The 115,343-nt window shown below is 42.2% G+C and carries 112 protein-coding genes and 1 tRNA gene (1 of these 113 cut by a window edge); 61 read left to right on the top strand and 52 right to left on the bottom strand.

The features are described 5' to 3' along the window. Positions 1–53: 53 nt before the first annotated feature. The 3 genes from BUC10_RS07135 to BUC10_RS07125 all read right to left on the bottom strand — a co-directional run bounded on the left by BUC10_RS07135 (position 54) and on the right by BUC10_RS07125 (position 2,234). Complete coding sequence (locus BUC10_RS07135) at positions 54–512, bottom strand: GyrI-like domain-containing protein (RefSeq protein ID WP_073177823.1); 459 nt, start codon at positions 510–512, stop codon at positions 54–56. A gap of 55 nt (positions 513–567) precedes the next feature. Next, on the bottom strand, positions 568–1,275 hold the full coding sequence (locus tag BUC10_RS07130) for a helix-turn-helix transcriptional regulator (RefSeq protein ID WP_073177821.1): 708 nt from the start codon (positions 1,273–1,275) through the stop codon (positions 568–570). Between the two features lie 89 nt (positions 1,276–1,364). Continuing rightward, the gene (locus BUC10_RS07125) at positions 1,365–2,234 is read right to left on the bottom strand and encodes a winged helix-turn-helix domain-containing protein (protein WP_084732584.1); all 870 of its coding nucleotides are present in this window, start codon (positions 2,232–2,234) and stop codon (positions 1,365–1,367) included. Between the two features lie 114 nt (positions 2,235–2,348). On the opposite strand from BUC10_RS07125, the gene BUC10_RS07120 reads away from it, so the two are divergent. Beyond that, the gene (locus BUC10_RS07120; protein WP_073177815.1) at positions 2,349–3,461 is read left to right on the top strand and encodes an alpha/beta hydrolase-fold protein; all 1,113 of its coding nucleotides are present in this window, start codon (positions 2,349–2,351) and stop codon (positions 3,459–3,461) included. Between the two features lie 13 nt (positions 3,462–3,474). Here the strand turns inward: BUC10_RS07120 and BUC10_RS07115 are convergent, their stop codons facing one another. From BUC10_RS07115 to BUC10_RS07095, 5 genes are read right to left on the bottom strand one after another with little or no spacing between them, the layout of a single operon-like run. Next, the gene (locus BUC10_RS07115; protein ID WP_073177812.1) at positions 3,475–4,959 is read right to left on the bottom strand and encodes a cellulose synthase family protein; all 1,485 of its coding nucleotides are present in this window, start codon (positions 4,957–4,959) and stop codon (positions 3,475–3,477) included. A gap of 1 nt (position 4,960) precedes the next feature. After that, complete coding sequence (locus BUC10_RS07110; RefSeq protein WP_073177809.1) at positions 4,961–5,650, bottom strand: glycosyltransferase family 2 protein; 690 nt, start codon at positions 5,648–5,650, stop codon at positions 4,961–4,963. Continuing rightward, complete coding sequence (locus BUC10_RS07105; RefSeq protein WP_073177806.1) at positions 5,650–6,120, bottom strand: toxin-antitoxin system YwqK family antitoxin; 471 nt, start codon at positions 6,118–6,120, stop codon at positions 5,650–5,652. The genes BUC10_RS07110 and BUC10_RS07105 overlap by 1 nt, the downstream gene beginning before the upstream one ends. Position 6,121: 1 nt before the next feature. Further along, complete coding sequence (locus tag BUC10_RS07100) at positions 6,122–7,726, bottom strand: 4Fe-4S binding protein (protein ID WP_073177803.1); 1,605 nt, start codon at positions 7,724–7,726, stop codon at positions 6,122–6,124. Between the two features lie 5 nt (positions 7,727–7,731). Further along, positions 7,732–9,081 (bottom strand): NAD(P)/FAD-dependent oxidoreductase, encoded by a 1,350-nt coding sequence (locus BUC10_RS07095; RefSeq protein WP_073177801.1) that lies wholly within the window; start codon positions 9,079–9,081, stop codon positions 7,732–7,734. Positions 9,082–9,315: 234 nt separating this feature from the next. Here BUC10_RS07095 and BUC10_RS07090 point away from each other — a divergent pair, with 234 nt between their 5' ends. From BUC10_RS07090 to BUC10_RS07070, 5 genes are all read left to right on the top strand, one after another. Further along, a complete protein-coding gene (locus BUC10_RS07090) occupies positions 9,316–10,038 on the top strand; it encodes a DUF547 domain-containing protein (RefSeq protein WP_073177798.1) in 723 nt (240 codons plus the stop codon). Positions 10,039–10,058: 20 nt separating this feature from the next. Continuing rightward, positions 10,059–10,961, top strand: a complete 903-nt coding sequence (locus tag BUC10_RS07085) for a hypothetical protein (protein WP_073177796.1) — start codon at positions 10,059–10,061, stop codon at positions 10,959–10,961. A 46-nt stretch (positions 10,962–11,007) separates the two neighbouring features. Continuing rightward, a complete protein-coding gene (locus BUC10_RS07080) occupies positions 11,008–12,039 on the top strand; it encodes a glycoside hydrolase family 113 (protein WP_073177794.1) in 1,032 nt (343 codons plus the stop codon). A 3-nt stretch (positions 12,040–12,042) separates the two neighbouring features. Beyond that, a complete protein-coding gene (locus tag BUC10_RS07075) occupies positions 12,043–13,305 on the top strand; it encodes a POTRA domain-containing protein (protein WP_073177792.1) in 1,263 nt (420 codons plus the stop codon). An 86-nt stretch (positions 13,306–13,391) separates the two neighbouring features. Further along, the gene (locus tag BUC10_RS07070) at positions 13,392–14,321 is read left to right on the top strand and encodes an N-acetylmuramoyl-L-alanine amidase (RefSeq protein ID WP_165614873.1); all 930 of its coding nucleotides are present in this window, start codon (positions 13,392–13,394) and stop codon (positions 14,319–14,321) included. Between the two features lie 11 nt (positions 14,322–14,332). On the opposite strand, the gene BUC10_RS07065 is transcribed toward BUC10_RS07070, so the two are convergent. Genes BUC10_RS07065 through BUC10_RS07040 form a run of 6 tightly spaced genes read right to left on the bottom strand, consistent with a single transcriptional unit; the run spans position 14,333 to position 18,753 of the window. Then, positions 14,333–15,040: a TIGR04283 family arsenosugar biosynthesis glycosyltransferase gene (locus BUC10_RS07065; RefSeq protein ID WP_073177786.1), complete on the bottom strand. Its 708-nt coding sequence runs from the start codon at positions 15,038–15,040 to the stop codon at positions 14,333–14,335. Next, the gene (locus BUC10_RS07060; protein WP_073178857.1) at positions 15,027–15,794 is read right to left on the bottom strand and encodes a DUF547 domain-containing protein; all 768 of its coding nucleotides are present in this window, start codon (positions 15,792–15,794) and stop codon (positions 15,027–15,029) included. The genes BUC10_RS07065 and BUC10_RS07060 overlap by 14 nt, the downstream gene beginning before the upstream one ends. Positions 15,795–15,847: 53 nt before the next feature. Then, positions 15,848–16,813: an arsenosugar biosynthesis arsenite methyltransferase ArsM gene (gene arsM, locus BUC10_RS07055; RefSeq protein ID WP_073177784.1), complete on the bottom strand. Its 966-nt coding sequence runs from the start codon at positions 16,811–16,813 to the stop codon at positions 15,848–15,850. Beyond that, complete coding sequence (locus tag BUC10_RS07050; protein WP_073177782.1) at positions 16,810–17,625, bottom strand: purine-nucleoside phosphorylase; 816 nt, start codon at positions 17,623–17,625, stop codon at positions 16,810–16,812. Before BUC10_RS07050 ends, arsM begins: the two co-directional genes overlap by 4 nt. Then, positions 17,622–18,281, bottom strand: a complete 660-nt coding sequence (locus BUC10_RS07045) for a TIGR04282 family arsenosugar biosynthesis glycosyltransferase (RefSeq protein ID WP_073177780.1) — start codon at positions 18,279–18,281, stop codon at positions 17,622–17,624. The genes BUC10_RS07050 and BUC10_RS07045 overlap by 4 nt, the downstream gene beginning before the upstream one ends. Continuing rightward, the gene (locus BUC10_RS07040; protein WP_073177778.1) at positions 18,226–18,753 is read right to left on the bottom strand and encodes a rhodanese-like domain-containing protein; all 528 of its coding nucleotides are present in this window, start codon (positions 18,751–18,753) and stop codon (positions 18,226–18,228) included. Before BUC10_RS07040 ends, BUC10_RS07045 begins: the two co-directional genes overlap by 56 nt. Positions 18,754–18,841: 88 nt before the next feature. Here BUC10_RS07040 and BUC10_RS07035 point away from each other — a divergent pair, with 88 nt between their 5' ends. The 4 genes from BUC10_RS07035 to BUC10_RS07020 all read left to right on the top strand — a co-directional run bounded on the left by BUC10_RS07035 (position 18,842) and on the right by BUC10_RS07020 (position 24,284). Next, entirely contained in the window at positions 18,842–20,389 is a 1,548-nt protein-coding gene (locus tag BUC10_RS07035; protein ID WP_073177776.1) for a glycoside hydrolase family 32 protein, read from the top strand. A 90-nt stretch (positions 20,390–20,479) separates the two neighbouring features. Further along, on the top strand, positions 20,480–22,300 hold the full coding sequence (locus BUC10_RS07030) for a pyruvate kinase (protein WP_073177773.1): 1,821 nt from the start codon (positions 20,480–20,482) through the stop codon (positions 22,298–22,300). A gap of 126 nt (positions 22,301–22,426) precedes the next feature. After that, positions 22,427–23,419, top strand: a complete 993-nt coding sequence (gene gap / locus BUC10_RS07025) for a type I glyceraldehyde-3-phosphate dehydrogenase (protein ID WP_073177770.1) — start codon at positions 22,427–22,429, stop codon at positions 23,417–23,419. A gap of 406 nt (positions 23,420–23,825) precedes the next feature. Beyond that, a complete protein-coding gene (locus BUC10_RS07020) occupies positions 23,826–24,284 on the top strand; it encodes a hypothetical protein (protein WP_073177767.1) in 459 nt (152 codons plus the stop codon). Between the two features lie 15 nt (positions 24,285–24,299). On the opposite strand, the gene BUC10_RS07015 is transcribed toward BUC10_RS07020, so the two are convergent. Together BUC10_RS07015 and BUC10_RS07010 are read right to left on the bottom strand one after the other, a co-directional pair. Next, positions 24,300–24,527, bottom strand: a complete 228-nt coding sequence (locus BUC10_RS07015; protein WP_073177765.1) for a hypothetical protein — start codon at positions 24,525–24,527, stop codon at positions 24,300–24,302. Positions 24,528–24,726: 199 nt separating this feature from the next. Next, on the bottom strand, positions 24,727–26,244 hold the full coding sequence (locus tag BUC10_RS07010) for a CRTAC1 family protein (protein WP_073177762.1): 1,518 nt from the start codon (positions 26,242–26,244) through the stop codon (positions 24,727–24,729). A 97-nt stretch (positions 26,245–26,341) separates the two neighbouring features. Between BUC10_RS07010 and BUC10_RS07005 the strand changes: the two genes are divergently transcribed. After that, entirely contained in the window at positions 26,342–27,214 is an 873-nt protein-coding gene (locus tag BUC10_RS07005; RefSeq protein ID WP_073177760.1) for an NHL repeat-containing protein, read from the top strand. A 3-nt stretch (positions 27,215–27,217) separates the two neighbouring features. Here the strand turns inward: BUC10_RS07005 and BUC10_RS07000 are convergent, their stop codons facing one another. The 3 genes from BUC10_RS07000 to BUC10_RS06990 all read right to left on the bottom strand — a co-directional run bounded on the left by BUC10_RS07000 (position 27,218) and on the right by BUC10_RS06990 (position 28,996). Further along, positions 27,218–28,093 (bottom strand): phosphatase PAP2 family protein, encoded by an 876-nt coding sequence (locus BUC10_RS07000; RefSeq protein WP_073177758.1) that lies wholly within the window; start codon positions 28,091–28,093, stop codon positions 27,218–27,220. A gap of 100 nt (positions 28,094–28,193) precedes the next feature. Next, the gene (locus tag BUC10_RS06995; protein ID WP_073177756.1) at positions 28,194–28,517 is read right to left on the bottom strand and encodes an ArsR/SmtB family transcription factor; all 324 of its coding nucleotides are present in this window, start codon (positions 28,515–28,517) and stop codon (positions 28,194–28,196) included. A 41-nt stretch (positions 28,518–28,558) separates the two neighbouring features. Next, positions 28,559–28,996, bottom strand: a complete 438-nt coding sequence (locus tag BUC10_RS06990; protein WP_131819059.1) for a hypothetical protein — start codon at positions 28,994–28,996, stop codon at positions 28,559–28,561. Between the two features lie 142 nt (positions 28,997–29,138). On the opposite strand from BUC10_RS06990, the gene BUC10_RS06985 reads away from it, so the two are divergent. The 5 genes from BUC10_RS06985 (at position 29,139) to BUC10_RS06965 (ending at position 31,932) form a co-directional block, all read left to right on the top strand. After that, positions 29,139–29,381: a helix-turn-helix domain-containing protein gene (locus BUC10_RS06985; protein ID WP_073177752.1), complete on the top strand. Its 243-nt coding sequence runs from the start codon at positions 29,139–29,141 to the stop codon at positions 29,379–29,381. A gap of 108 nt (positions 29,382–29,489) precedes the next feature. Next, positions 29,490–29,987: a hypothetical protein gene (locus BUC10_RS06980; protein ID WP_073177749.1), complete on the top strand. Its 498-nt coding sequence runs from the start codon at positions 29,490–29,492 to the stop codon at positions 29,985–29,987. A 111-nt stretch (positions 29,988–30,098) separates the two neighbouring features. After that, positions 30,099–30,551: a cbb3-type cytochrome c oxidase subunit I gene (locus BUC10_RS18060; protein ID WP_073177747.1), complete on the top strand. Its 453-nt coding sequence runs from the start codon at positions 30,099–30,101 to the stop codon at positions 30,549–30,551. A gap of 193 nt (positions 30,552–30,744) precedes the next feature. Then, on the top strand, positions 30,745–31,245 hold the full coding sequence (locus BUC10_RS06970) for a Crp/Fnr family transcriptional regulator (RefSeq protein ID WP_222843716.1): 501 nt from the start codon (positions 30,745–30,747) through the stop codon (positions 31,243–31,245). A gap of 63 nt (positions 31,246–31,308) precedes the next feature. Continuing rightward, positions 31,309–31,932 (top strand): FMN-dependent NADH-azoreductase, encoded by a 624-nt coding sequence (locus BUC10_RS06965; protein ID WP_073177743.1) that lies wholly within the window; start codon positions 31,309–31,311, stop codon positions 31,930–31,932. Between the two features lie 222 nt (positions 31,933–32,154). On the opposite strand, the gene BUC10_RS06960 is transcribed toward BUC10_RS06965, so the two are convergent. Further along, complete coding sequence (locus BUC10_RS06960; protein ID WP_073177741.1) at positions 32,155–32,631, bottom strand: hypothetical protein; 477 nt, start codon at positions 32,629–32,631, stop codon at positions 32,155–32,157. Between the two features lie 130 nt (positions 32,632–32,761). Here BUC10_RS06960 and BUC10_RS06955 point away from each other — a divergent pair, with 130 nt between their 5' ends. Together BUC10_RS06955 and BUC10_RS06950 are read left to right on the top strand one after the other, a co-directional pair. Beyond that, positions 32,762–33,454, top strand: coding sequence for a hypothetical protein (locus BUC10_RS06955; RefSeq protein WP_073177739.1), 693 nt, complete (start codon positions 32,762–32,764; stop codon positions 33,452–33,454). Positions 33,455–33,644: 190 nt separating this feature from the next. Next, on the top strand, positions 33,645–34,358 hold the full coding sequence (locus BUC10_RS06950) for an endonuclease/exonuclease/phosphatase family protein (RefSeq protein ID WP_073177737.1): 714 nt from the start codon (positions 33,645–33,647) through the stop codon (positions 34,356–34,358). 6 nt (positions 34,359–34,364) lie between these two features. Here BUC10_RS06950 and BUC10_RS06945 read toward each other — a convergent pair whose 3' ends face one another. Beyond that, positions 34,365–34,748 carry a hypothetical protein gene (locus BUC10_RS06945; protein WP_073177734.1) on the bottom strand — a complete coding sequence of 128 codons (384 nt, stop codon included), beginning with the start codon at positions 34,746–34,748 and terminating at the stop codon, positions 34,365–34,367. Between the two features lie 265 nt (positions 34,749–35,013). Here BUC10_RS06945 and BUC10_RS06940 point away from each other — a divergent pair, with 265 nt between their 5' ends. The 3 genes from BUC10_RS06940 to BUC10_RS06930 all read left to right on the top strand — a co-directional run bounded on the left by BUC10_RS06940 (position 35,014) and on the right by BUC10_RS06930 (position 37,680). Next, positions 35,014–35,373 (top strand): SdpI family protein, encoded by a 360-nt coding sequence (locus tag BUC10_RS06940; protein ID WP_084732582.1) that lies wholly within the window; start codon positions 35,014–35,016, stop codon positions 35,371–35,373. A 158-nt stretch (positions 35,374–35,531) separates the two neighbouring features. Further along, positions 35,532–36,482, top strand: a complete 951-nt coding sequence (locus tag BUC10_RS06935; protein WP_073177732.1) for a sugar phosphate isomerase/epimerase family protein — start codon at positions 35,532–35,534, stop codon at positions 36,480–36,482. A 97-nt stretch (positions 36,483–36,579) separates the two neighbouring features. Continuing rightward, positions 36,580–37,680 (top strand): flavin monoamine oxidase family protein, encoded by a 1,101-nt coding sequence (locus BUC10_RS06930; RefSeq protein ID WP_084732581.1) that lies wholly within the window; start codon positions 36,580–36,582, stop codon positions 37,678–37,680. 206 nt (positions 37,681–37,886) lie between these two features. Here BUC10_RS06930 and BUC10_RS06925 read toward each other — a convergent pair whose 3' ends face one another. Beyond that, entirely contained in the window at positions 37,887–38,393 is a 507-nt protein-coding gene (locus tag BUC10_RS06925) for an energy transducer TonB (protein ID WP_165614872.1), read from the bottom strand. 120 nt (positions 38,394–38,513) lie between these two features. Here BUC10_RS06925 and BUC10_RS06920 point away from each other — a divergent pair, with 120 nt between their 5' ends. From BUC10_RS06920 to BUC10_RS06900, 5 genes are all read left to right on the top strand, one after another. Then, positions 38,514–39,065: a hypothetical protein gene (locus tag BUC10_RS06920; RefSeq protein WP_073177727.1), complete on the top strand. Its 552-nt coding sequence runs from the start codon at positions 38,514–38,516 to the stop codon at positions 39,063–39,065. Positions 39,066–39,141: 76 nt separating this feature from the next. Next, positions 39,142–40,038, top strand: a complete 897-nt coding sequence (locus BUC10_RS06915) for a hypothetical protein (RefSeq protein WP_073177725.1) — start codon at positions 39,142–39,144, stop codon at positions 40,036–40,038. 82 nt (positions 40,039–40,120) lie between these two features. After that, complete coding sequence (locus tag BUC10_RS06910) at positions 40,121–40,891, top strand: alpha/beta fold hydrolase (protein WP_073177722.1); 771 nt, start codon at positions 40,121–40,123, stop codon at positions 40,889–40,891. Positions 40,892–40,933: 42 nt separating this feature from the next. Beyond that, positions 40,934–41,902, top strand: coding sequence for a polysaccharide deacetylase family protein (locus BUC10_RS06905; protein WP_084732580.1), 969 nt, complete (start codon positions 40,934–40,936; stop codon positions 41,900–41,902). Between the two features lie 95 nt (positions 41,903–41,997). Continuing rightward, the gene (locus BUC10_RS06900) at positions 41,998–42,483 is read left to right on the top strand and encodes a DinB family protein (RefSeq protein WP_073177720.1); all 486 of its coding nucleotides are present in this window, start codon (positions 41,998–42,000) and stop codon (positions 42,481–42,483) included. Positions 42,484–42,893: 410 nt separating this feature from the next. Here BUC10_RS06900 and BUC10_RS06895 read toward each other — a convergent pair whose 3' ends face one another. The 4 genes from BUC10_RS06895 to BUC10_RS06880 all read right to left on the bottom strand — a co-directional run bounded on the left by BUC10_RS06895 (position 42,894) and on the right by BUC10_RS06880 (position 46,808). After that, positions 42,894–43,394, bottom strand: a complete 501-nt coding sequence (locus BUC10_RS06895) for a DinB family protein (RefSeq protein WP_073177718.1) — start codon at positions 43,392–43,394, stop codon at positions 42,894–42,896. Between the two features lie 86 nt (positions 43,395–43,480). Then, on the bottom strand, positions 43,481–44,104 hold the full coding sequence (locus BUC10_RS06890; RefSeq protein WP_165614871.1) for a Crp/Fnr family transcriptional regulator: 624 nt from the start codon (positions 44,102–44,104) through the stop codon (positions 43,481–43,483). A 208-nt stretch (positions 44,105–44,312) separates the two neighbouring features. Continuing rightward, entirely contained in the window at positions 44,313–46,370 is a 2,058-nt protein-coding gene (locus BUC10_RS06885; RefSeq protein ID WP_073177713.1) for a glycosyl hydrolase family 95 catalytic domain-containing protein, read from the bottom strand. A gap of 93 nt (positions 46,371–46,463) precedes the next feature. Continuing rightward, the gene (locus BUC10_RS06880) at positions 46,464–46,808 is read right to left on the bottom strand and encodes a GNAT family N-acetyltransferase (protein ID WP_073177710.1); all 345 of its coding nucleotides are present in this window, start codon (positions 46,806–46,808) and stop codon (positions 46,464–46,466) included. A gap of 175 nt (positions 46,809–46,983) precedes the next feature. Between BUC10_RS06880 and BUC10_RS06875 the strand changes: the two genes are divergently transcribed. The 13 genes from BUC10_RS06875 (at position 46,984) to BUC10_RS06810 (ending at position 58,200) form a co-directional block, all read left to right on the top strand. Next, positions 46,984–47,454, top strand: coding sequence for a hypothetical protein (locus tag BUC10_RS06875; protein ID WP_073178848.1), 471 nt, complete (start codon positions 46,984–46,986; stop codon positions 47,452–47,454). Between the two features lie 2 nt (positions 47,455–47,456). After that, complete coding sequence (locus BUC10_RS06870) at positions 47,457–49,682, top strand: nitric-oxide reductase large subunit (RefSeq protein ID WP_073177708.1); 2,226 nt, start codon at positions 47,457–47,459, stop codon at positions 49,680–49,682. A 19-nt stretch (positions 49,683–49,701) separates the two neighbouring features. Continuing rightward, positions 49,702–50,043, top strand: coding sequence for a cupin domain-containing protein (locus BUC10_RS06865; RefSeq protein WP_073177706.1), 342 nt, complete (start codon positions 49,702–49,704; stop codon positions 50,041–50,043). A gap of 5 nt (positions 50,044–50,048) precedes the next feature. Next, entirely contained in the window at positions 50,049–50,528 is a 480-nt protein-coding gene (locus tag BUC10_RS06860; RefSeq protein ID WP_073177703.1) for a carboxymuconolactone decarboxylase family protein, read from the top strand. A 62-nt stretch (positions 50,529–50,590) separates the two neighbouring features. Continuing rightward, the gene (locus BUC10_RS06855; protein ID WP_073177701.1) at positions 50,591–50,992 is read left to right on the top strand and encodes a MarR family winged helix-turn-helix transcriptional regulator; all 402 of its coding nucleotides are present in this window, start codon (positions 50,591–50,593) and stop codon (positions 50,990–50,992) included. A gap of 329 nt (positions 50,993–51,321) precedes the next feature. Further along, positions 51,322–52,221 carry an alpha/beta fold hydrolase gene (locus BUC10_RS06845; protein ID WP_073177697.1) on the top strand — a complete coding sequence of 300 codons (900 nt, stop codon included), beginning with the start codon at positions 51,322–51,324 and terminating at the stop codon, positions 52,219–52,221. Between the two features lie 45 nt (positions 52,222–52,266). Further along, positions 52,267–54,255: an MBL fold metallo-hydrolase gene (locus BUC10_RS06840; RefSeq protein WP_073177695.1), complete on the top strand. Its 1,989-nt coding sequence runs from the start codon at positions 52,267–52,269 to the stop codon at positions 54,253–54,255. A gap of 80 nt (positions 54,256–54,335) precedes the next feature. Beyond that, the gene (locus BUC10_RS06835) at positions 54,336–54,929 is read left to right on the top strand and encodes a Crp/Fnr family transcriptional regulator (RefSeq protein ID WP_073177692.1); all 594 of its coding nucleotides are present in this window, start codon (positions 54,336–54,338) and stop codon (positions 54,927–54,929) included. Between the two features lie 80 nt (positions 54,930–55,009). Continuing rightward, positions 55,010–55,459 carry a DMT family transporter gene (locus BUC10_RS06830; RefSeq protein WP_073177690.1) on the top strand — a complete coding sequence of 150 codons (450 nt, stop codon included), beginning with the start codon at positions 55,010–55,012 and terminating at the stop codon, positions 55,457–55,459. 3 nt (positions 55,460–55,462) lie between these two features. Then, positions 55,463–56,194 carry a GNAT family N-acetyltransferase gene (locus tag BUC10_RS06825; RefSeq protein ID WP_073177687.1) on the top strand — a complete coding sequence of 244 codons (732 nt, stop codon included), beginning with the start codon at positions 55,463–55,465 and terminating at the stop codon, positions 56,192–56,194. A gap of 27 nt (positions 56,195–56,221) precedes the next feature. After that, a complete protein-coding gene (locus tag BUC10_RS06820) occupies positions 56,222–56,869 on the top strand; it encodes an NAD(P)H-dependent oxidoreductase (protein ID WP_245812794.1) in 648 nt (215 codons plus the stop codon). Positions 56,870–57,024: 155 nt separating this feature from the next. Further along, complete coding sequence (locus BUC10_RS06815; RefSeq protein WP_131819058.1) at positions 57,025–57,576, top strand: hypothetical protein; 552 nt, start codon at positions 57,025–57,027, stop codon at positions 57,574–57,576. Between the two features lie 45 nt (positions 57,577–57,621). Continuing rightward, positions 57,622–58,200 carry an NAD(P)H-dependent oxidoreductase gene (locus tag BUC10_RS06810; protein WP_073177680.1) on the top strand — a complete coding sequence of 193 codons (579 nt, stop codon included), beginning with the start codon at positions 57,622–57,624 and terminating at the stop codon, positions 58,198–58,200. Between the two features lie 413 nt (positions 58,201–58,613). Here the strand turns inward: BUC10_RS06810 and BUC10_RS06805 are convergent. Further along, positions 58,614–58,686, bottom strand: a tRNA-Phe gene (locus BUC10_RS06805). 109 nt (positions 58,687–58,795) lie between these two features. Here BUC10_RS06805 and BUC10_RS06800 point away from each other — a divergent pair. From BUC10_RS06800 to BUC10_RS06770, 7 genes are all read left to right on the top strand, one after another. Further along, positions 58,796–59,524: a type III pantothenate kinase gene (locus BUC10_RS06800; RefSeq protein WP_073178846.1), complete on the top strand. Its 729-nt coding sequence runs from the start codon at positions 58,796–58,798 to the stop codon at positions 59,522–59,524. After that, complete coding sequence (locus BUC10_RS06795; protein ID WP_073177678.1) at positions 59,525–60,781, top strand: BamG family beta-barrel-assembly machinery protein; 1,257 nt, start codon at positions 59,525–59,527, stop codon at positions 60,779–60,781. A 103-nt stretch (positions 60,782–60,884) separates the two neighbouring features. Continuing rightward, a complete protein-coding gene (locus BUC10_RS06790; RefSeq protein WP_073177675.1) occupies positions 60,885–62,255 on the top strand; it encodes a tetratricopeptide repeat protein in 1,371 nt (456 codons plus the stop codon). Between the two features lies 1 nt (position 62,256). After that, positions 62,257–62,868 carry an LPS export ABC transporter periplasmic protein LptC gene (gene lptC, locus BUC10_RS06785; protein ID WP_073177673.1) on the top strand — a complete coding sequence of 204 codons (612 nt, stop codon included), beginning with the start codon at positions 62,257–62,259 and terminating at the stop codon, positions 62,866–62,868. Further along, the gene (locus tag BUC10_RS06780) at positions 62,861–63,064 is read left to right on the top strand and encodes a hypothetical protein (protein ID WP_073177671.1); all 204 of its coding nucleotides are present in this window, start codon (positions 62,861–62,863) and stop codon (positions 63,062–63,064) included. Before lptC ends, BUC10_RS06780 begins: the two co-directional genes overlap by 8 nt. A gap of 6 nt (positions 63,065–63,070) precedes the next feature. Further along, positions 63,071–64,360, top strand: a complete 1,290-nt coding sequence (locus BUC10_RS06775) for a hemolysin family protein (protein WP_073178843.1) — start codon at positions 63,071–63,073, stop codon at positions 64,358–64,360. A gap of 84 nt (positions 64,361–64,444) precedes the next feature. Continuing rightward, a complete protein-coding gene (locus tag BUC10_RS06770) occupies positions 64,445–66,565 on the top strand; it encodes a peptidylprolyl isomerase (RefSeq protein WP_073177669.1) in 2,121 nt (706 codons plus the stop codon). A 49-nt stretch (positions 66,566–66,614) separates the two neighbouring features. Here the strand turns inward: BUC10_RS06770 and BUC10_RS06765 are convergent, their stop codons facing one another. Both BUC10_RS06765 and BUC10_RS06760 read right to left on the bottom strand, forming a co-directional pair. After that, complete coding sequence (locus BUC10_RS06765; RefSeq protein WP_073177667.1) at positions 66,615–67,523, bottom strand: GYDIA family GHMP kinase; 909 nt, start codon at positions 67,521–67,523, stop codon at positions 66,615–66,617. Further along, a complete protein-coding gene (locus BUC10_RS06760) occupies positions 67,523–68,839 on the bottom strand; it encodes a hydroxymethylglutaryl-CoA reductase, degradative (RefSeq protein ID WP_073177665.1) in 1,317 nt (438 codons plus the stop codon). The genes BUC10_RS06765 and BUC10_RS06760 overlap by 1 nt, the downstream gene beginning before the upstream one ends. Before the next feature lie 155 nt (positions 68,840–68,994). Between BUC10_RS06760 and BUC10_RS06755 the strand changes: the two genes are divergently transcribed. Beyond that, complete coding sequence (locus BUC10_RS06755; protein ID WP_073177663.1) at positions 68,995–71,154, top strand: S9 family peptidase; 2,160 nt, start codon at positions 68,995–68,997, stop codon at positions 71,152–71,154. Positions 71,155–71,170: 16 nt separating this feature from the next. After that, positions 71,171–72,703, top strand: a complete 1,533-nt coding sequence (locus BUC10_RS06750) for a peptide MFS transporter (protein ID WP_073177662.1) — start codon at positions 71,171–71,173, stop codon at positions 72,701–72,703. On the opposite strand, the gene BUC10_RS06745 is transcribed toward BUC10_RS06750, so the two are convergent. From BUC10_RS06745 to surE, 5 genes are read right to left on the bottom strand one after another with little or no spacing between them, the layout of a single operon-like run. Then, positions 72,700–74,682: a ComEC/Rec2 family competence protein gene (locus tag BUC10_RS06745; protein ID WP_262493189.1), complete on the bottom strand. Its 1,983-nt coding sequence runs from the start codon at positions 74,680–74,682 to the stop codon at positions 72,700–72,702. The two genes, BUC10_RS06750 and BUC10_RS06745, sit on opposite strands and share 4 nt — an antisense overlap. A gap of 30 nt (positions 74,683–74,712) precedes the next feature. After that, positions 74,713–75,258 (bottom strand): C40 family peptidase, encoded by a 546-nt coding sequence (locus tag BUC10_RS06740; protein WP_073177660.1) that lies wholly within the window; start codon positions 75,256–75,258, stop codon positions 74,713–74,715. Positions 75,259–75,291: 33 nt separating this feature from the next. Next, positions 75,292–76,404, bottom strand: coding sequence for a lipid-A-disaccharide synthase (gene lpxB, locus BUC10_RS06735; RefSeq protein ID WP_073177659.1), 1,113 nt, complete (start codon positions 76,402–76,404; stop codon positions 75,292–75,294). Between the two features lie 28 nt (positions 76,405–76,432). Next, entirely contained in the window at positions 76,433–76,717 is a 285-nt protein-coding gene (locus BUC10_RS06730) for a hypothetical protein (RefSeq protein ID WP_073177657.1), read from the bottom strand. Next, a complete protein-coding gene (gene surE / locus BUC10_RS06725) occupies positions 76,710–77,486 on the bottom strand; it encodes a 5'/3'-nucleotidase SurE (protein WP_073177655.1) in 777 nt (258 codons plus the stop codon). Before surE ends, BUC10_RS06730 begins: the two co-directional genes overlap by 8 nt. A gap of 205 nt (positions 77,487–77,691) precedes the next feature. Between surE and BUC10_RS06720 the strand changes: the two genes are divergently transcribed. Both BUC10_RS06720 and BUC10_RS06715 read left to right on the top strand, forming a co-directional pair. Continuing rightward, positions 77,692–79,866, top strand: coding sequence for a carboxy terminal-processing peptidase (locus BUC10_RS06720; protein ID WP_073177652.1), 2,175 nt, complete (start codon positions 77,692–77,694; stop codon positions 79,864–79,866). Between the two features lie 157 nt (positions 79,867–80,023). Then, the gene (locus BUC10_RS06715; RefSeq protein ID WP_073178839.1) at positions 80,024–80,824 is read left to right on the top strand and encodes a DNA/RNA non-specific endonuclease; all 801 of its coding nucleotides are present in this window, start codon (positions 80,024–80,026) and stop codon (positions 80,822–80,824) included. Here BUC10_RS06715 and rodA read toward each other — a convergent pair. From rodA to BUC10_RS06680, 7 genes are all read right to left on the bottom strand, one after another. Then, on the bottom strand, positions 80,821–82,104 hold the full coding sequence (gene rodA / locus BUC10_RS06710) for a rod shape-determining protein RodA (protein ID WP_073177650.1): 1,284 nt from the start codon (positions 82,102–82,104) through the stop codon (positions 80,821–80,823). The two genes, BUC10_RS06715 and rodA, sit on opposite strands and share 4 nt — an antisense overlap. Then, positions 82,094–83,962 carry a peptidoglycan D,D-transpeptidase FtsI family protein gene (locus BUC10_RS06705; protein WP_073177647.1) on the bottom strand — a complete coding sequence of 623 codons (1,869 nt, stop codon included), beginning with the start codon at positions 83,960–83,962 and terminating at the stop codon, positions 82,094–82,096. Before BUC10_RS06705 ends, rodA begins: the two co-directional genes overlap by 11 nt. 54 nt (positions 83,963–84,016) lie before the next feature. After that, positions 84,017–84,523 (bottom strand): rod shape-determining protein MreD, encoded by a 507-nt coding sequence (locus BUC10_RS06700; RefSeq protein ID WP_073177645.1) that lies wholly within the window; start codon positions 84,521–84,523, stop codon positions 84,017–84,019. Beyond that, positions 84,516–85,340: a rod shape-determining protein MreC gene (gene mreC / locus BUC10_RS06695; protein ID WP_073177642.1), complete on the bottom strand. Its 825-nt coding sequence runs from the start codon at positions 85,338–85,340 to the stop codon at positions 84,516–84,518. The genes BUC10_RS06700 and mreC overlap by 8 nt, the downstream gene beginning before the upstream one ends. 65 nt (positions 85,341–85,405) lie before the next feature. Continuing rightward, positions 85,406–86,434, bottom strand: coding sequence for a rod shape-determining protein (locus BUC10_RS06690; protein WP_036380166.1), 1,029 nt, complete (start codon positions 86,432–86,434; stop codon positions 85,406–85,408). A gap of 55 nt (positions 86,435–86,489) precedes the next feature. After that, on the bottom strand, positions 86,490–88,022 hold the full coding sequence (purH, locus tag BUC10_RS06685; RefSeq protein ID WP_073177640.1) for a bifunctional phosphoribosylaminoimidazolecarboxamide formyltransferase/IMP cyclohydrolase: 1,533 nt from the start codon (positions 88,020–88,022) through the stop codon (positions 86,490–86,492). Positions 88,023–88,113: 91 nt separating this feature from the next. Next, complete coding sequence (locus BUC10_RS06680) at positions 88,114–88,566, bottom strand: GAF domain-containing protein (RefSeq protein ID WP_073177638.1); 453 nt, start codon at positions 88,564–88,566, stop codon at positions 88,114–88,116. 142 nt (positions 88,567–88,708) lie between these two features. Here BUC10_RS06680 and BUC10_RS06675 point away from each other — a divergent pair, with 142 nt between their 5' ends. The 4 genes from BUC10_RS06675 (at position 88,709) to BUC10_RS06660 (ending at position 92,526) form a co-directional block, all read left to right on the top strand. Next, the gene (locus tag BUC10_RS06675; RefSeq protein ID WP_073178837.1) at positions 88,709–89,119 is read left to right on the top strand and encodes an HYC_CC_PP family protein; all 411 of its coding nucleotides are present in this window, start codon (positions 88,709–88,711) and stop codon (positions 89,117–89,119) included. 87 nt (positions 89,120–89,206) lie between these two features. Continuing rightward, positions 89,207–91,441: a TonB-dependent receptor gene (locus tag BUC10_RS06670; RefSeq protein WP_073177636.1), complete on the top strand. Its 2,235-nt coding sequence runs from the start codon at positions 89,207–89,209 to the stop codon at positions 91,439–91,441. Positions 91,442–91,456: 15 nt separating this feature from the next. Beyond that, positions 91,457–91,813, top strand: coding sequence for a heavy-metal-associated domain-containing protein (locus BUC10_RS06665; protein WP_073177634.1), 357 nt, complete (start codon positions 91,457–91,459; stop codon positions 91,811–91,813). After that, complete coding sequence (locus BUC10_RS06660; protein ID WP_073177632.1) at positions 91,813–92,526, top strand: heavy-metal-associated domain-containing protein; 714 nt, start codon at positions 91,813–91,815, stop codon at positions 92,524–92,526. The genes BUC10_RS06665 and BUC10_RS06660 overlap by 1 nt, the downstream gene beginning before the upstream one ends. 59 nt (positions 92,527–92,585) lie before the next feature. Here BUC10_RS06660 and BUC10_RS06655 read toward each other — a convergent pair whose 3' ends face one another. The 10 genes from BUC10_RS06655 to BUC10_RS06610 form a co-directional block, all read right to left on the bottom strand. After that, positions 92,586–94,817 (bottom strand): DUF4838 domain-containing protein, encoded by a 2,232-nt coding sequence (locus BUC10_RS06655; RefSeq protein WP_073177630.1) that lies wholly within the window; start codon positions 94,815–94,817, stop codon positions 92,586–92,588. A gap of 18 nt (positions 94,818–94,835) precedes the next feature. Continuing rightward, positions 94,836–96,041, bottom strand: coding sequence for a glycoside hydrolase family 18 protein (locus BUC10_RS06650; RefSeq protein WP_073177627.1), 1,206 nt, complete (start codon positions 96,039–96,041; stop codon positions 94,836–94,838). Between the two features lie 163 nt (positions 96,042–96,204). Then, on the bottom strand, positions 96,205–97,839 hold the full coding sequence (gene groL / locus BUC10_RS06645; RefSeq protein WP_073177625.1) for a chaperonin GroEL: 1,635 nt from the start codon (positions 97,837–97,839) through the stop codon (positions 96,205–96,207). Positions 97,840–97,860: 21 nt separating this feature from the next. Continuing rightward, the gene (locus BUC10_RS06640; RefSeq protein WP_073177623.1) at positions 97,861–98,139 is read right to left on the bottom strand and encodes a co-chaperone GroES; all 279 of its coding nucleotides are present in this window, start codon (positions 98,137–98,139) and stop codon (positions 97,861–97,863) included. Between the two features lie 146 nt (positions 98,140–98,285). Beyond that, complete coding sequence (gene secG, locus BUC10_RS06635; RefSeq protein ID WP_073177621.1) at positions 98,286–98,654, bottom strand: preprotein translocase subunit SecG; 369 nt, start codon at positions 98,652–98,654, stop codon at positions 98,286–98,288. A gap of 9 nt (positions 98,655–98,663) precedes the next feature. Continuing rightward, positions 98,664–99,545 carry a hypothetical protein gene (locus tag BUC10_RS06630; protein ID WP_073177619.1) on the bottom strand — a complete coding sequence of 294 codons (882 nt, stop codon included), beginning with the start codon at positions 99,543–99,545 and terminating at the stop codon, positions 98,664–98,666. 3 nt (positions 99,546–99,548) lie between these two features. Beyond that, complete coding sequence (locus tag BUC10_RS06625) at positions 99,549–100,067, bottom strand: LptE family protein (protein ID WP_073177617.1); 519 nt, start codon at positions 100,065–100,067, stop codon at positions 99,549–99,551. 38 nt (positions 100,068–100,105) lie between these two features. After that, complete coding sequence (locus tag BUC10_RS06620; RefSeq protein WP_073177614.1) at positions 100,106–101,377, bottom strand: sigma-54 interaction domain-containing protein; 1,272 nt, start codon at positions 101,375–101,377, stop codon at positions 100,106–100,108. Then, entirely contained in the window at positions 101,377–102,840 is a 1,464-nt protein-coding gene (miaB, locus tag BUC10_RS06615; RefSeq protein ID WP_073177611.1) for a tRNA (N6-isopentenyl adenosine(37)-C2)-methylthiotransferase MiaB, read from the bottom strand. Before miaB ends, BUC10_RS06620 begins: the two co-directional genes overlap by 1 nt. A gap of 86 nt (positions 102,841–102,926) precedes the next feature. Further along, entirely contained in the window at positions 102,927–103,841 is a 915-nt protein-coding gene (locus BUC10_RS06610) for a hydroxypyruvate isomerase family protein (RefSeq protein ID WP_073177609.1), read from the bottom strand. Between the two features lie 189 nt (positions 103,842–104,030). Between BUC10_RS06610 and BUC10_RS06605 the strand changes: the two genes are divergently transcribed. From BUC10_RS06605 to porN, 7 genes are all read left to right on the top strand, one after another. Continuing rightward, positions 104,031–105,290, top strand: coding sequence for an LVIVD repeat-containing protein (locus BUC10_RS06605; protein ID WP_073177606.1), 1,260 nt, complete (start codon positions 104,031–104,033; stop codon positions 105,288–105,290). 120 nt (positions 105,291–105,410) lie between these two features. Continuing rightward, positions 105,411–107,900, top strand: a complete 2,490-nt coding sequence (gene topA / locus BUC10_RS06600; RefSeq protein WP_073177604.1) for a type I DNA topoisomerase — start codon at positions 105,411–105,413, stop codon at positions 107,898–107,900. 1 nt (position 107,901) lies between these two features. Continuing rightward, positions 107,902–109,059, top strand: coding sequence for a formimidoylglutamase (locus tag BUC10_RS06595; protein WP_073178834.1), 1,158 nt, complete (start codon positions 107,902–107,904; stop codon positions 109,057–109,059). Positions 109,060–109,180: 121 nt separating this feature from the next. Then, positions 109,181–110,569, top strand: coding sequence for a T9SS ring complex lipoprotein PorK/GldK (gene porK / locus BUC10_RS06590; RefSeq protein ID WP_073177601.1), 1,389 nt, complete (start codon positions 109,181–109,183; stop codon positions 110,567–110,569). 78 nt (positions 110,570–110,647) lie between these two features. Beyond that, positions 110,648–111,298: a type IX secretion system motor protein PorL/GldL gene (porL, locus tag BUC10_RS06585; RefSeq protein ID WP_073177598.1), complete on the top strand. Its 651-nt coding sequence runs from the start codon at positions 110,648–110,650 to the stop codon at positions 111,296–111,298. Between the two features lie 64 nt (positions 111,299–111,362). After that, positions 111,363–112,934, top strand: coding sequence for a type IX secretion system motor protein PorM/GldM (gene porM / locus BUC10_RS06580; protein ID WP_073177596.1), 1,572 nt, complete (start codon positions 111,363–111,365; stop codon positions 112,932–112,934). Positions 112,935–112,954: 20 nt separating this feature from the next. Continuing rightward, positions 112,955–113,857 carry a type IX secretion system ring subunit PorN/GldN gene (gene porN / locus BUC10_RS06575; RefSeq protein WP_073177593.1) on the top strand — a complete coding sequence of 301 codons (903 nt, stop codon included), beginning with the start codon at positions 112,955–112,957 and terminating at the stop codon, positions 113,855–113,857. Positions 113,858–114,169: 312 nt separating this feature from the next. Here porN and BUC10_RS06570 read toward each other — a convergent pair whose 3' ends face one another. Beyond that, a protein-coding gene (locus BUC10_RS06570; protein ID WP_073177591.1) for an IPT/TIG domain-containing protein crosses the window boundary here: on the bottom strand, positions 114,170–115,343 show its 3' portion. Its footprint extends 386 nt past the window's final position; the window shows 1,174 of its 1,560 coding nt (coding positions 387–1,560); the start codon falls outside the window, past its right edge; its stop codon occupies positions 114,170–114,172.

The following is a 115,343-nucleotide window of genomic DNA, read 5'->3' as shown; positions in this document are numbered from 1 at the left end:
AACCCATTGCGAATCCTGCCATTTTGGATCCGCAATGGGAATTTGACAGGCGGTTACTCTGTGGCAATCAATATTTCGGCTTCTCCATTGGTAGGGTCAACGGCCTTATCTCCGTAGACCTCAACATCCGTGGTATAGGTTCTTTTGAGGTCCGTTTTCCAAATATCCATCCAGGTATTGATTACAGCATCTTTGGTAAGGTCACCCTTAGCGATAAATCGAGTGTACTCTGCCTCAGGAATCAGTTTTACCGTCAGATCTTCCGGAATATCGTCAAGACTATCCACATTGCAACCAATTACGATAGTATAGGGTTGGGTATGGTCTCCTTCGTAATCCGTGTAAATAGCGTAAACGGTCTGGTCTACCTTATGGGGAATTCTGGCAACTGTATTTTCGGACATAAACCTTTCCCAAAGCTTTGGAATGTCCTTATCGGCTTCCCCTGGGTTGTTCGAAGTGCGGGCGGAAAGCCCAACAATGTTCATTGCATCTCTTTGTGTGTTTGTCATGATGTGCATTTTTGGATTTTGTACAAAACTAAATGCGGTTCATGACAAGGGTGTGTCAGGGGTGTTTTTGATGCTCGGAATAGGTAAACTTATAATAGTCTTCCAAGGTCATGTTGTGGGATTCGAAGTTTTCCGAAGTGGCCGTCATTTTCTGGATATGGTCTATGCGAAACACTCTAAACGCTTTTCTAAGCCTACAGAAGGCAATAAGCAACCAATTTTCTTGGGTGCTGTACAGGGCAAAAGGCTCAATATTTCTGCTGGAGAACTTTTGGTCAATGGAGAGGTAATCTATGTTCAGGACCTCAAAATTTGTGATGGCAGATTGCAGCCGCATCAGGTAATTACTGGTTTTTTGGTTGGAAAAATTATTGGTAAAGTAGATACGGTCGGTCAGAAGACTGGCCTTTTCTTTTTGAGAACCTTTTAATAGGGCCTTTATTTTAAGAATGGCCTCGGTATAGTGCTGAACAAAGGACTCATCCTTGTTTTTGATGACCAATTGTTCCGCAGTGATAAGGGCATTGGCTTCATGTTCGGTAAACATTACAGGAGGCAATTGATAACCCTCCATCATGCTGTACCCTCTTCCTTCCTCGGTTACCACAGGTACTCCAGATTTCTCCAGAGTTCTAATGTCCCTGTAGATGGTCCTGATACTTACATTATGTTTTTCGGCGAGCATTTTGGCCGTAACAATTCTTGAGGATTGTAGTTGGGTAAGAATTGCTGTTAGTCTGGCAAGTCTTGGTTTTTCTTCCATTGGGATTCCTACTAGGCCATTAAAGTTATTTGAAGTATGCTATAAAAGTAGAGATATTTTAGAAGCAGTACCAGTCTAACTTTTGGGAATCACCATTCAAAATCACTAATTATACCATCATTAAAGAGCACTTTAATGGTATCATTTTGAGTATACTTTATGTAATGTATACTATTGTCTTCAAGCTTTTTCTTTTGGTGTTCCAGTAGCAGCATGGGAAGTTTGGCATCGATACTGGGAATGGTCCCGTCTTCATGTTTTGGAAACTTAATGAAGGTTCTCTTTTGGGCTGGAAGGTTATAAATGTTCAAGGCATGGAATTCATCTTCTTCACGAGTGGTATTATAAATGAGATGGTTATTGTCATAGGACCAATCTGCCACTATGGATTCAGGTTTAGGAAAAGAATCTAGTTTTTCGCTTGTCCCAGTTTGAAGGTTTTTTAACAAGAGTGCATATCCAATACCCTCTTTTTTTAAGGTGGCGACATAGTTTCCGTTCGGAGATAAAACGTCTTTGTCAGCATTTTTTTTCGAAATTAAAATGGAGGATAACAGGACTATAATTATAAAGGGTATGGCCCATTTTAACCAGGAGGTGGGTTCAACCAAAGTCTCCAATTTTTGTTCTGCTTCAATTCTTTTTACTGATGCGATAAATCGATATCCTCTGCGGGGTATGGTCTCAATAAATTCAGGATTAGTTGGTGAATCACCTAGTGCTTTCCTCAGCTGGGAGATAGTCTTGTCCAAGGAATTTGAAGTCACAATGGTCCCGTTCCAAACATTTTGAAGAAGCTGTTCTTTGGAAACAACCTGTCCATCGGCCCCGATCAATACCTGAAGTACCTTGACAATTTGATTTTGCAACATAACGGTTTTCTTCCCAGTCTTTAATTCTAAAGAAGTTGGATCGAAGATCCAATGGCCTATTTGATAACGAGACTTTTGCGACTGCATTTGCTATTATTTGACGGTGTTAAATGCTGAATTCAGAAATAGTTCAGGTGTAAAAAGCATAAAACTGTGAGCATTCCTCTAAAATTGATATACATCATTCAAAACAAAACTGCTATGCAAAATATAAAACTTACAGCAATCTTTTTTTTGATGGGCAGCCTTGGTCTGTTTTCGCAAAAAACAACAATAACCCTGCAATCCAAAACTTTACAGGAGGAGCGCCAGATCCTAATTGGATTACCTAATTCCTATGCCTTTGATGGTCCGGAGACCAAATACCCATTGGTGTTGATAACCGATGGGGAGTGGCATTTTGATTTGGTGAATGGTGCCACCAAACTTTTATATCAAAATGGTTTTCCCAAGCTAATCGTTGCTGCAATAGTAAATACAGAAAGAGGCAGGGATTTGACCATGAGTCATAGTCAGGAAATACCTTCGAGCGGAAGGGCCGGTCAGTTTCTTGAGTTCGTAACCAAAGAGTTGTTGCCTTATTTGGAATCTGAATACAGGGTAGCGAAACACAGAACACTAATGGGACATTCACTAGGTGGCCTTTTCGCAACCTATGCCTTAAGTTCGGAAGTGGAAATTTTTGATGGTATAGTCGCTGTAACCCCGACCATCCGTTGGAACGATTTTGAGCTCATGGACAGGTTTACGAATGACTTTCAAATTGAACTGGAAAAAAAGAAACCGAAGGTTTTTGTCGGTATAGGTAACGAAACTGGACTGGAGCGGGAAGGGGTGCTTCGGCTTAAGTCCGGATTTGAGGAAAGTGGATATAAAGATTTTAGTTTCATTGAATACCCTACTGATAGTCATGTCACCGTTCCGTGGAAGGCCTATTTTGATGGATTAAAGTACGTTTTCGAATCGTTCTTACTGCCGAAGGAATTTAATGAACTTGAGTTTTCAAAGACCGTTGCCTATTACCAGGGAGTAGGTGAGTATTTTGATTATGATACAAGAGTGCCACAACGAATTCTATTCAATAGGGGATATGAGGCAATCGGACGGAAAGATTTTCCAGAGGCAATAGAAGTATTTGAACATTTTAAAAAGACCTATCCCAACATTCCTATTCCGTATACTGCATTAGGGGATATTTATTTCGATTTAAAGCAATACAAAAAGTCTCGGGAAAATTATGAACGCATATATCAGCTATATCCATCTGAACATATCGTAAGGAGAATGGAACAGCTTAAAACAATCTTGGACTGATGTATTGTAAGTATTAGGCTTTTGAGGTCAATGACTTAAAAAACACAAAGGAAAAACCAAGGAAAAGCATCAAATGAAAAGGAAAAAGTCCGTAGTCGTTCAATGGGATTGCGCTGTACATGCCAAATAGGAAATAGACCATCAGGGCAAATTCCAGAATCATATTAGGCGATAGCTTTTTAGCAAGATACTTGTTTCCTTTCCAGCTATCCGTAAGATTGTTAATGTTGAACTTTGGGGTTCGCACAAACTCACTTCGTTTCCCCAAATGACCTTCCAAAACAGCTACGGTGTTGTGCAGGGAAAAACCTAGGGCAACAGAGAAAAAGGTGAAGAAGAGCTTTATATAGTCCACAAAATTATCGAAACTACTGCCCTGTATACTTTTATAAGTGAACCAATAACAAATGAACAAAATCACCGTACTGATAATGAAGAAACTTGTTACCTCAAAAACCCAGCCCAAATGTCCATAGGAGTTTTTGATATAAAGCATAGGGATGCTCAACAAGGCCACGATAAAGACGCATAGGAACATAGAGCTGTTCAACAGATGCATTACTCCGTGAAACTTGGTCTTAAAAGGAATGTTTTTAGCGGTAATAACGCTCCAAACAGTTTTTCTAAAGTTTTCTGCACCACCCTTGTTCCATCTGAACTGTTGTGATCGCGCCGCACTGATTACCACTGGAAGCTCAGCAGGCGTCTCAACATCCTCAAGGTACTTAAACTTCCAATTTTTCAACTGGGCTCTATAGCTCAGATCCAAATCTTCCGTCAATGTATCGCCTTCCCAGTTACCGGCATCCAAGATGCATTCTTTTCTCCAGATTCCTGCAGTACCGTTAAAATTGATGAAGTGTCCTTTGGAATTTCTTCCGACCTGCTCCAAAGTAAAGTGGGCATCCAAGGCAAAAGCTTGGATACGGGTCAATGTGGAATAATCGCGGTTGATATGTCCCCAACGGGTTTGTACAACTCCAATTTCATCATCTTTGAAGTAAGGAACTGTCTTTTTCAACCAATCACTTTCTGGAAGGAAATCGGCATCAAAAATGGCAACAAACTCACCTTTGGCAATCTCCAATCCCTCTTTAAGGGCACCCGCCTTATATCCTTGACGATTTTCCCTTCGGATGTGTTGGATATCAAGCCCCTTGTTTTTAAGTTCTTGAATCCTTTTTGCCGTATCCACTACAGTGTCGTCAGTAGAGTCGTCCAAAACCTGGATTTCCAGTTTGCTCTTCGGGTATTCTATCTTGGAAATATTGTCCAGCAATCGCTCCATTACATATTCTTCATTGTAAATGGGCAATTGAATGGTAACAAACGGAATTTCTTTGGGATCTAACAGGTTGAATTTGGGAGCTTCCTCATTCTGTTTTTTATTGCCCAAATAATTGATCAAAAGATTGAGCTGGGCCAGACTATAGAAAAAAATCAAAATTAAGGCCGTACTATAAATAGCGATGATAATAAAAGCGATAGTTAGTCCCATATTATTTTATACTGTATTTAAAAATCCAACCCAAGATTTTTATGCCCGCAAATATAGTACCTTTTACCGTACCAGACACTTTTGAAACACCAATTCTTCTTTTATAACGTACTGGTACTTCGATATATGTCATTTTTTTCTTCAAAACCTTCAGCTGCATTTCCACTGTCCATCCATAGGTCTTGTCTTCCATTTCCAGTTCTTTGAGCTTATCGTATTTAATGGCCCTAAAAGGTCCTAAATCCGTAAATTTTGCCCTAAAAAACAATCGCATCAAAAAAGTGGCCAATTGATTACCAAAAACTTGTTGCGGTGTCATGGAACCGGGTTCTCTCAGCGCTTTTTTTCGCGCTCCAATGACAAAATCAATATTTTTTTCCAAAATAGGAGCTACCACTTTATCCAGTTCTTCGGGATAATCGGAATAATCTCCGTCAATAAATACGACAATATCTGGTGGTTTGGATTGTTTGGAGAGATAATCCAGGCCTTTTAAGCAGGCAAACCCATAGCCTCGTTGGTCTTCTGTCAAAACCGTGGCTCCAGCTTTCTTCGCATTTTGGGCCGTGTCGTCAACCGAACCATTGTTGACAACTATGATTTCTGAGACGGATTTTGGTAGCTTTGTAACTACTTTGCCTATCGAGTCTCCCTCGTTCACGGCGGGGATGATGACTTTGATTTCTGCCATTATTTTAAATCGGAAAGCTTGTTTTCTTTTTTAAAACTCCCAAAGCTAAACCATTCCTTTATCTTTTTTCCGTTTTTGTACTTTTCTGCGGATTTCAACTCTTCATCCGTGTACTTGAGGCAGTATCCATTTTTGATTCCGTTTTTAAGCTGGCATTTGTGATTGATTTTTTCATTTTCATCATAAAACAACCACCACTTTACTTTTTCGCCATTTTTGAAATGACCTTCCATTTCCAATTTCCCTGTTTGGGTGTAGAAATACCAATAACCAGTCATTAGGTCCATTTTGTAGTGGCCTTGTGCCTTAAGGTTTCCGCTAATGTGGTAGAGTTTCCAGAATTTTTCTTTGGAGGTGCCAACTATCCAGCCTTCAGCTTTTAGGTGGCCCTGTTCATCATATTCGCGGTGGTATTTTTTTGAACCACCCAAGAGAACAAAAAGAGAAAGCAGTAGACTAAAGCGAAGCATTTTATTTCTTGTTCACCAAGGTCATTAAGTCCACATCGTTCCCCAACAACACTTGGTTGCTATCTATCCTGCCTTCCAATGGCCCATTTTCCAGTTTAAGAACGCCCCTTGGACAAACAGCAGAACAGATGCCGCATCCCACACAGCTGGAGCGAACAATATTCTCTCCTTTCTGGGCGTATGCCCTAACGTCAATACCCATTTCGCAATAGGTGGAACAATTTCCACAAGAAATACACTGCCCGCCGTTGGTGGTAATTCTAAATCTTGAAAACAATCGTTGCTGGAAGCCCATCATGGCGGCCATTGGGCAACCAAATCGGCACCACACGCGATTGCCGAAAATGGGATAAAATCCGGTTCCAATGACTCCGGAGAAAATACTTCCAATCAAAAAACTATAGGATTTGCGCAGGGTTTCCGATTTGAACAAAAACACATTGCCATCCCCACTAAAAAAGTGCATTCCAATCAAGGCCATTATAATTACGAAGTATCCAATAGCTCCATACTGGGCATCTTTTTGGAGTTGCTCGCGCTTAAATAACATTACCCAAGTGAAAACTGCGGTTAAAAGCACAGCAACACCGATCAAGAAAGTGCTCTTGGTCAACCAGTATTTACTGGTATCGGTCCCTAGGTAAGAATAAATTACAGCAGTGGTCATCAAGGTTACAAAGACCACAACGCTATGTACTACCCAACGCTCTACCCGCCAAGCTTTGACGCTCTTGTCGCTTAATTGTCTAAAAGCATCACCTGCAGTTTCGGCCAAGCCGCCACAACCACAGACCCATGAACAGTACCAACGTTTTCCATATTTATAGGTCAGGATTGGTGTGATTACAAAAACTGACAGGATGCCAAATATCAAAAGAGCGAACCCGATATCCCCGGAACTCAAAAAGCTTTTGATTCGGTAGCCTTCAAAATTGTAATAATTAAGGGGCCAAACGTTTTTGAGGTCGTAGTAGGGCAGGCTTCCACCATTTAATATTTTGTCGCCATTCAAACGTGCCATCAGTTCTGGGATAATGAAAGCAAAAGCCGTTTGAAAGAACATTACGCTCATGGTGCGGATGCGCTCGTATCGATTGTGCCGGTATTTCCACATAAACTTGATTCCGAAGGCCAAGATGGCGACCGTATAAAGTGTTCCGTAGACAAACCATTGACTGGCGGGATTACCGCTCAACATTCTGCTCAAGGGATCAAACAGGCCAATGACACCTTTGTTGGAACCATCTTTTACCAGACCTAAGTATTCTGGATAGAAATAAAGCACAATGTAAAATCCAGTAAGGGCAATACCCGCAATCCATCCCCAAAAACCTTTGCTGGAAATGGACTTGAACCATACACCATCATTTTTAATACCAGGAAGTTTGTTGGAATAGGCATCCCAGGAAAACCAAACGGTACCTGCCGAGATGGCCATAAGTGATAGGGTCAACCAAAGCCCTTTATTGGGAAAGCTAACGTTGAAAGCCGCCAAAAGTATAATACCTAGCCCCGTCATGCCCAATAGGGTGGCCAGCTTCTGATTGCGACTTAATATTTTTGGAGGTTGCCCGGTCAGGGCCATGCTTCTATCGTAAGTGCTCATATCTATCAACTTAGTTGAAATATTCTTTTTAAACTTTTCTTTTTGGGTTTGATCGATTTACCATTTTCCGAATTGTATTGGGAAACTATTTCGGCCTCGTAGTGCTTGTAGAACTCGGGATCAAAATTGGCATCGGCCAGATGTTCTATGACGTAATCCACATCCCGGCCTTGGGTGAGCCATTTATCAAATACCTGATGGCGCATTCGAATACCGAAGGTATTGATGCCTAAAAATGTGTTGTCCTCTTTATTAAAAGCTATGGTGATACAGATTTTCTCCGTATCATGTCGCCAATGAAAATGGGTTTCATATTCCTTTTTCCCGCGTTCTGAAAAGACCCAACCGTAAGTTTGGTATTCAATGTCCAAGAATTTTGCAGAATTGAACCAATGGCCTGGTTTATACTCCAGTTTATTACCGCAAATGGTCTGGGCAACGGTCTCGCCCATCATCCTTCCGGTGTACCAAACCGCCTCAATTGGGCGCCGGTTCCCTATAGGCTCATGCTGTTCGGCGCAATCGCCTATGGCATATACATCGGGAACATTGGTTTCCAAAAAGCGATTTACCTTTACGCCCCTGCCCACTTCAATTCCGGAATCTTTAAGAAAATCAACGTTGGGGGATACTCCTGCGGTAAGACCTACTAAATCACATTCAATTTCCTCTCCGGTTTCCGCAACAATTATGGATTTGACCTTTCCACTCCCGTCAGAAACAATTTCCTTTAAATTGGTTCCCAAACGGAGGTCGATATGATGTTCTAAAATATGTTCATTGATCAGTTGGGATTCCCCACTGGGCAATACACCGTTCCAAAAACTGTCTTCCCGAACCAAAAAGGTAACCGGGATATCGCGACTTCGGAGCATTTCCGCCAACTCTATTCCAATGAGTCCGCCGCCCACAATAACGGCCCTTTTACAGACCTCCTTGTTTGGGGCATTGACTTCTAAAAGATCAAGGTCTTGTTTGGAATACAACCCTTGTACGCCGTGTAAATCCTGACCCGGCCAGCCAAATTTATTGGGTTTGGAACCAGTTGCGATAATTAGTTTGTCATAATGTAATGCACGGGAACCGTCAATAATGAGTTGTTTGTTTTCTGGATTTACCTTGGTAACAAAGCCTCTTACCAATTCGATTCGATTCTTTTCCCAGAACCAATTTTCATAGGGCTGAATGTGCTCAAACTTCATGTGGCCCATGTAGACATACATTAAGGCCGTGCGGGAGAAGAAATAATCTGTTTCTCCTGAAATTACGATGATTCTCTTGTCTGAAAGTTTTCGGATATGTCTTGCGGCTGAAATTCCAGCAACCCCGTTTCCGATGATAACGATGTTCTCCATGTAATTGTGTTGGTGTCGCTTATGTGTCGTTCTTAAATATAGGAACTTAATGAACTTGAATAATTTAGAAAGAATTTAAATTTTAACACAAGGCGTAAGGTTCTATGAGGTAAAGCGAACGCTAAGTATTTGATTTTGATAATCTTAAATAATTCTTAAAATTTTTGCCAGTGCTGTATGTTGTTAAAATTAGCTGCGACAGAAGCGAAAGTTCAATCAGCATAAACTTTAAAGATGAAACTCACAAAAACACTTACCATAAGCTTACTTGTCTTGGTGTCCCATTTCGGATTTTCACAGGATTTGGATACTTTTTTCAACAAGGCTGATACTTTCTTTGCTACGTATGTAAAAGATGGCAGGGTGGCTTATCAAGCTATCAATTCAAATCCTGCCGAGTTGGATGAATTGTTGCAAATGGCAGAAGGAATTTCCGCCCCTAAAAGCGAGGCAAAGAGCTTTCAGGCATTCTGGATTAACGCCTATAACCTAGCTGTAATTAAAGGAATCGTTAACAATTATCCCATTAAATCTCCCTTGGACAAGGCAGGTTTCTTTGATAAAATCACTTATGACCTGGGAGGAAAGAGCATCACCTTAAATGATATTGAGAATAAGGTGTTGCGTGGAAATTTTCCCAAGGAGGCCCGATTTCACTTTGTCTTGGTTTGCGCTGGTTTAGGCTGTCCGCCGATTATCAGTAATGCGTACACACCGGCAAACTTGGAAGCTCAGTTGCAAAGACAGACCGAGCTTTCCCTGAACGACCCTGATTTCGTACAGATCAAGGGTAAAAAAGTAAACTTTTCCCAGATTTTTGAGTGGTACAAGGGCGATTTCACCCAAGACGGCAAAAGTCTGGTGGATTTTGTGAATACTTATCGAAAAGAAAAAATAGACCCCAAAGCCAGAGTAGGATACTATCCTTATAACTGGTCCTTGAACGAAACCAAATAATTATTTAACAACTACACATCATGAAAAAGAAAAGTTATGTCCTGTTGGCAGGATTGGTATTGTATGGCCTAATGGGTATTGCCCAAGACGACAGCGATAGCCCAGCCCGAAGCAACATTCAACAGTATACCCCATCCAAGTTAATTGGCAAGGGACAATGGGACCTTAAATGGTTCAACAACCTCTATACCCAGACCGAGAGCACTTTTACCGAGGGGACGGAGCCAAGGCAAACATTTTTTACCTCCACCTTGGAAGTATACACTGGGGTTGGAGATAATAAGCGATGGAACGTGGGCGCTATTCTGGAATTTAGGTCCAATGTAGTGGCGGATCGTGGCGCCCTGGAAGTATTTCAGTTTGATGGAGAAACAGGAACCGCTAGATCAGGTCTGACTTCCATTGCTCCATCTGTGAAATTTGTGCCGATAGCCTCTTTGAGCAACTTTTCCATTCAAAGTTCCTTGTTCATCCCATTGGTGGACAACGAGACGGAAGATTTCCTTCCAGTGAATGGGAACGGGGGGGTCTTTTTAGACCAGAACGGATTTATCTGGCAGAATAGATTTTTCTATGATTATACGTTCCCAGGAGATAAATGGCAGTTGTTTACGGAGCTGAATTCGGAGCTCAGCTTTGGGGATAAGGACAAGAGTTTTGCCAATAACAGCTTGAATCTTACCCCTGGGGTGTTTTTGAGCTATTTCCCAAGCTCCAAGTTTACCGTGTTGGCCTTGGCCCAGCATTCGCAACGAATTGATTTGGGCAACGATTTTGCCCAAGATTTCACGGCCCTTGGAGGAGGTTTGAAGTACCAGTTGACCCAAGCGTTGAATATAGAAGGGCTTTACACCAATTTTGTAAGGGGAAGCAATACTGGATTGGGCGAAACATTTAACATAGGATTGCGCGCAATTTTTTAATCGCTATGCCTTAAAAGATTATTTTAGGAGTCTTAATTTTTTAACTATGAAAAGATTAGGGCTCCTTTTTCTTTTTTTGCTACAGCTTTCCTGTGAGGGACAACGAATAGAAAAAATCAATGGAATTAGTTTCGTCGGATCTAGGGGGAAGGTCTCTCAGCTGCATGTAGATCCGGTTGTGAATATCAATGCCAACTATGCCGCGGTAATGCCCTTTGGTTTTACAAAGAACCTGAATGATCCCGGTGTAGTTTTCGATACGGAAAGGCAATGGTATGGTGAAACCAAACGTGGAGCCAAACAGTACATCGAGCAACTCCAAAAAAAGGGAATCAAGATTATGTTGAAACCCCAAATCTGGATTTGGCGCGGAGAGTTTACCGGAGATTTGAAAATGAACTCCGAAGAAGATTGGAAACGGTTTGAAGAGGACTACACGGATTTTGCAATGACCTACGCCCAAGTAGCGGAGGAAACAAAAGCGGAGGTGTATTGTATTGGCACCGAATTGGAAGAGTTTGTAAAGAATAGACCACAGTTTTGGGAAAATTTGATAGCCAAAATAAGGAGTGTGTACAAGGGTAAACTGACTTATGCGGCCAATTGGGATGAATACAAAAGGGTTCCGTTCTGGTCCAAACTGGATTATATAGGAGTAGATGCCTATTTTCCTTTATCGGAAGAACGTCATCCAAATATGGAACATTTAAAATCTGGATGGCAACCTTGGAAGGAAAAGCTAAAGGCGCTATCGAATGAGGAGGAAAAACCTATTCTCTTCACGGAATTTGGATACCGCAGTATGGACTTCACGGCTAAAAAACCATGGCTTGTGGACCGAAATCAAATGGATGTAAACCTCAAGGCGCAAGCTGATGCAACACAGGCAATTTTTGATGAGTTCTGGAAGGAAGATTGGTTCGCGGGGGGCTTTGTCTGGAAGTGGTTCATTCATCATGACAATTCGGGCGGTCCAAATGACAATAGGTTTACACCACAAAACAAACCGGCCGAAAGTGTTATCAAAAATTTCTACAAAACCATTCAGGAAGCTTCAATACAACCTAAAGGGAACTAGAAAATGAAACAGATGGCCCTTGTTCTGTTTTTACTATTCCAGGTTGGGGTGCTACTCGGGCAACAAAAGGTTATAGATGTAAAATTCCAAGGGAACAAAAGGACCAAAACCCCATTTCTCAAAAAAATAGTGGGCTTAAAAGCCGGTATGGGATTGGATTCCACCCAGTTGGAGCAAGATGTTTACCGGCTCAAACGGTTGCCTTCCGTGTCCCATGCTTACTATCAGGTGTTTCCAGCCCTTGAAGAAAACACTTTCAACGTATTTTACGGGATAGAAGAGAATTTTACGCTCATTCCTTTTGCCAATGTATACACGTCCAACAATGATGAATTTGCATTCAGAATTGGATTGCAGGAGTTCAATCTTTTGGGAAACAATATTACACTTGGCGGGTTTTACCAAAGGGATATCTTTAATTCGTATGGTGTGCATTTAAGGGCCCCCTACCTTTTTGGGGATAAGTTGGGATTGGCACTGAGTTATCAGGATTTAACAACACAGGAGCCCGTTTTCCTGGAAACAGGTACGGCAGATTACAAATACAACAATGAATCCTTTGAGGTACTCGGGCTGTATGAAATCAATTTTAAACATCGGCTGGAGTTGGGCATCAATTTCTTCACCGAGGATTATCAGTATCTATTTGGGGAGACCGATCCTTCCGTTCCTCAGGATCTACGGGTCGACAAATACCTCCTGAAGGGTATCTACAACTACGACAATATTGATTACTATTATCAATATCTATCAGGGTTTAAGAGTACGCTAAATCTTCAGTATGTGCACAGTACCAGTGGGATGTTGCCAGAATTTGTCATTGGCTTTAACGATTTTGCATATTTCCAACGTGTGGGCTCTAGAGGGAACTGGGCCAATAGGTTGCGCTTGGGACTTTCCAGTAATTTGGATACCCCTTTTGCACCCTTTGCTGTGGATAATAATCTAAATATTAGGGGTGTGGGGAACACCATTGATCGTGGAACGGCGGCTATTGTGCTCAATACTGAATATCGGCATACGCTTGTGGACAAGGATTGGTTTGTTTTGCAAAGTAATGTTTTTGTGGACGGGGGGAGTTGGAGAAATCCAGGAGGGGATTTTAGTGATTTCGGGGATGAACAAAATATTAGAATCTATCCTGGGGTGGGGATACGGTTTATCCATAAACAGATTTTCAATGCTATTTTCAGGATTGATTATGGGCATGGCATAACCAAAAGTGCAGCTAGGGGCGTGGTTTTTGGCATAGGCCAATACTTTTGAAAATTTGACCCATATTTTCTGACTTTGTCTTTTGTCTTTGACCACTTTTTATGATATTTGTGTTGCATCCCTGCAACCTTTTTTCTATGAAATTCTTAGTTATACTTCTTTTGTGCTTGGGTGCAAATACCTTAAGTTTTGCCCAAGATGATTACTATTTGGTAAAGGCGGAACGGGGAGACGGGATTTTTTCCATACTGCGTAAACAGGGTTTGGATCCTGTAAAACACTACGAAGCCTTTATTGCCCTAAATGAAAAAGACATCAAAAACGGTAGTCTATTGCATATAGGTCGGGAATATAAAATTCCCAATACGGACGATTCTTATAAGAAAAAAGGGGTTCTACTATCAACGGATGAAGACGGGGAAGAGCCCATATTCAATTCGGAATTGGGCAAAATGTCCCATAAAGGCAAGGCATTAAAAAATGCTGTATACTACATAATTACCGAAGATAGTCTGCAGAACAAGAACCAGTTTGTGGATGAAATGGCAAAGAATCTTGCCGCCAAGTTATTAGAACAGGGTGCTACTGTATATATCATGGATGATGAATCAAAAGCTAGTGCGGATGACGCTCCTGTAAGGAAGGTGGACCAATTGGGGAACTATATCCAAATCATCAATAAAAGGTATTTGCAAAATCATGGGAAGTACCAAAGGTTGCTTGTTATACAGGCCAATGGTTTGGTTGCCAAAGGTTCGTTGGAGGTTTCTGTGTTTCATCACGAAAAGAGCAAGCAGAGTCTACGTTTTGCCGAAAACCTTCAAAAGGTGTTCAGGCAGCACAGTATTTCGAATCGTTCTTCTGAGGATATTAAAATTTTTGAGGACAAGAACACCCTTTTCTTGGCCAAAAATAGCCTTCCAGCTGTAAGTCTCATTTCTATTGCCGAAGGCAAAACAGCAGGTGTTAAGCAAGGCATCCCCGTTCGTTCCGATAAGCGCAAGTTTGCCAATTGGATTACCAATGGCATCCTAAAGGATTATGCCGAAATCCAATTTGAAAACTAGGTCCGAAAAAATCAGGCTAAAATATTTCGTTGGTAATACTGATAAAGTTCCTCGGGTTTTGCTCCCATATAGTTCTTTAAATGGATCATAGCAAAGTGAAACTGTACTCTGAGCCATCCCTTTTCCCTGTATTTACGCGCAGAGGTAAGCACGGTATCCGGTAGGATTTTGAAAGCCGTTTCTTGGTATAAACGGGTAATAAACTCGGTATCCTCATAAATGAGGTAATTCTCATCAAAACCGTTGGTCTTTTCAAAAAGTTCCCGTTTTATGAACAAAGATTGGTCCCCACCCCGGCACAGCGTATAGTTTAAACGGGATAAATAGGCAAAGAAACGTAGTATGGGATTCTTTGTGTCAAATTCCATTCTAAAACAACCGGTCTCAAATCCGTCCTGGACAGCCTTTAGGATTTGCAGGTCAAAGTTCTTTGGGGTCAAGGTGTCTGCATGCAAAAAATAGAGGATGTCCCCAGTAGCGTGTTTGGCGCCGAAATTCAACTGTTTGGCCCTCCCACGCCTCGAGCCAAGCACTGTTGCGCCATAGTTTTTGGCTACTGTCACTGTGCTGTCGGTACTTCCGCCATCCACACAGATTACTTCTTTAACTTTTCCAGAGGTGCTTGTCTTTTTGAGATTATTGAGTACCGACCCAAGAATTTTTTCTTCGTTGAGAACGGGAATAATGATACTTATGGTATGGTCTTTATTCTGCCTCATTCAAACTCCAGTCGTAGTCTAAATACTCAATTTTAGCCTTTTTGGAAACAGGGTTGTCCAAATAGGTGTTGATGTATTCCAAAAGAGGTTTCTGCTCGGTAAAATCACCCTTGTACCATTTGAAAATCTTGGATAATTGAGCTTCCCCACCAGAAAAATTATTTCTTGTTTTATCATTTACAAAATCCACTGCGGTTTTGGAAAGCAGGCGCTCCATACTTTGGGCTGTAAAGGGCACATTGAGCAATTTTGGGCAGGAATAAGAGGCACAATTGATGGCAAAATGAATTCTGGGCTCCCCCATTTTTCGTAGTACTTCGTGTTCAATATAGTTGAGTGAAACCAAATCCTTTCCAAGGGGAATCCATTTTTTCTTCCAGCGGCTCGGAATTTCCTTGATGCTCGAAACCGGATAATGGTCCAAAATCAGTTTGATGGTCGCAGCATTGTACAGATTGATATAAAATGCAAGTTGTTCATTACGATTCCAAGAGGCGTCCGGAATGTGTTCGGACAAATCCTTGAGGTAGGTATCCAACTCAACGGCACTTTCCTTAAATCCCTTGTAATTGACATTGCCTTCATCATCAACATACTGTCCAAGAAGATTTCCCCAAACGGCATGATCGGGATATCCCAAGTTTTCCGAATTGGAAGTTGACTCCACAAAGTTTTTTACCGATGCTCGGGAGTTAATGGCCGGTGCACTACCCATACAGGAGAACAACAGCAAAATCCAAGAGAATCGTGCCATAACATTCATTTGCAATTTTTTAAACACGACTTTATCCCATCGCGCTATAAGTACTAGCAACAGCCACCACCGTTATAGTGCCAAGTACTTTCACTTACGAAAATCTCGTCCGAAGCACTTTTTAAGTCAGCGGCAGTTTTGTCGCAGACAGCAAGGGGTTGGTTTTGAAGCAATACATGGCCTTTGCCATCATCAAAATACTCTTCATCCCCATAATAGATTGCTGTTTTTCCAGTGAACATACAAGGTCCGTCCTCCGGCATTGGGTCCTTAATGGCGGCAATTTCAATGGACTCAATATTGATCAGTTCGTCCGTAGGGTAGTGGTTGGGCGAAAGTACCCTATACGCCCTGCGTCCTCGGATTTCAATGGTTCCAAAACCGGCATCGGTCAACACTTTTACATAATCCTTGATCGGAATACTACCACTCAGGCACAATGCCCTAAGTCTGTCGTCATTTCTAAGTTCATCATTCATAGGTTGTTCGCAAGTGGGGTCGCTCATTACCAATCTTCCATGGGGCTTTAGCACCCTGTACATCTCAGAGACCGCTTTTTTAAGGTCTTCCATCTTGAAGATGTTGAACAAACAATTTTGTGCAGCCACATCAATGCTTTCGTCCTCTACTGGAAGATTTAACGCATCGCCCTTGACCAGGTTTACATACTCACTTTTGAACCAATCGTTTTCTTCTTCGGCAATCTTGAAGTTATTTTTGGAAGCTTCCAACATTTCGTCCACAGAATCAACACCGGTGACACCGCCTTTTTGACGTGAAAAATAGGAGAATTGTAATAGTTCCATTCCGCCGCCAACGCCAACATAAAGCACCTTGGGGTCGTTGACCAAATCCTGTGCAGAGACCGTACTTCCACATCCATAGTTCATCTCCTGCATAATCTTTGGGATGGATAGTCCTGGAAATTGCCAAATGGGATTGGTGGTACAGCATAATCCAACGTCGGGGGTAAGCGCAGCTTCTTTATATAAATCTTGTGTTGCGTCTAAATAACTCATATTGCTTCAATTAATTCTTTGAACAGTTGTATCATTTTTGGTTCTGTGTTGCCTGCTATTTCAATAATCTCTTGAATGTTAACAGGTTGAAGGTTGTCCGGATCACATTCGTCCGTTAAAACAGATACGGCCACAATGGGTAGTCGTAAATGATTGGCGACAATTACTTCGGGGACCGTACTCATTCCAACGGCATCCGCGCCCAGTGTTTTCAGCATTCGGTATTCTGCCTTGGTCTCGAGCTGTGGACCTACTACTGAAGCGTATACACCCTTTTGAAGTGAGATGTCGTTTTTTTCAGCTATGGCCTCAATTTTTTGTCGCATTTCCAAATCATAGGGCTCGCTCATATCCACAAATCGATCGCCAAACTCCGCTACATTCCTAAAGGCTAGCGGCGAACCTCCTTGTAAGTTGATGTGGTCTTCAATCAGCATCATATCACCTTTCTTAAAGTTGAGGTTGATGGCCCCAGCGGCATTGGATACAAAAAGTTTTTGGATACCCAATAAACGCATTACCCTTATAGGATAGGTAATATCGAGAAAGTCATAACCTTCATACAGATGGAAACGCCCTTGCATTACCACCACTTTTTTGCCTGCGATGGTACCGTAAATGAGTTTGCCCGTATGAAACTCCACTGTTGCCAAGGGAAAATAGGGGATGTTGTTGTAGTGGGCCTCAATCGGATTCTGAATCTCACTCACCAATTTTCCTAACCCGGTTCCCAGCACGATTCCAATTTCCGGGGAATCAAAGCCTTTTTTCTTTAGGTGTTCTACAGATTCTTCAAGTTGGGTTTTAGTCATTCTTTCATATGTTTTAGAAAAGGCTTGAATGCCTCAATATCTTTTATGTCTTCGTAGTGGTCAACGTCGTTGCGCTTGTCCAGGCTCGAATGATTTTTTCCTTCCAAGTCACCGAGAGTGTCCCTTAGTACCGTATCCTGTCCCCACGCTTTTCCAGTGAAAAGGGAAGTTTCGAGCGTTCGCATCCCTAGCAGGTAATATCCGCCATCTTCTGCGGGCCCCAGCACAAAATCATGCTTGTCCAACTGATCAAAAGCGTTTTCCAGATCCGCCTGCGACAAGTCGTACATATCACTTCCAATAATAATGATTTTTTCATAACCGGAATGGAACCCTTCCTGGAATGCTCTCATCATTCGCATACCCAAGTCCTCGCCTTTTTGCAGCTTTTTTTGATAAGTTGCTGGATTCCAGATATCGTCTTCCCAAATGGAATTGGAGTAATAGACCTGCTTGTCCATTTTCAGATTTTGGGTGATGGCAACCGTATGCTGTAAAAGAAATTTATAGATCTCCAATGCGCTGGGGTCACCCACCTTGGCTGCCAACCTGGTCTTGCACTTGCCCAGTTCAGGATTACGGGTAAAAATAAGGAGTAGGTTATTGCTTTCTTTCAACGCCAGATTCGGTTTTGGATGAATATACCTTAGTGCCATTGGTCAATATGCTTCCCCAATACTTACTATAGCCATGTACTTTTTCTGTTGACAGGCCCGTCTCATCGTATACCGGGTGACCTTGATTTTTCCATTCAAAAATACCTCCATATAAATTTTGGACATTAGCGTAGCCTGCATCTTGAAGTTTTTGTCCAATATCCTCGGACCTTACCCCTACGGAGCAGTATACTACTACCTGGGTGTCCTTGTCGGGAACCAATTGAAGCACTTCTTTCAGTTCAAAAGTATCGTAACCGACCCATAAGGCAGCTTCCAAATGGCTGACCTCGAATTCTTCCCTTTCCCGTGTGTCCAAAACAACAAAATTGTCCTTCTGGCCAAGGGCTTCAACCATAATATAGTCCACAGAACCATTGTTATATTGCTCCAGAACACTTTGGATGGTCAACTGCCCTTGTATGGAAAGGCATAGAAACAAGAAAATAAAGACTAGGTGGAGCTTCCTCATCAAAAATGTGTTGGAGCCAAAGATAGCGCATTGTCCGTTTGTGCCATAAATATGATTATCTTGATAGTTCAATTAAGTTGTTATAACGATGCGCAAAATTTTCATTTGTTTAATGCTGCCTATGGTTTTTGTTTCATGTAGAAATAAGGGAGAGGATAAAGAAGTAACTGCAAAAGTTGAGCAAGAAATTTATACGGAGACGTATAGGCCCCAATTCCATTTTTCACCTTCGGAAATGTGGATGAACGACCCCAATGGCTTGGTCTATAATGATGGTGTATATCATCTATTTTATCAATATTATCCCGAGGACATTGTCTGGGGCCCTATGCATTGGGGACATGCAGTGAGCAAGGATATGGTGCATTGGAAGCATAAGCCCATTGCGCTATACCCAGATGAACATGGGTTGATTTTTTCCGGAAGTGCCGTTGTGGACAAGGAGAACACTTCTGGCTTTGCCCAAAACGGAGAGATACCTTTGGTGGCCGTGTTCACCTACCATCTTATGGAAGGGGAAAGGGAAGGAAGGACCGATTTTCAAACCCAAGGCATTGCCTATAGTTTGGACAATGGAGAGTCCTGGACCAAATATGAGGGGAACCCAGTCATTGGAAACTCTGGCATAAAAGATTTTAGGGACCCCAAGGTGTTTTGGCACGAGGCATCCAAAAGTTGGATTATGGTCTTAGTGGCGGGCGACCACGCCAAGTTGTACCGTTCAAATGATTTAAAGGACTGGGTCCATTTAAGTGATTTTGGAAAAAACCAAGGTGCCCATGGTGGCGTTTGGGAATGTCCAGATCTCTTTCCACTTCAGGTGGAGGGCACTGAAGAACAAAAATGGGTGTTGATCATTAGCATAAATCCGGGAGCACCTAATGGTGGAAGTGGCACCCAATATTTCATAGGAGACTTTGACGGCACACGATTCATTTCGGACCAAGAAGAGGCCAAATGGCTAGACTATGGCGCAGATAATTATGCCGGGGTCACCTATAACAATGTACCCAATGGTGACAGGATTTTTATCGGTTGGATGAGCAATTGGGATTATGCCAGGGATACCCCAACTGAGGTTTGGCGAAGTGCCATGACCTTGCCCAGAAAACTTTCCCTGCGAAAGGTTGGTGAAGATTACAGGTTGCTGAACTATCCATTACTCCAGGTGGAAGAATTGGCCAGTGAGGCCTTGATTAGCACTACTAAGATAGAACCAGGTTCCTCTGAAAACATAAAAATAGAAGGATTGAACCAATCCAGAATCCAGTTTATGACCGCCTCCAAGGATTTTACCCTAAGCATGACCAATGATCTTGGTGAAACCGTGGATGTGGTCATGGATGGGCAAAGTGGGTCACTCTTTTTAGATCGAATGAACTCGGGGAAGGTGGATTTTCAGGCCGAGTTTGGAAACAAAAAACACCATGCTCCAATTGAATTTCTTGATGACGGTCCATACGAACTTGTCATTTATATGGATTGGTCTTCCATAGAGGTTTTTGTGGACGGAGGACTTTGCGCCATGACGGACCAGCTTTTTCCATCTGAACCCTATAACCAGCTTTTGATTACAAATAGGGATGCTGAAAAAGGGATGGAGGTATCCGTTTCAGGAATGGAGTCCACTTGGTAGGTTAAGAATCCATTAAATTTCCCAGTTGTGATTTAAATCAGCCTTTTTTGATCATTTTAGTGGAACTTTTGTTACGATAAACCCCTTCATATGAATCTAGATCAAGAACAACTTTCCGAAATCGCTGATCAGATAGGGACCATCATCGAAAACATTCATACCCAAGAAGAAAAAAAGGCGAAGTTGTTGACAGGGGTTTGCGCTGCGTATAAAGCAAGTGCCAAAAACTTACTGCACTATAGCGCCTTTAGAGGGCAAGATCTTCGCCGGATTCAGAAAAAGCTGAAACGTTTGGGATTAAGCAGGTTTGCGAATGCAGAGGGAAACATTATGGGAAGCTTGCAGAACGCGATGGAACTGCTAAACAGGTTGAACAACGGGGCAGATGAAGTCGAACCTTACGATGCGTTACCAATAGGTGCAGGTAAAAAATATCTTCGGAAAAACACAGCTAAGCTTTTTGGAAAAAAAAGAAACGGCAGAAGGGTCAAAATTATGGTGACCCAGCCTACGGAAGCTGCGCAAAACTATCCATTGGTTTTGGAAATGGTCAAAAACGGGATGGATTGCGCCCGAATCAACTGCGCTCATGATCATCCGGAGGTTTGGAAAGCCATCGTGGAACATGTCCGGAGGGCAGCTGAGGAATGTAACACCTCCGTTGCGATTGCCATGGATTTGGCGGGACCAAAAATTAGGACGGGTTCTTTAGGTAAAGGACCTCGGGTGCAAAAGTTTCGCCCTAAACGAAACGCATTGGGTGTTGTGGAAGCTCCGGCCCATATATGGTTGGTTCCGGATAATGGTAATGTTCCTCTTTCAGGGGCCATTCCGGTGCCGGGAGACTGGTTGGCGCAACTCGAAATCGGCGACAAATTGTCCGTTCAAGATACCAGGGGTAAGACCCGTAAGCTTGTTGTGTATCAAGTTGGCGAAAACAAGGTGCTAATGCATTGCCAAAAAACAGTCTATTTGGGAACGGGTTCATGGCTTGTGCCCAAAGCTTCTCAAAAAGGAAAGATCGCCATCGGAGAAATTCCCATGGTAGAAAAGGCCATTGAACTCCATACTGGTGATATTCTAGTAGTTACCGGCGATGAAAAACTGGGAAGCCCAGCGGAGTTTGACGAAAATGGAAATCTAATGGAATCCGCTAGCATAGCCTGCCTACCGGGAAGTATTATACAAAAGGCAAAGGTGGGGGAACCCATTCTTTTTGATGATGGTAAGATAGAGGGAACCATAACGGAAGCCCATAAAGACCATTTTAAGGTGAAGATTGTCAAAGCCAGGGAAAACGGTTCCCGACTCAAGGCCGAAAAAGGGATAAATTTCCCCACCTTGGACTTGGGACTTTCCGGTCTTACCCAAAAGGACAGGGAGGACTTAAAGTTTGTGGCCCAACATGCGGATATGGTCAACTTCTCCTTTGTCAACCACAGGAAAGATGTGGAGGAGTTGGTAGACGCTCTGGAAGAATTGGGAGTGAGGGACAAGGTCAGTGTCATTCTAAAAATTGAGACCCGTTTTGCCTACAGGAATTTGGTCAGTATCTTATTGGAGGCCATGAAGACCAAATATGTTGGGGTGATGATTGCTAGGGGAGACTTGGCCTTGGAAGTAGGATGGAAAAACATGGCCAAGGTGCAGGAGGAAATCCTATCGCTTTGCAGTGCAGCCCATGTGCCGGTAATATGGGCGACCCAAGTGTTGGAAGGACTAGCTAAGAAAGGACTGCCCTCCCGTTCTGAGATAACTGACATTGCCTCATCCCTAAAAGCGGAGTGCGTTATGTTGAACAAGGGCCCATATATTAATGAGGCCATTGCCCTGTTGAGCGGGTTCCTAGGAAATATGGAAAAACTGCACGACAAAAAAGAAGGGATGTGGCCCAAAATTGAAGCTATTTAAGACCCGCTCTTCCAGGGATCTAGTTATCGTATTTGGGGATTCTTATCAGCGACCCCAATTTGTAATTTAAGAGGTCTTTTTCAGACTAAGCAAGCGTAAACAAGTAATAACTTAAGAACAGAAAAAATGAAAATAGGAATCAACGGAATGGGCCGTATTGGCCGAGCCGCATTGAAGGTGATCAACGACACGCCCGGTTTGGAGGTTGTGGCCGTGAACGATATTGTTTCCATAGAAAATACAGCGTATCTGTTGAAGTACGATACGGTCTATGGAATTTATGACAAAGAAGTTTCACATGAAGAGGGAGCCCTGATTGTGGATGGAAAGAAAATTAATTATTCCTCTATCAGAACCCCGGAAGAACTGCCTTGGGGAGAACATGGTGTGGATTTGGTGATTGAAAGCACCGGGGTCTTCACTACAGGTGAAGATGCAGAACGTCATTTAAAGGCGGGTGCCAAAACGGTAATTATTTCTGCCCCTACAAAAAGTGTGGATACCCCTACCGTAGTGCACGGCGTAAATTCTGAAGCTGGAGAAACCAGTGTGTTCTCCTGTGCTAGCTGTACCACTAATAACATCAGTCCGGTGGTTGAGGTATTAGGACGTAGAATCGGAATCAAAAAAGCGATTATGACCACCGTGCATGCCTATACCGCATCACAGGGAATTGTGGATGCACCCTCAGGAAAGAATTTTAGGATGGGAAGGGCAGGTGCCCAGAACCTTATTCCCACAACAACGGGAGCGGCTATTGCCACTACGAAGGCACTGCCCGAATATGCCGGTAAGTTTGACGGGGTAGCCATCCGTGTTCCGGTGCCTGTTGGGTCCATTTCCGATTTGACCTTTGTTACGGAACGGGCTGTAACCGCGGAAGAGGTCAACCAGATTTTAATGGAAGAGGCACAAACGGATCGTTATGCAGATGTTTTGGATACCACGGACGAACCTATTGTAAGCTCGGACATTATCCAAAGCCCCTACGCTTCTACCGTGGATTTGGCCATGACACGTGTTGTGGATGGCGACCTGTTAAAGGTGATGACCTGGTACGATAACGAATGGGGATTTACCAATCAGATGATACGTCAAATTCTTGAAATAAAGGGATAAAGCAATTCCTTAAACTAAAAAAGGCCTCCAATTCGGAGGCCTTTTTTAGTTCATGTACTGGTAGAGGCTGCTGATCAGCGAACACACTGAGCAGGCTAGCACAAAATACCAGAATATGTATCCCATTTTTTCTCCTACAGTGTCCATCTCGATATTGTTTGTTTTCTGGTGGTGGTTTTCATTTACTTCTTCGAAAATACAGATAAAGAGAGCCTTAAAAATGGGCAACTTTATTGGTGGGAGCAAATTGGACATAATTGGTAAAAATTACTTTGTAAATGGTAAATGGAGTGAAAACGGGCTTGTAGGATTCCTACAAACAGAAAGGAAAGGTGAAAAGTAAATTTTTGTTTTTCCTTGGTTTTGAAGCTGTTGACCAGTTATTTTGTGCCACTAATAAGAACGAATGAAAAGTATGGGCATCGACCAGGTCATATCGGGTAAAATGAGAAAATGGGGTGTTCCCGCAGCGCGCATCTCCTTTGCCATTATCTTTTTTTGGTTTGGCATTCTAAAACCTTTTGGACTTTCGGCCGCGACAGGATTATTGAAGGCCACGGTGGCATGGTTGCCCTTTGGTGAACCGGACACATGGTTGGTGGTGATAGGCTGGTGGGAGGTGGTTATCGGAATTACTTTTTTGTTCCGGAAGACCACCAAGATTGCCATTGCCCTTTTGCTGCTTCAGATGGTGGGCACGTTTATGCCATTGGTCTTTTTGCCCGAGGTGACCTTTCAGCACGGAAATTACATGCTTCCCACCCTGGAAGGGCAGTATATCATAAAAAATATAATGATTATTTCAGCGGCCCTAGTTGTAGGAGGCACTTTGTACAAATCAAAAAGAAAGCACGAATCACTTTAGAGTGACTCTTATCAATTATACCAGTGGAGTACCTTTCAAGCGCTTTTCAATTTTACGCTTCTTTTCGGTGATCTCTTTCATGACATCCATTAAGTTGGGGTCCTTGGTCTCTTTATAAATTTCGTTGATGGAAAGTATAAGCGCTTTAGCCTCTCTTGAAGCTGCAACCCTGTCACTAGTGGACATATGACTCAAAGTTCTGCCTACAAACTCTTTTGCTTTTTCTAATAAATCTTCGGTCATTTTTATTTAAAATTAGTCTAGACTGGCTAAATATAAGCGTTAGTTTGATATTTTCTGCCTATAGGACTATCGGATTTTCATATTTATGAAATTATTATGATCTATGTTAGTGGGATAAGGTCAAATCATGGAGAGTTATAGTGTTGATATACAAGATGTTAATTGTTTTTTCCTGATGAATCAAATAAAGTACTTGTCCCTAACTTTTTGTCATCAGTTCTCCCTCTTCCGTGGCGGTGTAGTGCAAATTTGGGGTCGGATTTGAGTGCAGGTCCATATTTCCGGAGGGCCAGGCAATTTTCAGTGAATCGATTTTCCCGTTTTCACCCAAACCAAAATGAAGCTCATAATCGTTTTGACTTGCATAACCTGTTACCGGATACATCCATCGGTACTGGACCTCGCCGTTGGAAAAGAGACTTACTTTGGCCCCAATACCAAAAGAGTTGGATGTAGTTCCCCGCAACCGTAGGCTGACCCAGCTTTGCCCCGTCGTGGTGTTTTTATAGAATCGGTTTACTTGATCACTGCTCCCCCAGTTCGCGACAAAAATGTCCAAATCCCCGTCACGATCAAAATCCGCATGGGCGGCACCAGCGGAAGTGTCCGCATGTTGCAATAGATGTCCGCTAAAATCCTGCTCAAAGCTGCCATCGCCTTTGTTCAAGTAGAAGAAATTGAACATTTCCGGCCTGTAGGTGCCATTGGCCACATAGAGGTCCAAGTCCCCATCATTATCATAATCCCCCCAAGTATGGCCTTTGGAGGCTCCCCCGGTTTGTTGAGATACCGGCCCTTCCATCACTGGACTTAGATTTCCGGAACCATCGTTGTTATAAAGAAAGTTCTTTTTGTCAAAATTGGCCAGAAAAAGGTCGAGGTCCCCATCGTCATCATAATCGGCCCAAGAAACCCCGTAGGAGTAACCCACATCTTGCACCAAATGCCCTTTTTCCACCTTTTGGAATTCCCAGCTTCCCAAGTTCTTGTAATAATCATTGGCGGCTTGGGCATTGGCCACGTAAAACTCAGGTAAGGCATCCCCGTTGGCGTCCCCGCAGGCGCAGGCGCGCGCACGACCCGTACCTTCGGATAGCAAATGACCCTCCATAAACTCAAAATCTCCATCGCCTAGATTTCTGTAGACCCGGTTGGGCCCTTTTCCAGAGGCCACCACAAAGACATCTAAATCCCCGTCACCCTCAATATCTGCCCAACACGCCATGGATGCCCTAATTCCCTCCTCGGTCAGAGGATGTTCGGTGATGCGGGTAAAACCCAAATTGTCCACATTGTTAAACAGAAAGTTGGGTTCATCGTCCCGACCCACCACATACAGGTCCAAATCCCCATCATTGTCATAGTCCACCCAATTGGCCCCCTGTGCACTGCCGCCATGCCTAACCAGTTCGGAAAACACCTTGACGTCAAAACCACCTTCGGTCATTTTTTTAAAGCTGCCGTCCCCATTGTTTCGGTACAGGGCGTTCCATTGTCCGCTGGAGTTGGCCACGTAAAGGTCCGGGTCGCCATCGCCGTCATAATCGCCCCAGGCCACTCCTCGGGAAAGTCCGCCATCGGTGGCGATCCTACCTTCGGTAATTTCTTCAAAAATGGGAAGGGATTGTGTTGGTTTTGCGGTTTCCGGCTTTTGTGAGCAGCCAAGCAGGAATCCTATGGAACTGCCCGCAAGCAGGAGTTTTAGGTTGGAACACATAGTTAAATCGTTTATTGCTTATAAACGAAAATAATGTTAATTCCCATGCAGGATTTATAAGCTTATGTTAATTTTAAGTGCATCAAAAAAATAAGCTATGCCACTGACACATAAAATACTAAACGGCTTGACGCTCCTAATCATTTTTGTGGGCTGTGGCCAAGAAAAATCAACAGCCCCCGAAATTTCGCAAATGGAAAAGTGGGGCGGGGGGCTTGGACTTTCCAGTCCGGAAAGCGTGGTTTTTGACGCCCAGAACCACTGCCTTTATGTCTCCAATGGAAAACAATTTGCACCGGGAACGGAGGGTTTTATCTCCAAATTCCATAAAAATGGCAAACTGGAACAGCTGAAATGGGTGGACAGCTTAAGCCGGCCCACCGGAATGGCCATCCACAACAATCGACTTTGGGTGGCCGATGTAAACGCACTCAAGGTTATTGATATTTCAACAAGGGAAGTGGTCAAAAGCTATCCGGAACCCATCAAGAATTCGGGATTGAACGATGTGGCCATTAACCCGGGGGGCGAAGTCTATGTCACTGCTTCCTTTATCCATTCGGTATTTAAGGTGGAAGGGGATTCCCTCAAGACATGGATACAAGATGCGGAACAACTCCAATGGGCGAATGGCATTCTTGCCACCAAGGAAGAGGTCATTGTGGGCGGTACCCAACTTTCTGGCATCGATATCCAAACCAAAACCATTCGAAACCTGCCAACGGACCCTCCCATTAAAGATGTGGATGGTCTTTGGCCCGATGGGCAAGGAGGTTTTCTCATCAGCACGGTGGAAGGCACGGGTCTATGGCATTTAGATACGGCCGGAAAATCAAGTCTACTCTCCCAGGGCGGGGATTATTTGGGCGACCTGCAGTACCTCCCGGAAACCCGAACGCTCTACCTCCCCCGAGGGGACCATGAGGCAAAGCGTTATTATCTGGCTGTCTTCGGTTTAAAATTCCCCTAAAGGCTATTGCCACTCGGCCTTGGCCTTGGCCAGGTCTTCCCTAAAATTGGGGTTGTCCCACATGGCGGTGAGCATCCGGTGGGCCAATACCCGGGCGGCTTCCTCATCACTGGGGTAATGGATGCCCATGATCTCCCGCGATTCACCCACTTCGTAGGCCAGCGCCAAAAATTCGGCACGTTTGGTGGGAATCAGTTCGCTCCACGCAAAAGCCTGTATATAGGCCCACAGGGTATGCCCGCTGGCAAAAGAGGGTGTCCGCATACGTGCCAAGGGCTGCAAGTGCGACTCCAGATGGTAGGGACGGGCGCGACGCAGATGGTATTTTACGGTAAACTCCATGATCCGCATGTCCTTGGTAACGCCCTGTAACAGTTTGGCGGTATGGGGATAATTTTCCGGGGTGCATTGGTCCCCCATTACGGTACGGCCCTCATAAAAAAGGTGGCGCATGTTTTCCGCGTAGCGCTCATGGTTTTTAAGCACTGCCGCATGGGGCCAGTACCCAATGGGCGCCAAGAAATTTACAGAGCGGTCCACCTGGGCCTTGGTGCGTTTTTTTTGCCAGTCCAACAGAAAGTCCAGTTCTGCGCGGGTCTGGTCCGAGCTGTTTGCCGGGTACTGCACACTTTGTTTTAGTTGATCTACCTGCTGGGGCGAGAGGTAGGCTGGGGCGGCCATGGTGTAAATGAGGCTTCCGCTGCTATACTCCGAGGCCGGAAAGCTGATCTCGTCCAATTGGGCCCGTTCCGGGTTGGGCTCGGCGCTCAGTTGTTGCAAGGTTTTGTAGTGGGCCTTTGCAGGCTCCAATGGGGCAATTTGCCCCCAGCTAAGGGTGAGGCCCAACAAGGCCAAAAAGAGAGTCGTTTTTTGAATCATGGAATAGGTTTTTAGTTATACATCGTTAATAGGCGATAAACGAATTTAATTAAAACGAAGAAACCAAAATGGGATTTAACAGCAAATTAATAGTTGGGCGTTACAGCTTTAGGGCATCGCGGAATTCCTCCAAAAGCGGTTTGTTGAGGGTGTAAAAGGTAAACTTGTCCTTGTTTTCGGTGATAAAAAGTCCGGCTTCCTTAAGAATCTTTACGTGTTGGGAAATGGTGCTCTGGGAATAATCAAAAAGTTGTACCAGGTCTTTGTTGCAGGTAACATTGTCCACGCCCTCGCCACAGTTTTTGGTGCTGAGGTAGCGCACCAGTGCCATGCGCAACGGGTGGGCCAGTGCATTGGCCACGAGGGCCACTCGGCGGTCGGTATCGTTAATGTACTTGCTGGTGATCTCTGCCCGGATGCGCATACGTATCGTTTACTGCAAATATACAATAAAGGGGCTTGGCCCTACTGCGGTTGCATCAACTCATGGCTATAGTTGGTCTGGAATTCCCCGTAATAGGTCTGTACCACCTGTACCCGATGAGCTGGGTTGGGGGCGTCTATCCTAAAGGATAGCAAGAGCTGGTCCGCATCTATTTGGAACAGGCCCTGAGCTAAGGGGCGGGGCAGGTGCAACATGCTGCCCTGGTGGTATTCTTGGGTGGTGGGCGGTTGAAATTGGAAGGCAAAGTCGAACACCAGATTGTCCTGTACTTGTAGGGTGGGCAGGCCATGGTCTGGGGCGGCGGTAAGGCGGATACGGCTTTGGCCCTTGAATACCTGGTTAAGGGGTTGGCCGTTGGCATGGGAAACGGTATGGTGGGTGGCAAAGCAAAGCTCTAGGCCAGGGTATAGGCTTTGGGCCAAAAAGGTGTTTAGGGTACGGAGCAAATGGGCAGGCATAGTAGGTTATTGTGATTTGGATTGTTGGATAGCTTTTTTGATTATTAGATTAGGGCTGATGGGACAAAGATATAAAAAAGGTTGTAAGTAACCTATTGTAAACAATTGGTTGAGTAACACTTCTTGTTTGCAACTTTGAGCTATGTCAAAGCGTGAACGAAAAAAGGAAATTCCAACATTTTGTATTGAATTTGGAAAGCACTTGAGAGCCTTAAGATTAGAAAAGGATGTAAGTATTGAAGAAATTGCTTTCAAAGCTGGAATTGATGCTCAGAACCTTAGAAAATATGAGTTGGGCAAACAAGAAATGAAGATTTCCATGTTGAAGAGAATCGCGGACGCTTTTGATATGACTACATCCGAACTTTTGTCTTTTGATAAATAACGTCACTCTACGTTTAAAAAGTCCTTTATAGCCTACCAAATTGGAAGTATAAAAGCATAGAAGTTACGTATACAAACAAGTTAACTATTATTTTGATTAAATATCTCAATGACCAAATCTGAATCCTATATTGTTGAAGAGGACATGAATGCAGTTTACGACCTTGTTAGTTCAGCAATAAAGAAAAGAAGGTACAATCTGGCTGGAGAAATTTCTGAAAATGGAGGACTAGACATAACTCCAAATCTAGTTTTTTGGAATATGGACCCCAATGCTGGACATATGACCAAAGTGAATTTATCTGCAGTTAACATTAGCACCGACCAACAACTTTGTAAACTGGAATTGAAAAGGGTTAATGGATTGACCTATAAAATCCATACTGGCGGAGCGATTGGATTTATCCTTCTCACCTTTGTCATAATTGGAATTTATACTTTTGGTAATTCTGATAAATTTCAATGGGAAATCCTATTAATGCCTCTATTTGGACTCTTTTACCTTTTGGTGTTTCAGGGCATAACAACTAAGAACATTTCGAATACGAAAACTCGCATTTTAAAAATACTTAAGGACAACAAAATAAATTATAAAAACAGTAGCTAACAATGGCGATAATTCCCCGCTCCCGCAAGATCACTTCGGCATGCTCGGCGCAGGTGGATCTTGTGGTTTTTTAAATGAGGTATCTTTATACGAATGTTGCCATTAATTTGAATGAACAAACTAATTGAAAAACCACATCTGATTTTCTTACTCTCGATTCCGATAATAATGCTGATCGGAATTTTGAGTGGAGATTCGGTTTTGGACATTAATGTTCACGATACTTACTTCGTAATTGCTTATTTGCATTTAGCAATACTGATTTCAATACTTTTTGGAATAATTGGAATTGGATATTGGATTATGCAAAAAGCGAACAGAAAATTATCAAAGTGGTTGAATCTGATTCATGTCGTCCTGACAGTCGGTGGACTGATAGCAATATTCGGAATCCCCTATCTATTATTTGACTCGACAGCAGAATCCGCGTTTCCGGTTTTCGACCAAATTGCGAGACAAAATTTGATATTGATCTTGACAATTTTTTTAATTCTTTTTGGACAATTGATGTACCTAATTAATCTAATAGTAGGAATATTTAGAAAAAATAAAACCAGCGGCTAACATTGGCTATAATTCCCCCGCTTCCGCAAGATGACTTCGGCAGGCTCAGTGCAAGTGTATCTTGTGGCTTTTTAAATAAGGTATCTTTAGACAGACGTTGGCAACACTTTGAATGAAAGAGCAACTAATCCAATCAATTTCAAAACATATTAAATTAGATTCCGAAGAAGATAATTTAATCGAAACGTTTTGGATGGAGAAAACCCTTGAAAAAGGAGATTATCTTTTAAGAAACGGTGAAACTTGTAGAACGGATAATTTTGTTGTTGAAGGTACACTGAAAGCATTTTACATAAATCCCGAAACTGGAAAGGAAGAAATCTTATATTTTGCCATCGAAAATTGGTGGGCAACAGATATTGAGAGTTTTCAAAAACAGAAACCTTCAATTTACAACATTCAAGCCATTGAAAAGACCACGCTACTACAAATCCGCTACGACTCTTTTCAAAAAATGTTAGAGCAAATTCCAAAACTTGAACGCTTTTTTAGAATCATCCTTGAAAATTATATCGGCAGTTTACAACGCAGAATAATCTTAAATAACGTTCTTGACGCAGAACAACGGTACTTGGACTTTTTGGAAAACTACCCAAAAATTGCCGAAAAAGTACCAAACTATCTCATTGCTTCGTATTTGGGGATCACTGCCGAGTTTTTGAGCAGAATCCGCAAAAAAATAGAAGCGTCTTAAACTACATCAATTTTTTTCACTTTCCCTATGCAGAACTTTGCTTCATAATCTAAATTGAAGAATATGAACAAGGTATTAATTATCAACGCAAGTGTAAGAAATGAAAAATCGCACAGCCGAAAACTAACACAACTTTTTGAGGATAACTGGAAAAAGAAAAATCCAAACGATACTTTCACATATCGAGAAGTTGGATTAGAACAAATCCCACCCATAAATGAAGAATGGATTGCCAGTGCATTTGTGAAACCAGAAAACAGAACGGAAGAAAACCAGTCAGGGGTTGCGTTCAGCAATGAATTGGTTAAAGAATTCAAGGAACATACTGTTTATGTTTTGGGAACGCCAATGTACAATTGGTCAATTCCGAGCGGACTAAAATCCTATATAGACCAACTTATGAGAATCAATGAGACTTGGAAATTTCGTTCAGGAGAACCTGATGGAGATTATGTTGGAATTCTTGAAAACAAAAAAATGTTCATTCTCTCAAGTCGTGGTGACACAGGTTATGGCGAAAACGAGAAAAACGAACATATGAATTTCCAAACCACCTATTTGAAATTCGTTTTTGGGATTATGGGAATAAGAGACATTTCTATAATCTCATTGGATAATGAAGAATTTGGTGGAGAGATATTTGCAAACTCTAAAAAGGAAATCTACCAAAGAATTGAACAGATTTAAAAACTGTTGCCAACCATGTATATAACAAATAGCGGTTTAGGTACTACTCTGAACCCCTGCTCCCGCAAGATCACTTCGGCAGGCTTAGTGCAAGCGTGTCTTGTGGTTTGCCAAGTAAACCTTGATACTGTTAAGGCCCTGGATGTTGAAATTTAGGAACTTTATGGGTTTTGGTAATTGTTGGTCAAGACCACCAGTTGGAAACTGACGGTAGCAAAGGGCTCAAGAATAGCCATTTACCCCAATGGCAATACATTCCTGTTTTTCAAGATTCAACCGTAAAGAAAAGAAGCAATTGCCCCCATCAAAAACAAAAACAATCTCTTTGCGCCAGTTGGCTCCCATATCATCGCAGAATCCGTTGATCCAGATTTCTTTTTCCCCTTTTTCGTTTAAATAAGGCACCATCTGAAGTTTATATTTTTTTAATGCCATTATCCGATACAATTTTGATTGTTTTCTTTTTGTGCCTTCTTTTAACGCCCTGTTATAATTCTGGATACTTTCTTCCATTAGAGCGTTGACTTGGGCAATTTCGGACAAAGAAAGGTCAGTAGGAGTGGCAGATTTTGCCATGGAGGCGAGTATGCCCTTTAGATTTTTATAGGTTTCTGAATCATTTAATACCACAACATCGGATTGGGCAGTACACATTGCCATACCGAAAAAAAGAGCAAGAAGGACAAAGCGGTTTTTCATATGGGCCAAATTAGGAATAAATGTATTTCTATGGCTGCCACAAGATCACTTCGGCAGGCTCAGTGCAAGTGTATCTTGTGGTCTGCTAGGCTTACTTTGATTAAATTGTAGGTGTAAACGAGTGGCACATATGAAAGAATCATTAGTAGTAGTATTGACCCTATTGGTTGGAACGTTTGGTTTTGGACAAGGTAACTTGCTGACAGAAAGTGAAACACATATTTTTTGGCAACCTGACAAAAAACTAAAACAGACCGATTTTAAGGCAGATGCGACCAAAATACAGAACGCTATAAGATATTGTGATACGGTTGGACTTTGTACTGTTGCATCACTTGGGGTCTTTGCAGTGCTGGACATTCCAAAAAAGAAAAAACAACGAGGCAGATTAAGAGAGAAAGTTTATGTTGCACCAGCTTTTGAGTTCTCCACGTCTTATATCGTTCGGACTGACAGTCTAGGAATTGAAAAACAACAGGTGGTTTTTGACATGTACGAATTATCGGCAAGATATATCCGTAAGGAATTGGGTTTAATGCTAGAGAGGGCGGACGCCTACGGAACTTTATCGATATGGTTAAAAACCATAGAGAATGATGCTCAAAAACTAAGGACAGAAATGGTGGATTCTTATACTAAAGATGTATACATCAATAATCGTCCAGGGGCCTATTTGGAATGGAAAGAAAAAGTGGACAGTACCTTGAATGACCTGAAAGAGTTTGCCACTAAACCCGAAGATTGCCATCGTTTTGTTACAAAACAACCTTTGGACGACAAGTATAAAATGGCTAAGACCGTTGTAGGGAGATTATTTGAATAAAAATACAACCAATAACAACCTTGATAACTAGTTGCAACGCTTGGAAATCATAGCCGAGGTAGTTAAAAACCAATAACCAATAACCAAAACACCAAAATAGACCATGAAAAATTCAATGCTAGCATTATTGTGCCTCAGTGTATTCATTTTTTGCGCATGTGAGCGCAACCAAACCGCCAACTTAAAAATTATGTCGTATAACATAAGACACGGAGTGGGAATGGACAATGTGCTAGATCTATCGCGTGCTGCAGAGATCATAAAAGCACAGGCTCCGGATCTATGCGGATTACAGGAAATTGATAATTATTGTTCGCGCTCAGATAGTGTGGGGCAAATTAATTATCTGGCCCAGGAAGTGAACATGCAAGGAACATTTGGTCGGTTTATGGACTTTCAAGGAGGTGAGTACGGCATGGCCACCTTAACGGCAAAGCCGTTGATCTCTACCAAAGTGGTACAACTGCCCGATGGGATAGATGAGCCCCGTTCCTCTATAGTCCATGAAGTGCAAATAGCCCAAGGTTGTGCCATTGTGTTCGTAAATGTGCATTTTGATTGGCTTGGAACTGCGGAGGGAGTGACCAGTCGGTTGAATCAGGCGAAAACATTGTTGCAATATTTGGATACCATGGACAAGGCCATGATAATAACCGGTGACTTTAATTGCACGCCCGATTCACCTACCATGAGCTATTTTTATGAGCAAGGGTTTGAATTTGTAAAGAAAGGAACAGACAATCTAAGCTTTCAGGATGGGGACAGGGCCGAAATAGACCATGTTATTTTTCGGAATACTGATAATGTGAAAATCAGGAGGAAAAACTTGACCCTACTGGAAGAGCCGGTGGTATCCGATCACCGTCCTTTAGTGGCGGAACTGGAGGTGGTCTATAAATTGTGAGCGTTACTACTTCTGTAATTGATAAACGGCATAGGGCGCAACAGCTATCCAAACAAGTACAAAGACCCAAACCCGTCCTTGGAGAATGTTATAGTCATGGAGCAGTTTTTCCCAAGGGTGTCCTGCCACATAATGTCCAAATAAAAACTCAAACGCTATGGTAAGCACTAACCACAGTAACCCAATCCATAGGGTCTGATCGGCAGATGTTGGCGGCCATATCCTAAACAATGCCCAAATATAGCCCCCCAATAAGAGCATCATGGTAGCGGTGGATAACTGATGGGCAAGAAGCTCACCGAAACGGTCTGCCAAAACTTTCTCCCTGAACAAACCGTTGGCAATTGCAATAAGCACCATGGGAAACCAAGCTAAAACATAGGTCCACATGTGTTTAGTTTTTATGGGTTACTCCGCGGTAAACTTAGTATATATGACGATGAATTTTAATGACTTTCATCATTACCGACGCAAGGGCTTGTTCCTACAAGATGAAATGACGGTTCTCGATACAATTTCCTTCGGAAACCACTCGAACTGACATTTTTGGTCCACAAGAACAAGGTTGCCGTGCTTTGCTAGGTACAAGCGCAGTAGGTGCTTTTTAAACGAGTATCTTTATAGCAATGAGTCGATTGAAAAACATTTTCCGCTAATGACCATCAATGCATTAATACTACTGCCAAGCATCCTGGCCGGGGCAATGACATTCATCGGGGGACTGATCTTTAAAAGAAATCCACCGAAAAAGATCAATTGGTGGTACGGGTATCGGACAAAACGCTCCATGGAGAACCAAGAAAAATGGGATTTTGCCCAAAAAATTGGAGCTGAAAACATGATGAAATATTCATTGATCCCATTTCTGACCTCAATACTTGGGTTTTTGATCGATCAGCAACATATCGGATTGAGTATTGTAATAGTGATATTAAGTGCCCTGGCATGGGCCTTTTTCAGTATTTACAGAACAGAGGCCAAACTGAAATCAGAATTTGATCACAAAGAAGAATAGATGGAAAGGGAAACTAGGTGGCTCCCGCTACCTTAAAATCATTTCGCTCTTCTAGGTATTTGCTCTTCTTTTGGTAAGCCATGCATACTTTGCTTAACTTGAGGAGGTCAACTGCCAGGGGCGTTAGACCTGAATGTATAGTGTAAAAACAGAACAATATGAAAAGAAGAATTTTTCTGGAGAGATTTGCGTGGGGCGGCTTTGCATTATCGGCTGCTCCCTTGATAACTTATGGGCGTACTACAATGAAGGAAGAAAATAATATTATGTCAAGTGATTTAAAACTATCATTGGCGCAGTGGTCCCTGCATCGTCAATTTGAAAATGGGAATCTTAACGCCGTTGACTTTGCCTCTATTTCAAACGACACCTTTGGTATAAATGCGGTGGAGTACGTAAACGGTTTTTATAAAAAATCCGGGAATGACGAGCGATTTTGGACCAACATGAAAGAGCGTGCGGACAGGGCAGGGGTGCAAAGTCTACTGATCATGGTAGATGAAGAGGGCGATCTTGGGGCGGCCAATGACAAGGAAAGAATAAAGGCCGTTGAGAACCACTATAAATGGGTGAATGCAGCAAAAATCTTGGGATGCCACTCCATTAGGGTGAATGCATTTGGTGCCAGCGATAGAAATACCTTTAAGTCGGCCATGGTGGATGGTATGGGTCGATTGGCCGACTACGCTGCCAAGGAAAATATCAATATCATCATAGAAAATCATGGCCTCTACAGTTCTGATGCAAAATTGGTGACCCAAATAATTCAAGAGGTGGATACCCCAAATGTGGGCACTTTACCCGACTTTGGGAATTGGTGCCGTTCCGCAAAATGGGGAAGCACCCAAGGAGATTGCGAAAAGGCCTATGATATCTACCAAGGCGTATCGGAGTTCTTACCGTTTGCAAAAGGGGTCAGTGCCAAATCCTACAATTTTGATGACCAGGGCCAACATGCTTCCATAGATTATTACAAGATGCTAAAAATGGTCAAGGATGCCGGATATGATGGGTATATTGGCATAGAATACGAGGGGGATGGACCAGAACATGAGGGCATACGCCTAACTAAGGCGTTGATAGAAAAAGTGTGGAGCACTCTGGATTGAGGAATGTCCAAAGTACATTAAAATGACACCTTGCATTTTTTCAGAATTAACAGTAACAACTTTTTAAACCCCTCCTCCTTTCAGGAAATAGTTAGGGATGACAAGAGCAGAATTTATGAAGATTTGCGGAGTTTTTGGAATTGGGTGTCCATTTCAATTTTCATTGATGAGCCATGGGTCGGTGGCCAGAAAACCCTTCAAAGGTAAGGTCGTAGTCATTGGTGCTGGTGCGGGAGGACTATCCGCGGGATATTTTTTACGACAACAAGGAGTGGACTTTGAAATTTTGGAAGCATCTCTAAATTATGGGGGTAGAATGCGGATAAGTACGGAATTTACCGATTTCCCCATTCCTTTGGGAGCAGAATGGTTGGAGACCAATCCGGGTATTTTTAAAGAAATTGTGAATGATGCTTCGGTAAAAGTCGCGGTGAAAACGGTCAAAGACGCGCCAGACCGTAAATTCGTAAACTCTTCTTGGTACAACTTCTTTGAGGAGTATATAGTTCCTCACATTTCTCATAAAATTTCTTTTGACACTATAGTAAAATCCATCGATTATTCAGGTGACCAAATCGTGGTTAATACCCAAAATGGTCGACATTTGGCGGACAAGGTGGTGCTGTCCGTTCCATTGAAAATTCTTCAAGACCGAGATATCAGCTTTACTCCAAGCCTCCCAAAAGACAAATTGAAAGCGATTAATGGCTCCCGAGTTTGGGAAGGTTTTAAGGCTTTCTTTGAGTTTTCAAACAAATTTTACGATGAGCAATATGTGTTCAACGTGAATTCAAAACACGATGGTGAAAAAATATATTACGATGCCGCTTATGGGCAGGACACGGATAAGAACATCCTGGGTTTGTTTGTAGTGGGCACACCTGCGCAAGACTTTATTTCACGTTCGGGCGATGAGTTGAAAGAGTATATTTTAACTGAATTGGACGGCATTTATGAAAATCAGGCAACACCAAATTATATCAAACATCTTACCCAAAATTGGAATCAGGAACCATTTATAAAAGGGGGCTATATGACCGATCATGCGGATTGGAAAGTGGTGCGGACCTTGGGGAGGTCGGTTGATGATAAACTGTATTTCGCCGGAGGGGCCTATACGGATGGGGAGGAATGGGTTTCCGTTCATACCGCTGCACGGTCAGCCAAAAAAACTGTGGAAGAGATAACCAAAAACTAAAAGTTCGCTGCTCATAGCGGATTTATGGTTACATTTTCTTTTTGTAAGATGGTTGAGTCTATTTAACAACCTAAAACCCAACCTAAGATGACAAACCTTTTATTAAAAGCAAAGCACTGGTAATTGTCTATTTTGATGTTCGGAATTACATTGACGTACTGGCTCTGTAAAAGTCTGTAGTTCATTTCTGTGCGTATAAGCAATTTCTAATAGGTAATCTTAAGTGGGAAGCTAAACGGATAGTCCACAGGGGTTCCGTCCTTGGTTCCTGGTGCGAACTTCGGAAGCTTATGAAGCATCTTCACAACGGCTTTTTCCAAACTTCCCGTTGGGTCATCAGAGTATAGAAATTCTATTTGGCCAACCTCTCCATTTTTCTGAAAAACCAGCTTGACCTCCAAAGTGACCTCGGTGCCGGGCACACCATCGGTGGGCAATAGCAACTTTTTCCGAATGTTTCCGTAAAATATTTCTCCAAAACATTTTCTTTGGGCATCCCTGCCAACTGCTTTACTACATTTTTTGAAGGTTGGAATCACATAGTTTTCAGCGAGCTGAGCAGGTAAAACAATCCCATCCTTGGGCCTTACATAATCCCCAAAATGCCTTCCATTTAAGGAGTCCTTACCGCTGCGGCTTTCAAACGAAGGTTTCTCCTGGGCGAATCCAGTAGATGTCCAAAGCAGGAGAAATGACAGTAATAGGGTTTTCATAAAAAATGGCATGGACTAAAACTACCAATAAAAAAGACATTGCCACCGGAAGGGTGGACTTTTTATCTTATTTTCAAGGTTCCTAGATGATAACGTAAAAACCAAATTTTCACCCTTGGTATGGCCTTAAAATTAAAATGGAACTCGGAGCGTATTCTTAGCATGACCGCTATGGTCATTAGCTTCATAACCCTGATTATTTTCATTTATCAGACCAATTTGATGAGTCGGCAAAATTACTTGTCCATCTTGCCATATTTGTCACTTTCTACTTCCGATAACGCCGCCGGAAACAGTTATGTCCTTTCCCTCGAAAACTATGGCGTAGGCCCGGCCATTATAGAACGAGTGGCCATCATGCACAAGGGCAAGGTCTTTGATTTGACGGATTTTAACAATGAGGTGTACGATGTGCTAAAAAATAGGATGCCCGCTATGGACAGTATCAGGGCCATCTCCCATTCTACCTTGGATAGAGGGATGGCCATCCCCGTGAACACTTCCTATAGGATTTTGGAGGTAAAAAATTCTAAAAAGGATTATCTGCTATTGCGAAATAGCTTAAGGCAGCTATTGGAAGAGGGACTGTATTTTGAAGTTATCTATAGATCTATACAAAACGAACGTTGGAGGATTACCAATGATACCGAAGGCCCTGAAAAATTGGATTGATTATTACTCCATCGGAATTTTGACTTGACAAAACTTGAGGCAACGTAGTTCTTGAGAATAAAATCAACACTGAAAAATGAAACTTACAAAAGAGAACTTTGGGAAGGCACGGGACTTCATCTTGGTCAATGCCAGAATGATAGAAAGGCGCTTGTTCGAATTTTATTTTGGTAATGGTGGTCCGGAGGGAGTTTTTCATGCGGTTTACGCCTACAGAAATCCGGATGGTGGCTTTGGCCATGGTATGGAACCCGATACCGCCTCCCCGGAAAGTCAACCTCTTTTTAGCATCATGGCCTTGGAAACCTTGGATGAGGTGGGCTATCTCAATGCTGATTTAATTCTAAGCGATTTTATGCCCTATTTTGAAAGCATCACAACAGATAAAGGTGGCATTCCTTGGATGTTCCGACCAAAAAGTGATTACCCTTGTGAAGGACATTTTAAAACCATAAAAGAATGGGCAGCGTTGAGCACCACAGCTCCTTTATTGGGGCTTTTGGAGAAATACAAAATCAATATTCCTTGGATGAAAGCCGCAGAACAATTTGTTTGGTCCGAAATGGAACGCCTGCAGGAAAAACACGTTTTTTGCCACCTCTGTGTACCAAGACGGTTGCTGTTCCTAAAATACACCCAGAGTAGGTCCAAGGCCGAAAAAGCGCTGGCCGATCTAAAAAAATGGATACTGGCGGATGGAGTACTTTGCAAAGACAAATCGGATGAGGGCTGGGGACTTTACGGAAAGCCCCATAGTTTGTATTATGCCCCCACTCCCGAAGGCGTGTTAGCTCCCATTTTTTCCAATGAAATTATCAACGATGACCTTGAAGAACTTATTGGTCGTCAAAAAGAAGATGGAAGATGGGACACCTGGTATGGTATCAGCGAAGGAACAAAATTGGAGTGGGCCGGCATTCAAACCTTATGGACATTAAAGACCTTGAGACAATATGACCGTATTGAAAGTTAGCTTTTTGACCCTGATCCTTCTGGCAGGTTGCAAAAATCAACCTCTCAAGAAAACATCTACTTTTTGGGATTAAAACAGTGATATGAAAATAAAGGTGCTACATAACCTTTTTATTAGGCATAACCAAATTGATTTCTCAAAGCAATCCATTTGGTGTATACATGGTTTTGCGGATTCAGGCCTTGCATACAGAGAAATTTTTGAGTCCCGACTTTGTAATGATTTCAATATCTATGTTGTTGATATGCCAGGTTTTGGCGCTAGTCCTTTGCAAAAGGAATACCCCTCTATTTATCAACATGCCGAAATACTCTCCAAGGTAATTGCGGAGGAAACCGTAAATCAGCAAAAAGTGAATGTGATTTCCCATTCTTTGGGAAGCCTTATTGGCACATGGGTTTGTCGCAACTTAAAGGATAGCATAAACTATTTTTTTAATATTGAAGGCAATCTAACGGAGGCTGATGGCTATTTTTCGAGTAAACCCTTGAAATTCAAATCCACTAATCACTTCATGGAGTCCTTTGGTCGGGAAATCTTTGAGAAGGCCATATTGGAGGCCCGGTACAAGCGATATTACAGCAGTTTTATGTTGGCTAACCCTAAGGGTATGCTTAACTGGAGCGAAACCAGCCAAGAATATACAAGGGACAACCGATGTGGATTTGAGTTCAAGGATTTGACCTGTAATAAAATCTACATTTGGGGAAATCGGGATACTCCATTGGAGACTCAAGAGTTTATCGAAAAACATGAACTTCCCAACAAGATGTACAAAGGAATGGGCCATTGGCACATGGTGGAGAATGCCCTTGAGTTTTATAGCGATATTCACACGCTTCTTGGACCATAATTAGTGTATATTTAATCGGACATTAGCATTGACTTAGCCCTCATGAAATTGCTTCGTACAGGAACTTATTTGTTTTTTGCTTTGCTGCTTGCATGCAAAAATCAATCATCGGAAAAAAGAGAAATCCCTGTCTTAGAAGACGAGAGGGTAAACATGCCAACGGTAAGCTTTACGTTTGATGACGGTATTACGTCAGATTTGGTCGGCTTCCCTTTTGAGGAATGGAACCAAATGATTTTGTCGCATCTTGAAAAAGAGGGCCTTAGGGCTGCATTTTTTGTAACAGGCAGCAACAAGTTGGATGAAAAGGGGCAAAGACTCTTAAAAAGTTGGGACGATAAGGGCCATCTGATTGCCAATCATACCTTTACCCATCCCAATTTTAATGCTGAAGCTAACAGTGCCAAGGATTTTGAAAGGGAACTGTTGCGCACGGATTCGGCGATCTCAAAATTTACCAATAGTGTCAAGCTTTTCCGATTCCCCTATCTAAAGGAGGGGCAAAATCCGAGCAAGGTAGATAGCATTAGAGCCATTATGGGAGAACATAATTATTCCAATGGTTATGTCACCATTGATGCTTCTGATTGGTACGTGAACCATCGTTTGATTAAAAGAATTAAGGAAGTGGGTATTTCCAATGCCCAGATGGATGTGTTTAGGGATTTTTATTTGCAACATATTCTCGAACGAGCTGAATACTATGAAAAATTGTCCTTGGAACGGAAGGGGAGACATATTAACCACACTCTTTTGCTCCATCACAATCTTACCTCCGCCCTATTTCTAGGAGATCTTATTTCGGAATTTAAGGCAAAAGGCTGGAAGTTGATGGATGCTGACACCGCCTTTAAAGATTCCATTTTTCAACAAATTCCAGATTCTGATTTTGCAGGAGAAAGCTTGATTTGGTCCTTGGCCAAACAATCCGGAAAGTTCGAAAACCAGCTTAGGTACCCTGCCGAGGACAGCAAATATGAAAAGGAAAAAATGGACGAGCTTGGACTGTGATTTTAAGATCTCAAACCTGACTATTGTTATGAGACAGGACAGAAATCATAAATTTATGTTGCCGAGTTGATAATGATTCCCAAAATATACTCCCAATGGAAGCCAACAAACAAATCATTGAGCAGGTAAAATTTAATCTCTGGGCTAACAAACGGGTGGTTGCTTGGTTGAACGACAATGACGAAACATTGATCACAAAGGAAAGTCGATCAAGTTTCCCCAGTATAATCAAAACGGTTGACCATATTTTTGAAGGTGAAGCCGTGTACCTTGGCATTCTGACAGGAATCCCAAACCAAAATCCGAAACCGGAATCCATTCAGGATAGTTATGCCAATCTTCTTGCACAATCAACCGCATTTGTTTCCTATGCAGAAGGCCAGTCTCATTTTAATGAGCTACTGGAGATTGATTCCAAGTACCTAAAGGGAAGTTTTGCGGGGCATGAACTTATTCAACACTGCATGAACCATAGTACCTACCATCGTGGTCAGCTGGTAACGCTTGGCCATCAATTAGGTTTGACCAAAGCACCGTCAACGGATATGCTATTTTACCTCAGTAAAAAAGTTGGTAGGTAATGGGTGAAACTACTGGCCCAAGTGGAAAATAAACTCCTGTAGGATAGATTTTCCCTACAATAGTGAATACTGCCACAAATTTCTTATCTTGTTGAAAATCAGCCTCAAGACATGGAAAATGTAAAAAATCAACTCTACGGGTCGCTTGGAATTCTTTGTGCCGCGGCGATATTGGTGCTAGTCATACTTGTAAAAGAGGGATATTGGGGTTAGTATACCTTAATTTCGATTGTTCGTAGGCCTTTCCTACCCGATAGGGAACGGGCACTTTTTCCTATGCAACCTGTTAGGGAAATGGAGTTGTTCAATTCTCATTTGTTCCTTTTTAAAATAAGGATAGTAAAGTTAATCTTGTCTTTTTATATCTAAAAAAGGGAAGCCATTTGGCTTCCCTTTGATAGCTTATGGTTTTAAGCAAAGGGGTTCACATCGGCAGTCGGCCCATAAATGGACGGGATTTTCTGGTTCAAAATTCGAAGATAGGTGGTGAGCTCCCCTCGATGATGCACAAAATGGTTCAATACAAAAGTTCGCACAAAGGCATGGGCGGGCATTTCCGCAATAACTTCCCCTGACCGTAGCAGTTTCCATTGGGTCTGTAACCATGAAGTGTCGCTATCTTGGTGAAGCAAGGTCTTGGTGGCCTCTTTGCTGGTTGCAAAAGCTTCCAAGATTTCATGCGTGGTTTGGGCCTCCGGATGTTGTACGATAACTGTGGTCTCTACCTGGCCGTCCTTGGCAAAACCAAGGTTTCTCATGGGTATTGTAGCCACATGTAGGGCCAATTGCCCTAAGGACATTGCCTTTTCATGTGGTTTAAACCCCAATTGGTCTTTAGGAACAATATCCAATAGGTTTTGGGTAGCTATAAATTCCTGTTCCAGTTCAGCTAAAAAATGTTTGGCACTCATTGTTTTTATTTTAGATATTAATGAATGCCACAAAGTTCGATACAGGATGGTCTGCCGAACAGTATCAAAAGATACACTATGGAATATTACTTAAGTTCAATGGTTCCCCGTCCCAGAATCAAGGTGCCATCGGTCTCAAACTGTTTTAAAATCCTGGAAATAACCACCCGGGTCGTTCCCAATTCGTCAGCCAGCATTTGGTGCGATATCTGAATTTGCCTAGTATTGGTTTTTTTGGCGCGATGACGGAGGTAATCAAGAATGCGTTTATCGATATGGTCAAAGGCTACGCTTTCAAAGACGGTCAATAGTTCCCCATACCGCTTGCGGAAGGTTTTTAGTACAAAACTGTTCCAAGAATCAAACCGTCGCTGCCAGGGCGCGATACAACGTGTGGGAACCGATAAAATGGTACAGGTAGAAGCGGCTACCGCTTTTATTGCACTCGCTTGGTTAAAAAAACCGGCAGAAAGCGACATCATACAGGTTTGTCCTGGTTCTACATAATATAATAGAATTTCCCTGTCCTCCTTGGTTTGGAAAACACGGATGCTTCCTTCGAGCACTATGGGAAGGGTTTTAACGTATTGTCCCTCTCGGACAATGACATCATTTTTATCATAATTCAGCATTGTACTTTGTTCAAGCAACTGATGCTGCAAGTCCTTTTCAGGTAAAGAAGTTATAATTTTGAAAATATCCTCTCGCATCTGCATAACTGGATTTAATCTTGGTAAAATTACCGCAAATGTTGATTTAAACGAACAAAAGCTGAGGCTGCTTTCACGATTCCGTGTGAATGGAATTAGGGACTTTTCCCGGCTCCAACCAACTTTGATACAAGGTAGGTGCGAGGGTATAAGTGCTTCTGTTTACCTTTATTTTAAATCCAAAATGTTATCAAAAGAATGGATTTTCCTATTCGCTGATTTGGATGGTCTCATTGTCCTTGCCAATACCCTTGATGATTAATTTGCCCCAGCCCTTTGGCAATTTGGTTTCCACGGTTCGTTCCACACCCTTGTCAGTTATCTCCAGACCGCCATAACCGGCAATTACATTTTGAAGCATTCCGCCAGCTCCTGTGGCAAAATAAGGATTGGAACCCCCTGCCATTTCGGAAATTACACCAAACGGGGGGACCCGATTAGGTTGATAACCCTGTTTGAAAAGTTGAAGGGCCTTGGTGCCATTCCCTGTCCAATTGTACAGAATGGAAAGGATGGCAAACCCCATGGCAGGACCGCCGACATCGTACCTTGGTGTATAATAGTCTATGTCTTTTTTTATGGCCTCCGGATCTCGAATAAGTTCCAAAGGATAGGACAATAAATTGACATCTGCCTGTTTGATAGTCTCGCCTTCATAGGTGGCATGCTCCCGAGTAACACCATCGGGGAAGGTTAGCAACCGAACACGATTTGCAGTGGTACGCCAAGCTGGGTCGGGCGCAAAGCCCAATTCCTCCGCTGCTCGGGCGGCATAGTCTAACGCTACCTTGGCCACGCCGTTGGTAAAAGCGTTGTCATCTACCCCTTCGGCATATTCATCTGCACCCACAACATTTAGGATGCTGAGGGAACCATCCGGGTTTTCTTCCACTCTACTCACCCAGAAATTGGCTATCTCCTTCATCATGGGATACCCTCGGGTGGCCAACCATTCTTTGTCTTTGGTCACCTGATAATACTTCCAGCATGCCCATCCAATGTCACCGGTGATATGGTGTTCAAATGGTCCGGTAAGTGCCCAAATGGGAGTAGCCTCCTGTCCATCTTGGTCAGATTCCCAAGGGAACATAGCGCCACGGTACCCATGGCTAAAAGCATTCTGTTTTGCGGCTTCCAAACGTTCAAACCGATATTCCAATAAGGATTTGGCTATGTCCGGTTGCAACATTAGAATGGGAGGATACATCCAAAGCTCCGTGTCCCAAAATACATGTCCGTTGTAGCCCAGTCCGGACAGTCCCATGGGCGACATGCTATAAGCAGTGCCTGCACGCGCAAAGGAATACATGTGATATAGTGCAAAGCGGATGTCTTTGGTCAAATCAGGTCGTCCTGTAATTTCAATATCACCGGAGTTCCAAAGTTTGTCCCATGCAGCCCGATGTCTGTCGATGTTGCGCTGTCTTCCTTCCAAAAACGCATAAAGTGTGAGTCGTTCAGCCTCGTTCTGGGGGTCCGCAAATTGTTCAGAAGTGCAGACTGTTCCAAAAATGGTAAACGACAGGGTCTCGCCCCTTTTGAGATTCTTATACAACTTAAGCGAATGATCGCCATAATTTTTTTCTTCATGAATGAGATGTGGATGCTCATCTTCCATAAGCCAGCTACTGGAGGCCGCAACTTTCAATCTTCCTGTTGGACTCATGGCGGTGGATGTCATTAAAGGAATCTGCTCCCTTCCAGGCACGTCAACCGTGGCAAAATAATTATTGACATCCCTTAAGATTTCAGGTGCAGAAATGATGGAAGTAGGAGCCAGTTTAATGTTCTGCTTTGCCTTGATGGTCACATCTACCATATTGGTAAACGGAAGATGTCTTAGGGAACGCAATGTATAGGTGACTTCTAGACCTTTATATATCACCTTAGAGGTAAACTCCCCGTAACGCATGTTGATGGACTGTTCATGTGAAATCAGGTTTTTACCACTGAACAGTTCGTTGTACGCATTCTTGTCTTCTTCCGTAAAACCCGTATTTGAAAATTGTATGTTGGCAGTATTGAACACCTTCATGATATTAGAGACCCTTCCCCGGCCATAGGTGTCAAAAGCACCGTTGAGCACCACTTCCTTTACCTTAAAAGGCTCTGGCGACGAAACTAGACCTACCGTACCATTGGCTACAGTGACGCCAAAGTAATCTTGTGCATCAAAATTGGAGGTTGATATCACCCAGTCATTGTTTTGGGAAAATGCAAGGGCGCATGCGGCCCAAGCCATGCTGGAAAGGATAGTTTTTTTCATAATTCGGTAGCAATTGGTTCCTTCATGAAAAATAGTCAATTAGGGCAAACAAGTCAAAAGAGAATTGCATTTTATCAACTGTATACCCTAGCGTTATTTTTCTATTGTTGGCAAGCAATGGTTTGTCATGATAAAATCTAATGAAAATCCCATTTTAGTGTACAAGTTTTTTGCCATTTCGGACGCCTGCAACGTTGCCAATGTTGCTCCCTTATCCAGAGCCATGTTCAATATATGTTTCATGATTTCTGTGGCATATCCTTGTTTTCTTCGTTGGGGTAAAATACCCAAACTATGTACTCCCGCTACCTGTCCTGTTTGATATAAAATAATAGTGCCCACAGGTTCACGGTCATCAAAAATGAGGTAATAGGGAATATGTTTCCAAGTTTTGGCCAATGTTTCAGGATTAATCCCATATCCGAAGGCTTTTTTCACCTGGTTGAGAGATAAAACCTTTTCAAAATTGGCTGCGACAATTGTTGAAAAAGTAAGCTCAATGGTTTTTTAAAACTCATGATTTGTTCCGAGAAGTCAATCCATCAACATATGTAAATGCTCAGGGATTTTAGGGAAACTAGTTTTGCTTCACAATTTAAAACCAATGGGTGATATGTTGAAGAATTCAAGATATAATAGTATAGCAACTGCCACCACTTTTATTTGGATTGGATTTGTTTGCGCCATCAGTTTTATGGAAGCATGGCTGAAATTCCAAGCCCCTGGAATTGATACCAGATTGGGGGTTGGAATTGGAAAATTGGTATTTGCTGCTTTAAACAAGGTAGAGATTACGGCCTTGCTGGTAATAATGATTTGCTCCATTAATTACAGAAGATATTTTAATTTAAGTACTATCCCGTTAGTAGTGTTATCAACCATACTGGCGATACAGACCTTTTGGCTCTTGCCACAGTTGTCCATACATGCAGACCTGCTGATAGATAATGGGACGGCAAGTAAATCTTATCACCATATTCTCTATGTGCTGCTGGAAGTGCTGAAGATAATAGCACTTCTTACACTGGGCATTGGCCTATTTATGTATAGGGTATCGAAACCCTTTCTAACCAAAAAGATATAATCATGAAAAAAATTTGGACACTATTCATAGCTGTTGTAACCCTATCTTTCGCCGCCTTGGTTTGGGTGGGGACTGAGGTCTACCAAACCCAGCCCCCGATTCCAGAAACTGTTAAGGTTTTGGAGACCATGGAGGTCGTTTATACAAAGGAAGACATACAGACTGGTCAAAATGTCTGGGAGTCGATTGGTGGAATGGAAGTAGGCTCCATATGGGGCCATGGAAGTTATGTTGCCCCAGACTGGACAGCGGATTGGATCCATCGCGAGGCGGTATTTATGTTGAATGCTTGGGCAAAGGAAGATTTCAATTTGGGATATGACGATTTAAGAGTTGAGGAAAAGGCCGCTTTGAAAGCAAGACTTGTAAAAGATATTAAAACTAACAACTTTGACGTCGGCAGCAACGAGCTTTTTATCTCCCAAAAAAGACATTTGGCAATTCAGGATAACTCCAGGCACTATTCCAAAATCTTTTCGGAAGGACACGAACAATATGCTATTCAAAAGGGAGCGTTGACTGATGTTAAGAAGCTAGAGCAACTCAATGCTTTTTTGTTTTGGACTTCTTGGGCAGCGAGCACCAATAGACTAGGCAAGGATTATACCTATACCTCAAATTGGCCCCACGAACCGCTGATAAATAACACCATTACTCCAGATTCCCAAATCTGGTCGGGGTTTTCTGTAGTACTGTTACTATTGTTCATTGGTATTTTGACTTATTACTATGTCAGAAACCATGAGAAAGGAGAGGCGTTGACGCATCCTGAAAAAGACCCTATCAAGAACTTGATCTTGGTCAAATCTCAGAAAGCAGTGCTGAAGTACTTCATTATTATTTCAATTCTGATTGGACTTCAAATTGTGTTGGGGATCATTACGGCACACTATACCGTGGAAGGCCAAGCTTTTTTTGGCTACGACCTTTCCAGAATCCTTCCTTACAGTATCACCAGAACCTGGCATACCCAACTTGCTGTATTCTGGATTGCAGCTACATGGTTGGCAACGGGATTGTTTCTAGCACCGCTCATAAGCGGTAAGGAAATGAAGTATCAGGTATTGGGAATAAATTTCATATTCCTGGCCTTGCTGGTTATCGTTCTTGGATCTATGCTTGGGGAGTGGTTGGGAGTTCATCAGTTGTTAGATTTGACCACCAATTTCTTTTTTGGTCATCAAGGTTATGAATACATGGACCTGGGGAGATTTTGGCAAATATTCCTGGCCATAGGATTGGTGCTCTGGGTTATTCTGGTTGGAAGACATGTGGTACACGGCATTAGAAAAAGGGATGATTCCAAGAATTTATTGATAATTCTTCTGGTTTCAGTGGTTGCAATTGGCATGTTCTTCTTCTCAGGGTTGATGTATGGTGAGAACAGTAGTCTTCCTGTTATCAATTATTGGAGATGGTGGTTGGTTCATTTATGGGTTGAAGGCTTTTTTGAGGTCTTTGCTACGGTGATAATCGCCTTTATATTCTTGAAGATGAAAATCCTTTCTGCAAAAACTGCGGGGAAGGCTTCCATAGCATCCGCCACAATATTTCTGGCGGGCGGCATCATAGGAACTTTACACCACCTTTATTTTTCTGGAACACCAGTTCAAGCGATTGCATTAGGAGCTACTTTCAGTGCCTTAGAGGTAGTGCCCCTCACCTTGATGGGGTTTGAAATACGTGAAAACTGGAACCTGTTAAAGGAAAATCAATGGATTCAAAGGTACAAGTGGCCTATCTACTTTTTCATTGCTGTGGCATTTTGGAATATGGTGGGAGCAGGGGTCTTTGGTTTTCTAATTAATCCGCCTATTGCCCTATACTACATCCAAGGATTGAACACCACATCGGTACATGCACATACGGCCCTATTCGGTGTTTATGGGCTCCTCGGCATGGGATTCATCATCGTATGTTTAAGGTTTGCTTCCAAAAGGGAATGGAACGATATGAAATTGAAAAGGGCATTTTGGTTTTTGAACATTGGTTTGATTGCAATGGTGGTGTTAAGCCTGTTGCCCGTCGGAATCATCCAAGCTTACACTTCTATAACCAAGGGATACTCGTTTGCAAGGGACGCTGAGCTGCTTTACTCACCCACCGTGCAAACCCTAAAGTGGTTAAGAATAGTTGGAGACACCATTTTTTCCATTGGAATTTTCTACTTCTGTTGGTTTACGATTACAGAGACTATCCATTGCATTCGGAAAAAATTTAATAAATAAAATTAGAAACATATTCAAAATGATACTAAACAATATTTGGGAAGGCTTTCCCAAGAAATCAAAGGGACCCAGTGTAACAATGTTGTTGGATACCCGAACGTCAAAAGAGCTCAAAATCGAGTTCACAAAGGATGAAATGCTCAAAGAACATCGGACTCCCTTTCCCATTATGATAGAAATCTTTGAGGGAGAGATAAGTTTTACTGCTGAAGGAAGAACGCATCATCTTGAAAGAGGCCATATCATATCGCTAGAGGCAAATGTGCCTCATAGTCTATTGGCGGTTCAAAACAGTATAGTGAGGCTTACGCTATCGAAAAGAGATACAATCGAAAGAGTGAAGAAAATTGATAATAAATAGAAATTATGGAACGAATTGGTTACAATGACATTCCCAAGGGAATGTTCGAAAAATTGTTGGAAGTGGAACATTTTTTAAATGATTCCCCAATTGAAATGAAACTGTTGGAGCTTATCCGATTACGCGTAGGGCAAATCAATGGCTGTGCCTATTGTGTGGACATGCATCATAAGGAGCTTGTGCATATTGGTGAGAGTGATTTGCGCCTGTCTGGTCTTATCGCCTGGGAAGACAGTCCATTTTTTAGTCAAAAAGAAAGGGCAGTTTTGCGTTTTACGGAGTTCCTTACTAAAATGGGAAACAAACCCGTAACCGATGAAATCATTAGTCCCTTATTTGAGTACTTTGACAAAAATGAGGTCAGCTACTTGACTTTGGCCATTTCCCAAATCAATACCTGGACCAGGTTGATGAAAACCTTCAAGTTTACTCCTGGTAAGTACGAAGTCAAAAAAACAGAACTGGAATCAGAGAGGATTTCTTGATTAAATGGTTAAAGGATAGTTAAATATGTTGTATATACAACATATTTAACTATCTTCGCCTTATGAAATATCAATTGGAACATTGTATAGGTTCGAGACTTAGACGTTTGTCCAGAATAGCCGATGGCGAAATCAGAAAGGTTCTGGGGGAACATAATGTCACCGAGAACCAAATGACAATATTGTTCACACTACATGAATTGGGCAAGGTGGAACAAGGTAAAATAGGTGAAGTTCAATGCTTGGAAAGATCGACAGTGAGTAGAAACATAAAACTTCTTGAAAAACAGAACTTACTATATCGTACGGCTGAATATAGGCCCGAAGTGGAATTGACCACAGAGGGGATCGATTTGGTCAAAGTACTTATCCCCAAATGGGAGAATGCTATGGATGTGCTAGTTGGTAAATTACAGCATGAAGGATTGGATAGTCTTAAACGTCTTGAGTCTAAACTGAAATAAAAAATTTAAAATAAAAGTTGTATATACAACATGTGTAAATCATCTAACAATAAAATATGAGGCATATCGCTGAACCAATTAAGGAAAAGAAATCAACAATGGTCCCGTGGAAACAGGCCTTGGTGACTGCACTGGGAGTTTATCCCCTGTTGCTGTCCTATGAATGGTTGGTAAAATGGGTCCTGCCAGTGCACCTAATGGATAGACGGCTAACACTGTTGATCGTGGTCATAATGATTGCGAATACTATGGTGTTTCTGATAATGCCGCTACTAGTAAGACTATTGGGTCCTTGGCTTTTTAAAAAACAATTATAAATACCTAAAATAATGAAAACAAATCGACAACATTCAAGATTATTGAACACCAAGAAGGTGCGTATTACAAAATTAGGACTTACGATTCGATATGCAGAATTGGGAAGTCCAGAGAATCCAACCATTTTGCAATTGCATGGCGTTCCGGAAAACCTGCAGACCTGGTATGATATTGCACCCGAACTATCCAAGGATTATCATGTTTTGGCCATCGATTGGCCAGGTTTTGGTGGCAGTGAGGCTTTTGAAGATTTGACACGCCACAACCCAAGATCTTTTGCAAATGTGGGAATGGATTTTTTAGATACCCTCCAAATAGATGAGGCACATATTATGGCTACCGATATTGGGCTTTCACCTGCATTGATCATGGGTCTTGAAAATCCAGGCCGAATCGGTCGCATAGTGGTCATGGACGGCATTCCGTTCCCCACCAGCGCATATTCTTCGTGGGAAGTACGAAGCTTTGCACGTAAAAACTCAATTCGAGCAAAAGCCCTGATAAAATGGTTTCCAAAAATTTCGGCCAAAATAGCTTACAACAAAGGATTCCATAAGGGCAGCAATATTCCAAGCGAAGTTTTGGATGAATTCCTAAAAGATGGTTATAATAAGACCACACAGCAAGCCTTTCTTTCCTATTTTCAGAACAATGCACCAGGTCAGACCTATTTGCAGAGCAGAATTCATGAGATACAGCAACCTGTTTTGGTTGTTTGGGGTAGACACGATCGATTCATTAATGTCAAACTGGGGGAACTTTTGGCTGAAAAGTTGCCTAACGCCCAGCTAGACATCATTGAAGATTCAGGACATTTTGTTCATATGGACAAACCAGAAAAACTGCTCAAGGTGACCCATGAGTTCCTTAAGACGGCTGAGCCAAAGGTGATTGACTTGATTCGGGAGTAAAAAAATAATCATATAAGTTGTATATACAACTTAAAATTTAATCAAATGGAACTAAAATCATTTATTTATCCAATGCTATTAATTGTTGGTCTATTTCAGGCTTGTAGTACCATTCCTGAACCATTGAACAACTATGCTACAAATGTGAAAGAAGTAGTCGGCAAGGTTGGTTTAACGGAGTCATTATTACCTTCCAAGCCATTTAGCACTTTTAAACAACATGAAAACGACAGAAGTTTTCATGCGGATATCGCTTTTTACGAAACCGTATTGTCGTATGGACCTATCGAAGACCCTAATCCAATTTTTTTGTTGGCTAATGCTTACATCGCTTCAAATCAGCAGGACTATGGAATACCCTATTTTGAAAGCATAATTGAGCGCTTTTCCCCACAAATGAATAATGGGACCAAATCAAATTATCTTTCGGCCTATGCACTGTTACGAGCGAGTTATGCCGAACGAGTCGGTGTTCTTTCAAGAATTGGTTGGATTAAGGACACGTTTCAGGTTCTTGAAGAGGCTAAAGAACTTTCAAATGACAACCCTCTTGTGTATTGGGTTTCGGGAATTGTTTATGCTCAGGTTCCCAAGTTCTTTAATAAGCGAAAAGAGGCCATGGTCAACCTTCGCTGGCTTGAATCACGTCCTGAATTGGAACCTACCCCTGGTTTTTACCGGGAAGTCTATCATTATATGTCCAAATTGTATTTGGAAGATGGCAATCAGGATTTGGCCGATGCCTATCTCGCAAAGAGTGGTTATACAGAATATGTACCGAAACAACTTTTTACAGGCTGGTTTTCCACCACTAAGGAAAAGGGACTCCTTTTTGCGCCAAAACCATCTATTGAGGAAGTCGTTCAAGGAAGGATATTTGCACTTCGTGGCTTTGGATTTTCAGATCTTTACTTTGTGGTGTCCAAGGATGGGGAAGAACTGATCTCCATAGATGCAGGAACCCAACCTTTTAGCCTCAAAGCGGGCCATGAATTTTTAATAGAGCATTACCCTAACCTGCCCCCTTTGAGAAATGCAATCATTACACATGCCCATTGGGACCACGTTGGAGGACATTCCTACTTCAAATCGCTGGATTCGACCTTTACTTTTTACGGAAGGGAAAACTTCCATGGCACTGTTGAGCGAGTCCTTAAGAATCATAGTTATCATCAGTTTCGGGGTTTTGGCTTTAAAGCTCATTGGGTCGGCCATTACGCTCCAGATAGTATTATTAGTACAAGAAGAAGGATTCATATTGGCAGATCCGAAATTGAACTAATTCCCGTTTCAGGTGGCGAGACCGAAGATGCCCTCCTAGCACATTTTCCAGAGCTGGGGGTGGTCTTTATGGGGGATGCCCTAATGCCCTTTTATGGGGAGCCCTGGACAGAAGAAGGAGATATTGACGGGGCTTTGGAAGTAATGGATACCACCCTGGAGCTAAACCCTAAGTACCTTTTACACGGGCACATTGGCATAACTGTACTTTATGAAGACAGCAAACAGCTTCAACTGTACAGAAACGCCTATGGGTGGTTGGTAAATGAGACAAGAACCCACTTGAGGAATGGCTATTCCGCGAAGGATATTATCCGTCTCAACCTAATCCCTCCTGGGATACAGAATACCCCTGAAATCTTTATCGGTTATCTGTCACCAAGAGATCATGTGATTGCGCGGACAGCAGATCATATGGTTGGCATTTGGCAAGAAGAGGTGAGCGGGAAAGATCCAGAGGGATTGGATGTAATCACATCTGTGGAGCGAGGAAGACTTTTGGAACTGTACCTGGATCTTTCAGAAAAACAAGTCACCAGAGCCTTGGAAAAAATGTTGGAAAATGGTGACAACGAGCTCGCCCTTCAAATGGCTATTGCGGCTGAGGCCAGGTATGGAAAAGATGGCAAGATCACTCCTCTTAAAGAAGAAGCTGCCGACCGCCTCAGAAGCTCGGTCCAGTTCTTTGACCCTTTTAAGTTTGTAACGTATACCGAAATCATTGAAAAAGAGCATCACATCATTTCCGACTAATTCTATTTGCATTGCTATTGACTTCATTCTTGGTAATATGGTATCTTTAGTTCAATCAAGGAGTTAGCCATGAACCAAGAATGATTTCGTTTGATCATCCATATAGCCAGCTTTTCTATAAATACGTCAATAGCTTTGCAACCGTCTCGCAAAGTTCTTTTGAGGCGTTTTTGCCTTTGATTGGTATTCGGGACGTCCAAAAAGGTGAGAACATCATATACCATGGGCAAACGGCCAGGAATATATTTTTCGTTTGTGAGGGAATTTTGGTATCCCAGTGGATGGACGACGAAGCCAATGTATATATCAAAAATTTTTTTGTGGAGGGGCACTTGGCAGGCTCTACCGTATCCATGCTCACTGATACACCTTCAGGATTTGGTGTTGAGTGTGTCGTGGGTGGTGCTATTCTGGAAATGAATTATAAGCGCTATAAGGAAGTCATCTATGGCCACGAGGACTTAAAGAACTATTATATTGCAAATCTGGAGCAAAACTGGATTATTGAAAATGAACGACGTCAAATTTCATTTGCAGCAGAAAGCGCCACGGAACGTTACATTTCTTTCCTTAATAGGTACCCTAAAATGCCTCAAAGGGTCCCTCAATGGTTGATTGCATCTTACTTGGGAATAACCCCTACCCAACTTAGCAGGATAAGAAAGGGACTTTAATTCCATCCGTCAACATATGTAAATGCATAAGGTATTTTGTCGCTTTACATTTGGCCTATAAATCATTAATACTTTGAGATATGAGTCAGACAACACCAATGCTATTAGCCTTTATAGGTGGTGTCTTTTTGGCACTTCATGGAGGGTTTAACTCACAGCTGAGCGAGCAACTTAAAAGTCCCTTATTGACCTCGCTTGTGGCCTATATCATAAGCGCACTATTGGCACTTTTTGCGGTCATGATCTGCACCAAACATTTACCATCCCTTTACAAACTAAAGGACGTACCTTATTATTTATGGTTTTCGGGGGCCTTGTTCAGTGTCATTGGAATTGGACTGTATTATTATACCATACCAAAACTGGGTATTTCCACAATGATTTCAATCGGTCTTTTTGGACAAATTTTGTTTTCTGTCGTTGCGGGTCATTTTGGTTGGTTTGGTCTGCCTTCCGAGCCTATTGCCTACAAAAAGATTTTTGGGGTAATCGCCATGACCTTAGGAATTATTTTAATCAAAAACTCTTAAAAGATGGACTTAAAGAAACGGAACATAGATAACTTGACCTCGTTATGGCAATTGGTTAATCGCAAGGCCGATACCTACGTAATTGGCAATGCCTTTGACTATGGAGCCATAGCCTATTCCGATTGGCCAAACAAGCTATGGTTCATAAATAAACCTGAGCAAGGTGATATCGATATTGCGAAAAAGATAATCGCTTCATCTTCCACCAAAATCACTGTTCCCCATTGGGAAATAGAAGGAAACGAATATGAATCCCTTCTTTTGGATAATGGTTTTGAAAAGGTGTTGGAACAGGTTGGGATGGTTCTCGATCTTTCCAAAAGAGTTTTCACCCCATCAAAACTGAAACTCCAAAAGGTAGAAAACAAGGACTCTGCTCAATTGTGGGAGTCATTATTCCAAAAAGCCTTTAATTATAAGATCCATCGTGAGCTGATATTGAAAAGCCTTGATGAAATAGAGTATTTGATTGCCTATGATGAAACCTCTCCTGTGGGCACAGCTTTGACCTATACTACGGGAAACGAAATTATTGGCATCCATTCTATGGGAATCATTCCAGAGATGCGAAGAAAGGGTTATGCCGAAAAGATGATGCATTCCATGTTATATGAAGCCGTAAAAAAAGGATATTCCCACGCCACATTGCAAGCTTCGGCAATGGGAAAAGGTCTTTACGAAAAGTTAGGGTTTGAAGAACAGTTCTCAATGACCAACTATGCTTTAGTGCAATAAGTTCGATCAGAACTAAAACAATGTTTAATGAAAAAACTGAATAAAATGAACTTAGTGGAAAATCTAAAATGGCGCTATGCGACTAAAAAGTTTGACCCTCAGAAAAAGGTGTCGGAGCAGGATTTAAAATATCTTAAGGAAGCGGTGCAATTATCCGTATCATCCTATGGGCTACAATTATATAAGGTTTTAATTGTTAAAGATGTCTCAATAAGGGAGCAACTTAGGGAAGTTTCTTGGGGTCAATCACAAGTTACAGATGCATCTCACCTTTTTGTGTTCTGTAATTTTTCTGAACAGAAGAATGAATATGTAGATGATTATATAAATAACATTGTCGAAACCCAGAATATACCTATTTCTGCGGTGGAAGGTTATGGAGAGTTCATTAAAGAAAACCTTTCCAAAAAAACTACTTCTGAATGGCAATCCTGGTCCAAAAAACAGACATATCTATCCTTGGCCAATTTGTTGAATGCCTGCGCCGAACTGAAGATAGATGCCTGTCCAATGGAGGGTTTCGATTCGGCAGCCTATAATGAAATCCTAGGTCTTGATAAGAAAGGCCTTAATGCATCGGTAATTGCGACAGTAGGGTATCGTTCAGAACAGGATGAAACACAGTATCGAAAGAAGGTCAGAAAAGCCTTGGAAGAGTTGTTCGAAACGGTCTAAAGAAGTCGTCAAAGACTTAGAGAACTAAATGGCAAATAGGAAAAGAGTAAATACCTATCAAGAAAAAGGTAAAAAATACCTTGGCAATGAAGTACATGACTTTCATAGGGATATTATTTGGGATACAAACAAGTTTATCTTCCCAAATTTCTTACGTGGAAAGTACTTTCATGGACGATAGGGTTAAATATCAGTATACTTTCTTCAAGGTTATTGAAACCTCTAATCTTAGTTTTTTTAATTTGACTTCTATAAGAACGGACTACAACTTTGGAAGGATATCTGAAAGCTATCTTATTGACAACTTTCTGTTTTATGAAATAAAAAGAGGTGTTTCATTGGCTACTGAAATAGCCTGGAATCAACAGGGACTCATTGTTGCGTTTGGAGCGCGATATAGTTATAACAAAAACAATTTTCGTTTTGACATTTTTCCATCATACAAAATATCAGATAGAAAATATTTGTTTACCAGAATGCTATTGGAGTATCAAACACCACTGGTAGGCCAGGTTGCACTGTATTTTAGGGGGCAGATCAATTATTCCACTGATTTTTCCAGCATTGGCAATCTTTCAAACCTCTATCGGCTGGGCTTGCAATACAAGAATATCAGATTTGGAATAGGAACACCCTGGTTCAAGGCCTTGTCAACTGCATCGCTGAAAAAGGAGTTGGTTGGAATCTTTGTTGGGGTAAGCATTTGACCATTAAAACCTTAGATCTGATTTTGGCATTCAAAAAGGATAAAAATGAAAAAAGTACTCATTATTAATGGACATCCCGATAGGGAGAGTTTTAATTGGGCATTGGCCAAAACTTATTCAGAAGCCGCCCATAATGCAAATGCCAAGGTTGAAACCATCAACTTAGTTGATTTGCACTTCGACCCAGTTTTGAAATATGGTTATCGTAGACCATATCCACTGGAACCCGATTTGGAAACTGCAATTGAGAAAATGAAGGAAGCTGAGCACCTTGTTTGGGTATTTCCTATGTGGTGGTATGGAGTGCCAGCCCTGTTAAAGGGATTTATCGACCGAACCTTTCTGCCAGGAATAACTTTCAAGTATCAAAAAGGAAAGCTGTTTCCAAGCAAGCTACTAAAGGGAAAAACCGCTAGAATCATTGTTACCGCGGATACGGTAAGCTGGTATAACCGATGGGTAATGAAAAATCCTGCCATTAATCAATTCAAAAAAGGAATATTGGAATTCTGTGGGGTGAAACCTGTGAAGGTTACCTATTTGGCGCCGATTAAAAGTTCATCCATGCAAAAGCGCAAAAATTGGTTGCTTGAAATCAACAAACTGGGTGCTCGACAGGCATAATATACCCAATCTTAATAAGTAAATGAATTTTGGGTTCGATATAGTCAATACAGACAATACCTCTTTTGAAAACTTCATTGGGTGTTAGTCCGAATTTTGAAAGAGTTAATTTATCAATATGGACTAGTGTAAAATCGATTATTGCAATTCTACTTTTTTTCAGTACCCCCACCCAATTTATTTAGGCTATGTCAAAAGCACATTTGGTTTCTGAGGTTTTTGATTCTTCGTTTTTAGGATAATTATGTAGTTAGTCCAAAACAATTGGCGGCGAAGTATGAAATCGCTAGTTTTAAAGGGACAGAAATGTTTATTTCTTCTTTAAAGTTCATTGCAAGCACCCTCTGGAGCACCCTGTTAAAAACAGAAAACTCGCAACGTTACTGTTTATAGTATGTTACGAGTTTCTTCTGTGGTACCTCCAGGAATCGAACCAGGGACACACGGATTTTCAGTCCGTTGCTCTACCAACTGAGCTAAGGTACCTCCCATGCCTTTTGCAAAGGCGGGTGCAAATATAATTTCAAAATTAGGATATACAAACAAAAACCAGAAAAAAGGCAAGGGTTTTTTTCCATTTTTCCATCTTTGTATCATGAACTTGGTCATAGACATTGGAAACACTTTGGTGAAATATGCTGTTTTTGAAAATGGTAGCATCGTATTTGACCAAAGTTCAGAGTCAGGTCTGTTCCTTAGCAAAGTAAAAGAACTCTTTGAGCGTTTTCCAAAAATAGATCAGGCGTTGCTTTCAAGTGTTGGGAAATTGGAGCATAAAGAACGTGATATTGTCTCTCTTTTCTGCCGGGTTCATGTCTTGTCGCCTGAATCCAGGGTGCCCTTTAAAAATAGCTATGCTACCCCGCAAACCTTGGGTATGGATAGAGTGGCGCTGGCCACAGCTGCATTTTACCACAATCCTAGGGGCAATACCCTTGTCATTGATGCGGGAACGTGCATCACATATGATATGGTCAATAATTATGGTGAATATGTAGGAGGGGCCATATCGCCTGGAATCCGAATGAGATACAAGGCCATGAACGATCAAACCGCTGGCTTACCCTTACTTGAACCTTCAGAGCTATTGGATTTTATCGGAAACTCCACCGAAACCAGCATGCACAGTGGGGTGATCAATGGTGTTTCACAGGAAATAGATGGGGTAATTGATCAGTACCGATCACGCTTTCAACATTTAACAGTTATTTTAACAGGCGGCGACTTCCATTTTTTTGCTAAACGACTAAAAAATACCATATTTGCGAATTCTAAATTTCTCTTGGAGGGGCTAAACTACTTGCTGGAATACAACAAACGCTAGATGGTTAAGAAATTTTTGATCGCTTTTTTTTGCGTGGCTGCCCATGGCATTTTCGCGCAAAACGGTACCGTATCACCTTATTCATTTTTTGGAATAGGAGACCTTAGGAACAGTGGTACAGTCGATAATCAGATGATGGGGGGGATGAGTTTGTATGCAGACAGTATCCATATCAATCTTCGAAACCCGGCGGCCTACTCCAAATTAAAATTGACTACCTATACCGCGGGGATATCACACAACAGGTTACGGCTCAAGGATTTTACCGAACAACAAAACGTTTCGGTAACCAATTTGGACTATTTGGCCATAGGTTTTCCCATTGCCAGAAAAGCAGGTATGGCTTTTGGTATTATGCCACTGTCCTCCGTGGGCTATGAACTTACGGATGTCAATGATGATGAGTCGGTAACTAACGTTTATACAGGAGATGGTGGACTCAACAGAATTTTTGTTTCGATTGGATTTGAGCCCATCAAGAATGTAAGCTTGGGAGTTACTGGGAACTTTAATTTTGGAACCTTGGAATACCAACGTATTCAAAGTGTAGAAGGTGTTCAGTTTGGCACATTGGATCGACGAGAGTCGCGCATCAATGGATTGGACTTCAATTATGCCTTGAATTACACACCTACCATCAAGGATAAATATACCTTATATACATCGGTTCTGGTGAATACCCAAATAAACTTAGCTTCTGAAAATTCGGAAAGACTGGGGTCCTTTTCTTTGGCAAATGGACAGGAAATTGAGGTTATTGATGTGAATTTGGATGCTCTGAACCTAAAAAACACCGAATTAAAGATTCCGACAAGGACTACATTGGGAATTGGATTTGGAGAGAATAAAAAATGGTTGATCGGTGGGGAGTATAGCTTTCAACAGTTCAGCGATTTCCAAAATGCGTTTTTGGGTATAGAAAATGTAACGTACAAGGATGCCACGACCTATGCCTTCGGAGGGTATTGGATTCCTGATTACCGCTCACTTACAGGGTATTTTAAGCGAATTACCTACCGAGCAGGACTTCGATATGATGTAAGTGGATTGGAAGTGAATGGAAGGGAGATTAATGATTTTGGCATAACTTTTGGATTTGGACTACCGTTGAGCAACAACTTTTCCAATTTGAACCTCGGTTTTGAATTGGGGAAAAGGGGAACGACGGATGCAAACTTAATAGAGGAAGGGTATTTTAAAATTAATGTTGGACTTTCCTTAAATGACCGGTGGTTCCTTAAAAGAAAAATAAATTGATGGGGATTTTATTGTATATCATTTAAATAACCGGTGATATCTTCCCCCTTTAAGATATTTTTTTCGTGAAAATTTGTACATTAACCACTTTAAAATTAGTAAGATGACGAAGAAACACTACTTAACGATGATAGCGGTCCTTATGTCGATGGGATTAAGTATGGCCCAGGCGCAAAATCCTGAGTGCATGACCAATCTTTCCATTTACGCCGAGCACGCAAAAGTTAAAAATTACGATGCAGCCTATGAACCATGGAAAATGGTATATGAAAGCTGCCCGGATATCAACAAGGCCAATTTCTCCTATGGGGAGAAGATTCTTGCCCACAAGATCAAGAATTCCTCCGGAGCCGATAAGGATGGTTATATTCAGGACTTGATGTCTTTATACGATGCAAGTTTGAAGTATTTCCCAGCAAAATTCAGTAAAGCAGGTGTTACCATTGACAAAGCGCTTTTGTCCTATGACAACAAAATGGCTTCTGATGAGCAACTTTATGGAATGTTGGGCAAAGCCTTTAAGGAGGATAGAAAAAACTTTAAAAACCCTAAGGCACTTTACCTGTATTTCTCAACGCTCGTGGATTTGCACGAGGGAAACAAGAAAGACCTTCAAGAAGTGTTTGATGTATATGATGATGTTACTGAAAAGGTAGAGGAGGAAAACAAGAAGCTTACTGCGGTTGTTACAAAGTTACTCCCTAAAGATTCGTTGGGAACCCTGACATCCAAGGAAAAAAGACAGTTGAGAGTGGCTACCACGAACTCTAAGTCATATGGTAAGATTGCAACCAGCATCGATTCAAAATTGGGAGCTTTGGCGGATTGTGGCAACCTTATCCCACTTTATGAAAAGAGCTACGAAGCCAAGAAGAACGATGTGAACTGGGTAAAACGTGCCGTTGGAAGAATGTTTTCCAAAGAGTGTACGGACGATCCAATGTTCCAGAAGCTTTTTGAGGCCCAGTTGGCTTTAGATCCTTCAGCTGATGCCTATCTATATGGAGGTACATTAAAGCAAAAAGCAGGTGATAGTAAAGGAGCTATTGCAGATTTCAACAAAGCTGTTGAACTGGAAACGGACAACTTCAGAAAGTCCAATATCCTGTATAAGATTGCAACTACGGTAAGAAGAAGTAGCAAGTCAAAAGCGAGAAGCTATGCCTTAAAAGCTGTTGACGCCAACCCTGCAAACGGGAAAGCATATTTGCTTATTGCCAACCTGTATGCAAGTAGTGCAAATGCATGTGGAAGTACACCTTTCGAAAAAAGAGCCATCTATTGGAAGGCTGCCGATATGGCCAGAAAAGCAGGTCGTGTAGATCCATCCCTAAGTGGTAGGGCCAGCAAGTCCGCTGCAAGTTATGCGGCCAAAGCACCTACCAAAGAGATGATCTTTAGCTCAGGAAAAGCAGGTCAAACAGTTTCCTTTAGCTGCTGGGTAGGAGGTAGCGTTAGAGTACCTAGTCTATAATGTGAGACAGACCTTAAGAAATAAATTATACAGTTTTGCCACGGTTTTAACCGTGGCAATCCTTTTTATATCCTGTGGTGACAACTATCAACGGGTGGGCGAAGAGGCCGTTAAGCCCATATTTCCTTCGGGTGTGGCCCAAAACCTAAAACTCACCTATACGGAGACCCGGGAAGAAATGAGCACCCAAGATCAGGATAGCTCCAAGGTAATCGCTATTCTAACGAGTCCGGTCTACGAGAATTTTGACAATCAGTATTTCAAATTCCAGACCTTTCCCGAAGGTCTTCAGGTGGATTTCTTTGATGATAAAGATCAAAAGAGTGTTATTACCGCGGATTATGGAATCGTATATTCACAGACCAATCTCATAGATTTGCAGGGCAACGTGGTCATTGAAACACATGACGGTAAAAAACTCGAAACTCCGCAGCTTTTCTATGATCGTTCCAATGGTTGGATTTTTACTGAGGAGGCCTTCACCTATACCAACCCGGAAGATAACACTGTCATGGATGGTGAGGGAATGGATTTTAACCGGGATTTTAGCTACTTTAAGGCACATAAGACCTATGGCCTCATGACCATACAAGAAAAAGAACTAGATGATTAAAATTTTAAAATACACTGAATACCTTTATCTGGTAGTGGCGGTGGTCTCCATTTATAAGGTGGCCACACTTTGGAGCATCAATCCCAAAGAGACTTATATATTTATCTTTTTTGCCGTGGTCTCCACTGCAATGTTCCTATTTAGGAGGAGGTATAGAAAGCGCTTTGAACAGCGTAAAAAGGAGAATCAACAGTAATTGGCCTTGGAAGTTTCGCTGATTGTTATCATTTTATCCCTATTATTCTCAGCTTTTTTTTCTGGGATGGAAATCGCTTTTGTTTCAGCAAACCGTATCCATATAGAGATTGAGAAAAAACAAGAGGGCTTTTTTGCAAAAGTGCTCACCTGGCTTACGGAGAAACCCTCCAAGTTCATCGCAACGATGCTTATTGGAAATAATATTGCCCTGGTCATTTATGGACTTTTTATGGGCGATGTGCTCATGGAATGGTTTCAGGGGCTGTTGCCAACTACCAGCAACTTTCTGAATGCCATGCTAACAGATTTTAGCTTGCTTTCCCAGACATTGATATCCACACTCATTATTTTGGTGACAGCAGAGTTTTTGCCCAAGGTGTTGTTTCAAATCTATTCCAATACCTTATTAAAGGTTTTCGCTATCCCGGCTTATTTCTTCTACCTGTTGTTTTCAGTGATATCTTGGTTCGTCATTAAGGTATCGGATTTTATTCTTCGTGTTTTTTTTAAGACAGAAGGAGACGAAGTACAACTGGCTTTCACAAAAATTGAACTGGGGGATTATATCACCGAGCAAATGGAAACTGTGGAAGAAGAAGATGAGGTGGACTCTGAAATCCAAATTTTCCAGAACGCGCTTGAGTTTTCGGCGGTAAAGGCTAGGGAGGTCATGGTGCCCCGGACCGAAATAATGGCCGTTGAAATTGAGGAAACTCCAAAAAACTTGGCCAAATTGTTTTCAGAAACGGGCTACTCCAAAATCTTGGTCTATAAAGAGAGCATAGACGAAATTATAGGCTACATCCATTCTTATGAGCTGTTCAAAAAACCTAAGACCATTAAAAGTATTCTGCTTCCGGTAGAGTTTGTTCCGGAAACAATGTTGATTCAGGATATCTTGAATGTGCTTACCAAAAAAAGGAAGAGTATGGCCGTGGTATTGGATGAATACGGTGGTACTTCTGGGATTATGACTGTGGAAGATATTGTTGAGGAACTCTTTGGGGAAATTGAAGATGAGCACGATAGCACAGATTTGCACGAAGAGCAGTTGAGTGAAAACGTCTATAAGTTCTCAGCACGAATGGAGGTGGATTACATCAACGAGAACTACAAACTGGAGCTGCCCGAAAGTGATGAATACGAGACCCTGGGTGGATTGATCATGAATGAGACTGGTGAAATCCCGGAACAGGACTCGGAAATCAAACTTGATAATTTTATCTTCCACATCTTGGAGGTCTCCAATACCAAAATTGATTTGGTAAGTGTTCAGGTTATCCCTGAAGATTAACAATTTCCGCGCTTCGTTGGGCTTTCCTATTTGAAAAGAAAATGGTATTTTCGCCCACTGAAATTATAGAAAACAAGCAGTAAAATGGCAATATTAGAGAATATTAGGAAACGTACAACCGTGCTGATTTTGATTATCGGGATGGCCTTGTTCGCCTTTGTAATATCAGGAGTCTTTACAAGTAATGATTTTGGAGGTGCCAAAGTAGGTTCCGCAGTAGCGGAAATCAATGGGGAAAGCATTTCTATTGAGGACTTTAGAAAAGAAGTGGAAAGTGCCTCAAGACGATTTGGGCCAAGCTTCTCCTCTACACAGCTAGTGAACCAAGTGTATGACCAGGAAGTAAGAAAAGCCATTTTACAACAACAGTTTGATGATTTGGGCATAGATGTGGAAAGTGATCAGATCATTGAGTTTGTTAAAACATCCGGATATGCACAGATTCCCGATTTTCAGGATGAAAATGGAATTTTCAATGCCGAAGTTTTTAAGAGTGCCATAGCGGATTGGAAAGTGAACGATCCACTGCGCTACGATGCTTGGTTGCAAGATGAAGAGCGCATTATCCAATCTGCCAAGGAGCGTATCTATTTCAACCTGATCAAAGGTGGGGTCGGAGCAACCCTTTCAGAAGGAGAGTTCGATTATAAACTGGCAAATGAAAAGGTTGATATACAATATGTTCGTGTACCCTACACCTCGGTTCCGGATAGTACAATCCAAGTGACTAAAAGTGATATTCAAGCCTATGTGAACAGTCACCAAGACGAGTATAAGCAGGAAAAGGCAAGGGACATCCGCTTTGTATATTTTGAGGAAAAAGCCTCTGCTGATGACGAAAAGGCCGTTGAGGATGCCATTTCCACTTTGCTTGATGATTCTGTGGAATACGTTCAGGAAAGAAATACCACGGATACCATTCCTGGGTTTATCAACACCCAAGATATGGCGGCGTTCCTAGATCGTAATTCAGATACCAAATTTGACACCATATACAAGGCCAAAAATGATTTGCCGACCTTGGTTGCCGATTCTTTGATCAACCTTCAGGTTGGTGAGACCTACGGACCTTACCGTGAAGGTGATTTCCTTAGGGTAAGCAAAATGATGAATAGAAAAGCCAATGGTACTGTTAAGGCAAGCCATATTCTTTTTACTTGGCAAGGAGCTGAAAGGGCCAACCCAAGTATTACCAGAACCAAGGAGGAAGCTGAGGCCAAGGCCAAAGAGATATTGGCGGAAGCCAAAAAAGATGGAGCAGTTTTCACTACATTGGCGAGGGATAATTCAGATGGACCTTCCGCTCCAAGAGGGGGTGATTTGGGCTATTTCCAAGAAGGCGTGATGGCCGATGCCTTCAACGATTTCTGTTTTAATAACGAGGTTGGTGCCATTGATTTGGTGGAGACCCAGTTTGGTTATCATGTTATCAAAATAGATGACAAGCAAGATATTGTTCAGATAGCTACCTTGTCAAGAGAAATTGAGGCTTCCGAGGAAACCATCAACACCTTGTTTACCGATGCTACGAAATTTGAAATGGCTTCTATTGATGCCGAACCAGATTCTTTTGGGGATATAGCCAAGGAAAGCAACTATCAGGTCAGGCCCGTAAATAAAATTAAAGAAATGGATGAAGTTCTTCCTGGACTTAATGCCCAGCGTGGGATTGTTCAATGGGCCTTTAATGATGATACCGAAGTAGGTAATATCAAACGTTTCAACATCAACAATGGGTATGCCGTGGTTCAGTTGGTGAAGAAGTATAATGAAGGACTTATGGCTCCAGAAGATGCTTCTGCCAATGCACTGCCAAAAATCAGAAAAGAGCTTAAAGCTGAGCAGATTATTGCTGCCAACCAGAATAAAACTATGGATGCTTTGGCAAAGGATAACAATGTGGCCTTGTCCAACGCTTCTGCGCTTACGATGAAGTCACCAACGCTTCCAGGTGCGGGTAGAGAGCCTTTGGTTGTTGGAACTGCCTTTGCACTTCCCCAAGACGGAACTTCTTCATTGATCCAAGGAGAAACCGGGGTCTTTATGGTCAAGGTGACCAAAAAGGAAGAGGCGCCCAACGTGGACAACTTTAGTACCTATGCCAATACGCTAAGAACGAACGCAAGTAATAGGGTAAACGGCGATATCTACACGGCACTTAAAGAAGGTGCGGAGATTGAGGATAAAAGAGCTACCTTCTATTAATTGAAGTTTTTACAATAGACTAAAAAGCCTTCCTTTGGGGAGGCTTTTTTTATAGCACCATTTTAGAAAAGGGAATCTGAACAGGATACCCCTTTTTATGAAAATATTCCATTTCTTCTTCTTTTCCTGTAGCTAGAATAAAGTCCCCCCCCCATGCTCCCAAACTTTTTATGGTGCCAGGATAATCGGGAAACAGTTTGGACTTCACGGTTGGAACGCCAAGAACTTCGGATAATAACTGCTCATGCTCGCTCAACAACATCTCAAATTCAGATAACTTCGAAGAAAGCAATACCCTTTCTGTAATATGGGATATACTTGTCTGGAGGGTTTGAGCATCAAATTGAAGGGTACGGTAATTGGCTATCGCCTCACGGCTATTCCGCTTTTCATTGAGGTAAACAAAAAAAAGGGAATCCTTGAAAGGGGGGTCAAAATCAACGATTTCTGTACGGGGATCCCCATCTTGTAACCAATACAAGAGCGGTTTGCCGTTTTGTGCACAGGCGATATCGTATCCACTTCCCCCAAAAGTTTTTTTCAAAAGTTTGTAGGGGTCTATGCCCGCCCATTGTGCTATATTATTGATCAAGGTAGAGGAGGTTCCCAAACCCCAGTTTCGGGGAAACGTCAAGTGTGATTCCACATGCCATCCTGAGTCCCCCTTAAGAAAACCCTGGTTCATCTCAGCTGCGGTTTGGAGAATCTGTTTAAGTCTATCGGAAGTATCCATATCCGATGAGGAAATGACTTCCAGTTTTGGAACTGTAAATTGGACATGAAACCACATCTTCTGGTCAGCATCGAAGCTCCTCCAGTTCAGAATTTCTGATGAGGTCACCTTTACATGAAGGGATTGCCCATATTGCGATGGCACGGCCAATCCTGTGGCACCATCCAAAATGGCATACTCCCCGGTAAGCAGTAGTTTGCCGTTACTGTAAAAGCGTTGTTCCATTATTGGGATTGAATCTTTTCAAGTGCTTGTTTAACCGAAGCGTTGGTCACAGTATGATCTTTAAAATAGGCGACCAGTTGCTCTTTTTCACTTTCGGTGGCTCCCATCTGGTTGAGCATATTCATCAAATGCATTTTCATATGTCCCTTTTGGATGCCAGTGGTTACCAAGGATCGGAGTGCTGCAAAGTTTTGTGCTAATCCGGCAACCGCAATAATTTGCATAAGTTCCTCGGCGGATGGCCGACCCAAAATTTCCAGGGCCAGTTTTACTAGGGGATGTAGCGAGGTGAGTCCTCCAACAGTTCCCAAGGCTAGCGGAATTTCAATCGAAAGTTTAAATTGGTCACCTTCTATTTTTACGTGGGTTAGGCTCGAGTAAGAACCGTCTTTGGAGGCATATGCGTGCACTCCGGCCTCAATGGCCCGAAAATCATTTCCGGTGGCTAGGACCACGGCATCTATCCCGTTCATGACACCCTTATTATGGGTAACGGCCCGGTGCGGTTCTACCTTCGCAATAGTCACTGCCTGAATGATTTTTTCTGCAAATTCCGCCCCGGTCATCTGACCCTCGTCCAACGCCGTAAGTGCACAGCTTACTTCAGCACGAACCAAACAATTAGGGACATAATTGGACAGAATGCTCATGACCACTTCAATGTCCTTTTCGTTTTCAGTGAAATCTGCATATTGCTTGGCCTCTTCTTTTAATGTTTTGGCAAATTGCTCCAAACAAGAGTTAATGAAATTGGCTCCCATTGCATCCAAAGTCTCAAAGGTGCAGTGCAGCTGATGATAGCCTTCCATTTTATCCCCTAGGCATCGCAGTTCAATAGCCTTAATGCCACCCCCGCGTTTTTCCATGTTTTGGGTGATAGTGGCCGTTTCTTGGAAAAGTTTAGGTTTGACCTCCTCAAAAAATTTTTTGAGCTTTTGGTCATTGCCATGGAACATAAAATGTACCTGACCTATTTTTTCAGTACCTAGCACCTCCGTCTTAAAGCCTCCTTTATTTAGCCAAAATTTGGCTGCCTTACTAGCCGCTGCAACAACTGAACTTTCCTCGATGACCATGGGAATGGCGTAGAGTTTGTCATTAATCAGGAAATTGGGTGCTACCGCAAAAGGGAGGTAGTAGTTTGAGATGGTATTCTCAATAAACTCATCATGAACTTTTTGCACCTCTGGGTCTTCGTTCCAATAACGTTCCAACAGTAGTTTGGCGGATTCTGGATCTGTTGTAAAATGCTTGGCGACCCATTCTATTTTTTGGTTTTTTGAAAGCTTGGAAAATCCCTCAACAGGAGTGTTCATGGTGTGTGGTTAAAGGAATCAAATATACATATAATGGGACTTTTTGGTGAATAGGGGAAAACAGGGTCATATTCTTGTTGCCTTAGCAACAATAAAGTTTATTTTTCGGATAAATATTAGTAAACTTGAGGGTTTATTATCAAATTACGACTTAAATGGGAAAAAATTTCCTTATCTGCATGCTCGCCCTGGGGTGCGTTGCCCTTTCTTCAGCCCAAAAACAAAAAATTACACTCGAAAATATCTGGCAAGGTGAGTTTCGAACAGAATATATGGATGCACTCCAATCCATGAAGGATGGCAGTCATTATATAGTGTTGAATTTTAATCGATCCCCCCGCAGCAGTAGTTTGGATAAATATGATTATACCACATCCAAAAAGACGGAAACAATAGTTGCCTCATCAGGAGAGGTGCCATTTTTTAGTTCATATGCGTTTAGCGATGACGAGTCAAAGGTGCTTTTGGCCACAGAGATAGAACCTATTTTTAGGCATTCACGCCTGGGCATTTATTACGTCTATGATATCACCTCCAAAAGTATTACCAAGGTTTCTGATTCGAAAATTCAGGAACCTTTGCTTTCTCCAGACGGTTCAAAGGTTGCCTATGTATACAATAATAATGTGTACAGTATGGATTTGAAATCCAAAGAAACCAAGCAAATTACGACAGATGGCAGTAAGGGAACCATTATTAACGGTATTACAGATTGGGTTTATGAAGAAGAGTTTGCGTTTGTGCGTGCTTTTGCTTGGAACAGCAACGGAACCAAAATAGCTTTCTTACGTTTTGATGAGACCAATGTGCCACATTTTTCTATGGACGTTTATGGACAAAATCTGTATCCTTTTCAGTATGAGTTTAAGTACCCCAAAGCTGGAGAAGAGAATGCCACTGTAAGCCTGCATATGTACGATGTTTCTTCTGGGAACATTTCAAATATAGACCTTGGAAACCAGTATTACATTCCAAGAATCAAATGGAAAAACAACCCAGATGAGTTAAGTGTGCAAACACTTAATCGGCACCAGAACCATTTGAAAATGTATACGGTCAATGCTTCGAACAACTCCGTTGATCTTTTATTTGAGGAAAAGGACGCCGCCTATGTTGATATAACGGATAACCTTACTTTCCTCCAAGATGACAGTTTCATCTGGACCAGTGAAATGGACGGGTACAACCATATCTATCTGTACAACAAAGATGGAAAGCTTCGCAACCAGGTAACACAAGGACCTTGGGAGGTAACCAATTACTATGGTTATGATGAAAAAAGGAAGAAAATCTATTACCAATCCACTGAAAATGGTTCCATTAATAGGGATGTGTACAGTATAGGAGCCAACGGAAAGAAAAAGAAACGTTTGACCACAGAGGAAGGAACAAACAACGCTGATTTTAGCGCCAGTTTCACCTACTTCATCAATACTTTCTCCGATGCTACGACGCCATACCGATTTACCTTGAACCAAGCTTCAGATGGCAAAGAACTCAGGGAGATTAAGAACAACGAGGACCTTTCAAAAAAGCTTGAAGGGTTTGATATGAGCCGAAAGGAATTTTCCACAATCAATATCAATGGAAATGACCTGAACATGTGGACGGTAAAACCTGCAGACTTCGACCCAAATAAAAAATATCCCCTTTTAATGTTCCAATACAGCGGACCGGGGTCCCAACAAGTTGCCAATAGATGGCTGGGAAGTAATGATTTTTGGCACCAAATGCTGGCATCTGAAGGTTACATTGTGGCCTGTGTGGATGGGCGTGGAACGGGTTATAAGGGAAGGGATTTTAAAAAGGTGACCTATTTAAACTTGGTGAAGCACGAGACCGAAGATCAAATAGCAGCAGCCAAAAAATTAAGCGAGCTTCCCTATATCGACGAAAATAGAACCGGCATCTGGGGCTGGAGCTATGGAGGTCATATGAGTACCAACTGTTTGCTCAAGGGAAATGATGTTTTTGAAATGGCCATTGCAGTAGCTCCGGTGACTTCATGGCGGTTTTACGATACCATTTACACAGAACGCTTTATGCGAACACCCGCTGAAAATCCAGCTGGGTATGATGATAATTCACCATTTAATTATCCAGAACTGCTAAAAGGCAAGTACCTATTGGTTCATGGTTCCGGGGATGATAATGTACATGTTCAAAACTCTATGCGAATGATAGAGGCTCTGGTTCAGGCCAATAAAGATTTTGAATGGGCCATTTATCCGGATAGGAATCATGGAATTTATGGTGGTAATACCAGACTTCACTTGTTCTCCAAAATGACCAAGTTCGTCAAGGAAAATTTGTAATCAAACTATCTAATATATGTCAGACGTTGTAAAACCGGCTAGCGAGAAGGAGCTTTTAGGGCACCCTCAAGGCCTATTCTATTTGTTCTTCGCAGAGTTGTGGGAACGTTTCAGTTTCTACGGAATGCGGGCCTTGCTCACCCTTTACATGGTCAACGTGGTATTCGAAGCTTTGGCCACACGGGATTATGCAGCCGCGGCTGTTTATGCTTCTTACGGTTCTTTGGTCTATGCTTCCACCGTTATTGGGGGCAAAATTTCCGATTCCATTTTAGGAATGCGTTCCTCCATTTTTTTGGGGGGTATTCTTATGGCGCTTGGGCATTTTGTTCTCGCCATTGAGAACAATACCGCATTCTTTTTGGCCCTTGCCTTTATTATTGTTGGTAACGGTTTCTTTAAACCCAATATCTCAACCTTTGTGGGCACGCTGTATAAAGATGGGGACACACGTAAGGATTCAGGATTTACCATCTTCTATATGGGGATAAATATTGGAGGATTTATTTCTCCACTGCTCTGTGGATGGCTTGGACATACCTATGGCTGGCATTATGGTTTTGGACTAGCCGGTATTGGAATGCTTACCGGACTGCTCTTTTTCTGGAGCGGAATCAAAAAGAATGTCTTTGGCGAAGGAGGTAAACCTCCAAGTGTAGAGGTATACGAGAAAAAGATAATGGGGATTCCGCAAAAGCATTTAATTCCACTTTTGGCATTTTTGTCAGCTCCTTTAATTGCGTTCCTACTGCAATCTTATAAATCTTTGGGCGAAAAGGGAACGGCGTTCGGAGATACCAACATCGTTAACCTTCTGTTCTATTTGGTTGGAATTTTAGTACTGATTTATCTAGGTACGATCATGGTAAAATCTACCATGGACGAACGCAAGAAACTTTTCATGGCGGTACTGATCACGTTCTTCATGACCATTTTTTGGGGTTTTCATGAACTGCATGGCAGCGTCATTACCCTGTTTGCCGCAAGAAACGTAAACCTTTCCATGATCAATGCAAGTCAGACCAATGCACTGAATTCCATGTTCATTGTCATCTTGTCCATTCCTATCTCCATTATGTGGACCTATATGGCCAAGAAAAAGATCAACCCAAGGACACCTTATAAATTTGGAATGGGATTGGTTTTGGCCGGTTTGGCATTTTATGTGGTCTCCTTAAGTGGCGGGAGTGCTGACGAAAACGGAATGGTTCCCTTCTCATACCTGCTTTGGTTGTATTTCTTGATTTCTGTTGGCGAGTTGTTCATGTCGCCAGTGGGACTTTCAAAAATAACGGACCTATCTCCCAAACGAATAGTGGCCTTTATGATGGGGGTATGGTTCTTGTCGTCTGCCTATGCCTTTCAAATTGTTGGTTTCATTTCCAAGCAATTGGCTATTGAAAGTACGGATAGTAATGTAGGCGGTCTGGATACTTTACATGTTTATTTGGATGGATTTAGCCTTATTGCCAAGTATTCCCTGGTAGCAGGTGTTGTGGTGCTGTTGTTTGGCCCACTAATGAAAAAATTGATGGGGAACGTACACTAGTCAGAACCCATATCAAAAACAAAATATCCCTTTTCGCGAGTGCTGTGAAAAGGGATATTCTTTTTCATACAACTCGCTTTCCAACGTTTTACGAAGCTGGTAAAATTGCTGCCATCGGCAATAACTGTTTTAGGTTTCATAGAGTCCAATAAGCGATCTATATTGATTTTTGTAGATTGGGTGAGTAAAAGATAATCTACATGCATGCCTTTAGGGTGGATCCCCGAACTGTCCAGCACAAAAATTCGTTTTGGACCTATATCATAGCTATTTTGCAAGGGATGTTTGCTGACGGATTTTATCCGTTCGGCTACTAGATAGTTTTGGGCTAAGGTTGGAAATGAAGTTGTATCTGATGAAAAAAAGCGCAGTTGGTTTCCTTGTTGGTGCAGCAAAATGGTTTCCTTGGATTGATGCCCCAAAATGAGTGATTGTTTTCCACTGACTTGTTTTTGGTTCCAGAGCCCCCACAGTTGAAACAAAAGAATTCCAAAAGTAACGGGAACAAAGGTTTTCTTTTTTGGTTTGGATAGTAAACGAACTAGGGCTATCAAAAATATGTAACCTAAAACCAATTGGACGCTGTCAAACGGTATTTCCTTAATAAGAAAACGCTCTTGTTGTCCCACCCAGCCTATAATCGTGTTCATTCCTTGAATGGAAAGATTATATCCCTGCATAAGAACGTTTGGAAGAGCGTCCATAAGGGATAAGACAATCACTAAGATTCCATACCCCAGCAATAAACCTAGAAAGGGCACCACTAAAAGATTGGACACGAAAAACAGTGCAGGAAATTGATGGAAATAGAACAGGCTTATGGGCAGTACCCCCATTTGGGCCGAAACGCTGATGGAAAGTAGCTGCCAAACCTTTCGGATCAAGAAGTTTTCCGGAGTCCAAAACCGCTTAAATTTTGGATAGAGCCATACAATGGCAAATACAGCGGCATAACTCATTTGAAAACCAACTTGGAACAGGAACAAAGGTTTTAAGAGTAATGTGAAACACAGCGATAGTGCCATTATGTTAAAAGTGTTTGTGGGCCTGTTCAGGTGCATTGCATATGCCAAAAAGGAAAACATGGTCACTGCCCTGACAATGGACGGACTAAGACCTGCAATAAAGGCATAGACCCATAGGGACAAAACAATGACCAATAGTTTCAACACTTTACCTTTGGGCAAACGCGCTAAGGGTGCGAACAAAAATTGCAACAATAGCAGTAGAATGCCGACATGAAGGCCGGAGACGGCCAAAATATGAACGGCGCCCGCATTTTTGTAATTATCATAGATATCCGCTGAAATTGCATCTCGGTAACCCAATAATAAAGCTTGAATAACACCTAATTCTTCCGTTCCGAACCCTTCTTTCCGCAACTTGGAAATGATATGGTTTCTGAATTCGGCCGCGTATCCCATCAAAGTTCTGGAAGGAGCATCACGAACCACCATGAACTCCCATTGGCCCTTTAGTTGATGTTGAATTCCTTGCTTTTCAAGATAGGCCCGATAATCAAATTGGTGTGGATTTCGTGGAGGCTGAATCTTTAGCAGGGGACTACTTAGAACTACTTCGTCATCCACGTTAAGATTGTTTTTTATCGGATTCCTTGGGAAACTTAGAATAAGTTTTCCTTGCTGGGGTTCATTGTCCGTTAGCATGACTTGGGCCACATAGCGCCTGCTATAACTATTGGGCTTCAAAACCTCCTTAATTTTCAATACCCAGGTATAGGATACGTCGTCTTGAAGATTGGAAAGGGAGTTGGGGTTGGAAAGGTTCATTGCGAATATTCCAATGGTAATGAAGGTCAGTATAAATGTCAATTCGAAAAAAGGAAAGCCTTTTCGGGATTGCTTTTTCATCGCTAGAAACAATAGAAAGACCAGTATTGGAAGTAAAAACAGAACTACACTGTACGTAACCCTTAGATAAAACCCAAGAAGTATGCCCGCGACAAGGCATGGCGCCATTTTTATGGATACAAAATTGAAGTGGAGCATTTACAGGATGCGGGTGGCCCTCACAAAAGCATAGTTCCAATACCCTTCCCGAAGGGAAGAAACAATTACCCCGCGAGAGGATGTGGAATGAATGAACTTAATGTCATCTCCCTTGACATCCACAACCAATCCCACATGATTGATCCGCTTTCTGTTTTTACCGGTCTTGAAAAAAAGTAGGTCTCCCTTCTGTACCTGCTTCACCTTAATACGTTTTCCACGTTCCGCCATTTGATAGGAGACCCGTGGAAACTCAATATCGTTCTCCTGAAGGGATACAAACACAAGACCTGAGCAGTCCATTCCTTTTTTTGTAGTGCCGCCAAATCGGTAACGAGTACCTGAAAAAGCCATTGCTGTTTCCACAACGCTTTCAGCTTTTAGGTTTTTTCGTTTTTCTTTTCTTGAAGGCTCCTCTGGGACCACAGGTTCCTCTTTGGAGGCTTCTACCGTAACGGTCCTGGTCTTGCTATAGGTTCTTTTTTTCTTGGCGCCACAACCAAAAAGAACCAAAAGCGCTAAAAAGTAAAGTGCTTTGCGTAACATTTAAAAGTAGGTTTTAAGACTTGTGGCCATAAATTAAGCATTTTCAACGATTAATTGGGCTGCTAATTGACTGGCACCTTTTCCGCCTAATTTTCCCCTCAAAATCCTATAGTCCTCCAAAATTTGTTCTCTCTTTGGACCTTCAACAATCTTGCCAAGCTCCAACTTTAGATTCGCGGTGGTTAAGTCATTTTGAATGAGTTCTTTAACCACTTCTTTTCCCATAATTAAATTGACCAATGAAATAAAATCCAAGGTAATGATGCGTTTTGCAATTTGGTACGAAATCCAGTTGCCTCTATAACACACTACTTGAGGGATGCTGAATAGGGCAGTCTCCAAAGTAGCCGTTCCGCTGGTGACCAATGCTGCATGGGAGTGTTTCAATAAGGAATAGGTCTGGTTGGATACGTAGCTTACTTGATTACCTTCGAGGAAAGGTTCGTAAAAAGCATCCGGCAAACTGGGTGCACCCGCAATCACAAACTGGTATGCCTGAAAATCCTTCTTTACGGAGAGCATTAGGGAAAGCATCTTCTGTACCTCTTGTTTTCTACTTCCTGGAAGCAGGGCAACAAGGGGCTTGTTATGGTCCAATCCGTTTTCCGCACGAAATTGGGCTTCATCCACTATAGAAGTATTTTCTATGGCATCTATTAATGGATGACCAACAAAATGAACGGGATAAGCGTGTTTTTTTTCATAGAAATCCTTTTCGAAGGGAAGGATAACGTGCATTTGGTCAATATCCCGTTTAATTTTTTTGATCCTACCTTCTCTCGAGGCCCATATTTGTGGCGAGATGTAATAATTGGTTCGGTACCCTTTTTTCTTGGCCCATTTGGCGATGCGCAGATTGAATCCAGAAAAATCAATAAAAATAACCACGTCTGGATTGAATCGCTCAATATCTTCCTTGCAAAAGGAAATGTTCTTAAAAATGGTCGGGATGTTTTTAATGACCTCCAAAAACCCCATGAAAGCCATATCCTTATAGTGCTTGGCCAAAGCTCCTCCTGCTTCTTGCATAAGGTCCCCGCCCCAACATCGTATTTGGGCGTCAAGGTCCTTTTTTTTAATGGCCTTGATCAAATTGGATCCGTGGAGATCCCCAGAGGCTTCGCCAGCAATGATATAGTACTTCATAGGGAAAAGTGCGCCATTGAAACCAAGTTTACTTAAATATTTTGTAATAAAGGATGACAAGGGCGGTCAACAAAGTGGCAATCATGACTCCTCTAGCCCTATAGTCTCTTTTTAACCTCAAGAACCCGAAAAAGGCTACCAAGTTTAAGATAGCCCCAAGGGCGAGCAGACTCCCAATATGCCCTTGTGAAATGGCAGCTTCGAAGGTTTCCACTATTCCTAAATCGGAAAAAATCAAAATGTATCCCAGGGTTCCTAAAGTATTGGCAATGATGCCCACGGCCAATCCGATTAAAACTTCTTTTTTATTCATTCAAGCTCCAATTGTTTATTTGTGGTATGGCGTGATGCGCCGTAAGATCAAATTGTGTGGGCACTACTGAAACGTAACCCTGTGACAGGGCCCATTCGTCCGTATCCTCTCCTTTGTCCAATAATTCAAACTCACCTGTTAACCAATAATAGTCCTTGCCGGTAGGACTTGTGCGCTTGTCGAATTGTTCCTTCCAGTTGGCCCGTGCCTGTCTGCAAACTTTTATGCCTTTCGGTTGTTCTTTGGTTTTTGGAATATTCACATTGAGCACCGTTCCTCGCGGAATTCCATGATTGAGCGCTTCAACAACAATTTTTTTTACGGAATTTTTAGCGTGGTCAAAGTTGGCCTCCCATGAATAGTCGCACAAAGAAAAACCTATTGCGGGAATACCCTCAATTCCGGCCTCAATGGCGGCACTCATGGTACCGGAATAAATCACGTTTATGGACGAATTGGAACCGTGGTTGATACCGCTAACACAGATGTCCGGTTTTCTGTCCAAAATTTCTTGAAGCCCTAGTTTTACACAATCTGCGGGGGTTCCACTGCAGCTGTATTCACGAGGGGCACCTTCTTTTTGATCAATGACAACCTGTTTGGAGTAAAGCGTGCTATCAATGGTGATGGCATGTCCCATTCCAGATTGTGGGCTGTCGGGGGCTACCACCACAACCTCTCCAATCTCCTTCATAATTCGTATTAAAGACCTTAATCCAGGTGCCGTAATTCCATCATCATTGGTGACCAGGATAAGCGGTTTTTTCATTTTGTATAATTATTACCGTAAAAATACGTTTTTCATAAGGATATGATGCCGTGTGCGTTTAACAAAAAATTAAAAGCAGCAAGCCTGTGTGGCACGGTTTTTTCAGTATCTTAGGGAATTCATACAAGTAGAAACGGAGGATGAAGGAATGATGTTTTGGTATTGAAGGACCAGCGAATTTCGTCCCAATTAAACGACCTTATTTATGAAAAAGAATTTCACCTTGGCCCTTTTGGTAATTCTTGTGGCGGTAGCTTCCTGCAGTTTTACAAACAAATCGTTTGAGAACGATGATAAGGATAAATTGCTATTGGACCTTATTACCTACGTGCTCGAGCGTGGTCACTACGAACCCAAAAACCTTAACGATAACTTCTCTTCCAATGTATTTGACGATTTCATAGATATTTTGGACCCTACAAAAAGGTATTTCTTGGCCAGTGATGTCAGGGAATTTGAAAAGTACAGGTTCATGATCGATGATGAGATCAAGAACACCGATATTACCTTCTTCAATGTGGTGTACCAACGTTTGATGAAACGTATGGACGAAGCCCAAGAAATCTATAAGGAAGTATTGTCTCAACCTTTTGATTATACTACACAGGAGACTATTAATATCGATTACAAGGATCAAGAATATGCTGCCAACAAAAAGCAATTGAAGGAGCGTTGGAGAAAACAATTAAAATACAATACGCTAGGTATTTTTGATAATAAGGCGGAAAATAGAATTGCCGAGGCAGACCAGCTTACCAAAACCGGTGTTGTAACTGAGGTAATGACGTTGGAAGATATTTCCAATAGTATTGATGAGGCGGCCACAGAAGCCGAGGCCAGAGAGAATACCAAAAACACCTTGGATGAGTTCTTTGATTTCATAGAGGATTTGGAACGTAAGGATTGGTTTGTACAATACATCAACACTATTGTTGACGAGTTTGATCCACATACCTTCTATTTTGCACCGGATGACAAGGAGAAGTTCGATATCGGCATGTCTGGTAAGTTTGAAGGAATTGGTGCTAGACTACAGAAAAAACCGGAAGGAGCCCGTATCATGGAGATCATCTCTGGAGGACCGGTCTGGAAAGAACAGAGCCTGGAGGTTGGAGACGAAATTTTAAAAGTAGGGCAAGATGGGGAGGAACCTATCGACATTGTTGGAATGCGTTTGGATGACGCCATAAAATTGATCAAGGGCCCAAAAGGAACCGTGGTTGATCTTACCGTACGAAGAGTGGACGGCACCGTTGAGGAAGTTTCCATTACCCGCGATGTGGTGTTGCTTGAAGAATCCTATGCAAAGTCGGCCACAGTGGAAAGGGATAGTCATAAATATGGACTCATTAATCTACCTAAGTTTTATGTGGATTTTGAGGACTATACCGAACGTAATGCGGCCACGGATGTAGCCAAGGAAGTAGAGCGCCTAAAGCAGGCAGGTGTTGAAGGGATTGTACTTGATTTAAGGGATAATGGCGGTGGATCCTTGAAAACCGTTGTGGAAATGGCCGGTTTGTTCATTAAGGATGGCCCCATCGTACAAGTTAGATCTTCGGGGCAGCGTAAAGAGGTACATGAAGATAAGGATGAACGTATTCAATGGGATGGTCCATTGGTGATCTTGGTGAATGAACTTTCAGCTTCCGCCTCAGAAATTTTGGCAGCGGCCATGCAGGATTACAAAAGAGCGGTTGTGATTGGAAGCAAGCAAACCTTTGGGAAAGGAACCGTTCAGAATGTGATTCCTTTGGATAACATTGTACGCAGCAATGAGCATGGTGACCTTGGAGCTATTAAGCTTACCACCCAGAAATTCTATAGAATCAATGGTGGTTCCACCCAATTGGAAGGTGTAAAAAGTGATATTGTGGTACCGGACCGTTATTCCTATATCGATCTTGGGGAAAGAGATCAAGAAAACCCATTGGGATGGGATAAGATTACTCCTGCTGATTATGAGATTTGGGATGGTTATATCGATTTTGAAACCGCGGTTGCGAATAGCAAAAAGAGAATGGCCGATAATCCTCAGATCAAATTAATCGAAGAGAATGCCAAATGGCTGAAAGAGCAACAGGACGAAACCGTGATTTCCTTGAACTATAATGATTACAAGATACGCGAGGAAACCGCAAAAAAACGTTCCGATCATTTCAAGAGCTTAAGGGAATACGATTCAAAACTTACATTTGAGTCACTTAAATACGAAACAGAATTGTTTACTCAAGATTCTGTACTTCGGGAGAAAAGAGATCGCTGGCACAAAAATTTGGCCAAGGACATCTATGTGGAAGAAGCAGTGAACGTATTGAGGGATCTTCAGTTGAACAATATTAAAAGCAGCGAGCGAAAGCTGGCCAGTGTAAAAGGATAGTTTTATCTGCTAAAAAATTAAAGTAGCCAACTCCTAGGAGTTGGCTTTTTTGTTAAAATTTTTCGACGCAAAACAACTTGGGACTAGTACCGATCTAATAGATTTGATTCGCGATTCTCGTAAAAAACCTAAGATTCAGACCGAGATTGAAAATGGAATGAAAAACAAAACCGTTTATACCCTCTTATTTGTTCTTTGTATTGTGGGTTTCTGGGCCTTTGAAAACTTCTATACCCCGGATACCTATTCAGAACCCGTTGCCGATAGTGCTGAAAATTTTGTCCAGTCTAGTTTGCTGCCCGAATCGACCACGGCTGAGGTTGTAGCACATAATTATTATTCGTTGTCCTATAATGAGCCTTATGAACAGGCAGAATGGGTGGCCTATGCCCTTAAGCAATCGCATTTAACCTATGACAACAGAAAAAGACCCTATTTTATTGAAGACCCTAAGGTAAAGACGAAGTCCGCGGATTGGCGAAATTATCGTGGTTCTGGTTACGATCGAGGGCATCTTTGTCCGGCCGGTGACCGAAGGTTCTCTGAACAGGCCTATAACGAAACCTTTTATACAAGTAATATCAGTCCACAGAATCGGGAGTTCAATGCGGGGATTTGGAACCGTTTAGAACAACAAATTAGGCAATGGTGCAAAAAATATGGGAATCTGACTATTATTGTCGGAGGCGTTTTGGAAAATGGATTGGAAGAAATTGGAATCGAAGATGTGGACGTTCCAAAGAGGTTCTTCAAGTTAGTGGTTAAGAAAAATAAAGAGAGTTGGAATGTATTGGCGTTTGTAATACCCAATCAAGAAAGTTCCAAGCCTCTGCATCACTTTCTTGTTTCGGTAGACGAGGTTGAACGTATAACTGGAATTGATTTTTTCGAAAAAATGCCTCAAAGTTGGCAAAAAGAACATGAAACCGCCGTTAATAAAAAAGACTGGAAGTTCTAAATCCCATCCTTCAAACGATTTGAATCCAACTTAAGGAAGATAAATAACAACATTGTAAAAAATATGAGCCCAGAACCTCCATAGCTAAAAAATGGAAGAGGTACTCCAATGGTTGGTAGAAGTCCTATCACCATTCCAATATTTATAAAATAATGGATCAATAGTATTGAAATCACCCCATAGCCGTACATTCGGCTAAAATCACTTTTTTGTCGTTCGGAGATAAAAATCAATCGCAAAAAGAAAAAAGAGAACAATAGGATTACCGTTGCGGTTCCCATAAAACCCCATTCTTCCCCAACCGAACTAAAGATGTAATCCGTATGCTGCTCGGGCACAAAATCCCCCTTGGTTCGTGTTCCCTCCAAAAATCCTTTTCCAAAAAAACCACCAGATTCTATGGCCTTTTCGGACTGATAGGTATTATAGCCAATGGTTTTTCGAATTTCCTCTAATTTTTTCTCATCCTTTTCCAAACTCAGCCATAATGCAAAGCGGTCTCTGTGGCGTTGTTCAAAGACGTTTTCGTACACAAATCGAACTGATAACGAAAATAGAACTGAGGCACCTATTATGGCTATAAACGGGATGATGGGAATTTTGACCGACTTCCTTTTCAGACCAAAAATCAAGACAGAGAAGATGGCCAAACCTATGGCCACCCAAACTGTTCCAAACATCAGCGTGGTGGCAAATAATATGACCATAACCAGTAAAATACCAAGATAATAGAGTGGAAGCCCTTCACGGAAAAGCACAAAGAAGAGCGAAAAATAAATCAATGAACTTCCTGGGTCGGGTTGTGGCAATATTAAAATGGCCGGAAGTAAAATAACAACCAATGCATAAAGCTGATGTTTCCGGGTTTTAATATCAGTTTGAATATCACTTAAATATTTGGCCAATGCCAGCGCAGTGGTCACCTTGGCCAATTCTGAAGGTTGAAGGTTGAAGAATCCCAAATCGTACCACGATGTGGCTCCGGCAATCGTTTTGCCAAACACAAAAAGACCCAATAGCAACACCAACGAACTGATGTAAAAAATTGACGCAAAGCGTTCAAAGAAATTGGTTTCTATAAATAGGACGAAAACTATTCCCAAGCCGGCAAGTCCAATAAAGAAAAGTTGTTTCCCATAAAGGGTAGAGAAGTCGAAAATTGAGGTATTGGGGTCAACTAGGGTTGTGGAGTAAATATTTACCCACCCAATAAGAACCAAAAGCGCATAAAGAAAAACGGTAAGCCAATCTAGTCGTCCAAATAATCCTCTACCAGACATACTCATTGATCTTGAACGGTTCACCACTCAAAGGTTTGGCATATTCGTGCTCCAAAGTTTTTTCGAGCATACGCTTTTCCAAATCCTTTCGGGTGATTTTGCCCTTTAGATATTTTTCAATCAAAAGAGAGGCAATATGGCCAGCGTACCGAGAGCCATAATAACCATTTTCAATGTATACGGCCAAGGCAATTTTCGGGTTTTCCACGGGGGCAAAAGCCACAAAAACAGAATTGTCCGTTAACTGCACCTTTTCGCCATCAATTCGGGTGAAGTTTTCCACCGTTCCCGTTTTTCCAGCAATATTGATATCTGGAATCTGAACCCATCTTGCAGTCCCGTACTTGTACACATTGGCCATCCCCTCAACTACCGGTTCAAAATGTTTCCGGTCGATAGTGGTGTAGTGCGGCTCGGTATACTTCGGGTCAATCCCGCCGGTATTGCCAATGCTTTTTAAGATATGGGGAGTGTAGTAATAACCTCGATTTGCAATAGCAGCGGTCATATTGGCCAATTGTAAGGGAGTAGCGGCCACCTCACCTTGCCCAATGGAATTGGATATTATGGTTGAAGAAGACCACCTTCCATCACCGTACCAGCGATCATAAAACTCTTTTCCAGGGATTCTACCAGGTCTTCCCGTAGGCAGGTCGGTTCCCAGATAGTTGCCAAGTCCAAAACTTTCAATGTGCTTTTCCCACACATCCATGCCCTCATCGGTAGTTTGGAATTTACCATAAATTTTTCGAAACGTACCGGCAAAATAGGCGTTGCAAGACTGATAAATACCGGAATTCATGTCCCTCATGCCCCCGCCGCAGTGGCATCCTTTCTTTTGACTTCCCACATAGAATCCATTGTAGCATCGGAATTTTGTGCTTGGTTCTATAACACCCTCCTGAAGCGCAACGAGGGCATTCAGTGTTTTGAAGGGGGAACCGGGTTCTTTTTCAAATGAAATGGACCGGTCAAACAAAGGTTTGGAAATAGAATCGTAATGGAGTTTGCTATAGTTTTTGGAACGTTGGCGACCAACAAGTAATGAGGGGTCATAGGTTGGACCAGAGATCATGGTTAAGATTTCACCTGTTTTGGGCTCAATTGCAACAACTCCTCCGTGCTTTCCGTGCATTAACCGCTCTCCGTATTCCTGTAGTTTTTTATCGATGGTAATCCGAAGTTCTTTGCCCTGTTCAGGAAGGGTGTCCAATTTACCTCCTTTGTAAGGCCCTATATCCCTGTTGAAGCGGTCCTTTTGAATATGTTTTACTCCTTTACGGCCTCTAAGTATTTCTTCATATTGTTTTTCCACCCCCGTTCGGCCTTTTAGTTCTCCTGCCACATAATAGGGATTGTTGTCCAGGTCCCACTCGTTTACCTCACTAATGTAGCCCAATACATTTGCAGAGCTATTGGTAGTATAAAATCGAAGCGAACGTTTTTGGATATAAAAGCCTTCGAAATGCCGCATTTTCTCCTGAAGTCGAGCATAATCCTCCTTGGATAGTTGCGGAACAAGCACCGAGGGTAGTCGCGGGGAATATGTCCGAGCCTTTTTCATTTTTTTGATGAAGGTAGGTTTGTCAACTCCTAGGAGTTGGCAAAATTCAAGGGTGTCCAATGGTTTTACCTCCCTTGGAATGACCATCACATCATAGGCAGGCTGGTTTCCTACCATCAGTTCCCCATTTCTATCATAAATATAACCGCGTTCGGGATAATCGTAGATTTTTTTGATGGCTGGGTCATCCAAAATCTGATCAGGCGAAAAACGAAAAAGCTGTAAGTAGGATAGCCTACCAATAAAGGTAAAACCAACAATTACGATAATGGACGAGAGTAATAACTTTTTCATTTATTTTCCATTGGTAGGGAAGACCTTTTTTATTTCAACGCTATAACCTAATTTTTATTCGGTTTGGGGACTAAAAAGTGAACTGAAAAGCGCACATATTACCAAAGTTACAACACCTGTTGCGAAAACCTTTTTCAAAATTAGCAGGAAATGTGATAGGCTCAATACCTCAAATGTAAAGAATACCAATTGGTGAAGCAGAATCAACAGCCCTAAAAAGGTAAGGCGCTGTATCTTGGTGGTGTTCTTGAAACTGAAGTTTTGAAACTCGTAATTAACACCAAAACAAAATCGCATAATAACGGGTCGCGCGTATGCAACCGTTAGTGAAGCCATGGAATGCAGTGCCAGGGTGTCCGAGAAAAAATCAATCATGAAACCCAGTAAAAACGCAGTGATCATAAATAGGGCCCTATTGCCTTTGATGGGATACCAATAGAAAAATATGATATAAACCAACGGATTGATGAAGCCTAAAAAATTTAAGGTGTTGAATATGAGTACCTGGGTGAGCACAAGCAACACAAACCGTAAACCATTTAAAAACAAGGTGCTATTCATCTTCCGTTTGAGCTTGTAGTTCCCTAATTTCCTCTTTGTACTTGTTGGTGATCAGATATACGTTTTTGATGTTGGCCATATCATTAAACAATTCCACATCAATATTGTAAAAGCTTTTGGAGTTGTCCAGATCATATCGTTTGATAATCCCAATTGGGATGTTCTCTGGAAAAATACTGGACATGGCGCCAGTCACAATGGTGTCACCAACAACGAGGGGAACCAACCTTGGAATATCCACAAGCTGAACCACATTGTAATCCCCTACATTCCAGGTTAAGGAACCAAAATAATCCGTGTTTTTGATTTTGGCGTTGATATTGGATTTGGTGTTCAGTACACTTTGTACTGTGGAAAAATGGGTTGAGGTATTTTCCACAATCCCCAAAATACCACTGGTGGTGATGACCCCCATGTCTTGCTCAATTCCATCATTGCTTCCCTTGTTGATAGTGAGATAGTTCCGGGGGGATGAAAAGCTGTTTTTAACCACGTCTGCACTAATTACCTCGTAGGTCAAAGCCAAATTGGAGGAATCTTGTTTCTTCTCCAAAGAAACCTTGCCATAATTGAAGAGTAACCTTCGCAATGCTTCGTTTTCCGTTACCAATCTTTGATTCTCCTCCCTTAGGGAAAAATAGGATGAGATGTTGGCTGCTGTCCCATAGATGTTGCCCGAAATCCATTTGGAGGAATTAAAAAACTTGGATTGATGGTAAGAGTGTGATCGTATGGTAAGTGCCAGTGAAATGACCATGAGAAGGCCATAGAGAAACGCATTTCTATAACTTAAAATAAAATTGATGATGCGCTGCATGCAATTGTATCATTACGAAAGTTAATGAACTTTCAAATGGGCCATGACCGGCAGGGGCAACCGGATTATTTGATCAAAATACTTTTATAGCGCTCCAAGTTTTTAAGCGCAATACCGGTTCCTCGAACCACTGCTCTTAAAGGGTCCTCGGCGATATAAACTGGTAAATCTGTTTTTTGTGATAATCTTCTATCCAATCCGCGCAGCATTGAGCCACCCCCTGCTAAATAAATACCGGTATTGTAGATATCAGCTGCCAGTTCTGGCGGAGTTTGTGAAAGGGTTTCCATAACGGCATCCTCAACACGCAATATACTTTTGTCCAAAGCTTTGGCTATCTCTCTGTACGAAACCTGCACCTGCTTAGGTTTTCCTGTGAGCAAGTCCCGTCCTTGAATGGATTTGTCATCCGGTGGGGATTTAAGGTCTTCGGTCGCGGAACCTATCTCAATTTTGATGGCTTCCGCCGTACTCTCCCCAACATAAAGGTTGTGCTGGGTGCGCATATAGTAAATGATGTCATTGGTAAAGACATCACCCGCAATTTTCACGGATTTGTCGCAAACAATACCGCCAAGTGCAATCACGGCAATCTCGGTGGTTCCTCCACCTATATCCACAATCATATTGCCCTTGGGCTGCATAATATCCAATCCGATACCGATAGCGGCCGCCATAGGTTCATGAATCAGGTAGACCTCTTTTCCATTCACACGTTCGGCAGATTCCCTAACCGCTCGCATTTCCACTTCTGTAATCCCAGAGGGAATGCAGATGACCATCCTTAGGGCTGGTGGAAACCATTTTTTCTTTAAGGCCGGGATGTTTTTGATGAACATATTGATCATCTTTTCCGAGGCATCAAAGTCGGCAATTACACCATCCTTCAAGGGTCTAATGGTCTTAATGTTTTCATGGGTTTTTCCCTGCATCATATTGGCCTCCCTGCCCACGGCTATTATCTTGCCTGAGACTCGATCTCGGGCAACAATGGAAGGACTGTCCACTACAACTTTATCCAAATGTATGATAAGGGTATTTGCAGTTCCGAGGTCAATGGCTATTTCCTCGGTCATGAAATCAAAAAATCCCATAGAAAAGTTTGGTTTTTTAGATTAACGGTAAATTTTATCGGCTAATGTACTAAAATTAATGCTTAAAATGCCGCGTGCCCGTCATTACCATGGCCAGCCCGTTTTCGTTGCAATAATCGATACTTAGTTGATCCTTGATGGACCCCCCAGGTTGGATGACACTTTTAATGCCTGCCTTGTGCGCAATCTCCACACAATCAGGGAATGGGAAGAAAGCATCACTGGCCATAACCGAGCCATCTAGGTTAAAATTGAACGATTTTGCCTTGTGAATCGCTTGGTTCAGAGCATCCACCCTGGAAGTCTGGCCCGTACCACTGGCGCACAGTTGTTTGTTCTTTGCCAAAACAATGGTGTTGCTCTTGGTGTGTTTGCACAGTTTGGAGGCGAAGATAAGATTTTCGATTTCCTCCGTAGAGGGTTTTAGCGTTGTCACCGGATTGAGTTGGTCAGCGGTGTCTGTTTTAAAATCCTTGTCCTGCACCAAAATACCATTCAGGCAGGTTCTTACCAGTTTTTCGGGAAGTGCTACCTCATTTTGGATAAGGATAATTCGGTTTTTCTTGCCTTTCAGGATTTCCAAAGCTTCATCAGAATAACTTGGAGCGATGACCACTTCACAGAACAATTTATGGATTTCCTCAGCTGTAGGAGCATCAATCTCAACATTGGAGATGAGGATTCCACCAAACGCAGAAACAGGATCTCCGGCCAAGGCATCCACGTAAGCTTGTTTTATGGTGGCCCGGGTAGCCAGTCCACAGGCGTTATTGTGTTTTAAAATGGCAAAAGTGGGGTCGTCCTGCGCAAATTCACCCATTAAATTCACCGCGGCATCCACATCTAAGAGATTATTATATGACAGCTCCTTACCGTGCAACTTGGAGAACATGGCATCAAAATCACCAAAGAAAATACCTTGTTGATGAGGGTTTTCCCCGTACCGTAGCACCTTTCCGGATTGCTCACTGATTTTTAAGGCCGTTTCATTTCCTTCCGAATTAAAGTAATTGAAGATGGCCGAATCGTAATGTGAGGAAACATTGAACGCCTTGGTGGCAAATCGTTTTCTATCCTCCAAGCCGGTAACACCGTTTCCTTCGGAAATAACGTTCAAAAAATCTTGGTAATCTTCCATGGAAGACACGCAGAGTACATCCTTGAAGTTTTTAGCAGCAGCCCGAATCAGGGAAATTCCCCCGATGTCGATTTTTTCGATAATATCCTGTTCTGAAGCACCGCTTTCGACCGTTTTTTCAAAAGGATAGAGGTCCACAATGACAATGTCCAGTTGTGGAATATCGAATTCGTCCATTTGGGCGACATCACCTTCATGGTCCTGGCGGTTCAAAATGCCCCCAAAAACTTTGGGATGAAGCGTTTTTACGCGTCCTCCCAAAATGGATGGATAACTGGTCACCTCTTCAACAGGCACCACATTGATACCTAAATCCCTAATGAATTTTTCAGTTCCTCCCGTGGAATAGAGTGTAACCCCTAGCTCATCAAGTTTTTTTACGATGGGTTCCAATCCGTCTTTGTGAAAAACGGAAATCAGTGCGGCGGTGGCTTTTTTGGCGGTGTTCATTGGTGTCTTAAAAATCAATTTCTTAAGCACACAAAAGTAAATTTTTTGTTAGTAAAAAGTGAGCCGTGTTATCAACAAAAACCCTTTAGTTTTAAAGAATTTCGGCTACTTTTTGGTTTACAAATTCCAAAAAGCGCTCATCGGCCTCTGTAAAAGGGTCCGGAGTGTTGGAGTCGATATCGATTTGGCCAATATTTTCTCCGTTAAGAAATAAAGGGATGACAATTTCCGATTTTACTGTGATGCTGCAGGCAATATAATTATCCTGTGCAGCGACATCCGGAACAACAAAATTCTCATTACTAATGGCTACCTGCCCGCAGATGCCTTTGCCAAAAGGAATAATGGTGTGGTCAGTGGGTTCACCGGCGTAGGGCCCCAATTTAAGTTCCTGCTTATCCCCATTCTTAAAGTAAAACCCGACCCAGTCATAGTAAGGAATCGATTTTCTTAATAGCTCGCAGACTACTTGAAGGCGGCTGTCCACCGTTTTATCACTATCTTTTAAAATCGCCGCTACTTCCGATTTTAAGGATTCAAGCATATTCGTTTTTTTACAAATGTATTTCAAACCGATATTATGGGTCGGATAAAACCACCAAAATTACGATTGTAAAGCACTAAAGTTTAGTTAATGAAAGTTGTTATTTATGACTTCATCTGAATTATTTGGTAATTTTGTCTTTGTGAAAGGATTATTCCATAAAATAGCATCAGTCCTACTTGCCACATTGGTATTGCTCTCGACCGTTTCTTGGACGGTGGACAAACACTTGTGCATGGGACGTGTTATGGACGTATCCCTTTTCACCGAAGCAGAGGATTGTGGCATGGAATTGGCCATGGAGGCTTTTGATAAAAAGGAATCGGATAACCACTGCTGTGATGATGAATCCTTTACCATTACCGGGCAGGATGATTTGAAGCATTCATCGGTCGATTTGGATTTGGAGCATCAGATGTTTCTGGTTGCTTTTACCCAATTCTATCTTCATTTGTTCCTTCCGCTTCAAGACCGTCCGGTTACAAATGCAGAATACCCACCACCAATCATTACCAGAGATATCCATATCCTGGATCAGGTTTTTTTAATTTGATGTAGCGCGTTTGCACAATTTCCCGTCTTAACCTTTATAAGTCGGGCAGAATGGATTGTTTCAAACCCATAATCGTTAATACATCAAATGAAATATATTTTAATACTTATAGTTTGGCTTCCCTTACTCGTAACCGCCCAGGACAAAATCGAGGGCATGGTTATGGAGGCCAATAAGGAGAACAAACATATAGGGTTATCCGGCGCCAATGTGTACTGGATGAACTCGCAAATAGGTACCATAACCCAAGAAAACGGAACCTTTAGCATTCCTTATACCAAGGAACACAATAAGCTCATTATTAGTTATGTGGGCTTCAAATCGGACACGTTGACCATAAATGAACCTAAAATGGTCCATCATTGGTTGCAGCCCACCAACCAACTGGACGAAGTGGTGGTGGAAAGAGAACGTGATGCTGTTCAGAAAGCGTACTTTGCTCCCCAAAATGTGGTGACCGTGAACAGTGCGGAGCTGCTGAAGGCCGCATGCTGTAACCTCTCAGAAAGTTTTGAGACCAATCCGGCTATCGATGTCAATTTTAATGACGCCCTTACCGGAACCAAGCAAATCCAGATGTTGGGACTTACAAGTCCTTACCTCTTGATTACCCAGGAGAACATTCCCATGGTGCGTGGTGCTTCGCAGGTTTTTGGACTTACCTTCACTCCTGGCACCTGGGTAGAAAGTATTCAGATTACCAAAGGTGCAGGTAGTGTGGTCAACGGCTATGAGAGCATTTCGGGACAAATCAATACCGAACTTCAAAAACCACTGACCGATACGCCCATTTTTATAAATGGTTATGCCAATGTGAACGGGCGGTTGGAATTGAATACCCACCTGAATACCAAACTGTCTGATCGCTGGAGTACGGGACTGTACCTTCATGGAAATAGACGGGATGTGGAAGTGGATAATAATAACGATGGTTTTTTGGATAATCCACTTTCCAACCAAATCAACATCATGAACCGATGGCAATACCAAGACCCTGAAAAAGGCTGGGTGAGCTTTTTCAATTTTCGGTTTTTGAATGATGAAAAACAGATTGGGCAAGAAGGTTTTGACCCAGAGGGCGATCGCTTTACCACAAACGCATGGGGGAGCGAAATAGATACCAAACGTGTGGATGGGTCTTTCAAACTGGGTTATGTGTTTCCAAACCTTCCTTTCCAGAGCATGGGCTTTCAGGCTTCATATAGCAACCACAATCAGGATTCTTACTATGGTTTCAATGTGTATGATATTGATCATCAGAGTATTTATTCCAATCTTTTGTTCAATTCAATTATCGGGAATACCAAAAACAAGTTTACCGCTGGATTGACATTCGCGTATGACGGGTATGATGAAGTGGTAAACAACCAGAATTTTGAGCGTGTAGACCGTTCGGCAGGCGCCTTTTTTGAATTCAACCATACCAATTTGGAAAAGGTGAGTTTTACCGCGGGACTTCGCGTGGATACCCATAACAGGTTGGGAAATTTTGTTACCCCAAGATTTCACATTCGGTACACACCTTGGGAGAAGGGTAGTCTAAGAGGTTCTTTTGGGATTGGTAGACGGGCTCCTAATATTTTTGCTGAAAACCAGAGACTCTTTGCGTCATCCAGAAATTTGATTTTAAACGGTAATGGAGGTAATATCTATGGTTTCGATGCAGAAAAGGCGGTGAACTATGGATTGAGTTTTTTGCAAGGTTTTTCACTTTTTGATAGACCGGGCAACTTTTCAGTGGACTTTTACCGCACCGATTTTGACAACCAAATTGTGGTGGATTGGGAAAACCCAAGAGAGGTGATTTTTTCCAATTTGGACGGGAAGAGCTATGCCAACAGCCTTCAAGTAGAACTTAACCATGAGTTGCTTCCGAGATTAGAGGTGCGAACGGCTTATAAATTCTATGATGTCAAGACGGATTATCAAACTGGGTTATTGCAAAAGCCGTTGCAGGCAAGACACCGTTTTTTTGCCAATGTGGGGTATAATACCCAACCGTCGGACAATGGTTCCCAATGGCGATTTGACTATACCTTACATGCTTTGGGAGAACAACGTCTACCAGACACATCGGCCAACCCCGTTAATCTTCAACTGGGAGATTTTGCAGATGGTTATAGTCTAATGAATGCACAAGTGACCAAGGTATTTTCCAAACGTTTTGAGGTGTATTTGGGAGGCGAAAACTTAACAGATTTTAGACAAGACAATCCTGTTTTGGGGTCACAGGATCCTTTTGGAACAAATTTTGACACAACCATAGTGTACGCCCCAATTTTTGGACGTATGGTCTATGCAGGTTTTAGATTTAAATCATAATAAACAATTAATACAATGAAAAATAGAGTACTGATTTTGTTATTTGTGTTGGCTTCTACAGTTGGTTTTTCCCAAGAAAAGAACAAGAAGCTGCTTATGGATGTTAACGGAAAATGTCTCATGTGCAAGGCTAGAATTGAAAAGGCCGCATTGGGTGTTCCTGGCGTTAAGTATGCTAGCTGGGATATTCCCACACACCAGTTGTCGTTGATTATGGACGAGCGAAAAACGGATGCCATGAAAATAAAGACGGCAATTGTGGAGGCAGGTCATGATACCAAAGAACTCAAGGCCAGTGAGGAAGCTTATGATAAAATCCACCCTTGCTGTAAGTACCGAGAGGATAATTCGGACGATAGTGGCAAACATTGATGGAGCATACCTATACCATAAAAGGAATGACCTGTCAGGGATGTGTGGCTTCGGTGAAGGAAAGGTTGCTGACCGTAGAAGGGGTGAAGGGAGTGTCCATAGACCTGGAAAAAGCTAGAGCGGCCATTCAGATGGATAACCATATCAAGCTCTCCGGGCTAAGAGCGGTGCTGCCTAAAAAGTATTCCATTTCCAGGGAGCAATTGGTTCCCAAACAGGAAGTAAATGCAGAAGAAAAGTCCAAATGGACGCAGCTTAAACCATTGTTTTTGATTTTTGCCTACTTGTTTGCCGCAGCAATCCTGATGCATATCGATAACTGGGATATGTCGGAAGCGATGCTGGACTTCATGGGGCTTTTCTACATTGTTTTCAGCTTTTTTAAGTTTTTGGACCTGAAAAACTTCCCGGCCAGTTTTGGAATGTACGACCCCTTGGCGAAAGTTGTGCCCATGTATGGTTGGTTGTATCCATTTATTGAGTTGGGATTGGGATTGTTGTTTTTATTGCGACTCGATATCCCCTTTGCCCTAATCGCCACAATCGTTGTTTTGGGAATTACCACCATTGGGGTGACCAAAACGCTTCTTGATAAAAAGAAGATTAGATGTGCCTGTTTGGGTACGGCCCTAAAGCTCCCAATGACAGAAGCCACATTTATTGAGAATGCCATTATGCTGGCTATGGCTATCTGGATGTTGGTGGGTATATAAGATGAAAGCCCCTCCTTGACTGGTCTATTGGCTATTCAAAGAAGGGCTTTCCAAATGTTTTAGTCTACGATAATCTCATCGGCAAAGACCCACGAGGGCAAACCGGCTGCATGGTGCCAATATGGCGTAGGCGTGTTCAATGCTTTAACTTTAATGTATCGAACCGGTTGAGGTTCCAGTTCCAAATCAAAGTATTGAATATCGTTTACTTTACTTTTTTTGTTCAGTGGATGCGGGTTTTTGAGGGTGCCCAACGGGGTAAAATTGGTGTTGTCCACAGATCCCAGATAGGTGACTTCGGAAGGGAAAAAAACCACATGATTTGTGACTTGTAAAAAGGCTATGGAAATGGAACTGATAGGTTGCACTTTTTCCAAATCTATAACCACTTCCATATCATTACCTTCATAGCCGAGCCAATTGGCATAGAAGCTACTTCCGCCCAATGCACCATCGGTAAGTACCATCGGATCCTCATTTGCATATTTTTTGGGCTGGGTCAAGCTTACCACTTTTTTCCCTTTTGCCTTGTTGGGTTTCTTGGCCGTTTCCAATGCTGAAAGATAATTAGCTCCATACTCGTTTACCGTAAAGCCCATTTCGTTCATGAGGGTGATGTTGTTGGCTTTTGCAGTATTACTGAAATTGTCCAACAACAATGTAACTTTCGGATTAATGGACTCTGTTCCTCCCGAATCGGTTACGGTAAGGCTGTAATTTTTGGTTAGATTTTTGCGACTGGCCTCAAGGGTGGCATAGTCAATACTCATTCGGGCCATTTTTACCCTTGCCAATACATCTGGTTTGGAAGCTACGGCTTGTTCGGCATCATCGAATAGTGTGGTGTAGGACGCTAGTAGATCAGGGTTTAGAAATGAATCAAATGCTTCGGAGGGATCTCCGTACAGAAAGAGAAAGAAATCTGGATTTTCAGCCAGTGCTTCATGGATGGCAGTCACATACTTTCGCACAAAAGGTCCTGCCTCCTTATAATATCCATCGGTGAACTCTATGAGGAGATCATTAAAGTCCAAGTCTGGATTCCAAAGTAACTTGGCGGTGATGTACGAACGCAATTCGAACAGCTCGCTTGGATTATTGCTGTGTTGTTCAAAAATCCATTTGGCATTGTTGTCCCTGAACAGTTCTATGTTGGGTTTAAGTGTATATAGGTTGGGGAAGGGGGCCAAAAAATTAGTGAATTGGGTGGTATAGTCCCATATTCTAATATTGTCCGATAGCTTTCCCCATCCTTCCAAATCCTGGGCAAAATCCTCACAGTTTTGGGCAATTGGAGCACTTCGGTCACATTCAATGGAGCAAAGGGTGATCAACACATTTTCCTCGGGTCGGATTTTCGGCGGTTTTCTGGTATGCTGATAGGCCAGAGTGGATATGGTCTTATCTGGAAATACCTTGGCAACCTCATTTACAAAATGAATCATGGTGCCCGCAGGACTTCCCTCCTCTGTATCCACTCGATGGCAGTTTTCGCATTGGCAGTACTGTTGGTTATCATCCTGACTTACCGAAATCACCGAAGCTTCGGGATACCTCCTAAAATAGGATGCAACGGAGTCCGTAACGATTTTCAATACATCTTTATTGGTCAAACACAATTGGGTGGGTAACCTTTTGTTGCCCCGCATGGCGTAATATTCAGGATGTGACTGGTAGAACGTTTCTTCTGGCATAAACCTATGGAAGGTGTGTACCCTTGCTGTTGGCACATATGTTGGAAAGGCCTCATAGGTTACCTTCTGCTGATCGGCAAACTCGTGGTTTTCATAGAATAGGCGGGAATGTACGGTCCTCGTGGTGATTTCGGGAGTATAGCTATAATCCATTGGTTGAAGCGAAATATTCCGTTCTTTTGGGATATTGGCCGCTCCCGGGGCATACCATTTACAGTCCAAATACTTTTCCAAAAACTCGTAAACGGCATTCTGTACCGCAGTATCGGAACCTCCATTTATAAATAGATCGCCGTTTTCAGAATGGATTTTCACTTGGTGAAGCGCAAGGCTTTCTTGGTTGGTACTCCCTACATAAATTTTATGCTTTCCAGCCGTTTGCGAGCTTTCAGCCACAATATCCAGTTGGACATCACTAATTTGTTTAAGATATTTTTGAAGTACTTGGGTGGACTTTTTTTCAATCTCAGAAGCACTGTCTAGGTGGACAATTTCATAATCAGTTTCTCCATTCTTCACCAAGGTTAGGCTTTCTGTGCCACATGACAGCAGTGTGAGGCCCGTGATGCAAAGAACAATCAGGGTTTTTAGTTTCATTTTGGTTGGTTTATGTAGTTACTTGGTCTTTATGGAAGCTTCATACATGGACTTTAGAAGACTGTTTGGGTCTTTGGTGTCATTCCCCAATTGCCAAAACATGATACCGCCAAGTTTTTCGTTCCGTGCATATTCCGTTTTCATTCGGACCGATACGGTATCGTCATAACTGATAAATATACTGTCCTTGGCGTTGTACAAATAGGGCGCCTTGGCAATGGAGTCCCAAAAACGATTATAATCTTGGTCAGGTTCAAATTCGTTTCTGATTTGTTGATATGTGCTCCAGCCAATATGCGCCCCTGAGTTCCGTTGGTATAGTCCGTTGTTTTTGGGATGGACACCCTTCCAAGCCCTTCCATAGAATGCTGCCCCAATTACGATTTGTTTTGGTTCTACACCCTGGTCTATGCAGTAGCTTACAATTTTTTCTGCAGATCTGGGTTCGTATTTGTAACCACGTTTTTCCATTTCTTCCCTTCTGCTCTCGATATAATCCCATGCGGGTGTTCCTTGCACATGTTTTTCCTCAATGAGACCCAGCGCAGTATGGTGCCCTGTGAAAGGTGAGGTGGAGCCGATTTGGTCGTAGGTCATTACGTTCATGTAGTCCACATGTTTCATAACCTCAAGTAGTTCAACATTTTTGTAATAGGGTTTCCAGCCTGCTGAGGCAAACGTTAGTATCTGTGGACGATCCAAGGTGTTAAGGGCTTCTCGAAGTTCTTTCATAAGCAAGGTGAAATTTTGCTTGTCCTCTGGGCGGGCTCCGGTTCCGGCAGCTGGAATTGCAGGATATTCCCAATCTATATCCAATCCGTCCAAGTCGTATTTTGTATTGAAAGCCACCACACTTTCCACGAATTTTTTTCGATTTTCAGGCGTGTGGGACATATCTGAAAAGCCATCTGCACCCCATCCGCCACAAGCTATCATAACTTTTAAGTTTGGATGGTTTGCGCGTTGGTCCACCAATTGCTTTAATTTTCCACCATTCTCCTCATGTGCAAATTTCATTTCTCCATCAATCACATTGGTGAAGGAAAAAATGATGTGGGTCAGTTGATGTAATGGCAATTGTTCCGGTTTATAGTCTTCTTCGGGGACGTAGTAGGCCATAACCGCTATGGTTTCTTTTTTCTCAGGTTCTTTTGGGGAACAAGAACCTAGAACGCAGAACGATAAAACGCAGAGGAGTGAGGGATAAAATAATTTGGATTGCATGGTTTGGATTTTTTTATCCTAAAATGTAATCAAATAGAACTCCAGAAATAAAACTATTAGACCGAGAACATAGATGAAAGCACAAACGGCTGGTTTGGAACAAAAAAAACCGCGGTAGTTTACTACCGCGGTTCTAATTTCTATTGGATTGTATCCTTTGGGATTACATCATACCGGGCATTCCGCCGCCGCCGCCCATTGGAGGCATAGCTGGAGCATCTTCTTTGATGTCGGTCAATGAACATTCGGTAGTCAGGATCATTCCTGATACGGAAGCAGCATTTTCCAAAGCAATACGCGTCACTTTTTTAGGATCGATGATACCTGCTTTCATCATTTCAACATAGTTATCCGATTTGGCATCGTATCCAAAATCACCCTTGCCGTCCATTACTTTTGCAACCACAACGGAACCTTCTCCACCTGCATTTTCCACAATGGTTCGCAATGGAGACTCGATGGCACGGGCTACAATTTGCAATCCAGTTTCTTCATCAGCGTTAACAGAAGTTACTTTTGAAAGAACAGATTTGGCCCTTACCAAAGCAACACCTCCACCAGCTACAATACCTTCTTCAACGGCAGCTCTTGTGGCGTGAAGTGCATCATCAACACGGTCTTTCTTTTCCTTCATTTCAACTTCAGAGGCTGCCCCAACATAAAGTACGGCAACTCCACCGGCCAATTTGGCCAAACGCTCCTGAAGTTTTTCCTTGTCATAATCAGAAGTGGTGGTTTCAATCTGGGCTTTGATTTGGTTTACCCTTGTTTTGATGTTTTTGGTATTACCGGCACCATTGACTATAGTGGTGTTGTCTTTGTCAATTGTAATACGTTCGCAAGAGCCCAGCATATCCAATGTGGCATTTTCCAAAGAGAATCCTCTTTCTTCAGAAATAACGGTTCCATTGGTTAAGATGGCGATGTCTTCCAACATAGCCTTTCTTCTATCTCCAAAACCTGGAGCCTTAACCGCAGCAATTTTTAGGGAACCTCTTAGCTTGTTAACCACCAAGGTGGCCAAAGCCTCTCCATCAACATCTTCCGCAATGATCAATAGGGGCTTACCAGATTGGGCAACAGGTTCCAAAACAGGAAGCAGGTCCTTCATGGAAGAAATCTTCTTGTCGAACAATAGGATGTATGGGTTTTCCAAATCGGCAATCATCTTTTCAGAATCCGTCACGAAGTAGGGAGATAGGTAGCCTCTGTCAAACTGCATTCCTTCCACAACATCAACATAAGTGTCGGTTCCTTTCGCCTCCTCAACGGTAATAACACCTTCTTTGCCCACTTTTTCAAAAGCTTGTGCGATAAGGTCGCCAATAGTTCCATCGTTGTTGGCTGAAATAGCTGCTACCTGCTTGATTTTTTCTGAAGAGTCCCCAACTTTTTTGGATTGTTTCGCAAGGTTTTCTACAATAGCCTCCACTGCCTTGTCGATTCCTCTTTTAAGGTCCATTGGGTTAGCACCGGCGGCAACGTTTTTAAGTCCTTCCTTAACAATGGCTTGCGCCAAAACAGTTGCTGTGGTGGTTCCATCACCTGCTAAATCGTTGGTCTTGGAAGCTACTTCCTTTACCATTTGGGCACCCATGTTCTCCAGGGCATCTTCCAATTCAATCTCCTTGGCTACGGTAACACCATCCTTGGTAACCTGTGGCGCACCAAAGGATTTATTGATAATCACGTTTCTACCTTTTGGTCCCAAGGTAACTTTTACTGCATTGGCCAAGGCATCCACACCTTTTTTAAGGCCATCGCGTGCTTCTATATCGAACTTAATATCTTTTGCCATTTCTCTAGTTGATTTCTTTAATTATACAATTGCTAAAATGTCACTCTCACGCATCATTAGGTAATCCGCACCGTCCAATTTTAATTCGGTACCTGCATACTTTCCGTAAAGAACCGTATCTCCGACTTTAACTGTCATGGATTCATCCTTGGTTCCAGGGCCTACAGCTACTACTTTTCCTTTTTGGGGTTTTTCTTTTGCAGTATCGGGAATGATAATGCCTGAGGCGGTTTTGGTCTCAGCCTCAACAGGTTCTATTAGAACTCTGTCCGCTAATGGTTGGATGTTAACTTTAGCCATATTATTAATCTTTAGGTATTTGTTTTAAAAATTCTGGAAACTTTGGACAGAAATTATGCCATTTTGGGAAAACTGACATTATATGAAAACAAAAATGCCAGCTTGTCATTTAAGCTGGCATTTTGTATTTGTGCTGTCATCAAAATTTAGTTGATGGTGTCCGCTGGATTAGTGTTGTCAGTAGCTGGAACCTGTTCTGGAACTTGTTCGGGTACTGTTTCAGGAACAGTTGTTTCAACATCATCGCCCTGTAATAGTTTAGAATCTGCTTGACTGTAACTTCCTTTTAAAGATACATTGGAAAGTAGAATCAAAACAATCAACAAGGTAGCTAGTGTCCAAGTACTTTTATCCAAAAAGTCCCCGGTCTTTTTTACACCTCCAACAACTTGGTTTCCACCTCCACCAAAAGATGAGGAAAGTCCTCCTCCTTTAGGATTCTGTACCATGATAACCAAGACCAATAAAAGGCATACAACGATGATTAATATCAAAAAAATTGTAAACGTACTCATTATGCTATCTTAATCTTTTTCTTTCTGCAGCTTCTTGACCGCTCGAATTTGATCTGCAAAGAAACCACTTTTTTCCGGATATTTCAAACTCAATATTTTGAAGGCTTGGATAGCTTTTTTGTACTTTTTTTGCTCCAAATAAACCTTGGCCAAAGTTTCTGTCATGAGCTCACTTTTGTCCATTTTTACGGACTCTTTGATGTTAACTTTGGTATTGGATTCCTCATTGGGAACAATTTTGGGCTTGTTCTCGATGAATTTATCCAAAAGTTCAAACTTTTTCTTTTTTTCAAGTTCAACTTCGGCTGTACTTCCTAAGTCATCCGAACTGCTTTTGGATGTGAGCTGTAGCCACTCTGCAAATGAATGTCGTTCTTTTTTGGTAAACGGGATTGGTTTCCCTAGATCTAGGTCAGATTTAGGGTCAGATGGTGCTTCATCCTGTTTTGGTATTGCGTCCGTATTTTTGGATTTGAAAAGGGAAGGATTCAGAATTTGCTCCGCATCCTCAATATTTTGCGGTAAAGCTTCTTTGGATTCGCCCAACAAGGTTTCGGTTTCTGGACTGGGTTCTATTTCTTCCGAAACGGCTTTCTTTTCCTCAAGTTTGGGTGCCCTCCCCGCCAAAGTATCGGCAATGTTGTTTTGGACAAATTCTTGGGTGGTGATAAGATCGAATAGGACATCACGATCGGCCGTATGTGCTGCGGTAACCTTTAGGGCATTGTTGTATTTGTAGCTATCGAGATTTTTTAAACCTTTAAGGTGGAGTGCCCTAGCTGCCTGAAAGTAGGGGTATTCATCGATGATATCTTCCAATTCCCGAGTTTGTTTTGGGGAAAGGATAGTGTCCGATTTTTGAAGAATTTCTATAAAATCCGATACATTCATAGGTTACCAATTTCCCAACGAGGCATTAAAAATATCTTGGGTCAACCGTTCAAAAATTTCTTCATGGGCCTGTGCCTGAATGGAGGTAAGGGCAGCGGCCGCGTCAAAATCAAAAAAGAAAGAGAATCGCCTTTCAAAATCCGCATCTTCCTTGGTTTTGTTATAAAATCGAACGTTGACGCTCATAGTGAGCCGGTTTTGGGCGGTCAACTGGTCGGCGGTAGCGGTCATCGGTGTTACCCTGTATTCCACTATTTCACCTTCATATAGTAAATCCCCATTGCTTCCCGTAAGGGAGAGGCTGGTCAAGTTATTTATCATGTCCTGTAATGCCAAGGTGAAATCCCGGTCAAGACCGGGTTCTATGGTTGAACCTGGACTTTGGTCCGCATAGTTTTGAAAGAAGCTTACTTGAAAACTCTGAGCCGTTCCAATATCTGCCCCTGAGAAATTATACGCTCCGCATCCCTGAAGAACAAAGGCTAAGCTCAATAATAAGATTTTAATACTGTGATGTTTCATTAATTGTGTTGTAAACCAAAAATTCAGGAATGGGAAATTTAAAGATCGTATTGTTTTATTTTTCGATATAGAGTACGTTCCGAAATACCCAATTCTGAAGCAGCGGCCTTTCGTTTGCCACGATTTCGTTCCAACGATTTTTTGATCAATTCAATTTCCTTTTCCTGTAAAGATAGCGTTTCTTCCTCTTCAATTTCTTCTGCAAAATGGTAACGGTCTTCCTGTGGCTGATTCACTGGAGTGGCGGTCTCAACTGTGGGTTCCGGTAGGTGAAGCACTTCGGCCACATTGGCCTCATGGTGTGGAACCTCTTCCTCCTTGTTGCCGTAGATTTTTCGTATCAAGGTTTCGTTTTCTTCCTGAACTTTTTCGGTATCGTTGTTCTTTAGTAATTCTAAGGTAAGTTTTTTCAAATCGTTGAGGTCTCCCTTCATATCAAATAGGACCTTGTATAGAATTTCTCGTTCATTACTGAAATCGCCCTCTTTTTTGCTCTGTTCCACCACCGCCGGCAAATTGGTATTGCTCGAATTGGGTAAATAGCCATTTAAGGTCATCGCGGAAATGGTTCGGTTCTCCTCCAATACGGAAACCTGCTCGGCGATGTTGCGCAACTGCCGAATGTTTCCTGGCCATCGATACTTTAAAAGTAATTGTATTGCGGCTTCCTCCAATCTAATTGTGGGCATTTTGTATTTCTGACCAAAATCGGAAGCAAATTTTCTGAACAAAAGATGAATGTCATCTTGGCGTTCGCGGAGCGGTGGGATATTGATTTCCACGGTACTCAATCTATAATAAAGGTCTTCCCTGAATTTTTCCTTTTTAATGGCCTCGAACATGTTGATGTTAGTGGCGGCCACGATTCGCACATCGGTTTTTTGGACTTGGGAGGATCCCACTTTTAAAAACTCTCCATTTTCCAAGACCCTTAACAAGCGTACTTGGGTGGTCAGCGGCAATTCACCTACTTCATCCAAAAAAATAGTACCACCATCTGCAACCTCAAAATATCCACTTCTGGTTTGCGTTGCCCCGGTAAAGGCTCCCTTTTCGTGACCAAAAAGTTCACTGTCTATGGTCCCTTCAGGGATAGCGCCGCAGTTTACCGCAATATATTTTGCATGCTTGCGATGCGACAAGGAGTGTATAATTTTGGGAATCGCTTCCTTTCCCACGCCACTTTCCCCGGTCACCAAAACAGAAATATCCGTAGGTGCCACTTGAATGGCCTTTTCCAAGGCCCGGTTGAGCTTGACATCGTTACCGATAAGTTCAAAGCGTTGTTTTATGGATTGTATTGATTCCATTAATTGTATTCACTTAAACCAACGGCCTCACCGATTAGGGTGGCCGAGGTGCATTCATTGATTTTTACATTCACAAAGTCCCCGACCTTGTAATTTTCCTTTGGGAAGACTACGACAGTGTTTTGGGAATTCCTGCCCATCCAATGTGCATCAGATTTTTTTGAAAAACCTTCAATCAGTACTTCTTCTACTTGCCCCATATGCTGTTGGGTTCGGTAAAGACTGTGTTTTTGTTGAAGGTCAATAATGTCGCGAAGCCTCCGTTTTTTTGTCTCTTCTGGAATGTCATCATCCAATTTTCGTTCGGCAAGGGTGCCCGGTCGCTCAGAGTAAGCGAACATAAATCCAAAATCGTATTTCACATACTCCATTAGGCTTAGGGTATCCTGGTGATCCTCTTCCGTTTCCGTAGGAAAACCAGTAATCATATCCTGGCTTATAGCGCAGTCAGGAATTATTTTTTTGATGTTATCGATAAGCTCAAAATATTCCTCCCGGGTGTGCAAGCGGTTCATGGCCTTCAGAATCCTGTTGCTTCCACTCTGCACAGGTAGGTGGATGTAGTTGCAAATATTTCTATGCTTGGCCATGGTCTCAATTACATCCAAGGTCATGTCTTGCGGATTGGAGGTGGAGAAACGAATCCTCATTTTGGGTTGTGCCATGGCTGTCATTTCCAAAAGCTTGGCAAAATTCACAGAGGTGGCTTTTTGCATCTCGGTCGCTTTTTCGAAATCTTTTTTGAGTCCACCGCCATACCAGAGGTAGCTATCCACGTTTTGTCCCAATAATGTGATTTCCTTAAACCCTCTTTCCCAAAGGTCGTTTACCTCTTCCAAGATGGATTGTGGGTCTCGGCTACGCTCCCTTCCCCTTGTGAAAGGAACTACACAGAAGGTGCACATATTGTCGCATCCCCGAGTGATGGATACAAAAGCAGTGACCCCATTTGAGTTCAATCGCACAGGGGCGACATCTCCATAGGTTTCGTCTTTGGAGAGAATTACATTCACTGCATTTCTGCCCTCATCTATTTCTTGAATAAGGTTGGGTAGATCTTTGTAGGCATCCGGTCCCACAACCATATCCACAATTTTTTCCTCTTCAAGAAACTTGCTCTTCAGCCGTTCTGCCATACAGCCAAGAACGCCAACTTTCATTCCGGGATTGGTTTTTTTTACGGCGTTGAATTTCTCCAGTCGTTTACGAACCGTTAGCTCTGCTTTTTCCCGAATTGAGCAGGTATTTACCAAGACCAAATCGGCCTCAGCCATATCTTGGGTGGTATTAAAGCCCTCCTTCGCCAGAATGGAGGCTACAATTTCACTATCGGAAAAATTCATTTGACAGCCATAGCTCTCTATGTAAAGCTTCTTGCTGTTATCCTTATTTTCTTCCAAGGTCAAGGTGGTGCCCTGAACCTCTTCGTCAATTATTTTTTCTGTTCCTTCGTTCGAATGCATCATACGTCATTAAGGTCAGCAAAGATAATGCTTATTCCCATTTAGTGACAATTTGGCAGCTCAAAATTAAAGAATGGTGGAAGTGATTATAAGAATTGATCCGTAGCCTTATAAGCATCAATTACGGCCTGTTCGCCGGCTGCACCTTCTATGGAGTTTCCATGCTCCATGCCCAAAATACCGTGATACCCTTTTCCATGGATAAACTTAAAGACATTTTTATAGTTGATTTCCCCGGTAGTGGGTTCCTTTCTTCCGGGATTGTCCCCAATTTGGAAATAGGCGATTTCATCCCAACAGGCCTCAATGTTCGGTATTAGGTTTCCTTCTTGGATTTGCTGGTGATAGATATCAAATAGAATCTTGCAGGAAGGAGAGTCCACTGCTTTGCATATTTCATAAGCTTGTGGGCTTTCAGAAAGAAAGAGTCCAGGATGATTTCTGAAGTTCAGGGGTTCCAAAACCATAACCATTTCATGGGGTTCCAAAATATCCGAAGCCCTTTTTAGGGATTCTACCACATGGGCAGTCTGGTAGCCCATATCTTGTCTTAAGTCCACATGTCCCGGCACTACCGTCATCCATTTGGCGTTTACCCTTTTGGCAACTTCAACGGAGGCCTTGATCTGCGAAAGGAATTCTTCGCGAAGATTTTCATTGCCACTGGCCAAATTCGGCTCTTTCCAATAAATCTTATGCGCTACAAAAACCCCCATTTGCAAACCTCTTTTGGCCATAACGTCTTTCATTCGTTCTTGAAGTTCTATGGGCCTGTTTTTCATTTCATTATCCTCAAAGGCGGTAAAACCTTGATCGGCCATAAAATGCAATTGGGCTATGGGGTCTTCCCCTGCCATGTTTTTGAACATACCCAAATGCGGGGCATATTTTAGATTGAACTTATGAGCATTGGTCCAGGGTTCGCTGGCAAACAATTTTGGTGAAATTCCCAAAGCGGTTCCGGCCATGGTTGTTGTGTTCAGAAAGGTTCTTCTTTTCATTTTTATCCTATTCGATGTATTCAAAAAAGCCAGTTTGGTTTGTCCAAATCTCTTTTGATGATCTTGGTTTTTGCATAAAATTATGGTTTATCATCTTTCAATGGAAAAATATTTTAAGAAGAAAGCACGCAACTTTGTTTAATAAATTCAATCTAAATAGTGCTATTTAATTCAAAAAACTTAAACAGAATGAAAAAGAAAATCCTACTTATCGTTTCAATTGTGGCTCTGACTGTGGTGTCATGTGATGATAACGATGAACCGGACGGCTATGCCGACTACCAAGTAGCAAAAGCCTTGGTTATTAGCAAGGAAGAGTTTGCCAACAGCGTGGATATTATCGCACCAAGACCTATTGACGAATCTGGAAAAGTGTACAGCTATCAAGATTACATTTTCATCAACGACAAATACCAGGGTATCCATGTTATAGACAACAGCAATCCACTACAACCTGTGAAGATTGCCTTTATCAAAATTCCCGGTAATGTGGATATTTCGGTCAAGGACTATTTCCTATATGCCGATAGCCTGATGGATTTGGTGGTATTGGATATCTCTGACATTAATGCCATAAGCCAGGTGAACCGTTTGGAAAACGTATTGTACAACAACATCTTTTGGCCTTTCGAAGCCGATATTATTGAATATGAAGGCTACGATTACGAAACTGAAATTCTTATAGGGTGGGAAACGGTTACGGAAAGAAGATTGATCGAGGAGGCCGAATCCCTGCGAAATGGCGGAGGTATATTTTTTGATGATTTTGCCTTGGCAGAAACTGCAAATGATGGAGGTACGGGTGAAGGAGGTTCGCTGGCCAGATTCAAAATTGTGGAGGATTATTTGTATGCTGTGGACAGTCATAATATTAATGTGTTTGATATTTCCGATCTGGAAAATCCTGAAGACTTGGAGGATGTGTATGCCGGATTTGATATAGAAACCATATTCAACCGCGGTAACCATCTGTTCTTGGGAAGTATGCGCGGGATGTACATTTACGATATTTCGTCCCCGGCAACCCCGACCTTTGTTTCCGAGTTTGAACATGGAACAGCTTGCGACCCAGTAGTGGTGGATGGAGATTATGCCTATGTGACCCTAAGGGGAGGGAATAACTGTGGTGCTCTGGAAAGTGGACTCTTTATTGTGGACATTTCCAATATTGAGAAGCCTGAGCTCGCAATTGATTACCCTATGGATGAACCTTACGGTCTGGGCATTAAGGATGAAAAGCTTTTTGTGTGTGATGGTAGCTCAGGACTTAAGGTTTACGACAAGACAGATATTGAGAATCTGGTAGCGTTAAACCATTTTAAAGATATTGTTACGTTTGACGTAATCCCTTTGGAGAGTCACCTGATTATGGTAGGCGACGGGGTGCTTTATCAATATGAGTATTTGGAAGATGAAATCAAGCTTATGAGCCAGATAGGCTTGGATTAAGTTGGAACAATAAGTATGAGAAATATCCCGTTTTTAGCGGGATATTTTTTTGCAATGAATTTGACAAAAAATCCAAAATCGAAAAATTGATATACTTTTGTTACCTCTAAACCCCGTTGCATGCCAAAGAATTTAGTTATTGTCGAGTCCCCTGCGAAAGCTAAGACCATTGAGCGTTTTCTAGGAAAGGACTTTCAAGTTGAATCCAGTTTTGGTCACATTGCGGACCTACCTTCCAAAGAACTTGGTGTAGATGTAGAAAATGGATTTAAGCCTAAATATACCGTTGATAAAGAGAAAAAGGCCCTTGTAAAAAAATTGAAGGAGCTGGCCCAAAAAGCGGAAACCATATGGTTGGCCAGTGATGAAGACCGTGAAGGGGAGGCCATTTCATGGCATTTGGCCGAGGCCTTAAAATTGGACAAGAGCAGGACCAAAAGAATCGTGTTCAACTCTATTACCAAATCGGCCATCCAAAAAGCCATTGAAAACCCGAGGGAGATCAATTACGATTTGGTGAATGCCCAACAGGCTAGACGGGTGCTGGACAGATTGGTGGGATACCAGCTTTCGCCAGTACTGTGGAAAAAAATTAAACCAGGACTTTCCGCGGGCAGGGTGCAATCTGTTGCGGTGCGCTTGATCGTGGAACGGGAACGGGAAATTGAAGTCTTCAATCCTGAGGCATCCTATAGGATTAGGGCGGAGTTTAAGACCGCCAACGGAAATGTGTTTGCTGCTCGATTGGGGAAGACCTTTCCAACAAAAGAAGCAGCGGAATCCTTCCTAAAGCAAAATATTGGGGCCGATTTTTCAGTGGCCAGTTTGGATAAAAAGCCGGCCAAAAAATCGCCGGCACCACCCTTTACCACGTCTACCCTTCAGCAAGAAGCCTCCAGAAAATTATACTTTTCGGTAAGTCGTACCATGCAGGTAGCACAGCGTTTGTACGAGGCAGGTCTAATTACTTATATGAGGACGGACAGTGTCAACTTATCCAATGAGGCATTGAATGCGGCAAAAGATGCCATCGTGGAAAACTTTGGGGAGTCTTACAGTGAAACCCGGAACTACACAGGAAAATCCAAAGGGGCTCAAGAAGCACATGAGGCAATTCGACCAACCGATATGAAGTTGCAATCCCCATCCTTGGAGCGGGATCAAGCCAAGCTTTATGAATTGATATGGAAACGGACCCTAGCCTCACAGATGAGTGACGCCCAATTGGAGCGCACGAACGTAAAAATTAAGGCCAATTCCCATAGTGAAGAATTTACCGCCAATGGAGAAGTGGTGAAGTTTGATGGATTCCTTAAGGTGTATTTGGAAGGTACGGATGAGGAAGATCGCGCCGAGGAACAAGAGGGTATGCTTCCGGCCATGAGCATTGGGGAAGCACTCCTCAATAATTTTATTACAGCTACGGAAAGGTTTACTAGACCACCCTATAGATATACCGAAGCCTCTTTGGTAAAGAAATTGGAAGAGCTGGGAATTGGAAGACCATCTACCTACGCCCCAACAATTTCGACTATTCAGAACAGGGGTTATGTGGAAAAAGGTTCCGTAGAGGGTACAGAACGAAAATATGCCCAACTGATATTGGAAGCCGGACAACTGGCGGAAAAATCATTGAGCGAAATGGTGGGTTCCGACAAAGGAAAATTGGTCCCCACCGATATTGGAATGATCGTGAACGATTTTTTGGTCAGTCATTTCACTACCATTTTGGATTACAATTTCACGGCCAAGGTCGAGGAGAACTTTGATGAGATCGCTGCAGGAGAGGAAGATTGGCAAAAGATGATGGAAGAATTCTACAAGGATTTCCATCCTAATGTCCAAGACGTTGAGGAAAATGCTGAGCGTGCAAGTGGTGAACGTGTTTTAGGCACGGATCCTAAATCGGGTAGGCAGGTAGCTGCCAGATTGGGTCGTTTTGGGCCTATGGTGCAGATCGGAACCGTGGATGAGGAAGAAAAACCTCTGTTTGCAAGCCTATTGCCGGAGCAATCTATTTCTACTATTACCTTTGAGGAGGCCATGGACCTCTTTGAGCTTCCCAGAAAACTGGGCACCTATGAAGGGGAAGAGGTGGAGGCCAATGTGGGACGCTTTGGTCCCTATGTCCGATTTGGGAAAAAGTTTATTTCCTTGGATAAGGGAGAAAGTGCTTTTGATGTGGATATGGACCGCGCCATTGAATTGATCAAGGCCAAGCAAAAGGCAGATGCCCCAATTGCTACTTACGAGGATAAAGAAGTCACCAAAGGCGTTGGGCGTTTTGGACCATTTATCAAGTGGGACGGGATGTTCATCAACGTTAATAAGAAATACGATTTTGACAACCTATCGCAAACGGATATAGTTGAATTGATCGAGGCCAAGAAAATCAAAGAGGCTGAAAAATTGGTTCAAGAGTGGCCCGAAGAGAAAATTCGTATAGAAAAGGCAAGATGGGGAAGACATAATATTATTAAGGGCAGGATTAAGGTGGAGCTGTCCAAAGATGTTGACGCAAGCAAGGTTACTTTGGAAGAGGCCCAAGCCCTATTGGAAAAAAAGACGCCTAAAAAGAAAACAAAAGCCAAGACAAAAGCGAAAAAGTAAAATGGCATTCGATTTTTTGGTTCCCGTCAGTGATAAGGTGCTGGCTTACTCAGAACTACTACCGCCCCAGGCCCTGGGGAAAAACATCCACAAGCATACCGAAAAAAAAGGAATGCCCGTATTTGCCAATGCCACTGCAGCTATTTTTGCGGTGAATGAATCCAGAAATGCTTTTGAGAAAAAACCGGAACGATTAAATGTTGATGAGATTCGCATTCAGTTGTACCGTCTTATGATGGGCAATTGGAATTCCACCATTCTTGATATCGGAAACGTTGAGGAAGGAGAGACCGTGGAGGACACTTACTTTGTGGTTAAGGAAGTAGTGGCCGGACTGTTGGAGGAAAACATTATACCTATTATTATAGGTGCTACCCAAGATATCACCTTTCCTACCTATAGAGCTTTCGATAATATCCGGAACATGGTCAATCTGGTATCCATAGATAGTAGGTTCGATTTTGGGGAGGACGAGGAACTTATTTCATCGCATTCTTATATGAGTCGAATAATTACCGATAAACCCAATAACCTTTTCAACTTTTCAAACATTGGGTATCAAAGTTATTTTAACGCGCAAGAGGAAATTGACCTGATGGAGCGACTCTTTTTTGATGCCTATCGTTTAGGGGACATTGCTGCAAACATTTCGTTGGCAGAACCCATATTGCGAAGCTCCCATATTGTAAGTTTGGACCTTAGGGCCATTCGCGCGAGTGAAATGGGACTTTATAAAAACTTTTCGCCCAATGGTTTCACCGGAAGGGAAATCTGCGCTATTGCCCGCTATGCCGGTATGAGTGATAAGGTGTCTCTCTTTGGAATCTATGAAGGTGAAAACTCTGCACAGGCATTTCAAATGATTGCCCAAATTATCTGGTACTTTATTGAGGGTATAAGTTTTAGGATTACGGAATTTCCAAGTTCCAAGAGTGAGGACTTTACCAAGTTTACGGTGCCAACGGACACCGAGGAACTTATCTTCTATAAAAGTCATGTTACCGAGCGTTGGTGGGTAGAGGTGCCATCAATTTTGCCGGAACATACTAAAACAAATTCAGTGGCGTTATTACCTTGCACCGAGGAGGACTATTTGGATGCTTGCAACCAGAACATCCCCGAAAGGTGGTTCAAGGCCTACAGAAAGGGCTTTAACTGAACAAATTAAATTTTGAGCATTAACTGTTTTTACACAATAATTTATTCAAAAATCAGTTTTGAAGAATAATGAATTTGTGTTGCACAGTTTATAATCTTAAATCGAAAATTTAACCTAAAGTATGAGAAAGCTATTCTTTTCATCTATAGCACTTGTTTTTTTGCTCGCCAGTTGCGGTTCAAATTCAAAGTCAAAAGGTGAACTAGTTGGAGCCAAAGGAAAAAAATGGTATCCAGAGAAACCCTACGGAATGGAACTGATTCCCCGCGGCTCCTTCGTAATGGGTAAAGCTGAAGAGGATCAGGCAAAAGTGTTGAACGCTCCTACAAGAACAGTGACCGTACGTTCCTTTTATATGGATGATACGGAAATCACCAATAGTGAGTACCGACAGTTTGTGGAGTGGGTAAAGGATTCCATTACAAGAACCAAGTTGGCCATCTTGGCCGATGAATTGGGTATTGGCCCGGAAGATGAGGGAATTGGGGAGTATGCCTTTAAGGATACAGATACGACCAGAATTTCCGTTTACGAAAAATACATGTTGGACAACTACGCCGGTCTCGGAGAGACGGGGTATGAAGGTAGGGCATTGAACACCGATGCGGATTTGGTATGGGATACCTCTGAGTATCCGGATGAGTACTACGCTGAGGTGATGGATTCATTATATCTTCCAGAAGAGGAAAGCTATAATGGGTTGAGAACTTTGGATGTTACCCAGTTTAAGTATAAGTACAACTGGATGGACATTGAGGCTGCAGCCCGCGCCAAGTCTGGCAGAAGAAAAGACTTTATCAAGCAGGAAGAATTGGAGATCTATCCAGATACAACTGTTTGGATCAAGGATTTTGAGTACTCCTATAATGAGCCTATGCACAATGATTATTTTTGGCACGATGCTTACAGTGACTACCCAGTAGTTGGTGTAAACTGGCAGCAAGCCAAGGCATTTTGCTCTTGGAGGACCAAATTTAAGAATGACGACCAAAAATCACGAGGAAAGCAATTTGTGAACCAGTTTAGGCTGCCAACCGAGGCAGAATGGGAATATGCTGCCCGTGGTGGAATCGAAGGAGGAACCTATCCTTGGGGTGGTCCCTATGTCATAAGTGATACCGGTTGTTTCATGGCCAACTTTAAGCCACAACGTGGGGATTACGCAGCTGATGCGGCCCTTTATACGGTGGAGGCAAAGTCTTACGAGCCAAACGAATACAACCTTTATAATATGGCCGGAAACGTAGCGGAGTGGACCAGTTCCAGCTTTGATCAAGGGGCCTATGAATACCTGTCCACTATGAACCCAAACATTGGTTCCGGACAGAATAAAAGAAAAGTGATTCGTGGAGGATCTTGGAAAGATGTTGCTTATTTCTTGCAGGTAAGTACACGTGATTATGAATACCAAGATTCCGCCAGAAGTTATATCGGATTCAGAACCGTCCAGGATTATATGGGTGAGGAAGATTCCACAAACGGAAGAAACGGATTACCTTCAGGTAGATAAAAAAAATAAGAGAACAGTATATATAAACCAGTAAAGTAACCAAATACTTATTTATATAACTTAATTAAAACTAGAATTATGGCACAGTCAAAATCAACAAAAAAACTGTTTAACATGGCCTACGGGCTTGGAGCATCAGTAGTAATTATTGGTGCACTATTTAAGATCCTCCACTGGGAGTTCGGACCACTGAACGGTGGAATATTACTTGCTATCGGACTTATTACTGAAGCATTAATTTTTGCGATCAGTGCATTTGAACCAGTAGACGACGAATATGATTGGTCTTTGGTTTATCCAGAATTGACAAATGGTCAGACCAAAGGAAACAAGAATGACGCTAAGCAAGCTAAAGAAGCTGAAGGTCTTCTTTCCAGAAAATTGGATGATTTGCTTAAAGAGGCGAACATCGATTCTGAATTGTTCTCTAGCTTGGGTGAAAGCATCAAGAATTTTGAAGGCGCTGCCAAAGGTATTGCTCCTACAACAGATGCTATCCAGCACACGAAGAAGTACTCTGAAGAGTTGTCTCATGCTGCCGCTCAGATGGAGTCTTTGAACAGCTTGTACAAAGTACAATTGGAAAGCGCTAGCCGTCAGGCTTCCATCAATGAGGAAGTAGTACAGAATGCTGGTGCATTAAAAGAGCAAATGGAATCTTTGGCAACAAACCTATCTTCCTTGAACGGAGTATATGGTGGTATGCTTTCTGCCATGGCCAAAAACTAATTAGGGATTTGATTTAATACCAAACCCAAATCAAATTAATTATTAATTCTAATTAGAAAATAACATGGCATCAGGAAAAGAAACCCCACGTCAGAAGATGATCAACCTTATGTACTTGATCTTCATCGCGATGTTGGCATTAAATATGAGTAAGGAGGTTCTCGCTGCATTCGGTTTGATGAATGCTAAGCTGGAGACTTCAAACGAAAAAGCCGAAGCTAACAATTTGGCCTACTTTGAAGGTCTTGGGACCAAAGCATCTGAAGATGCAATAAAGTACGGTCCTTTGTATGAAAAGGCTCAAGAAGTACAAAAATTATCCCAAGAGTATTATGAATACTTGGAGGAGTTGAAAAAAGGCATGTTGGCCGATCAGGAGGACCCCAATAACTATGTTGTTATGGACAAGTCCGATTTCTTGGACAACCTATTTTTTCAAGGCGATAATCTAAAACCCGAAGGTCAAAAGTTTTTGGATCACGTGACCAATTATAGGGAAAAAATATCTGCTGCACTTCCAGAAAACATGTCTGAAATCAAAGGCGCTGTTCAAACCCGTTTTGAAACCGGTGATGCGAACGGTAAGGTTGAAAGACAAAGAGATGGGGTCAAAGTAGATTGGATGAACTACCACTTTGAGGGTTACCCATTGGTAGCTTCTTTAACCAAAGTGACCCAGTTGCAGGCAGATGTTATGTCAACAGAGCAAGAAGTATTGAAAGGACTTTTGGAAGGTAACTTAACTGAAGCTGTTTCCTTGAAGAACTTTGCAACTTCCTTATCAGCTTCCAAAACTGCTTTTTACACTGGCGAAAAGTACGATGGTAAAATCATCATCAGTAAAACGGATAACTCTTCCAAGCCTGTAAGGGCCGAGTTGAAGTTGGACGGTAGAAACCTGGCTGCAGACAAAGATTATGTTTTGGAACAAGGTGGTATAAAATTGTTGATCAGTGCCGGTGCAGCTGGTGATCACACAATCTCAGGTACAATGTTCTTTATGCAGGACGGTGAGGAAATCCCGGTAGAAGTAAACAACACTTTTGCTACCATTACCAAGCCAAATGCTGCTGTAATCTCTGCTGATAAAATGAATGTTGTATACCGTGGTGTTGCTAACCCAATGACCATCTCCATTCCCGGTATCCCGGATAATAAAGTACGTGCTTCCGCTGCTGGTCTTACCAGAAGAAGCGGTAGTAACTATATTATGAATCCTGGTACAGGTAGAACGGTTACCATTACCGCTTCCGGTACGTTGCCAGATGGTAAGGGAATCTCTACCAAGTCTGAGTTTAGGATCAAAGATATCCCAAGACCAGGTGGTACTGTACGTGGAGAGGCTGGTAGCGTTAAGATGCCAAGAAGAAACCTTGAGATTTCTACGGTTGGCGCTATGTTGGAAGACTTTGATTTTGACTTGAACCTTGCAGTTAGCGGATTTAAGTTCAAAGTTCCTGGTCAGCCTACCATCAACGTAAACGGTAACAAATTGGATGGAAGAGCCAAGTCTGCTTTGAAAAGAGCTAAGCGTGGTGATGCCGTTCAGATATTCGATATTAAAGCGTATATCACCAATAACAGGACCTACAAGTTGAAAAAGGTATCCCCTGTTGTTGTTGAGCTTACAAACTAATAAAGTATAGAAGTATAATCATGAATTGGAAAAATGCATTAGTAATTGGAGCGTTGGGCTTATTGCCCCTATCCATAATGGCACAGGCAAACGTATTGAATGCCAAATTGCCCCAGGATATTGGTAAGAAGACCGAAGCTCAAATAGAACAGGATAACGACGCCCCCCTGGATTATGGTTATGTTGATGACAGGGACATTCTTTGGTCCAAGACTGTGTGGGAGGTGATCGACCTGGACGAGCGTGTCAACTTTCCGTTGTACTACCCAACCGATACCATTGGTATTGGAGCGGACAGAAGGTCATTGTACCACGTGATGATGAAAAACATCCAAAATGGTAAACTGACTGAGGTATACACGGACTCTTACTTCACTGAAAAGCGAAAGTTTGAGGATTTGACCGCCACATTGAGCAAGGTAGATACTACCGACCTTGGATACGAACAATTGAATGCTGGAGAGCAGATTTCTGCGGAATTTATTAACCAAAGAGACCTTTCTGCAGCCGATATTGAAGAGTATCGCATAAAAGGGATGTGGTATTTTGATAAGCGTCAAGGTGAGTTAAAGTACCGTCTGCTGGGGATTGCCCCGGTAGCTCCGGACGTTAACTTTATTGACGACGAATCTGTAGACCCGGGAGAGAACAAGGTAGAATTGTTCTGGGTATGGTATCCAGCTGCACGTCAGGTGTTGCACGATGCCAAAGTCTACAACCAACGTAACTCTGCACGTCCCATTTCCTATGACATGCTGTTGAACGCAAGACGTTTCAACGGGGTGATCTATAAGGAGGACAATGTCCATGGTGACCGTGAGATAGATGATTACATTTTTGACAATGCGCTGTTCCAGTTGTTGGAAGCCAAACGAATCAAAGAAGTCATCCGCGACAGGGAACAAGACATGTGGGCGTATTAAATGAGTCCCAACCTTTGAGCCGATAAGCGAAAAAGGTTGCTGTACGAATTAATCCCGATTTTAATCTGGATGCCCAAAACAAATTTCCAATTCTATACAAGCAAAACGCCGCACGAAAGTGCGGCGTTTTTTTGTTTGTGACTCAAATGTCACTCTGAGCGAAGTGTCCAATTCTACCAAGCGCCAATCTCCAACCATCTCGAAGTCGAATAATCCAAGAATCTAAAATTCTAACCCCATGACCTTTGAATCAAATCTTGGCAATAAAAAAGGACGGCTTTGCCGTCCTTCCAACAAGTTAATATATGAAACCTAATCTTCAAGCGATGGATTGTATTTCCAGAACTCTTTGAATTGTTCCGGAGTACCTCCCACGCCTGCGCCAAACCCAACATACGCCTGATTGCCAATTGAAGTTGCAACTGAGCCTTCCCTTCCAACACTAGGTAATGAAGTTTTTTGGGTCCATCCTGTATCTGGATCATATTCCCATAAGTCGGTTAGATGACCACTTACAGAGACTCCCAACCCGACATAACCTTTAAATCCTTGAATGTCAAAACCAATGGCACCTTCCCTTGCAGCACCTGGTAGTGGCGTTCCAGGATCTGTCCAACTATCTAAGTCCGAGTCATATATATATAGTCCGTTGGATAAATCATTTCCATTTCCGGTGGCTATGTAGCCCAAATCATTGTTAAGAGAGAAACCGACTGCGTTTTGCAGACCTTGACCATTCTCCGCAAAACCTTGATAATCAAAAATGTTTCCTTGTTTGTCAATACCTCTTAGGTTCTGAGGTTCACCATTTTCAATTACGCCATACACATAACCGAGTGTTGATTCACCATGGTCAATTGTAAAAGAGCTTAAATCACTACCCAAATTTGTTGAATCAAATTCGGTCCAGGTTTCAGTTTTAGGATTAAAAACCCAACTATCACTGATGGCTCCTTCATCATTTTCGCCGGTAATGATGAACCATATATTACCCATTTCGAAAGAGGTTGCCTTAGAACGGCCTTTACCTGGAAACTCTGGACCTTCAGACCATGAATCACTTTTCACATCATAGACCCAGATATCCTTAAGGTACAATGTATTTTGGCCAGAGATAGTTTGCCCTAGTCCAAAGTATATTTTATGCTTTCCTTCGGCATCTCTCAGAAATGCCATATTTCCGTATTCAATCGAGTTATATTCGTTTTCTGGTAATGTGGCCATTTTTCGCCAAGGACCTACAGTAAAATCCATGGTACTTGTCATATAATCCACTCCACCAACCGTTATCCCAATAAGACCTGTTGTGGCGTTTGCTGGCACGGTTGCAGTAAGCATGGTTTCAGTTGCTTCCGTTACTTGAGCGGGGACTCCATTGAATTCAACCAGATTTTCTTCAATGTTTACGCTGAAATTGGTTCCGCTAATCTCAACTACCGTTCCTTCCTTTCCTTCAAGAGGATAAAAACTATCTATGGAAACTTGG

It is taken from the genome of Flagellimonas flava (assembly GCF_900129665.1).
Taxonomy (GTDB): Bacteria; Bacteroidota; Bacteroidia; order Flavobacteriales; family Flavobacteriaceae; genus Flagellimonas; species Flagellimonas flava.
The sequence above is the reverse complement of the archived record's forward strand: the minus strand, read 5'-3'. Positions and strand labels throughout refer to the sequence as shown.

What these genes read in the sequence shown, in the direction of transcription:
- BUC10_RS07135 (WP_073177823.1), bottom strand. Translation starts at nt 512, where the DNA reads ATGACAAACACACAAAGAGATGCAATGAACATTGTTGGGCTTTCCGCC.
- BUC10_RS07130 (WP_073177821.1), bottom strand. Translation starts at nt 1,275, where the DNA reads ATGGAAGAAAAACCAAGACTTGCCAGACTAACAGCAATTCTTACCCAA.
- BUC10_RS07125 (WP_084732584.1), bottom strand. Translation starts at nt 2,234, where the DNA reads ATGCAGTCGCAAAAGTCTCGTTATCAAATAGGCCATTGGATCTTCGAT.
- BUC10_RS07120 (WP_073177815.1), top strand. Translation starts at nt 2,349, where the DNA reads ATGCAAAATATAAAACTTACAGCAATCTTTTTTTTGATGGGCAGCCTT.
- BUC10_RS07115 (WP_073177812.1), bottom strand. Translation starts at nt 4,959, where the DNA reads ATGGGACTAACTATCGCTTTTATTATCATCGCTATTTATAGTACGGCC.
- BUC10_RS07110 (WP_073177809.1), bottom strand. Translation starts at nt 5,650, where the DNA reads ATGGCAGAAATCAAAGTCATCATCCCCGCCGTGAACGAGGGAGACTCG.
- BUC10_RS07105 (WP_073177806.1), bottom strand. Translation starts at nt 6,120, where the DNA reads ATGCTTCGCTTTAGTCTACTGCTTTCTCTTTTTGTTCTCTTGGGTGGT.
- BUC10_RS07100 (WP_073177803.1), bottom strand. Translation starts at nt 7,726, where the DNA reads ATGAGCACTTACGATAGAAGCATGGCCCTGACCGGGCAACCTCCAAAA.
- BUC10_RS07095 (WP_073177801.1), bottom strand. Translation starts at nt 9,081, where the DNA reads ATGGAGAACATCGTTATCATCGGAAACGGGGTTGCTGGAATTTCAGCC.
- BUC10_RS07090 (WP_073177798.1), top strand. Translation starts at nt 9,316, where the DNA reads ATGAAACTCACAAAAACACTTACCATAAGCTTACTTGTCTTGGTGTCC.
- BUC10_RS07085 (WP_073177796.1), top strand. Translation starts at nt 10,059, where the DNA reads ATGAAAAAGAAAAGTTATGTCCTGTTGGCAGGATTGGTATTGTATGGC.
- BUC10_RS07080 (WP_073177794.1), top strand. Translation starts at nt 11,008, where the DNA reads ATGAAAAGATTAGGGCTCCTTTTTCTTTTTTTGCTACAGCTTTCCTGT.
- BUC10_RS07075 (WP_073177792.1), top strand. Translation starts at nt 12,043, where the DNA reads ATGAAACAGATGGCCCTTGTTCTGTTTTTACTATTCCAGGTTGGGGTG.
- BUC10_RS07070 (WP_165614873.1), top strand. Translation starts at nt 13,392, where the DNA reads ATGAAATTCTTAGTTATACTTCTTTTGTGCTTGGGTGCAAATACCTTA.
- BUC10_RS07065 (WP_073177786.1), bottom strand. Translation starts at nt 15,040, where the DNA reads ATGAGGCAGAATAAAGACCATACCATAAGTATCATTATTCCCGTTCTC.
- BUC10_RS07060 (WP_073178857.1), bottom strand. Translation starts at nt 15,794, where the DNA reads ATGGCACGATTCTCTTGGATTTTGCTGTTGTTCTCCTGTATGGGTAGT.
- arsM (WP_073177784.1), bottom strand. Translation starts at nt 16,813, where the DNA reads ATGAGTTATTTAGACGCAACACAAGATTTATATAAAGAAGCTGCGCTT.
- BUC10_RS07050 (WP_073177782.1), bottom strand. Translation starts at nt 17,625, where the DNA reads ATGACTAAAACCCAACTTGAAGAATCTGTAGAACACCTAAAGAAAAAA.
- BUC10_RS07045 (WP_073177780.1), bottom strand. Translation starts at nt 18,281, where the DNA reads ATGGCACTAAGGTATATTCATCCAAAACCGAATCTGGCGTTGAAAGAA.
- BUC10_RS07040 (WP_073177778.1), bottom strand. Translation starts at nt 18,753, where the DNA reads ATGAGGAAGCTCCACCTAGTCTTTATTTTCTTGTTTCTATGCCTTTCC.
- BUC10_RS07035 (WP_073177776.1), top strand. Translation starts at nt 18,842, where the DNA reads ATGCGCAAAATTTTCATTTGTTTAATGCTGCCTATGGTTTTTGTTTCA.
- BUC10_RS07030 (WP_073177773.1), top strand. Translation starts at nt 20,480, where the DNA reads ATGAATCTAGATCAAGAACAACTTTCCGAAATCGCTGATCAGATAGGG.
- gap (WP_073177770.1), top strand. Translation starts at nt 22,427, where the DNA reads ATGAAAATAGGAATCAACGGAATGGGCCGTATTGGCCGAGCCGCATTG.
- BUC10_RS07020 (WP_073177767.1), top strand. Translation starts at nt 23,826, where the DNA reads ATGAAAAGTATGGGCATCGACCAGGTCATATCGGGTAAAATGAGAAAA.
- BUC10_RS07015 (WP_073177765.1), bottom strand. Translation starts at nt 24,527, where the DNA reads ATGACCGAAGATTTATTAGAAAAAGCAAAAGAGTTTGTAGGCAGAACT.
- BUC10_RS07010 (WP_073177762.1), bottom strand. Translation starts at nt 26,244, where the DNA reads ATGTGTTCCAACCTAAAACTCCTGCTTGCGGGCAGTTCCATAGGATTC.
- BUC10_RS07005 (WP_073177760.1), top strand. Translation starts at nt 26,342, where the DNA reads ATGCCACTGACACATAAAATACTAAACGGCTTGACGCTCCTAATCATT.
- BUC10_RS07000 (WP_073177758.1), bottom strand. Translation starts at nt 28,093, where the DNA reads ATGATTCAAAAAACGACTCTCTTTTTGGCCTTGTTGGGCCTCACCCTT.
- BUC10_RS06995 (WP_073177756.1), bottom strand. Translation starts at nt 28,517, where the DNA reads ATGCGCATCCGGGCAGAGATCACCAGCAAGTACATTAACGATACCGAC.
- BUC10_RS06990 (WP_131819059.1), bottom strand. Translation starts at nt 28,996, where the DNA reads ATGCCTGCCCATTTGCTCCGTACCCTAAACACCTTTTTGGCCCAAAGC.
- BUC10_RS06985 (WP_073177752.1), top strand. Translation starts at nt 29,139, where the DNA reads ATGTCAAAGCGTGAACGAAAAAAGGAAATTCCAACATTTTGTATTGAA.
- BUC10_RS06980 (WP_073177749.1), top strand. Translation starts at nt 29,490, where the DNA reads ATGACCAAATCTGAATCCTATATTGTTGAAGAGGACATGAATGCAGTT.
- BUC10_RS18060 (WP_073177747.1), top strand. Translation starts at nt 30,099, where the DNA reads ATGAACAAACTAATTGAAAAACCACATCTGATTTTCTTACTCTCGATT.
- BUC10_RS06970 (WP_222843716.1), top strand. Translation starts at nt 30,745, where the DNA reads ATGGAGAAAACCCTTGAAAAAGGAGATTATCTTTTAAGAAACGGTGAA.
- BUC10_RS06965 (WP_073177743.1), top strand. Translation starts at nt 31,309, where the DNA reads ATGAACAAGGTATTAATTATCAACGCAAGTGTAAGAAATGAAAAATCG.
- BUC10_RS06960 (WP_073177741.1), bottom strand. Translation starts at nt 32,631, where the DNA reads ATGAAAAACCGCTTTGTCCTTCTTGCTCTTTTTTTCGGTATGGCAATG.
- BUC10_RS06955 (WP_073177739.1), top strand. Translation starts at nt 32,762, where the DNA reads ATGAAAGAATCATTAGTAGTAGTATTGACCCTATTGGTTGGAACGTTT.
- BUC10_RS06950 (WP_073177737.1), top strand. Translation starts at nt 33,645, where the DNA reads ATGTCGTATAACATAAGACACGGAGTGGGAATGGACAATGTGCTAGAT.
- BUC10_RS06945 (WP_073177734.1), bottom strand. Translation starts at nt 34,748, where the DNA reads ATGTGGACCTATGTTTTAGCTTGGTTTCCCATGGTGCTTATTGCAATT.
- BUC10_RS06940 (WP_084732582.1), top strand. Translation starts at nt 35,014, where the DNA reads ATGACCATCAATGCATTAATACTACTGCCAAGCATCCTGGCCGGGGCA.
- BUC10_RS06935 (WP_073177732.1), top strand. Translation starts at nt 35,532, where the DNA reads ATGAAAAGAAGAATTTTTCTGGAGAGATTTGCGTGGGGCGGCTTTGCA.
- BUC10_RS06930 (WP_084732581.1), top strand. Translation starts at nt 36,580, where the DNA reads ATGACAAGAGCAGAATTTATGAAGATTTGCGGAGTTTTTGGAATTGGG.
- BUC10_RS06925 (WP_165614872.1), bottom strand. Translation starts at nt 38,393, where the DNA reads ATGAAAACCCTATTACTGTCATTTCTCCTGCTTTGGACATCTACTGGA.
- BUC10_RS06920 (WP_073177727.1), top strand. Translation starts at nt 38,514, where the DNA reads ATGGCCTTAAAATTAAAATGGAACTCGGAGCGTATTCTTAGCATGACC.
- BUC10_RS06915 (WP_073177725.1), top strand. Translation starts at nt 39,142, where the DNA reads ATGAAACTTACAAAAGAGAACTTTGGGAAGGCACGGGACTTCATCTTG.
- BUC10_RS06910 (WP_073177722.1), top strand. Translation starts at nt 40,121, where the DNA reads ATGAAAATAAAGGTGCTACATAACCTTTTTATTAGGCATAACCAAATT.
- BUC10_RS06905 (WP_084732580.1), top strand. Translation starts at nt 40,934, where the DNA reads ATGAAATTGCTTCGTACAGGAACTTATTTGTTTTTTGCTTTGCTGCTT.
- BUC10_RS06900 (WP_073177720.1), top strand. Translation starts at nt 41,998, where the DNA reads ATGGAAGCCAACAAACAAATCATTGAGCAGGTAAAATTTAATCTCTGG.
- BUC10_RS06895 (WP_073177718.1), bottom strand. Translation starts at nt 43,394, where the DNA reads ATGAGTGCCAAACATTTTTTAGCTGAACTGGAACAGGAATTTATAGCT.
- BUC10_RS06890 (WP_165614871.1), bottom strand. Translation starts at nt 44,104, where the DNA reads ATGCGAGAGGATATTTTCAAAATTATAACTTCTTTACCTGAAAAGGAC.
- BUC10_RS06885 (WP_073177713.1), bottom strand. Translation starts at nt 46,370, where the DNA reads ATGAAAAAAACTATCCTTTCCAGCATGGCTTGGGCCGCATGCGCCCTT.
- BUC10_RS06875 (WP_073178848.1), top strand. Translation starts at nt 46,984, where the DNA reads ATGTTGAAGAATTCAAGATATAATAGTATAGCAACTGCCACCACTTTT.
- BUC10_RS06870 (WP_073177708.1), top strand. Translation starts at nt 47,457, where the DNA reads ATGAAAAAAATTTGGACACTATTCATAGCTGTTGTAACCCTATCTTTC.
- BUC10_RS06865 (WP_073177706.1), top strand. Translation starts at nt 49,702, where the DNA reads ATGATACTAAACAATATTTGGGAAGGCTTTCCCAAGAAATCAAAGGGA.
- BUC10_RS06860 (WP_073177703.1), top strand. Translation starts at nt 50,049, where the DNA reads ATGGAACGAATTGGTTACAATGACATTCCCAAGGGAATGTTCGAAAAA.
- BUC10_RS06855 (WP_073177701.1), top strand. Translation starts at nt 50,591, where the DNA reads ATGAAATATCAATTGGAACATTGTATAGGTTCGAGACTTAGACGTTTG.
- BUC10_RS06845 (WP_073177697.1), top strand. Translation starts at nt 51,322, where the DNA reads ATGAAAACAAATCGACAACATTCAAGATTATTGAACACCAAGAAGGTG.
- BUC10_RS06840 (WP_073177695.1), top strand. Translation starts at nt 52,267, where the DNA reads ATGGAACTAAAATCATTTATTTATCCAATGCTATTAATTGTTGGTCTA.
- BUC10_RS06835 (WP_073177692.1), top strand. Translation starts at nt 54,336, where the DNA reads ATGATTTCGTTTGATCATCCATATAGCCAGCTTTTCTATAAATACGTC.
- BUC10_RS06830 (WP_073177690.1), top strand. Translation starts at nt 55,010, where the DNA reads ATGAGTCAGACAACACCAATGCTATTAGCCTTTATAGGTGGTGTCTTT.
- BUC10_RS06825 (WP_073177687.1), top strand. Translation starts at nt 55,463, where the DNA reads ATGGACTTAAAGAAACGGAACATAGATAACTTGACCTCGTTATGGCAA.
- BUC10_RS06820 (WP_245812794.1), top strand. Translation starts at nt 56,222, where the DNA reads ATGAAAAAACTGAATAAAATGAACTTAGTGGAAAATCTAAAATGGCGC.
- BUC10_RS06810 (WP_073177680.1), top strand. Translation starts at nt 57,622, where the DNA reads ATGAAAAAAGTACTCATTATTAATGGACATCCCGATAGGGAGAGTTTT.
- BUC10_RS06800 (WP_073178846.1), top strand. Translation starts at nt 58,796, where the DNA reads ATGAACTTGGTCATAGACATTGGAAACACTTTGGTGAAATATGCTGTT.
- BUC10_RS06795 (WP_073177678.1), top strand. Translation starts at nt 59,525, where the DNA reads ATGGTTAAGAAATTTTTGATCGCTTTTTTTTGCGTGGCTGCCCATGGC.
- BUC10_RS06790 (WP_073177675.1), top strand. Translation starts at nt 60,885, where the DNA reads ATGACGAAGAAACACTACTTAACGATGATAGCGGTCCTTATGTCGATG.
- BUC10_RS06780 (WP_073177671.1), top strand. Translation starts at nt 62,861, where the DNA reads ATGATTAAAATTTTAAAATACACTGAATACCTTTATCTGGTAGTGGCG.
- BUC10_RS06770 (WP_073177669.1), top strand. Translation starts at nt 64,445, where the DNA reads ATGGCAATATTAGAGAATATTAGGAAACGTACAACCGTGCTGATTTTG.
- BUC10_RS06765 (WP_073177667.1), bottom strand. Translation starts at nt 67,523, where the DNA reads ATGGAACAACGCTTTTACAGTAACGGCAAACTACTGCTTACCGGGGAG.
- BUC10_RS06760 (WP_073177665.1), bottom strand. Translation starts at nt 68,839, where the DNA reads ATGAACACTCCTGTTGAGGGATTTTCCAAGCTTTCAAAAAACCAAAAA.
- BUC10_RS06755 (WP_073177663.1), top strand. Translation starts at nt 68,995, where the DNA reads ATGGGAAAAAATTTCCTTATCTGCATGCTCGCCCTGGGGTGCGTTGCC.
- BUC10_RS06750 (WP_073177662.1), top strand. Translation starts at nt 71,171, where the DNA reads ATGTCAGACGTTGTAAAACCGGCTAGCGAGAAGGAGCTTTTAGGGCAC.
- BUC10_RS06745 (WP_262493189.1), bottom strand. Translation starts at nt 74,682, where the DNA reads ATGGCGCCATGCCTTGTCGCGGGCATACTTCTTGGGTTTTATCTAAGG.
- BUC10_RS06740 (WP_073177660.1), bottom strand. Translation starts at nt 75,258, where the DNA reads ATGTTACGCAAAGCACTTTACTTTTTAGCGCTTTTGGTTCTTTTTGGT.
- lpxB (WP_073177659.1), bottom strand. Translation starts at nt 76,404, where the DNA reads ATGAAGTACTATATCATTGCTGGCGAAGCCTCTGGGGATCTCCACGGA.
- BUC10_RS06730 (WP_073177657.1), bottom strand. Translation starts at nt 76,717, where the DNA reads ATGAATAAAAAAGAAGTTTTAATCGGATTGGCCGTGGGCATCATTGCC.
- surE (WP_073177655.1), bottom strand. Translation starts at nt 77,486, where the DNA reads ATGAAAAAACCGCTTATCCTGGTCACCAATGATGATGGAATTACGGCA.
- BUC10_RS06720 (WP_073177652.1), top strand. Translation starts at nt 77,692, where the DNA reads ATGAAAAAGAATTTCACCTTGGCCCTTTTGGTAATTCTTGTGGCGGTA.
- BUC10_RS06715 (WP_073178839.1), top strand. Translation starts at nt 80,024, where the DNA reads ATGAAAAACAAAACCGTTTATACCCTCTTATTTGTTCTTTGTATTGTG.
- rodA (WP_073177650.1), bottom strand. Translation starts at nt 82,104, where the DNA reads ATGTCTGGTAGAGGATTATTTGGACGACTAGATTGGCTTACCGTTTTT.
- BUC10_RS06705 (WP_073177647.1), bottom strand. Translation starts at nt 83,962, where the DNA reads ATGAAAAAGTTATTACTCTCGTCCATTATCGTAATTGTTGGTTTTACC.
- BUC10_RS06700 (WP_073177645.1), bottom strand. Translation starts at nt 84,523, where the DNA reads ATGAATAGCACCTTGTTTTTAAATGGTTTACGGTTTGTGTTGCTTGTG.
- mreC (WP_073177642.1), bottom strand. Translation starts at nt 85,340, where the DNA reads ATGCAGCGCATCATCAATTTTATTTTAAGTTATAGAAATGCGTTTCTC.
- BUC10_RS06690 (WP_036380166.1), bottom strand. Translation starts at nt 86,434, where the DNA reads ATGGGATTTTTTGATTTCATGACCGAGGAAATAGCCATTGACCTCGGA.
- purH (WP_073177640.1), bottom strand. Translation starts at nt 88,022, where the DNA reads ATGAACACCGCCAAAAAAGCCACCGCCGCACTGATTTCCGTTTTTCAC.
- BUC10_RS06680 (WP_073177638.1), bottom strand. Translation starts at nt 88,566, where the DNA reads ATGCTTGAATCCTTAAAATCGGAAGTAGCGGCGATTTTAAAAGATAGT.
- BUC10_RS06670 (WP_073177636.1), top strand. Translation starts at nt 89,207, where the DNA reads ATGAAATATATTTTAATACTTATAGTTTGGCTTCCCTTACTCGTAACC.
- BUC10_RS06665 (WP_073177634.1), top strand. Translation starts at nt 91,457, where the DNA reads ATGAAAAATAGAGTACTGATTTTGTTATTTGTGTTGGCTTCTACAGTT.
- BUC10_RS06660 (WP_073177632.1), top strand. Translation starts at nt 91,813, where the DNA reads ATGGAGCATACCTATACCATAAAAGGAATGACCTGTCAGGGATGTGTG.
- BUC10_RS06655 (WP_073177630.1), bottom strand. Translation starts at nt 94,817, where the DNA reads ATGAAACTAAAAACCCTGATTGTTCTTTGCATCACGGGCCTCACACTG.
- BUC10_RS06650 (WP_073177627.1), bottom strand. Translation starts at nt 96,041, where the DNA reads ATGCAATCCAAATTATTTTATCCCTCACTCCTCTGCGTTTTATCGTTC.
- groL (WP_073177625.1), bottom strand. Translation starts at nt 97,839, where the DNA reads ATGGCAAAAGATATTAAGTTCGATATAGAAGCACGCGATGGCCTTAAA.
- BUC10_RS06640 (WP_073177623.1), bottom strand. Translation starts at nt 98,139, where the DNA reads ATGGCTAAAGTTAACATCCAACCATTAGCGGACAGAGTTCTAATAGAA.
- secG (WP_073177621.1), bottom strand. Translation starts at nt 98,654, where the DNA reads ATGAGTACGTTTACAATTTTTTTGATATTAATCATCGTTGTATGCCTT.
- BUC10_RS06630 (WP_073177619.1), bottom strand. Translation starts at nt 99,545, where the DNA reads ATGAATGTATCGGATTTTATAGAAATTCTTCAAAAATCGGACACTATC.
- BUC10_RS06625 (WP_073177617.1), bottom strand. Translation starts at nt 100,067, where the DNA reads ATGAAACATCACAGTATTAAAATCTTATTATTGAGCTTAGCCTTTGTT.
- BUC10_RS06620 (WP_073177614.1), bottom strand. Translation starts at nt 101,377, where the DNA reads ATGGAATCAATACAATCCATAAAACAACGCTTTGAACTTATCGGTAAC.
- miaB (WP_073177611.1), bottom strand. Translation starts at nt 102,840, where the DNA reads ATGCATTCGAACGAAGGAACAGAAAAAATAATTGACGAAGAGGTTCAG.
- BUC10_RS06610 (WP_073177609.1), bottom strand. Translation starts at nt 103,841, where the DNA reads ATGAAAAGAAGAACCTTTCTGAACACAACAACCATGGCCGGAACCGCT.
- BUC10_RS06605 (WP_073177606.1), top strand. Translation starts at nt 104,031, where the DNA reads ATGAAAAAGAAAATCCTACTTATCGTTTCAATTGTGGCTCTGACTGTG.
- topA (WP_073177604.1), top strand. Translation starts at nt 105,411, where the DNA reads ATGCCAAAGAATTTAGTTATTGTCGAGTCCCCTGCGAAAGCTAAGACC.
- BUC10_RS06595 (WP_073178834.1), top strand. Translation starts at nt 107,902, where the DNA reads ATGGCATTCGATTTTTTGGTTCCCGTCAGTGATAAGGTGCTGGCTTAC.
- porK (WP_073177601.1), top strand. Translation starts at nt 109,181, where the DNA reads ATGAGAAAGCTATTCTTTTCATCTATAGCACTTGTTTTTTTGCTCGCC.
- porL (WP_073177598.1), top strand. Translation starts at nt 110,648, where the DNA reads ATGGCACAGTCAAAATCAACAAAAAAACTGTTTAACATGGCCTACGGG.
- porM (WP_073177596.1), top strand. Translation starts at nt 111,363, where the DNA reads ATGGCATCAGGAAAAGAAACCCCACGTCAGAAGATGATCAACCTTATG.
- porN (WP_073177593.1), top strand. Translation starts at nt 112,955, where the DNA reads ATGAATTGGAAAAATGCATTAGTAATTGGAGCGTTGGGCTTATTGCCC.